The sequence below is a fragment of the Streptomyces sp. 2P-4 genome, assembly GCF_030167965.1.
GTDB lineage: Bacteria > Actinomycetota > Actinomycetes > Streptomycetales > Streptomycetaceae > Streptomyces > Streptomyces globosus_A.
The window spans coordinates 5012597-5126805 of the sequence record NZ_CP095011.1 but is presented as its reverse complement, the minus strand read 5'-3'; the positions used below and the strand labels follow the sequence as shown (position 1 = coordinate 5126805).

General features: G+C 74.1%; 97 protein-coding genes, 1 other RNA gene and 2 pseudogenes (2 of these 100 running past the window's edge). 50 read left to right on the top strand and 50 right to left on the bottom strand.

The window, feature by feature from the left end:
- The 4 genes from sucB to MUK52_RS22685 form a co-directional block, all read left to right on the top strand.
- Positions 1–558: the final stretch of a 2-oxoglutarate dehydrogenase, E2 component, dihydrolipoamide succinyltransferase gene (gene sucB, locus MUK52_RS22700; protein WP_284579572.1), read on the top strand. 1209 nt of this gene lie to the left of the window's left edge; 558 of the gene's 1767 nt are visible here — the last part of the coding sequence; its start codon lies off the left edge, out of view; the stop codon is at positions 556–558.
- A gap of 201 nt (positions 559–759) precedes the next feature.
- Entirely contained in the window at positions 760–1383 is a 624-nt protein-coding gene (locus MUK52_RS22695) for a GntR family transcriptional regulator (protein WP_114058875.1), read from the top strand.
- Positions 1384–1614: 231 nt separating this feature from the next.
- Positions 1615–4311: a pyruvate dehydrogenase (acetyl-transferring), homodimeric type gene (aceE, locus tag MUK52_RS22690; RefSeq protein ID WP_114057282.1), complete on the top strand. Its 2697-nt coding sequence runs from the start codon at positions 1615–1617 to the stop codon at positions 4309–4311.
- A 157-nt stretch (positions 4312–4468) separates the two neighbouring features.
- Positions 4469–4987 carry a DUF4240 domain-containing protein gene (locus tag MUK52_RS22685; RefSeq protein ID WP_114058876.1) on the top strand — a complete coding sequence of 173 codons (519 nt, stop codon included), beginning with the start codon at positions 4469–4471 and terminating at the stop codon, positions 4985–4987.
- Positions 4988–5012: 25 nt separating this feature from the next.
- On the opposite strand, the gene MUK52_RS22680 is transcribed toward MUK52_RS22685, so the two are convergent.
- Positions 5013–5783 carry an SDR family NAD(P)-dependent oxidoreductase gene (locus MUK52_RS22680; protein WP_284579569.1) on the bottom strand — a complete coding sequence of 257 codons (771 nt, stop codon included), beginning with the start codon at positions 5781–5783 and terminating at the stop codon, positions 5013–5015.
- An 85-nt stretch (positions 5784–5868) separates the two neighbouring features.
- Here MUK52_RS22680 and MUK52_RS22675 point away from each other — a divergent pair, with 85 nt between their 5' ends.
- Positions 5869–6555: a TetR/AcrR family transcriptional regulator gene (locus tag MUK52_RS22675; protein WP_284579567.1), complete on the top strand. Its 687-nt coding sequence runs from the start codon at positions 5869–5871 to the stop codon at positions 6553–6555.
- Positions 6556–6676: 121 nt separating this feature from the next.
- Here the strand turns inward: MUK52_RS22675 and MUK52_RS22670 are convergent, their stop codons facing one another.
- Positions 6677–9526 carry a hypothetical protein gene (locus MUK52_RS22670; RefSeq protein ID WP_284579564.1) on the bottom strand — a complete coding sequence of 950 codons (2850 nt, stop codon included), beginning with the start codon at positions 9524–9526 and terminating at the stop codon, positions 6677–6679.
- A gap of 288 nt (positions 9527–9814) precedes the next feature.
- Positions 9815–11224, bottom strand: coding sequence for a type I glutamate--ammonia ligase (gene glnA / locus MUK52_RS22665; protein WP_114057286.1), 1410 nt, complete (start codon positions 11222–11224; stop codon positions 9815–9817).
- Positions 11225–11409: 185 nt separating this feature from the next.
- On the opposite strand from glnA, the gene MUK52_RS22660 reads away from it, so the two are divergent.
- Positions 11410–11877 carry an RDD family protein gene (locus MUK52_RS22660; protein ID WP_114057287.1) on the top strand — a complete coding sequence of 156 codons (468 nt, stop codon included), beginning with the start codon at positions 11410–11412 and terminating at the stop codon, positions 11875–11877.
- A gap of 113 nt (positions 11878–11990) precedes the next feature.
- On the opposite strand, the gene MUK52_RS22655 is transcribed toward MUK52_RS22660, so the two are convergent.
- The 5 genes from MUK52_RS22655 to MUK52_RS22635 form a co-directional block, all read right to left on the bottom strand.
- Positions 11991–12689 carry a DUF4191 domain-containing protein gene (locus MUK52_RS22655; protein ID WP_114057288.1) on the bottom strand — a complete coding sequence of 233 codons (699 nt, stop codon included), beginning with the start codon at positions 12687–12689 and terminating at the stop codon, positions 11991–11993.
- 9 nt (positions 12690–12698) lie between these two features.
- The gene (locus MUK52_RS22650) at positions 12699–12896 is read right to left on the bottom strand and encodes an SCO2195 family GlnR-regulated protein (RefSeq protein WP_114057289.1); all 198 of its coding nucleotides are present in this window, start codon (positions 12894–12896) and stop codon (positions 12699–12701) included.
- A gap of 259 nt (positions 12897–13155) precedes the next feature.
- Positions 13156–14115, bottom strand: coding sequence for a lipoyl synthase (gene lipA / locus MUK52_RS22645; protein ID WP_114057290.1), 960 nt, complete (start codon positions 14113–14115; stop codon positions 13156–13158).
- Between the two features lie 109 nt (positions 14116–14224).
- A complete protein-coding gene (gene lipB, locus MUK52_RS22640) occupies positions 14225–15025 on the bottom strand; it encodes a lipoyl(octanoyl) transferase LipB (protein WP_284579558.1) in 801 nt (266 codons plus the stop codon).
- Between the two features lie 113 nt (positions 15026–15138).
- Entirely contained in the window at positions 15139–15411 is a 273-nt protein-coding gene (locus tag MUK52_RS22635; protein WP_114057292.1) for a hypothetical protein, read from the bottom strand.
- Between the two features lie 173 nt (positions 15412–15584).
- Here MUK52_RS22635 and MUK52_RS22630 point away from each other — a divergent pair, with 173 nt between their 5' ends.
- Complete coding sequence (locus MUK52_RS22630) at positions 15585–17027, top strand: NsdA family TPR-like regulatory protein (protein WP_114057293.1); 1443 nt, start codon at positions 15585–15587, stop codon at positions 17025–17027.
- A 65-nt stretch (positions 17028–17092) separates the two neighbouring features.
- Here MUK52_RS22630 and MUK52_RS22625 read toward each other — a convergent pair whose 3' ends face one another.
- From MUK52_RS22625 to MUK52_RS22610, 4 genes are all read right to left on the bottom strand, one after another.
- Positions 17093–18349 carry an NAD(P)/FAD-dependent oxidoreductase gene (locus MUK52_RS22625; protein WP_284579555.1) on the bottom strand — a complete coding sequence of 419 codons (1257 nt, stop codon included), beginning with the start codon at positions 18347–18349 and terminating at the stop codon, positions 17093–17095.
- A 333-nt stretch (positions 18350–18682) separates the two neighbouring features.
- The gene (locus MUK52_RS22620) at positions 18683–19588 is read right to left on the bottom strand and encodes a TIGR01777 family oxidoreductase (protein ID WP_284579553.1); all 906 of its coding nucleotides are present in this window, start codon (positions 19586–19588) and stop codon (positions 18683–18685) included.
- 119 nt (positions 19589–19707) lie between these two features.
- Positions 19708–20604: a hypothetical protein gene (locus MUK52_RS22615; RefSeq protein ID WP_284579550.1), complete on the bottom strand. Its 897-nt coding sequence runs from the start codon at positions 20602–20604 to the stop codon at positions 19708–19710.
- Complete coding sequence (locus MUK52_RS22610) at positions 20601–21623, bottom strand: SPFH domain-containing protein (protein WP_284579548.1); 1023 nt, start codon at positions 21621–21623, stop codon at positions 20601–20603. The genes MUK52_RS22615 and MUK52_RS22610 overlap by 4 nt, the downstream gene beginning before the upstream one ends.
- A 126-nt stretch (positions 21624–21749) precedes the next feature.
- Between MUK52_RS22610 and MUK52_RS22605 the strand changes: the two genes are divergently transcribed.
- The gene (locus MUK52_RS22605; protein ID WP_114057296.1) at positions 21750–22586 is read left to right on the top strand and encodes a hypothetical protein; all 837 of its coding nucleotides are present in this window, start codon (positions 21750–21752) and stop codon (positions 22584–22586) included.
- A 448-nt stretch (positions 22587–23034) separates the two neighbouring features.
- A pseudogene (locus tag MUK52_RS22600) lies at positions 23035–23691 on the top strand (PP2C family protein-serine/threonine phosphatase); the annotation flags it as partial.
- 86 nt (positions 23692–23777) lie between these two features.
- On the opposite strand, the gene MUK52_RS22595 reads toward MUK52_RS22600, so the two are convergent.
- On the bottom strand, positions 23778–24035 hold the full coding sequence (locus MUK52_RS22595) for a hypothetical protein (protein WP_114057297.1): 258 nt from the start codon (positions 24033–24035) through the stop codon (positions 23778–23780).
- Between the two features lie 107 nt (positions 24036–24142).
- Between MUK52_RS22595 and MUK52_RS22590 the strand changes: the two genes are divergently transcribed.
- Positions 24143–24514 (top strand): ArsC/Spx/MgsR family protein, encoded by a 372-nt coding sequence (locus MUK52_RS22590; protein WP_114057298.1) that lies wholly within the window; start codon positions 24143–24145, stop codon positions 24512–24514.
- A 1243-nt stretch (positions 24515–25757) separates the two neighbouring features.
- Here MUK52_RS22590 and MUK52_RS22585 read toward each other — a convergent pair.
- Positions 25758–26699 carry a Gfo/Idh/MocA family protein gene (locus tag MUK52_RS22585; protein ID WP_284581755.1) on the bottom strand — a complete coding sequence of 314 codons (942 nt, stop codon included), beginning with the start codon at positions 26697–26699 and terminating at the stop codon, positions 25758–25760.
- 244 nt (positions 26700–26943) lie between these two features.
- Here MUK52_RS22585 and glnII point away from each other — a divergent pair, with 244 nt between their 5' ends.
- Together glnII and MUK52_RS22570 are read left to right on the top strand one after the other, a co-directional pair.
- Positions 26944–27963: a glutamine synthetase gene (glnII, locus tag MUK52_RS22580; RefSeq protein WP_114057299.1), complete on the top strand. Its 1020-nt coding sequence runs from the start codon at positions 26944–26946 to the stop codon at positions 27961–27963.
- A gap of 435 nt (positions 27964–28398) precedes the next feature.
- Positions 28399–29049 carry a winged helix-turn-helix domain-containing protein gene (locus tag MUK52_RS22570; RefSeq protein ID WP_284579541.1) on the top strand — a complete coding sequence of 217 codons (651 nt, stop codon included), beginning with the start codon at positions 28399–28401 and terminating at the stop codon, positions 29047–29049.
- Positions 29050–29123: 74 nt separating this feature from the next.
- On the opposite strand, the gene MUK52_RS22565 is transcribed toward MUK52_RS22570, so the two are convergent.
- Both MUK52_RS22565 and MUK52_RS22560 read right to left on the bottom strand, forming a co-directional pair.
- A complete protein-coding gene (locus MUK52_RS22565; RefSeq protein WP_284579538.1) occupies positions 29124–30626 on the bottom strand; it encodes a PepSY-associated TM helix domain-containing protein in 1503 nt (500 codons plus the stop codon).
- Positions 30627–30716: 90 nt separating this feature from the next.
- The gene (locus MUK52_RS22560) at positions 30717–31529 is read right to left on the bottom strand and encodes a hypothetical protein (protein ID WP_284579536.1); all 813 of its coding nucleotides are present in this window, start codon (positions 31527–31529) and stop codon (positions 30717–30719) included.
- 328 nt (positions 31530–31857) lie between these two features.
- Here MUK52_RS22560 and MUK52_RS22555 point away from each other — a divergent pair, with 328 nt between their 5' ends.
- The 7 genes from MUK52_RS22555 to MUK52_RS22525 all read left to right on the top strand — a co-directional run bounded on the left by MUK52_RS22555 (position 31858) and on the right by MUK52_RS22525 (position 38946).
- A complete protein-coding gene (locus MUK52_RS22555; RefSeq protein ID WP_246042670.1) occupies positions 31858–32406 on the top strand; it encodes a rhomboid-like protein in 549 nt (182 codons plus the stop codon).
- 68 nt (positions 32407–32474) lie between these two features.
- Positions 32475–33275, top strand: coding sequence for a tyrosine-protein phosphatase (locus MUK52_RS22550; protein WP_114057303.1), 801 nt, complete (start codon positions 32475–32477; stop codon positions 33273–33275).
- A gap of 178 nt (positions 33276–33453) precedes the next feature.
- Entirely contained in the window at positions 33454–35406 is a 1953-nt protein-coding gene (locus MUK52_RS22545) for a hypothetical protein (protein ID WP_284579534.1), read from the top strand.
- A gap of 209 nt (positions 35407–35615) precedes the next feature.
- On the top strand, positions 35616–36512 hold the full coding sequence (locus MUK52_RS22540; RefSeq protein WP_284579532.1) for a metal-dependent hydrolase: 897 nt from the start codon (positions 35616–35618) through the stop codon (positions 36510–36512).
- The gene (locus tag MUK52_RS22535) at positions 36509–37579 is read left to right on the top strand and encodes a PDR/VanB family oxidoreductase (RefSeq protein WP_284579529.1); all 1071 of its coding nucleotides are present in this window, start codon (positions 36509–36511) and stop codon (positions 37577–37579) included. The genes MUK52_RS22540 and MUK52_RS22535 overlap by 4 nt, the downstream gene beginning before the upstream one ends.
- 53 nt (positions 37580–37632) lie before the next feature.
- The gene (locus MUK52_RS22530; protein ID WP_284579527.1) at positions 37633–38388 is read left to right on the top strand and encodes a TetR/AcrR family transcriptional regulator; all 756 of its coding nucleotides are present in this window, start codon (positions 37633–37635) and stop codon (positions 38386–38388) included.
- 36 nt (positions 38389–38424) lie between these two features.
- The gene (locus MUK52_RS22525) at positions 38425–38946 is read left to right on the top strand and encodes a GNAT family N-acetyltransferase (protein WP_174250544.1); all 522 of its coding nucleotides are present in this window, start codon (positions 38425–38427) and stop codon (positions 38944–38946) included.
- Here the strand turns inward: MUK52_RS22525 and pulA are convergent.
- The 7 genes from pulA to MUK52_RS22490 form a co-directional block, all read right to left on the bottom strand.
- Positions 38933–44341, bottom strand: coding sequence for a pullulanase-type alpha-1,6-glucosidase (pulA, locus tag MUK52_RS22520; protein ID WP_284579524.1), 5409 nt, complete (start codon positions 44339–44341; stop codon positions 38933–38935). The two genes, MUK52_RS22525 and pulA, sit on opposite strands and share 14 nt — an antisense overlap.
- A gap of 87 nt (positions 44342–44428) precedes the next feature.
- Entirely contained in the window at positions 44429–46168 is a 1740-nt protein-coding gene (locus tag MUK52_RS22515) for a carbohydrate-binding module family 20 domain-containing protein (protein WP_114057310.1), read from the bottom strand.
- Between the two features lie 260 nt (positions 46169–46428).
- Positions 46429–47457, bottom strand: coding sequence for a LacI family DNA-binding transcriptional regulator (locus tag MUK52_RS22510; RefSeq protein WP_428985455.1), 1029 nt, complete (start codon positions 47455–47457; stop codon positions 46429–46431).
- Positions 47445–49085 (bottom strand): glycoside hydrolase family 13 protein, encoded by a 1641-nt coding sequence (locus tag MUK52_RS22505; protein WP_114057312.1) that lies wholly within the window; start codon positions 49083–49085, stop codon positions 47445–47447. Before MUK52_RS22505 ends, MUK52_RS22510 begins: the two co-directional genes overlap by 13 nt.
- 50 nt (positions 49086–49135) lie before the next feature.
- On the bottom strand, positions 49136–50044 hold the full coding sequence (locus MUK52_RS22500) for a sugar ABC transporter permease (protein ID WP_114057313.1): 909 nt from the start codon (positions 50042–50044) through the stop codon (positions 49136–49138).
- A 2-nt stretch (positions 50045–50046) separates the two neighbouring features.
- Entirely contained in the window at positions 50047–51078 is a 1032-nt protein-coding gene (locus MUK52_RS22495; protein ID WP_284579516.1) for a carbohydrate ABC transporter permease, read from the bottom strand.
- An 8-nt stretch (positions 51079–51086) separates the two neighbouring features.
- A complete protein-coding gene (locus tag MUK52_RS22490; RefSeq protein WP_114057315.1) occupies positions 51087–52361 on the bottom strand; it encodes an extracellular solute-binding protein in 1275 nt (424 codons plus the stop codon).
- 222 nt (positions 52362–52583) lie between these two features.
- On the opposite strand from MUK52_RS22490, the gene MUK52_RS22485 reads away from it, so the two are divergent.
- The 3 genes from MUK52_RS22485 to MUK52_RS22475 all read left to right on the top strand — a co-directional run bounded on the left by MUK52_RS22485 (position 52584) and on the right by MUK52_RS22475 (position 56249).
- The gene (locus MUK52_RS22485; RefSeq protein ID WP_114057316.1) at positions 52584–54212 is read left to right on the top strand and encodes a glycoside hydrolase family 13 protein; all 1629 of its coding nucleotides are present in this window, start codon (positions 52584–52586) and stop codon (positions 54210–54212) included.
- 25 nt (positions 54213–54237) lie between these two features.
- Positions 54238–55284, top strand: a complete 1047-nt coding sequence (locus MUK52_RS22480) for a LacI family DNA-binding transcriptional regulator (protein ID WP_284579511.1) — start codon at positions 54238–54240, stop codon at positions 55282–55284.
- Positions 55285–55352: 68 nt separating this feature from the next.
- A complete protein-coding gene (locus tag MUK52_RS22475; RefSeq protein ID WP_284579508.1) occupies positions 55353–56249 on the top strand; it encodes a phosphatase PAP2 family protein in 897 nt (298 codons plus the stop codon).
- 13 nt (positions 56250–56262) lie between these two features.
- Here the strand turns inward: MUK52_RS22475 and MUK52_RS22470 are convergent, their stop codons facing one another.
- From MUK52_RS22470 to MUK52_RS22455, 4 genes are read right to left on the bottom strand one after another with little or no spacing between them, the layout of a single operon-like run.
- Positions 56263–56697, bottom strand: coding sequence for a GNAT family N-acetyltransferase (locus MUK52_RS22470; RefSeq protein ID WP_114057318.1), 435 nt, complete (start codon positions 56695–56697; stop codon positions 56263–56265).
- Complete coding sequence (locus MUK52_RS22465; RefSeq protein ID WP_284579504.1) at positions 56687–57904, bottom strand: hypothetical protein; 1218 nt, start codon at positions 57902–57904, stop codon at positions 56687–56689. Before MUK52_RS22465 ends, MUK52_RS22470 begins: the two co-directional genes overlap by 11 nt.
- A gap of 34 nt (positions 57905–57938) precedes the next feature.
- Positions 57939–58196: a DUF397 domain-containing protein gene (locus tag MUK52_RS22460; protein WP_114057320.1), complete on the bottom strand. Its 258-nt coding sequence runs from the start codon at positions 58194–58196 to the stop codon at positions 57939–57941.
- The gene (locus MUK52_RS22455) at positions 58193–59041 is read right to left on the bottom strand and encodes a helix-turn-helix domain-containing protein (RefSeq protein ID WP_114057321.1); all 849 of its coding nucleotides are present in this window, start codon (positions 59039–59041) and stop codon (positions 58193–58195) included. The genes MUK52_RS22460 and MUK52_RS22455 overlap by 4 nt, the downstream gene beginning before the upstream one ends.
- Before the next feature lie 110 nt (positions 59042–59151).
- Here MUK52_RS22455 and MUK52_RS22450 point away from each other — a divergent pair, with 110 nt between their 5' ends.
- Together MUK52_RS22450 and MUK52_RS22445 are read left to right on the top strand one after the other, a co-directional pair.
- Positions 59152–59616, top strand: a complete 465-nt coding sequence (locus tag MUK52_RS22450) for an ATP-binding protein (RefSeq protein ID WP_284579501.1) — start codon at positions 59152–59154, stop codon at positions 59614–59616.
- Between the two features lie 203 nt (positions 59617–59819).
- Complete coding sequence (locus MUK52_RS22445) at positions 59820–60686, top strand: helix-turn-helix domain-containing protein (protein WP_284579499.1); 867 nt, start codon at positions 59820–59822, stop codon at positions 60684–60686.
- 4 nt (positions 60687–60690) lie between these two features.
- Here the strand turns inward: MUK52_RS22445 and MUK52_RS33310 are convergent, their stop codons facing one another.
- Entirely contained in the window at positions 60691–60936 is a 246-nt protein-coding gene (locus tag MUK52_RS33310) for a hypothetical protein (RefSeq protein ID WP_472913138.1), read from the bottom strand.
- Here MUK52_RS33310 and MUK52_RS22440 point away from each other — a divergent pair.
- Positions 60890–61093, top strand: a pseudogene (locus MUK52_RS22440) (TetR/AcrR family transcriptional regulator); the annotation flags it as partial. The gene MUK52_RS33310 and the pseudogene MUK52_RS22440 overlap by 47 nt on opposite strands.
- Before the next feature lie 157 nt (positions 61094–61250).
- On the top strand, positions 61251–61889 hold the full coding sequence (locus MUK52_RS22435; protein WP_284579497.1) for a flavin reductase family protein: 639 nt from the start codon (positions 61251–61253) through the stop codon (positions 61887–61889).
- 259 nt (positions 61890–62148) lie between these two features.
- On the opposite strand, the gene MUK52_RS22430 is transcribed toward MUK52_RS22435, so the two are convergent.
- Positions 62149–62832 carry a hypothetical protein gene (locus tag MUK52_RS22430; protein ID WP_284579495.1) on the bottom strand — a complete coding sequence of 228 codons (684 nt, stop codon included), beginning with the start codon at positions 62830–62832 and terminating at the stop codon, positions 62149–62151.
- Positions 62820–64823 carry an eCIS core domain-containing protein gene (locus MUK52_RS22425; protein WP_502963589.1) on the bottom strand — a complete coding sequence of 668 codons (2004 nt, stop codon included), beginning with the start codon at positions 64821–64823 and terminating at the stop codon, positions 62820–62822. The genes MUK52_RS22430 and MUK52_RS22425 overlap by 13 nt, the downstream gene beginning before the upstream one ends.
- Positions 64824–65033: 210 nt before the next feature.
- Between MUK52_RS22425 and MUK52_RS22420 the strand changes: the two genes are divergently transcribed.
- The 3 genes from MUK52_RS22420 (at position 65034) to MUK52_RS22410 (ending at position 67341) form a co-directional block, all read left to right on the top strand.
- Positions 65034–65921 carry an AraC family transcriptional regulator gene (locus MUK52_RS22420; RefSeq protein ID WP_284579493.1) on the top strand — a complete coding sequence of 296 codons (888 nt, stop codon included), beginning with the start codon at positions 65034–65036 and terminating at the stop codon, positions 65919–65921.
- A 65-nt stretch (positions 65922–65986) separates the two neighbouring features.
- Positions 65987–66532: an AAA family ATPase gene (locus MUK52_RS22415; protein WP_284579491.1), complete on the top strand. Its 546-nt coding sequence runs from the start codon at positions 65987–65989 to the stop codon at positions 66530–66532.
- A 290-nt stretch (positions 66533–66822) separates the two neighbouring features.
- Positions 66823–67341 (top strand): hypothetical protein, encoded by a 519-nt coding sequence (locus MUK52_RS22410; protein WP_350206400.1) that lies wholly within the window; start codon positions 66823–66825, stop codon positions 67339–67341.
- Between the two features lie 367 nt (positions 67342–67708).
- Here the strand turns inward: MUK52_RS22410 and MUK52_RS22405 are convergent, their stop codons facing one another.
- Together MUK52_RS22405 and MUK52_RS22400 are read right to left on the bottom strand one after the other, a co-directional pair.
- On the bottom strand, positions 67709–68446 hold the full coding sequence (locus MUK52_RS22405) for an ASCH domain-containing protein (protein ID WP_284579488.1): 738 nt from the start codon (positions 68444–68446) through the stop codon (positions 67709–67711).
- Positions 68447–68505: 59 nt separating this feature from the next.
- A complete protein-coding gene (locus tag MUK52_RS22400; RefSeq protein ID WP_284579485.1) occupies positions 68506–71493 on the bottom strand; it encodes a bifunctional [glutamine synthetase] adenylyltransferase/[glutamine synthetase]-adenylyl-L-tyrosine phosphorylase in 2988 nt (995 codons plus the stop codon).
- 1024 nt (positions 71494–72517) lie between these two features.
- Here MUK52_RS22400 and MUK52_RS22395 point away from each other — a divergent pair.
- On the top strand, positions 72518–75067 hold the full coding sequence (locus tag MUK52_RS22395; protein ID WP_284579483.1) for a PIG-L family deacetylase: 2550 nt from the start codon (positions 72518–72520) through the stop codon (positions 75065–75067).
- Between the two features lie 89 nt (positions 75068–75156).
- Positions 75157–75882, top strand: coding sequence for a DUF4241 domain-containing protein (locus MUK52_RS22390; protein WP_284579481.1), 726 nt, complete (start codon positions 75157–75159; stop codon positions 75880–75882).
- Positions 75883–75950: 68 nt separating this feature from the next.
- Here MUK52_RS22390 and glnA2 read toward each other — a convergent pair whose 3' ends face one another.
- The gene (glnA2, locus tag MUK52_RS22385; RefSeq protein ID WP_114057339.1) at positions 75951–77312 is read right to left on the bottom strand and encodes a gamma-glutamylpolyamine synthetase GlnA2; all 1362 of its coding nucleotides are present in this window, start codon (positions 77310–77312) and stop codon (positions 75951–75953) included.
- Positions 77313–77485: 173 nt separating this feature from the next.
- Between glnA2 and MUK52_RS22380 the strand changes: the two genes are divergently transcribed.
- The 4 genes from MUK52_RS22380 to MUK52_RS22365 all read left to right on the top strand — a co-directional run bounded on the left by MUK52_RS22380 (position 77486) and on the right by MUK52_RS22365 (position 79899).
- The gene (locus MUK52_RS22380) at positions 77486–77899 is read left to right on the top strand and encodes a hypothetical protein (RefSeq protein ID WP_284579477.1); all 414 of its coding nucleotides are present in this window, start codon (positions 77486–77488) and stop codon (positions 77897–77899) included.
- An 83-nt stretch (positions 77900–77982) separates the two neighbouring features.
- Complete coding sequence (locus MUK52_RS22375; protein ID WP_114057341.1) at positions 77983–78648, top strand: thioredoxin-like domain-containing protein; 666 nt, start codon at positions 77983–77985, stop codon at positions 78646–78648.
- On the top strand, positions 78645–79340 hold the full coding sequence (locus tag MUK52_RS22370; protein ID WP_284579475.1) for a DUF305 domain-containing protein: 696 nt from the start codon (positions 78645–78647) through the stop codon (positions 79338–79340). Before MUK52_RS22375 ends, MUK52_RS22370 begins: the two co-directional genes overlap by 4 nt.
- 139 nt (positions 79341–79479) lie before the next feature.
- On the top strand, positions 79480–79899 hold the full coding sequence (locus MUK52_RS22365; protein ID WP_114057342.1) for a CBS domain-containing protein: 420 nt from the start codon (positions 79480–79482) through the stop codon (positions 79897–79899).
- On the opposite strand, the gene MUK52_RS22360 is transcribed toward MUK52_RS22365, so the two are convergent.
- Together MUK52_RS22360 and MUK52_RS22355 are read right to left on the bottom strand one after the other, a co-directional pair.
- A complete protein-coding gene (locus MUK52_RS22360) occupies positions 79884–80780 on the bottom strand; it encodes an alpha/beta fold hydrolase (RefSeq protein ID WP_284579471.1) in 897 nt (298 codons plus the stop codon). The two genes, MUK52_RS22365 and MUK52_RS22360, sit on opposite strands and share 16 nt — an antisense overlap.
- On the bottom strand, positions 80777–81394 hold the full coding sequence (locus tag MUK52_RS22355) for a DUF998 domain-containing protein (protein ID WP_502963632.1): 618 nt from the start codon (positions 81392–81394) through the stop codon (positions 80777–80779). Before MUK52_RS22355 ends, MUK52_RS22360 begins: the two co-directional genes overlap by 4 nt.
- 635 nt (positions 81395–82029) lie before the next feature.
- Between MUK52_RS22355 and MUK52_RS22350 the strand changes: the two genes are divergently transcribed.
- Together MUK52_RS22350 and MUK52_RS22345 are read left to right on the top strand one after the other, a co-directional pair.
- Positions 82030–83484, top strand: coding sequence for a DUF4352 domain-containing protein (locus tag MUK52_RS22350; RefSeq protein WP_284579469.1), 1455 nt, complete (start codon positions 82030–82032; stop codon positions 83482–83484).
- A gap of 73 nt (positions 83485–83557) precedes the next feature.
- Positions 83558–85312 (top strand): NAD+ synthase, encoded by a 1755-nt coding sequence (locus MUK52_RS22345; RefSeq protein WP_114057344.1) that lies wholly within the window; start codon positions 83558–83560, stop codon positions 85310–85312.
- A 45-nt stretch (positions 85313–85357) separates the two neighbouring features.
- On the opposite strand, the gene MUK52_RS22340 is transcribed toward MUK52_RS22345, so the two are convergent.
- Positions 85358–86386 (bottom strand): endonuclease/exonuclease/phosphatase family protein, encoded by a 1029-nt coding sequence (locus MUK52_RS22340; RefSeq protein WP_114057345.1) that lies wholly within the window; start codon positions 86384–86386, stop codon positions 85358–85360.
- Between the two features lie 362 nt (positions 86387–86748).
- Here MUK52_RS22340 and panB point away from each other — a divergent pair, with 362 nt between their 5' ends.
- The 3 genes from panB (at position 86749) to MUK52_RS22325 (ending at position 89723) form a co-directional block, all read left to right on the top strand.
- Entirely contained in the window at positions 86749–87609 is an 861-nt protein-coding gene (panB, locus tag MUK52_RS22335; RefSeq protein ID WP_114057346.1) for a 3-methyl-2-oxobutanoate hydroxymethyltransferase, read from the top strand.
- A gap of 195 nt (positions 87610–87804) precedes the next feature.
- A complete protein-coding gene (locus tag MUK52_RS22330; protein WP_114057347.1) occupies positions 87805–88872 on the top strand; it encodes an ATP-binding cassette domain-containing protein in 1068 nt (355 codons plus the stop codon).
- The gene (locus MUK52_RS22325; RefSeq protein WP_284579466.1) at positions 88869–89723 is read left to right on the top strand and encodes an ABC transporter permease; all 855 of its coding nucleotides are present in this window, start codon (positions 88869–88871) and stop codon (positions 89721–89723) included. Before MUK52_RS22330 ends, MUK52_RS22325 begins: the two co-directional genes overlap by 4 nt.
- Positions 89724–89782: 59 nt before the next feature.
- Here the strand turns inward: MUK52_RS22325 and MUK52_RS22320 are convergent, their stop codons facing one another.
- On the bottom strand, positions 89783–93157 hold the full coding sequence (locus tag MUK52_RS22320) for an ATP-binding protein (RefSeq protein WP_284579464.1): 3375 nt from the start codon (positions 93155–93157) through the stop codon (positions 89783–89785).
- 158 nt (positions 93158–93315) lie between these two features.
- Here MUK52_RS22320 and MUK52_RS22315 point away from each other — a divergent pair, with 158 nt between their 5' ends.
- Complete coding sequence (locus MUK52_RS22315; RefSeq protein WP_284579462.1) at positions 93316–94116, top strand: site-2 protease family protein; 801 nt, start codon at positions 93316–93318, stop codon at positions 94114–94116.
- 19 nt (positions 94117–94135) lie between these two features.
- On the opposite strand, the gene MUK52_RS22310 is transcribed toward MUK52_RS22315, so the two are convergent.
- A complete protein-coding gene (locus MUK52_RS22310) occupies positions 94136–94321 on the bottom strand; it encodes a hypothetical protein (RefSeq protein ID WP_114057351.1) in 186 nt (61 codons plus the stop codon).
- Positions 94322–94575: 254 nt separating this feature from the next.
- On the opposite strand from MUK52_RS22310, the gene MUK52_RS22305 reads away from it, so the two are divergent.
- On the top strand, positions 94576–96576 hold the full coding sequence (locus MUK52_RS22305) for a TerD family protein (RefSeq protein ID WP_284579459.1): 2001 nt from the start codon (positions 94576–94578) through the stop codon (positions 96574–96576).
- 56 nt (positions 96577–96632) lie between these two features.
- Here MUK52_RS22305 and npdG read toward each other — a convergent pair whose 3' ends face one another.
- Positions 96633–97355: an NADPH-dependent F420 reductase gene (gene npdG, locus MUK52_RS22300; protein WP_114057352.1), complete on the bottom strand. Its 723-nt coding sequence runs from the start codon at positions 97353–97355 to the stop codon at positions 96633–96635.
- 135 nt (positions 97356–97490) lie between these two features.
- Positions 97491–97745, bottom strand: coding sequence for a hypothetical protein (locus MUK52_RS22295; protein WP_114057353.1), 255 nt, complete (start codon positions 97743–97745; stop codon positions 97491–97493).
- Positions 97746–97839: 94 nt separating this feature from the next.
- Here MUK52_RS22295 and map point away from each other — a divergent pair, with 94 nt between their 5' ends.
- Together map and MUK52_RS22285 are read left to right on the top strand one after the other, a co-directional pair.
- A complete protein-coding gene (gene map / locus MUK52_RS22290; RefSeq protein WP_114057354.1) occupies positions 97840–98697 on the top strand; it encodes a type I methionyl aminopeptidase in 858 nt (285 codons plus the stop codon).
- A gap of 133 nt (positions 98698–98830) precedes the next feature.
- The gene (locus tag MUK52_RS22285) at positions 98831–99478 is read left to right on the top strand and encodes a biliverdin-producing heme oxygenase (protein WP_284579454.1); all 648 of its coding nucleotides are present in this window, start codon (positions 98831–98833) and stop codon (positions 99476–99478) included.
- Here MUK52_RS22285 and MUK52_RS22280 read toward each other — a convergent pair.
- The 4 genes from MUK52_RS22280 to MUK52_RS22265 all read right to left on the bottom strand — a co-directional run bounded on the left by MUK52_RS22280 (position 99468) and on the right by MUK52_RS22265 (position 102455).
- Positions 99468–100139, bottom strand: coding sequence for a PhzF family phenazine biosynthesis protein (locus MUK52_RS22280; RefSeq protein ID WP_114057356.1), 672 nt, complete (start codon positions 100137–100139; stop codon positions 99468–99470). The genes MUK52_RS22285 and MUK52_RS22280 overlap by 11 nt on opposite strands.
- Positions 100140–100191: 52 nt before the next feature.
- Positions 100192–100767, bottom strand: a complete 576-nt coding sequence (locus tag MUK52_RS22275; RefSeq protein WP_114057357.1) for a GNAT family N-acetyltransferase — start codon at positions 100765–100767, stop codon at positions 100192–100194.
- Entirely contained in the window at positions 100764–101627 is an 864-nt protein-coding gene (locus MUK52_RS22270) for a PhzF family phenazine biosynthesis protein (protein ID WP_114057358.1), read from the bottom strand. Before MUK52_RS22270 ends, MUK52_RS22275 begins: the two co-directional genes overlap by 4 nt.
- A 66-nt stretch (positions 101628–101693) precedes the next feature.
- Positions 101694–102455 (bottom strand): SDR family oxidoreductase, encoded by a 762-nt coding sequence (locus MUK52_RS22265; protein ID WP_284579451.1) that lies wholly within the window; start codon positions 102453–102455, stop codon positions 101694–101696.
- Between the two features lie 107 nt (positions 102456–102562).
- Here MUK52_RS22265 and MUK52_RS22260 point away from each other — a divergent pair, with 107 nt between their 5' ends.
- Both MUK52_RS22260 and MUK52_RS22255 read left to right on the top strand, forming a co-directional pair.
- Complete coding sequence (locus MUK52_RS22260) at positions 102563–104017, top strand: multidrug effflux MFS transporter (RefSeq protein WP_284579449.1); 1455 nt, start codon at positions 102563–102565, stop codon at positions 104015–104017.
- Positions 104018–104049: 32 nt separating this feature from the next.
- Positions 104050–105051 carry a small ribosomal subunit Rsm22 family protein gene (locus MUK52_RS22255; RefSeq protein ID WP_284579447.1) on the top strand — a complete coding sequence of 334 codons (1002 nt, stop codon included), beginning with the start codon at positions 104050–104052 and terminating at the stop codon, positions 105049–105051.
- Positions 105052–105090: 39 nt separating this feature from the next.
- Here MUK52_RS22255 and ddaH read toward each other — a convergent pair whose 3' ends face one another.
- Positions 105091–105921 (bottom strand): dimethylargininase, encoded by an 831-nt coding sequence (gene ddaH / locus MUK52_RS22250; protein ID WP_342777134.1) that lies wholly within the window; start codon positions 105919–105921, stop codon positions 105091–105093.
- A gap of 108 nt (positions 105922–106029) precedes the next feature.
- On the opposite strand from ddaH, the gene MUK52_RS22245 reads away from it, so the two are divergent.
- Both MUK52_RS22245 and MUK52_RS22240 read left to right on the top strand, forming a co-directional pair.
- On the top strand, positions 106030–106662 hold the full coding sequence (locus MUK52_RS22245) for a TetR/AcrR family transcriptional regulator (RefSeq protein WP_114057363.1): 633 nt from the start codon (positions 106030–106032) through the stop codon (positions 106660–106662).
- A 195-nt stretch (positions 106663–106857) separates the two neighbouring features.
- Complete coding sequence (locus MUK52_RS22240; protein WP_114057364.1) at positions 106858–107592, top strand: bifunctional DNA primase/polymerase; 735 nt, start codon at positions 106858–106860, stop codon at positions 107590–107592.
- A 183-nt stretch (positions 107593–107775) separates the two neighbouring features.
- On the opposite strand, the gene yaaA is transcribed toward MUK52_RS22240, so the two are convergent.
- A complete protein-coding gene (gene yaaA, locus MUK52_RS22235; RefSeq protein WP_284579443.1) occupies positions 107776–108576 on the bottom strand; it encodes a peroxide stress protein YaaA in 801 nt (266 codons plus the stop codon).
- A gap of 100 nt (positions 108577–108676) precedes the next feature.
- On the opposite strand from yaaA, the gene MUK52_RS22230 reads away from it, so the two are divergent.
- The gene (locus MUK52_RS22230) at positions 108677–110128 is read left to right on the top strand and encodes an RNB domain-containing ribonuclease (protein WP_284579440.1); all 1452 of its coding nucleotides are present in this window, start codon (positions 108677–108679) and stop codon (positions 110126–110128) included.
- Here the strand turns inward: MUK52_RS22230 and MUK52_RS22225 are convergent.
- Positions 110106–110957: a hypothetical protein gene (locus MUK52_RS22225; protein WP_284579438.1), complete on the bottom strand. Its 852-nt coding sequence runs from the start codon at positions 110955–110957 to the stop codon at positions 110106–110108. The genes MUK52_RS22230 and MUK52_RS22225 overlap by 23 nt on opposite strands.
- Positions 110954–111703, bottom strand: a complete 750-nt coding sequence (locus MUK52_RS22220; RefSeq protein ID WP_284579436.1) for a MerR family transcriptional regulator — start codon at positions 111701–111703, stop codon at positions 110954–110956. Before MUK52_RS22220 ends, MUK52_RS22225 begins: the two co-directional genes overlap by 4 nt.
- Before the next feature lie 78 nt (positions 111704–111781).
- On the opposite strand from MUK52_RS22220, the gene rnpB reads away from it, so the two are divergent.
- Positions 111782–112183: RNase P RNA component class A (gene rnpB, locus MUK52_RS22215), an RNA gene on the top strand.
- Between the two features lie 198 nt (positions 112184–112381).
- Here the strand turns inward: rnpB and MUK52_RS22210 are convergent.
- Both MUK52_RS22210 and MUK52_RS22205 read right to left on the bottom strand, forming a co-directional pair.
- Entirely contained in the window at positions 112382–113728 is a 1347-nt protein-coding gene (locus MUK52_RS22210; RefSeq protein WP_284579434.1) for a bifunctional RNase H/acid phosphatase, read from the bottom strand.
- A protein-coding gene (locus tag MUK52_RS22205) for a zinc ribbon domain-containing protein (protein WP_284581752.1) crosses the window boundary here: on the bottom strand, positions 113728–114209 show its 3' portion. Its footprint extends 262 nt past the window's final position; only the last 482 of its 744 coding nucleotides appear in the window; its start codon lies beyond the right edge, outside the window — the gene reads right to left on this strand; it ends in the stop codon at positions 113728–113730. Before MUK52_RS22205 ends, MUK52_RS22210 begins: the two co-directional genes overlap by 1 nt.

Here is a 114209-nt window from a genome sequence, read left to right as displayed (position 1 = left end):
GAGGGCGTCAAGCTCTCCCCGATGCCGTTCTTCGTCAAGGCCGCCGCCCAGGCGCTGAAGGCCCACGCGGTCGTCAACGCCCGGATCAACGACGACGAGGGCACCATCACCTACTTCGACTCGGAGAACATCGGCATCGCCGTGGACTCCGAGAAGGGCCTGATGACCCCGGTCATCAAGGGTGCGGGCGACCTCAACCTGGCCGGCATCGCCAAGGCGACCGCCGACCTGGCCGGCAAGGTCCGCGGCAACAAGATCACCCCGGACGAGCTGTCCGGCGCGACCTTCACCATCAGCAACACCGGTTCGCGCGGCGCCCTGTTCGACACAGTCATCGTTCCGCCGAACCAGGTCGCGATCCTGGGCATCGGCGCCACGGTGAAGCGCCCGGTGGTCCAGGAGACCGCCGAGGGCACCGTCATCGCCGTCCGCGACATGACGTACCTGACCCTGTCCTACGACCACCGCCTGGTGGACGGCGCGGACGCGGCCCGGTACCTCACCGCGGTCAAGGCGATCCTGGAGGCCGGCGAGTTCGAGGTCGAGCTCGGCCTGTAAGGCCCGCCCGCCGACGGCTCCCGTCGCAGCACGCACGGCGCCCCCGCCCGGAACCGATCCGGGCGGGGGCGCCGTCGTTCCCGCGGCTGTAACCAGCCTCACCCGGCGACCCCGTGCGCGGACGCTCCCCGTGCGGCTACTGCGCCGTATTGTCTACGCATCAGAGCTGTGCACGACTTCACAGGAGATGAAGCCCCGATGATCACCCCACCCGTCGTGCAGTCCCTGCGCGAGCAGATCCGCGAGCACATCGTGGAGGGGATCGTCAGCGGGCGCTGGAAGCCCGGCGAGCGGATCGTCGAGCGGCGCATCGCCGTCGAGCTGGAGGTGAGCCAGACCCCCGTAAGGGAGGCTCTGCGCGAGCTGGAGACGCTGCGGCTGATCGAGTCGGCGCCCAACAAGGGCGTACGGGTGCGGAACCTGTCGGCGGCGGACCTGGAGGAGATCTACCCGGTGCGGGCCGGCCTGGAGCAGATCGCGGCCGAACTGGCCGCGCCCCGGCTGGCCGCGGACTGCTCGGCGCTGGAGCCGCACGTGGCGGCGCTGTGGGAGGCGGACCGGCTGGAGGACGGCACGGCGCAGGTGCGGCACACCGTCGGCTTCCACCGGGAGATGGTGCGGGCGGCCGGGAACAGCGTGCTGCTCCACACGTGGGAGAGCCTGGGCATCGAGGTGTTCACGGCCCTGTCGATCCGCTGGCTGGGGACGGTCCAGAAGTCGTACGCGGAGGAGCACGAAGCCCTCGTACAGGCCTTCCGCAGCCGGGATCCCGACATCGGGGTGCTGGTCAAGCGGCATGTCCTGGGGTGTGCGCCCCGCGCCTGACGGAACGATCCGGGTCCGCTTTCGCCCGATTTGACCGGCACCGGGTGCCTGAATCGCTGGCACCCGGTGCCGACTTTTGCCTGATGTCCGTCATCTTGACCGCAAACGTTTGATCGATCATCGATCAGGGATTTACAGTCGGGTCGGACCCCCACCGGAGTCCGCCCCCTGTCCTGCCCGTCAGGGATCTTCTTCACCACCTCTCCTTTGTCCGGAAGGCGGCGCACACCGATGTCCGACCCCGTAGGAAAGCTTCCGAGCGAGCTCGACCAGCTCCCGGACCGCGACACCGAGGAGACCGCCGAATGGGCGGCCTCGCTCGACGCCGTCGCCAAGGCCGCCGGTACGCGCCGCGCCGAATACCTGCTCCGCCGCACCCTCCAGCACGCCGAGAGCGCCGGGCTCGCCCTGCCGAAGCTGCTGGAGACGGACTACGTCAATACCATCCCCACCTCCGCCGAGCCGGACTTCCCCGGTGACGAGGAGATGGAGGCCCGCATCACGGCCTGGAACCGCTGGAACGCGGCCGCCATGGTGACCCGCGGCTCGAAGTACGGCGTCGGCGGCCACATCGCCACCTTCGCCTCCGCCGCCTGGCTGTACGAGACCGGCTTCCAGCACTTCTTCCGCGGGAAGGAGGCCGACGGCTCCGGCGACCAGCTCTACATCCAGGGCCACGCCTCCCCCGGCATCTACGCCCGCGCCTTCCTCGACGGGCGCATCTCCGAGCAGCAGCTCGACAACTTCCGCCAGGAGTCCGGCGGCAACGGCCTGCCCTCCTACCCGCACCCGCGGCGCCTGCCGTGGCTGTGGGAGTTCCCGACGGTCTCCATGGGCCTCGGCCCCCTCTCGGCGATCTACCAGGCGCGCTTCAACCGCTACCTGGAGAACCGGAAGATCAAGGACACCTCCAACTCCCACGTCTGGGCCTTCCTCGGCGACGGCGAGATGGACGAGCCCGAGTCGACGGCCGCCCTTGCCCTCGCGGCCCGCGAGCGCCTCGACAACCTGACCTTCGTCGTCAACTGCAACCTGCAGCGCCTCGACGGCCCGGTCCGCGCGAACTTCCGCATCGTCCAGGAGCTGGAGGCCCAGTTCCGCGGCGCCGGCTGGAACGTCGTGAAGACCCTGTGGGGCTCCGCCTGGGACGAGCTGTTCCGCCTCGACACCACGGGCGCCCTGGTCCGCCGCCTGCGCGAGACCCCGGACGCGCAGTTCCAGACGTACGCCACCCGCGACGCCGCCTACATCCGCGAGCACTTCTTCGGCGGCGACCCGGCCCTCGCGGCGCTCGGCGCCCTGGTGTCCGACGCGAAGATCGCCGAGTGCTTCCACACCTCCCGCGGCGGCCACGAGCCCCGCAAGGTGTACGCCGCGTACAAGGCCGCGCTGGAGCACAAGGGCGCGCCGACGGTCATCCTGGCGCAGACCGTCAAGGGCTACACCCTGGGTGCCGGGTTCGAGTCGAAGAACGCGAACCACCAGATGAAGAAGCTGACGATCGACGAGTTCAAGGGCATGCGCGACCTGCTCGGACTCCCGATCCCGGACAGCGCCTTCGACAGCGGCGTGGTCCCCTACGGCCACCCGGGCGCCGACTCCCCCGAGGTCCGCTACCTCCAGGAGCGCCGCGCGGCCCTCGGCGGCCCGGCCCCGGCCCGCCGCGTCCACCAGGTGGCCCTGCCGCAGCCCGCCGACAAGTCCTTCGCGCCGCTGCTCAAGGGCTCCGGCAAGCAGGAGATGGCCACGACGATGGCCTTCGTCCGCCTGGTCAAGGACCTGATGCGGGACAAGGAGACCGGCCGCCGCTGGGTGCCGATCGTCCCCGACGAGGCCCGCACCTTCGGCATGGAGTCCCTGTTCCCGTCCGCGGGCATCTACTCGCCGCTGGGGCAGACGTACGAGCCGGTCGACCGCGACCAGCTGATGTACTACAAGGAGGCCAAGGACGGCCAGATCCTCAACGAGGGGATCACCGAGGCCGGCGCCATGGCCGACTTCATCGCCGCCGCCACGTCGTACGCGACGCACGGCGAGACGATGATCCCGTTCTACATCTTCTACTCGATGTTCGGCTGGCAGCGCACGGGCGACCAGATGTGGCAGCTCGCCGACCAGCTCGGCAAGGGCTTCATCGTCGGCGCGACGGCCGGCCGCACCACACTGACCGGTGAGGGCCTCCAGCACGCAGACGGCCACTCCCACCTGATCGCGGCCACGAACCCGGCCTCGCTCAACTACGACCCGGCCTTCGCGTACGAGATCGCGGTGATCGTCAAGGACGGCCTGCGGCGCATGTACGGGGAGCCCACCCCCGGTGTGGACTCGGACGTCTTCTACTACCTGACGGTCTACAACGAGCCGAAGCCGCAGCCGGCCATGCCCGAGGGCGTGGAGGAGGGCATCGTCAAGGGCCTCTACCGCTTCAACACGGCGGCGGACCTCGGCGACGCGGCCCCGGCCGCCGACGCCCCGAGGATCCAGCTGATGGCCTCGGGCACCGCGATCCACTGGATCCTGGAGGCGCAGCGGCTGCTGGCCGCCGAGTGGAACGTCGCCGCCGACGTCTGGTCCGCCACCTCCTGGGGCGAGCTGCGCCGGGACGCGCTGGAGGCCGACGAGGCCCTGCTGCGCGGCGAGGAGCGCACCCCGTACGTCACCCGTGTGCTGGAAGGCGCGCCGGGCCCGGTCCTGGCCGTCTCCGACTGGATGCGCCAGGTCCCCGACCAGATCAGCCAGTGGGTCCCGCAGGACTACACCTCGCTGGGCACGGACGGCTTCGGCCTCTCCGACACCCGCGAGAACGCCCGCCGCCACTTCGGCGTCGACGCCGAGTCGATCGTCGTGGCCGCGCTGGCCCAGCTCGCCCGCCGCGGCGAGGTGCCGGCGTCGTCCGTGAAGGAGGCGCGCGAGCGCTACGGCCTCTGAGCCGGCCGCCGGCCCGCAAGCCGGCGCGCGGGCCCTCGTGCCGCGGAGGCGGCCCCTCCCCCGAGCAGGGGGCGGGGCCGCCTCCGGCGTTTCGCGGGGCGCTGTCGGATTGTCGCGGTGGCGGGCCACCGGCCGACCCGTGATGCTGGATGCCGTGATGGACGAGACGGAGTTCTGGGAGATCGTCGACAGCACCCGCGAGGCCGCCGAGGGCGACCCCGAGGACCATGCCGAGCTGCTGGTGGAGCGGTTGGCGCAGCTCGATCCGGACTCCGTCCTCGACTTCGCCCGGCATTTCGAGTCCCGCTACAACCGGGCGTACACCTGGGACCTGTGGGGCGCCGCCTGGGTGCTCCTCGGCGGCGCGAGCGACGACGCCTTCGACTACTTCCGCTGCTGGCTGATCGGCCAGGGACGGGACGTCTTCGAGGGCGCCCTCCACGACCCGGACGCGCTGGCCGGACTCCTCGACGAGTTCGACGAGGACATCGACGGCGACGGCGAGGAGCTCGGCTACGCCGCGGACGAGGCGTACGAGCAGCTGACCGGGACGGTCGCCCCCGACCTCGGGGTCCCGCTCCAGGCCGCGGAACCGGCGGGCACCCCGCTCGACCTCGAGAACGAGGCGGTCCTGGCGGGCCGCTTCCCCCGGCTGTGGGAGCGCTTCGGCGGCTGAGGGCGGGGGCGGCGCGGGCGGCGGCTCAGTGGTGGGTGCCGCCGTCGATGCGGATCTCGGTGCCGGTGATAAAGGCGCCGTCCTCGGAGCCCAGCATCGCGACCACGCCGGCGACCGTCTCCGGCGGGGCGAAGCCATGCCCGATCGCGGGGGCGAGCTTGGCGAACAGGCTCCAGTCGGTGTCCTCGGGCAGGCCGGGGCCGGCGCCGGTGGTCATGCCGGACTCGATGGACCCGGGCGCGACGGCGACGAAGCGCAGGCCCTGCTTGCTGTACTCGGCGGACAGCGCGTGCGTCATGGACTGGATGCCGCCCTTGCTTGCCGCGTAGGCGGCCATGTAGGGGTGGGCGAAGGACGCCGAGGTGGAGCTGAAGTTGACGACGACCGGCCGGTCGCCCTCCAGCAGCGCCGGGAGCGACTCGCGGATCATGAGGAAGGTGCCGGTCAGGTTGACGGCGAGGACCTTGTTCCACAGGTCGAGCGGCGTGCGGTGGGTGTGCGCGCAGCGCAGGATGCCGGCGGCGTTGACGAGGACGTCGAGCCCGCCGAGGGCCTCCACGGCGGCGGGGACGGCCACGGCGACGGCGGCCTCGTCCGCTATGTCGAGGACGGCGGTGGTGAGCCGGTCCGCATGCCCGTCGGCGGCGGCCCGCTCGGCGGTGGCCTTCAGGCCGGACTCGTCGACGTCCGCGGTGTGGACGCGGCCGCCCTCGGCCAGGATGCGGTGCACGGTGGCCCGGCCGATGCCGGAGCCGCCGCCGGTGATGAGGACGCGTCGTCCTTCGTAACGGTTCATGAGCTGAGCGTACCCGTGCGATGACACGCTTTGCCAGGGTGCCAAAACGCGCATTACGGGCCCGCCGGAGCGGTAGGCTTCCCCCGTGAGATCCCCTCGTCCCTACTCCCTCCGGACCGGCCCCGCCGCAGCCCAGTCCCTGACCGAGCGCCGCAAGGCCGCCACCCAGCTCGACATCGCCCGCGCCGCCTGCGCCCTCTTCGCCGAGCACGGCCCGGACGGCACCACCGCGGAGGACATCGCCCACCGCGCCGGCGTCGCCCTGCGCACCTTCTACCGCTACTTCCGCAACAAGCAGGAGGCCGTCGCCCCGCTCCTCGCCACCGGCGGGGACACCTGGCGCGCGATGCTCGCCGAGGAGGCCCCCGGCACCCCGGTCGCCGAGGCCCTGGAACGCGCGATCACCCGCACGCTCACCGCCCCCCAGGCCGTCGCCGAGGGCCTGGAGGTCACCCGCGGGCTCCTCCGCGCCGCCGCCACCGACCCGGCCCTGCGCGCCGTCTGGTACCGCGTGAACCAGGACTCCGAGGAGGCCCTGGTCCCCGTCCTGACCCGCCTGACCTCGGAAACGGCGGACCCCCTGTCGATCCGCCTCCTGGCGGCGGCCGCCACGGACGCCATCCGCATCGCCCTGGAACTCTGGTCGACCACGGACACCCCCTGCACGGGCCCGGACTCCCCCCGGGAACTGGCCGTCCGCTCCCTCCGCGCCCTGACCCCGGCAATCCCCCTCCCGCCGGGCCCGGGCGGGACACCCCGCCCCACCCCCTGAAGCGGGAGCCCGGCACGTCCGGCCGATCGCCCCGGAGGGGCCGCGGCGCCCGCCGCCCTCATGCCCGCAGGCCCTCGCCCGGGGAGGGCGAGGGCCTGCGGGGGTGTGTTTCGGCCGGGCGTTACGTCGTGTAGTAGCCGGCGACGTCTGCGATGAGGTCCACCGACCCGGCGTTGTTGTAGAAGCTGACCTTCCCGTTCACCACCGGCACAACCACCAGGTTCGGAACCGTCTGCCCCGCCACGAAGTTCAGATTCGACGCACTCGTACGCGCCGTACCGTCCGGGAACACCGACACATGCGACGACGACGTCGGCTCGGTCGCCGTCACGTTCAGAACCACCGCCGTCACACCCGACGCCGGAATACCCGCCACACCCGTCACCGGCAGCGTCACCGTACCGCCCTGACCCACCTTCGCCTTCGCCACACCCAGACCGATACGGGTGTCCATCAGACGCGTCGGCGCAATCGGCTTGTACGTCGAACCCGAACCATCCGTGGTGTAGTAACCCGCCACATCGGCAATCAGATCCACCGACCCGGCATTGTTGTAGAAGCTGACCTTCCCGTTCACCACCGGCACAACCACCAGGTTCGGAACCGTCTGCCCCGCCACGAAGTTCAGATTCGACGCACTCGTACGCGCCGTACCGTCCGGGAACACCGACACATGCGACGACGACGTCGGCTCGGTCGCCGTCACGTTCAGAACCACAGCCGTCACACCCGACGCCGGAATACCCGCCACACCCGTCACCGGCAGCGTCACCGTACCGCCCTGACCCACCTTCGCCTTCGCCACACCCAGACCGATACGGGTGTCCATCAGACGCGTCGGCGCAATCGGCTTGTACGTCGAACCCGAACCATCCGTGGTGTAGTAACCCGCCACATCGGCAATCAGATCCACCGACCCGGCATTGTTGTAGAAGCTGACCTTCCCGTTCACCACCGGCACAACCACCAGGTTCGGAACCGTCTGCCCCGCCACGAAGTTCAGATTCGACGCACTCGTACGCGCCGTACCGTCCGGGAACACCGACACATGCGACGACGACGTCGGCTCGGTCGCCGTCACGTTCAGAACCACAGCCGTCACACCCGACGCCGGAATACCCGCCACACCCGTCACCGGCAGCGTCACCGTACCGCCCTGACCCACCTTCGCCTTCGCCACACCCAGACCGATACGGGTGTCCATCAGACGCGTCGGCGCAATCGGCTTGTACGTGCCGTGACCGGAGGCGGCCGCAGGCGGCGTCACCGTCAGCGTGCCGCGCGGGTACTGGGAGCCGAGCACGATGACGCTGATGTTCCAGTTGCCGGCCGGGGCGGTGCGCAGGTCCACGGTCGCCTTCAGCGTGCGGGCGTCGTCCGAGACGGAGACGGTCGTGGCCGTCAGCGGCGCCGGGCCGCCCGTCAGCCGGACGGTGGTGCCCATGCCCAGGGCCGTGCCCGTGACGGTGAGGGTGGCGACCGTCCCGCTCTGCGCGGTGGTCGGCGTGACCGTGGCGACGGACACGTCCTCCGAGCCGCAGGGGGCGGTGGTGCAGACCAGCTGGGCGCGGTACGCCGCGCGGTCCACAGCGTCCGGCAGCGGGAGGACGAACAGGCTCTGGCCTGCGGCCTGGCAGCTGTACGGGGACGCGTGGCCGCTGCAGAGGTTGCGTCCGGCATCACTGTAGAGCTCGGGCTCCGGGGTGCGCGTCCCGCCGTCCGTGGTGGCGACTTCCGCCCTGAACGAGTCGCCCGAGGCGCTCGGCAGGACGGCGCACACGCCGGTGCGCTCCTCACCGAGGGTGCCGGTCAGCGGGCCGTACCCGTACGCCACGGAGCCGGCCCGGGTGCATTCGGGCGCAGGCCCGGTGGCCGTGGCGATCCGCCAGGCGTCGAGGCGGTAGGAGGCGGGCAGGGACCATTCCTGCGGGACCTGCGTGACCACCTGGTAGCCGGTGGAGCCGCTGGGCGTGCACGCCCAGGTCTTCTGGTAGCAGGCGATGCGGCCGGTGTCGTCCATGACCAGCGTGTGCGTGGAGTCGTGGGCGTCCCGGACGTCGAGGCGCAGCCGGTCCGCGGCGGCCGGCGTGGTGATGCGGTGGCAGCGCAGGGTGCCGTTCGCGCCGGAGGTGCCGGTCGTGGCCGGGGCGCCAACCTGCGTCGCCGCGGTGGTGGCGCAGCCGCGGGCGGTCGCGGTGACGTCCCTGCGGTCCAGGGTGTGGCTGCGCGGGGCGTCCTGGCCCTGCAGGAGCAGGGTGTACGCCTTGCCTGCGGCGAGGGAGCAGCTGGTGAGGCCGTCCGTGCGGAGCTGCTGGCCCGGGGCGGGGTGGTCGTAGCAGGACGGCCCGTTGCCGTCGGTGTCGATCACGCGCAGCGAGTACTGCGGGAACAGCTCCGAGTCCTCCGGGAGGCCGTAGCGGATCCGCAGGAGCTCGGCGGTCGAATGGGCGTCGGCCGGGATGGTCAGGCAGTGCGAGAAGACGCCGTTGCCGGTCTCCAGGCGTACGGCCGCCGCGTCGTCGGCGAAGCTGCCGGCGGGCAGGACCGGGCAGTCCTTCTGGAGTACGTCCGTGCGGACGAAGTGCACACCGTACGGGCCGGTCGCCTCGGCGTCCGCGGCGCGGACCCGCGCACGGAACGGTGCCGTTCCGGTCAGGGCGCACTCGCCCCGGCTGAGGTCGCCGTCGGTGCACTGTGCGGTGCCGTTCCGGTCGACGAGCTCGACGCGGGCGGTGACGCCCGCTCCGCCGAGTGAGGTGAGGGCGGCGATCCGGGCGCCCTGCGGGCTCGGCAGCTCCAGGCAGTGCGTCTGCCCGGCGGTGGTGAACGTGCCCGCGTGCCGTCCCTCGGCGACGGCGGTGCAGTCCTCTGCGGCGGGCGCGGCCTGAGCGGCGCCCACGGGCACCAGCAGCGCGGCGAGGAAGGCCAGCAGGCAGGTCAGTACGGTGGAGATCGGGCGTCCTCTGGACACCCACGGCGTTGGCATGAACCCCCCAGGGCGATATGGCGTCGAGCGATGGTCGCACACCCGTAAGCCGAGGTCAGAGGCGTGGGTGGCGGCTGGGGTCCGGGTCATGGCGATCAGGGCTGGTTGGTGGCGTTCCGTACGGTCGCGGACCTCCGCGGCCGGCACCCGACCGCCGGCGCCGGCGGTGCGGAAACGCGACGAGCCCTGCCGCTCTCCGTGGAGAGCGGCAGGGCTCCTGCCTGGGCGCAGCCGAACGGCGGCCGAACGGGTCGGCCGCGCCGGCCGACGTGTTTAGAGGTCGAAGTAGAGCTCGAACTCGTGCGGGTGCGGGCGCAGCGCGATCGGGGCGATCTCGTGGGTGCGCTTGTAGTCGATCCACGTCTCGATCAGGTCCGCGGTGAAGACGCCGCCGGCGAGGAGGTACTCGTGGTCGTCCTCCAGGGCCTTGAGGACGTTCTCCAGGCTGGTCGGGACCTGCGGGACGTTGGCGTGCTCCTCGGGAGCCAGCTCGTAGAGGTCCTTGTCGATCGGCTCCATCGGCTCGATCTTGTTCTTGACGCCGTCGAGGCCGGCCAGGAGCAGCGCCGAGAACGCGAGGTACGGGTTCGACGACGGGTCCGGGGCGCGGAACTCGACGCGCTTCGCCTTCGGGTTCGAGCCCGTGATCGGGATGCGCATCGCGGCGGAGCGGTTGCGCTGCGAGTACACCAGGTTCACCGGCGCCTCGAAGCCCGGCACCAGGCGGTGGTACGAGTTCACCGTCGGGTTGGTGAAGGCCAGCAGCGACGGGGCGTGCTTGAGGATGCCGCCGATGTAGTAGCGGGCGGTGTCCGACAGGCCCGCGTAGCCCGCCTCGTCGTAGAAGAGCGGCTCGCCGCCCTGCCACAGCGACTGGTGGACGTGCATGCCCGAGCCGTTGTCACCGAAGATCGGCTTCGGCATGAAGGTGGCGGTCTTGCCGTTGCGCCAGGCGACGTTCTTCACGATGTACTTGAAGAGCATCAGGTCGTCGGCCGCGGCGAGCAGCGTGTTGAACTTGTAGTTGATCTCGGCCTGGCCGCCGGTGCCGACCTCGTGGTGCTGGCGCTCGACCTGGAGGCCCTGGGCGTCCAGCTCCAGGGAGATCTCGGCGCGCAGGTCCGCGAAGTGGTCGACCGGGGCGACCGGGAAGTAGCCGCCCTTGTAGCGGACCTTGTAGCCGCGGTTGTTCTCCTCGGAGCCGGTGTTCCAGGCGCCGGCCTCGGAGTCGATGTGGTAGAAGCCCTCGTTCGCGGTGGTCGCGAAGCGCACGCTGTCGAAGATGTAGAACTCGGCCTCGGGCCCGAAGAACGCGGTGTCGGCGATGCCGGTGGAGGCGAGGTACGCCTCGGCCTTCTTCGCGATGTTGCGCGGGTCGCGGCTGTAGGCCTCACCCGTGATCGGGTCGTGGATGAAGAAGTTGATGTTCAGCGTCTTGTCGCGGCGGAACGGGTCCAGGCGGGCGGTGCTGATGTCGGCACGCAGCGCCATGTCGGACTCGTGGATCGCCTGGAAGCCGCGGATCGAGGAGCCGTCGAAGGCGAGCTCCTCGGCCGGGTCGAACGCCTTCGCCGGGATGGTGAAGTGCTGCATCACACCGGGCAGGTCGCAGAACCGGACGTCGACGAACTTGACGTCGTTGTCCGCGATGTACTTCTTGATCTCGTCGGCGTTCTGGAACATCCAACTCCTCCTACTCCCGATCCCGGGGGAGGGACGGGCTGTATAGCTCGTGGTGCGTCAGTGCGGTGCCGCACGCTGACCCGACCATAAGCAGGCGGGATTTCTCAGGCATGACCCATTTGTTTCGCCCAAGTTAACCAGGGTCCGCCCGAAGCTCCGGGGAGCACCACAGGTACCGTGGTCCGGTGGACAACAGGCAAGCAATCGGATCGTGGCTCTCCGGCCCCCGCGCGGCGGCCGAGGACATGGGCGTGGAGTTCGGCTATCCGGGCCAGCAGCTCGGCCTGCCGGAGCAGGGCCCGGGCTCGGTGGCGCGTTTCGGGCGCCGGCTGGGCGCGGTCGCCGTCGACTGGATCGGCTGCCAGGTGATCGCATACGGGCTGATCACGGGCGGCGACATGTCCGCGACGGGCAACTGGACGCTCGGACTGTTCCTGGGCCTCACCCTCCTGACCGTGGGCACGGTCGGCTCCACCCCGGGCAAGCGCCTCCTGGGCCTGCGCGTCGTCTCCCTGGACGGCGGCCGCCTCGGCTTCGGCAGGGTGTTGCTGCGCACCGCGCTGCTGGCCCTCGCCATCCCGGCCCTGATCTGGGACCGCGACGGCCGCGGCCTCCACGACCGCGTCTCCCGCGCCGTCCAGGTCAGGATCTGAGACACGGCAGGGAAAAGGGGCGCCCCGCGGCCATCGGCCGGGGGGCGCCCCTTTTCATGCGCGTGCGTATTGCGCGTGTGTATACGGCGGGTGCCGTATACGAAGGCGGCGGGTCAGCGCATCTTTCCGCCGCGTGGCATGCGCATGCCCTTGGGCATGGGCCCCTTCGGCAGGGGCATGTTGCTCATGAGGTCCCCCATGGCGCGGAGCTTGTCGTTGGCCTGGGTGACCTGGGGGCCGGAGAGGACGCGGGGCAGCTTGAGCAGGGTGGTGCGGAGCTTCTTCAGCGGTACCTGGCCCTCGCCGGTGCCGACGATGAAGTCGTGGACCGGGACGTCCGGCATGATGCGGGCGAGCTTGCGCTTCTCGGCGGCCAGCAGGGCCTTGACCCGGTTCGGGTTGCCCTCGGCGATCAGCACGACGCCGGCCTTGCCGACGGCGCGGTGGACGAGGTCCTGGCTGCGGTTCATCGCGATGGCGGGGGTGGTCGTCCAGCCGCGGCCGACGTTGTCCAGGACGGCCGCGGCGGCGCCGGGCTGCCCCTCCATCTGGCCGAACGCGGCACGCTCGGCGCGCCGGCCGAAGAGGATCGCCATCGCGAGGAACGCCACCAGGAAGCCCAGGATGCCCAGGTAGACCGGGTGGTCGATCAGGAAGCCGATCGCAAGGAAGACACCGAAGGTGACGATTCCCACGCCCGCGACGATCAGACCGACCTTCGGGTCGGCCTTGCGCGTCATCTTGTACGTCAGGGCGATCTGCTTCAGTCGCCCGGGGTTCGCAGCAGTCTCTGCGTTTGCCTTCCTCGCCATAAGCGCAGTTTACGTGGCCTGCGGGGTCCGGGTCGCCGCGGCCTCGAGTACGTGCTCGGTTTCGACGCGGTCCCTGGCCCGGCGCCGGTCCTCCAGGACTGCGGTCCAGGCGTTGCGCCGGGCGCCGCTCATGAGGAGCGACTCGAAGCCCCGGAAGGCCTGGGTGAACGACGGGATGGCAATGGCGCGTACGGGCGCGGCCTGCATGGTCTCGTTCCCTTTCACGGTGCTCACGTCGGTCTGGAGCGGGTCTGGAGCGCACTGCAGGGGGGCGGCGGAGGGTCCGGCGGCGTGTGCGGTGCGTCGACCCATGGTCACTGTCCGGTGTTACCAGGGCATGACCGGCCGGTCAAACGGTGATGAAACATTTACGCGGCCCGTCGGTCCTCTTCCCACGAAGAGCCTACGGGCCGCGTCCATGCGTATTACCGTCCGGTAATGATCTGTGCGGGAGTTCACACCGCTCTCAGGCGAGAGCTCCGGCCCCGCTGCGCTTCTCCATCGCCTGCTGGTAGAGGCGGCCGGCCCGGTACGAGGAGCGGACCAGCGGTCCGGACATGACGCCGGAGAAGCCGATCTCCTCGGCCTCCTTCGCCAGCTCGACGAACTCGGCCGGCTTCACCCAGCGCTCGACGGGGTGGTGGCGCGGCGACGGCCGCAGGTACTGGGTGATGGTGATGAGCTCGCAGCCGGCCTCGTGCAGGTCGCGCAGGGCCTGCGTGACCTCCTCGCGCTCCTCGCCCATGCCGAGGATCAGGTTCGACTTGGTGACCAGGCCGTACTCGCGCGCCTTGGTGATCACTTCGAGGGAGCGCTCGTAGCGGAAGCCGGGCCGGATGCGGCGGAAGATCCGCGGGACGGTCTCGACGTTGTGCGCGAAGACCTCGGGGCGGGAGGCGAAGACCTCCTCCAGCAGCTCCGGGACGGCGTTGAAGTCGGGGGCGAGCAGCTCGACCTTGGTGCGGCCGGCCTCGCGGCCCGCCGTCTGCCGGTGGATCTGGCGCACGGTCTCGGCGTACAGCCAGGCGCCGCCGTCGGCCAGGTCGTCGCGGGCGACGCCGGTGATGGTGGCGTAGTTCAGGTCCATGGTGACGACGGACTCGCCGACGCGGCGGGGCTCGTCCCGGTCCAGGGCCTCGGGCTTGCCCGTGTCGATCTGGCAGAAGTCGCAGCGCCGGGTGCACTGGTCGCCGCCGATGAGGAAGGTGGCCTCGCGGTCCTCCCAGCACTCGTAGATGTTCGGACAGCCGGCCTCCTGGCACACGGTGTGCAGGCCCTCGCCCTTCACGAGGTTCTGCATCTTCGTGTACTCGGGACCCATCTTCGCCCGGGTCTTGATCCACTCGGGCTTGCGCTCGATGGGGGTCTGGCTGTTGCGGACCTCCAGGCGCAGCATCTTGCGTCCGTCGGGTGCGACTGCGCTCACGACCGGCTCCCTGTGACTTCGATTCCTCGGCGACCACCAGGGTACGCCCGTAATTTCGTACGCTCTTACGTCGGCCAACCCGCGGAGGGGCGGGCCCATTCCCCGTCGGCTACGCCCCCGCCACGCCCTCGGCCGTGCGCGGCCGCAGGTCGGCGTTCTCCAGGACGTCCCTCAGGTGCTTCTCCGCCACCGGCACCACCTCGGCGACGGTGACCTCGCGCCCCAGTTCGTACGAGAGCGAGGTCACACCGGCGTCGCGGATGCCGCAGGGCACGATCCGGTCGAACCAGGTGTTGTCGGGGTTCACGTTCAGCGAGAAGCCGTGCATCGTGACGCCCTTGGCGACGCGGATGCCGATCGCGGCGAGCTTGCGGTCCTCGCGGCGCTGGCCCGCGTTGGAGGGGGCGTACTCGGGGCCGTTCAGCCGGGGGTCGAACTCGTCGTCGTGCAGCCGGGGGTCGAGGTCGAGGGAGAGGCCGCCGACGAGGGGGCGCTCCTCGACGGGGTCGCCGAGCACCCACACCCCGGAGCGGCCCTCGACGCGGGTGGTCTCCAGGCCGAAGTCGGCGGCGGTGCGGATGAGCGCCTCCTCCAGGCGGCGCACGTGCGCGACGACGTCGACCGGCCGGGGCAGCTTCATGATCGGGTAGCCGACGAGCTGGCCCGGGCCGTGCCAGGTGATCTTGCCGCCGCGGTCGACGTCCACGACGGGGGTGCCGTCGAGGGGGCGCTCGCTGTCGGCGGTGCGCCGCCCGGCCGTGTACACGGGCTGGTGCTCCAGCAGCAGGCAGGTGTCGCCGGTCTCGTCCGCGAAGCGCGCCGCGTGGACCCGGCGCTGCTCGTCCCACGCCTCGGTGTACTCGACGTAGTCCGGCCCGAAGCCCAGGTGGACGAATTCCAGCTCAGCCACGGCAGCGCCTCCTCGTTGAAACTGCTGTGTGCAGGTATCGCACGAGCCAAGGGTACGGCGCCGCCTCCGGGACCCCTCGGGGGGTCGGCGCCGGACCGGCTCCCCGCCGCAGTTCAGCGGCCGTTCTGCGGGGGCGGCGGGGCGGGCAGGAGCCGGGGCGGCCTGCGGCCCGCGGGCGGCCGGTCGGGGTCCTCGTCGGCGCGCGGCAGCCGCCGGTGGCCCTCGGAGTGGTCGTTGACCCAGCCGCAGACCCCGCACGCGTACCGCCCGTCGAGCCCCGCGATGTACGTGCCGCACCGGCGGCACTCGGCCTCGGTGATCTCGGGCGCGGGCAGCGGCGCGGGGTCGGCGGCGGACGGCTCCGTCCTGGTGGGCCTGGGGGTCATGGGGCGCAGAGTACGCGGCCCGCGTCGACGCGGCCGTAAAGAGCCCTGCTGATTCTGCACACGATCGGATGAATATGGGGCAGAGAGGGCGGCGCGGCGGCGGTTCGCCGCTACATTCGCGCCGTTCACAGGGCCGGGACCCCGGTCCGGCACGTCAGGAAACCGTGGAGCCGATGACGGAACGACCCGCGCAGCACGTCCCCAACCGCCAGCTCGCGGCTCTGATCGCGGAAGCCGGTTTCTCCAACGCCGGTCTGGCCCGCCGCGTCGACCAGCTGGGCCTGGAGCACGGCCTCGACCTCCGGTACGACAAGACCTCCGTGACCCGGTGGCTGCGCGGGCAGCAGCCCCGCGGGACGACCCCGGCGCTCATCGCCGAGGTCTTCACCCGGCGTCTGGGCCGCCGGCTCTCCGCACAGGACCTGGGCCTGGACGCCTGCGCCCCCGTCTACGCGGGCCTGGAGTTCGCGGCCACCCCGGAGGAGGCCGTGGACATCGCCAGCGGGCTGTGGCGCAAGGACTCGGGCTCCCACGCCGAGCTGCGGAAGATCGCCTTCACCCCGGCGGGGCTGGTCGTGCCCAGCCGCGACTGGCTGATCGGCCGGCCCGACGAGCGGGTCGGCCGGGGCGCCGATCCGGCCGCCGCCGCCCGGGTGCCCCTCCAGGGGCGCGGCAGCGTCCCCCGCCAGCGCCAGATCGACCGCGGTCCCGGCCAGCGCGTCACCGGCGGGGACATCGCGGCGCTGCGCTCGGTCGGCGAGCTGTTCCGGACCCTGGACCAGGCGTACGGGGGCGGGCACGCCCGCCAGGCGCTGGTGCGCTACCTGGAGCACGAGGCGGAGCCGATGCTCCGCGGCACGTACGGGGAGACGACGGGCCGCCGGCTGTTCGCGGCCGCCGCCGACCTGACGCGGCTGGCCGGCTGGACCTCGTACGACATCGCCGCGCACGGGCTGGCGCAGCGGTACTTCGTGCAGGCGCTGCGGCTCGCGCAGGCCGCCGCGGACCGGCCGTACGGGGCGTACGTGCTGGTCACGATGAGCCGGCAGGCCGTCTACCTGGGGCACGGCCGGGAGGCGGTGCAGCTGGCCCGCGTCGCCCAGCAGGGCGTCGGCTCCGGGCCGGCGCCGCTGGTCCAGGCGCTGCTGCACGCGGCGGAGGCGCGGGGCCACGCGGTGCTCGGCGAGGTCCGGGCCGCGACGGCCTCGCTGGTGCGGGCCGAGCGCTGCCTGGGCGCGGCGCGGCCGGGCGACGACGTGCCGCACTGGGCGAAGTCCTTCGACGAGGCGACGCTCGCGGACGAGTTCGGGCACTGCCACCGCGACCTCCAGCAGTACCGGGCGGCGGCCCAGCACGCGGAGCGCTCGCTCCAGCTGCGCGCGCCGGCGTACGCCCGCTCGCGCCTCTTCTGCAAGGTGGTGCTGGCCACGGCCCGCCTGGGGCTGGGCGAGCTGGACCAGGCGTGCTCGCTCGGCGCTGAGGCGGCGCAGCAGGCCATGGAGATGCGCTCGGTGCGCGCGGTGGAGTACGTACGGGACTTCGAGCGCCGGCTGGAGCCCTACCGGGACGCCTCGGCGGTGCGGACGTACCGGGACCGGGTCGCGGCGCTGTCGTAGCGGCGCGCGGGGAGTGGGGCCCGGCCGCCCCGTCGGAGGGGCCGGGCACCGGGCCTCTGTGGTTCTCAGGCCACCGCCGGCAGGGCGTCCCCGGCGCCGGCGGGGAGCCGGATGCCGAAGTCGCGCAGGACGGCGCCGGCGGCGCGGCGGGCCGAGTGGAGTGCGCCCTGGACGGTGTTGGCGTCGCGGTGGTCGCCGCACACGTACAGCCCGGCGAGGACCCGGACCGGGCGCCGCAGGTCGTACGGGGGCGGCATCGCGGGGACGGCCTCGGGGGTGTGGTGGACGGCGAGGAGCTCCCAGTCGCGGGTGGCCGTGTCGTACAGGCGGGCCAGCCGGGAGGCGACGGCGCGCACGGGCGGCGGCGGGCCGAGCACGGTGGTGGTGACCAGGCTGCGGCCGGCCGGCGCCCGCGTCGGGTCGACCGCGCTCATGACGGCGGTATGGGCGACGGGCCGGCGGGGGTCGCCGTCGAGCAGGAGCGAGCCGTCCCAGGGCAGGGGGGCGGCGGTGGCGTGGTGGATGGCGGTGACCTCGTGGAAGGCGGGGACGCGCAGGCCGGGCAGGAGCCCGGCGGCGGCCCGCGCGCCGGTGGCGAGGACGAGGGAGCGGCAGGCGAAGTCGCCGTGGTCCTCGGTGGTGACGAGGTTGGTCGCCACCGACCGGACGCGGACGCCGGTGCGGACGGTGCCCGGCGGCAGTCCGGCGGCGAGCAGCCGGGGCAGGGTCGCGGCGCCGCCCTCGGGTACGGCGAGCCGCCCCCGGGCGAAGGTGCGCAGGGCCAGGTCGGCGACCCGGCTGGAGGTGGTGAGGTCCGGGTCGTGCAGCAGGGCGGAGAGCAGCGGCCGCAGGGTGCTGCCCATGCCGCGGGTGCGCAGGGCCTGTGCGGCGGTGCGCTCGGGCCGGGCCAGGATGCGGTCGGCGGGCAGGGCGGAGATCCGTCCGAGGTAGGCGCTGAGCCGTGCCTGGTCGAAGGAGCCGCTGGCGAGCGCGCGGGCGGGGGTGAGCGCCCCGGCGCGCAGCTGCCGGCCTTCGGCGTGGACGAGGACGCCGGGCGCGAAGGACCGCAGGACGAGGGTGGCGAGGCCGGGCGTCCGGTCGAGTTCCGTGTACGAGGTGTTGAGCAACTGGCCGACCCGGTCGAGCCGGAACCCGTCCGCGTGCTCGGTGGCCATGCGGCCGCCGGTGTCCTCCGCGGCCTCCAGGACGGTGACGGTGACCCCCGCCGCGATCAGGTGCTGTGCCGCCGCGAGTCCTGCGACCCCGGCTCCTACGATGACGACGTCCGCATGCTGTGCGGCGTGGTGCGAGCTGCTGAGCACGTGCCCCTCCCCGAGGTCGGCGCGGCTGTGTGGGGATCCTCCTTCCCCCAACCGACTCAAGGGGAACCCGAGTTCGGTGCGGTATTCCGGTCGGATCCGGTCGCATGGCGGTCGCATCCGGGTCACGAACGGTCGCACGGCGCCATCTCGTGCGCTGCCGCGGGAGCCGTGGGACGGGCGCGCCGCGATGCACCCCGTACGGGGCCGCGGGGGCGGCCCCGGCGCGGGCCCGTTGCGGGCCCGTCGCGGGCCCGTCGCGGGCCCGTCGCGGGCCCGTCGCGGGCCCGTCGCGGGCCCGTCGCGGGCTCGGGTACAGGCCCGGCACGGGCGCGGTCAGGGGGCCGCGGGGTCGGCGAGCGCTGCGCGCAGGGCGTCCTCGATGCCCGGGTGCCGGAAGACGAACCCCGAGCGCAGCAGCCGGTGGGGGCGCGCCCGCTGGCTGCCCAGCACGTCCTGTGCGAGTTCGCCGAGGACCACGCGCAGCGCCGGGGCGGGCACCGCCAGCAGCGTCGGCCGGTGCAGGACCCGGCCCATCGCGGCGGTCACCTCCCGGTTGGTCACCGGCTCGGGCGCGGCCAGGTTGACCGGACCGGACAGCTCCGGGGTGTCCATGAGGTGCCGCAGCGCCGCGACCTCGTCGTGCAGCGAGATGAACGGCCAGAACTGGCGGCCGCTGCCGAGCCGCCCGCCGAGCCCCGCCCGGAACAGCGGGAACATCCGCGCCCAGGCTCCCCCGCGCCCGGAGACCACCAGCCCGGTCCGCGCGAACACCGTCCGGACGCCCGCCTCCCGGACCGGGTCGGCCGCGGCCTCCCACGCCTGGCACACCTCCGGCAGGAATCCGCTGCCCGCGGGGGCCGTCTCGTCGACGACGCGGTCGCCGGCGTCCCCGTAGTAGCCGACGGCCGAGCCGCTGACGAACACCGCGGGCGGCTCGCCCATCGCGGCGACGGCCCGCGCCAGGGCGTCCGTGCCCCGCACCCGGCTGTCCCGGATCTCCTTCTTGTACGCGGCCGTCCACCGGTGGTCGCCGATGCCGGCGCCCGCCAGGTGGACCACGGCCCCGCACCCGGCGAGCCCCGCCGGGTCGACCCGCCCGGCTCCCGGGTCCCACTGCGCCTCGTCCGGTCCGGCGGGCGCCCGCCGGACGAAGCGGACGACGTCGTGTCCGTCGGCCCGCAAAGACCGTACGAGGGCACTGCCGATGAGGCCGGTGGAACCGGTGACCGCGATGCGCATGGGCCCCATGATGCCGCCGCACCGGCCGTCCGGTCGGCGGAACACCCGCCGAGCGTGTCCGCCGGCCCGGACGGCGGGCGGGGTCGGGCCCCGGCGGCGGTGCCCGGCCGGGCGGGTGCTCACACCAGCAGCCGCAGCGACGTCTCCGCGATGCCCAGCCGTACGCTCTGGCCCCAGGTCAGGTGGAGGGCGTCGGCCTCCATGCCGTCGCCGAAGACCACGATCCGGTCCGACTCCACGGTCAGCCGCAGTCCCTGACGCTCCTGAAGGTGGCCGGAGACCCTCGTCGTGCCGGTGGCGGGCGACGGCCACGCCTCGCGTACGAACCACAGGAGCCGGCGGTCGCACGGCGCGGGCAGCGCGAGGACGCTGCCGCGTTCCAGCCACAGGGAGCGCAGCCAGCCGGTGGCGCCGGTGCCGGTGCCGACGAGGACGCCCGAGGACGCCTGGGCCTCGCCGGGGCCGGTCTCGCCGTCGGCGCCGAGGCGGTAGCGGGCCGTCTGGTGGCCGGGCGGACCGAGGTAGATCTCGTTCAGGGCGAGGAGGCGCTGGGTGTCGTCGGCGACGGCCTCCACCATGGTCAGGTCGTCCGTCCGGCCGCCGGCGGTCGCGGCGCGCAGCAGGGCGGCCGTGTCGGAGCTGCGGTGGCGGACCAGGACTCCGGGGTTGCGCCCCGGGTCGGTGTCGATGCCGACCACGGGCTGCCCGGACAGGTACTTGGCGGTGTTGGCGACGAGTCCGTCCTGCCCGACGACGACCACCACGTCCTCCGGGGCGAACAGGAAGCGGTCCAGGTCCGCCCGCTCCACCCGGGAGCTGCGCCAGGTGAGCGGGACCGCCGCCTCCGCCTCGCGCAGCGCCTGCCGGGTCCGGTGGTGGCGGCCGACGACCTCGTCGAGGGAGCGGCCGCGGCTGGAGAGGAAGAACGCCGCCTGCCCGTGCGTCCCGTGCCGGCCGATCAGTTCCTCGTACTCGGTCCTGCGGTGCACGAGCACCGCCCGGGGGGCCAGGCTCACGCGTCCGCCCCGGGCTGGGGGCGCCCGAGCCGGCCGAGCCGGCCGAGGAGGCCGGTGAGGACGTCCGGGGTGAGGGTGATGCTGTCGACCCGCGGCAGGTTCTCCGCCAGCCGGGTCGCCGCCAGGGCGTACAGCGTGTCCGCACCGCTCTCGCCGTGCACGCGCAGCCATGCGGCCTGCGCCTCGGCACGGGCCGCGCCCGTCGCGCGCGCCGCCTCGGCGTCCGCGCGGGCCAGCGCGACCTTGCGGGCCGCCTCGGCCTCGGTCCGCACGGCGTCGGCTGCCGCCTTCTCCTCGGCCTCGCGGCGGGAGTTGACGCCGCGCTGCTCGACGAGCTGCTCCTCGCGGCGGGCCAGTTCGATCTGGCTGGCCAGCTCGTTCTCGGCGATCGCCCGCTCGCGCTCGACGGCGACGGCCCGCCGCTCGTAGGTGGCCCGGTCCGCCTCCTGCTGGATCTGCTCGCGGGCCGGTGTGCGCAGGGCGCGCTCCACCTCGGCCTCGGGCCGGAGTGCGACGACGCGGACGGCGACCACCTCGATGCCGGTGTCGGGGAGCCGGGGCTCGGCGGCGAGGCCGTCGGCGACGCTCTGCCGGACGGACGCGACGCCGTCGACCAGCGCGGCGGCCAGCGGGGTCCGGGCCAGCACGTCGAGGGCGTGCTGCTGCGCGGTCTCGGTGAGGAGGGTGGAGATCTGCTCCAGGGGCGCGCCGCGCCAGCTCCCGCTGTCCGGGTCCACGGAGAAGTCGAGGCGGTCGGCCGCCGCGGCCGGGTCGCTGATCCGGTAGGTGACCGTGGCCTGCACGGTGACGTCCTGGAAGTCGGCCGTACGGGCGTGGAAGGCCATGGCCAGCTCGCGGTCGTCGACGGGCACCTCGGACAGGGCCGCCGACAGCGAGCGGTACCAGAAGCTGAGCCCGCGGCCGTCGTGGACGAGCCGGCCGCGCCGGTGGTGGCGGATGTGGGCGGTGGGCGCGGAACGCAGATGGCGCCAGCCGAGGCGCCGGGTGATGTCGGCCATGGGAACGGAACCCCCTTGATTTCGTCACCATGACGATAAACGGGAGTCTCTGATATCGTCAAGCAGACGAAAACGAGGCGGGCGCGCAGGAGCCGCGGCCGCACGCAGAAAACGGGGGGACAGCGAGTGAGCATCACGGCCAGACCGCAGGCGGACCGCGAGGCGGCGGGCCCGCTCGCCACCGCCGACGAGATCTTCCGCACCCTCATGGGCCGCCACGCCCCGGACGCGGACGAACGTCCGGACGACAGGCTCATCCGCAGGATGCAGACCGGGCGGACCCTCCTCGGCCTGGGCGGCGCCGTGTGGCTCGTCCTGGCCTACCCGCTCAGCTCGGGCCGGGAGGAGTTCGTCCTCGGAAAGGTCGTCGAGCTCGGCATGGCCTGCGCCGTCCTGCTGGCCGGCAGCGTCCTCGGCATCACCGCCTTCCTCGCGGCCGGCACCCCGGACCGCCGCCGCTCCTTCGCCCGGCGGCTCTCGGGGCCGCTCATATGCATGCTGGCGCTCGCCCTGGGCCCCGCCCTCTTCTGGCTGGCCCTCTCCACCGTCAAGGGCGACCTCGTCGGCGAAGTGGAGCTGGTGAACTTCTACTCCTCGCTCCTGGGCCGCGGCATCCTCTGCTCCGTCCTCAGCTTCCTCACCCTCGTCATCGGCTGCCTGCTCGCCATCGCCGTGCTGATCGTCTCCGTCCCGTACACGCTCGTCACGGCGTACGCCTGCGTGACTTCCTGCTTCCGCGCCTCGGACGTCCACCAGCTGCTCCCCGCGCTCCTCTCGCCCCTGCTGGTGTGGTCGCTCTTCGCCTTCCAGCTCTTCAACGGCCCCGACGTCGCCGCACCGCCGGAGGTGCTCTACACCTTCCTCCTCGGCGGCCCCCTCTCCGTGACCGCCCTTTCGGTCTGGGAGGTACGCCGGCTGCGCACCCGGTACGGGATCACCCTGCGCAGCGCCCTGGGCCGCTGACCGACCGCGCCCGCACAGGGCCGCCCGCCGCACCGTCCGGGGTGCGCAGCCACCGCGCCCGTACCAGGGTGGAGGGGTGAGACGCCGACGCCAGGAGCCGGGCTGGCTGCGCGGGGCACCCCCGCCGCGCTGGGCCCGCATCGCCCCCGCGGTCGCCCTGGTCGTGCTCGTGCTCGCCCAGCGCCTCACCCCGGCAGCAGAGATCGGCTTCTTCCTCGCCGGGCTGCCCCCCGTGGCCGCCTTCGCGTACGGCCCCGCCGGCACCGCCGTCTGCGCCGGCACCGCGCTCGCGGCGCTCGCCGTGCCGTCCGTCGCCGGCACCAACCCCCGCGGCTCCGACCTGGCGACCGTGGCCGCGATCGGCCTGCTCAGCGTGGTCATCGCCTGGGTGCGGCGAAGACGCGACACCCAGCTCGTCAACGTCCGCACCGTCGCCGAGGCCGCCCAGATGGCCGTCCTGCCGCCGGTGCCCCAGCGGGTGGGCCCCGTGCGCTGCGCCGGCCTGTACCGCGCCGCCCAGCGCGGGACGCTCGTCGGCGGCGACCTGTACGACGTACGGGCCGGGCCGTACGGAGTGCGCGCCCTCGTCGGGGACGTGCAGGGCCACGGCCTGGCCGCGGTCGGCACGGTCGCCGCGCTGCTCGGCGCCTTCCGCGAGGGGGTCCTCGACGACGCCGGGCTCGCCGCGATGGCCGCCCGCCTGGACCGCAGGCTCCTCGCGGACGCCGCCGGCACGGCCGACGCCCCGGCCGGGCAGCCCGAGCTGTTCGCCACCGCCCTGCTCCTGGAGTTCCCGCCCGGCCTCGACCTCGTACGCGTCGTCTCCTGCGGCCATCCCCCGGCCCTGCTGCTGCGCGGGATCCGGGTCGCCGAACTGGACGTCGACCCGGGGCCGCCGCTGGGCCTCGGCCTCACCACGACGGCACCCCCATCCGTCGCGGACGTCCCGCTCCTGCCGGGCGACCGGCTGCTGGCCTACACCGACGGCGTCACCGAGGCCCGCGACGCGGGCGGCTCCTTCTACCCCCTCGCCACCCGCATTCCCGTCGTCGCCTCCCCGGGCCGGGTCCGCGACCCGGCCGGCCTGGTCGAAGCCCTCTGGCACGACCTGGTCGTCTTCACCCGGGGCGGCCCCCGCGACGACGTCGCCCTGCTGGCCCTCTGCGCCGCGGACACGGGGCGCCGGACGCGTCAGCCCGCGTTGCTCACGATGAACGCGCGCACCAGCTTGCAGGTGGTGTTCGACGGCCGGTGGATCCCCGTCCGGACCGCCATCGTGCGGATCTTGCGGTTCGTGGCGCGCCGGGCGTCGTACGTCCCGGAGTCGAGCAGGGATATCGCCAGCCGCATCGCCTTCAGCCGGCGGTTGTGGCTCTCGTACCACTCCCGGGGGAGACCCGCGGGAAGGGGCTTCTTCTTGACGGGCATCGGGGTCCTGGCAGTGGCCATCTACAGCCTCCCAAACGGTAGTTGGCGTCCTGTCCTACTCCCTGAATTCTACCGGCGGGCACTGACAGAACCCCCTGGCCACACCCCCTCTGACTACCCTGGCGGCCATGGAGATCTGGATCAATCCCGCCTGCTCGAAGTGCCGCAGCGCCCTCACCCTGCTGGACGCGGAGGGCGCCGAATACACCGTCCGCCGCTACCTGGAGGACGTCCCGTCCGAAACCGAGATCCGCGAGGTCCTGACCCGCCTCGGCCTGGAGCCCTGGGACGTCACCCGCACCGCGGACCCCCTGGCAAGGGAAACCGGCGTACGGGACCTCCCCCGCGAGGCCACGGACGAAGCCCGCGCCCGCTGGATCACCCACCTGGCCACCCACCCGAAGCTGATCCAGCGCCCCATCATCACGGCAGACGACGGCACGGCGGTCGTAGCCCGCTCGGAGGAATCGGTCCGCGAGGCCCTGGCACGGCGGGGATAGGCGGCGGGGGAGGGAGAAGAACGGAAGCCGACGGGACGGGGTCGGGGGTGTGGCAGCGGGAGCGGGGTTCGGCGGTAGCCGATCGGTCCGCGGCGGAAGAGGGACTGGGGGTGTCCCGGGCAGTTGATGGTGTCCGGGGCGTGCCGGTCCCTCAAGGGCGCGCCCGTTGGGCGCGTCGCTGCGCGATGGCCCTTCGGGCCACCCTTGACCGACCGACCCGCCCCGGAGGCATTTTTTCTGCCGGGACGCCCCCAGGGAAACGGCCAGGGGGGAGGGTCAGGCATGAGGGGTCATCAGAGAGCCTCCTCCCCCGCCCCGCAGGCCCCCTTTCGCCCCACCGGCATCAGCAGACCCGCCGACGGAAGCCCGGTTGGCTCCGACGTGGCGAAATGATGTCCAGAGCATCATCCGGAGACGGGACCGCGCCGGATCGCTACGTGGGCGCCCCCGGCTCGGCGTCTGGCGGCGGTCGGGGGCCGGGCGGCGCGACAGATCGCTACAGGGGCGCCCTCGGCTCAGCGACCGGCGGCCGTCAGGGGCAGCGAAGCGCCCCCGCCCACTCCCCACTCCTCCTCTATCGACGTCTGGCGGCAGGACGAGCGCATCCGCCCCGCCAACCGCCATGATCGGGCGATCCGGCGGTCAGCCGCCGAGCCGACGGCGCGCACGTAGCGATCCGCCGCGCCGCCCCGGCCCCCGACCGCCGCCAGACGCTGAGCCGAGGGCGCGCACGTAGCGATCCGGTGCGGGGGTCCTGTGTCTGGATGATGCTCTGGACGTCGTTTCCCGACGTCACAGCCAACCGGGCTCCCGTCGGCGGGTCTGCTGATGCCGGTGGGACGGGATGCGGCGGCCGGGGCGGGAGGGCAACGGCTCTGATCCGCCCGGTAGGTGACGGTCCCTCCAGGCCGTTCCCCTGGGGGCTTCCCGGCAGCTTGTTGGCATTCCGGGGCGGGCCGTCCTGTCAAGGGTGGCCCGAAGGGCCATCGCGCAGCGACGCGACCAACGGGAGCGCCCTTTACAGGACGGCCCGCACCGGAAGGACAATCGGCTGCCGGGACACCCCAGGCACCAACCGACCCCGAGTCGTCGGCTCCCGCTCGCCCACCGCCCCGGCGCCCGCCGACCCCGCCCGCGCGACTTCCGCCGGCCCCCGCACCCGCCGTCGCCTTCCGTCGCCCCTCGCGCGGCTCACGCCGGCCCCCGCCCCGCCGTCGCCCCTCCGGCCCCGGCCCGCAGGCCCCTACTCCCCCAGCCGCTGCTCCGCCTCGGCCAGGATCTCCGTCAGCCGGGCCCCGAACCCCGCATCGCACGCATCCGGCGTGCCCGTGCGGGCTGCCGTCAGCAGTGCGTCCACGGCTCGGCCGTAAGCGCCCGGCACGTCCGTCCAGTTGGGCAGCGCGTGGACGCCCTCCGCGCCGCGGAGTTCCAGGCCCACCCCCGCGGCCGCGACCGGGGCGCCCAGGCTGAGGACCGCGGTGCTGGCCGCGCCGGAGGCATGGCGCAGTGCCAGTTGGACCACGTCGGACGGTCCGCGCGCCGCCGTGACGGCGGTGACGTCGCCCAGGACCGGGATCAGGACGGACAGGACGTGCGGGCCGACGTCCCACAGCCCTCCCTTGTCCTTCCGCCACGGCGAGTCCGCGTACGCGCTGGGCGCGCCGTCCGGCGGGAAGACGGCACCCAGCCAGTGCGCGGCCGCGGTGAACCACCCGGTACGGCCGGTCTGCTCGCGCACCCAGGCGGCAGCCGGCTCGGCGAAGCGAAGGGTGAGGAAGACGACGGAGGCGACGCCGTGCCGGTCGGCGGCGTCGGCGACGGCGCGCGCGTCGGCGACGGTCGTGGCGACGGGCTTGTCGAGCAGCAGGTGGCAGCCGGCCGCGGCGGCGCGGACGGCAAGGGGGGCCTGGATGTCGGGCGGGAGGGCGAAGGCGGCGATGTCGCAGTCGGCGAAGAGCGCGTCGGGATCGTCGTACACCTTCACGCCGTACGTGTCGGCGAGCTCGGCGGCGGCTTCGGGCCGGCGGCCCCAGACGCCGGCGAAGTCGGTGCCCGCGTGGGCGGCGAGGGCGGGGGCGTGGGTGCGGTGCGCCCAGGGGCCGGTGCCCAGCAGGCCGACACGGGGGCGAACGGGCGGAGGGGTGGGGTCCGCGGGGTCGCCTGCGGCGATCAAATCGTACGAAATGCTCACCCGGCCAGTGTGCCGCACCCGGGCGGCGGCACGGCGCGCGACCCGCACAAGCGGTCCGGCCAGGGGCGTAAACGCCGGTAACACGGGGTTCACAACAGGGCAACGGCCGGGAAATCGCGACCCGGCACGCTGCGGTCTGAACCACAGCACAGAGCAGCACGCAGATCGCAGCACCCCGCACCACCCCCGCAGCCCCCGCCGGGTCTGCGCCGGAGCGACGCACCGAAGGATGGGTCCCGTGAGCTACAAGGCCGAGTACATCTGGATCGACGGCACCGAGCCGACGGCGAAGCTGCGCTCCAAGACGAAGATCCTCGCGGACGGCGCCGAGCTGCCGGTCTGGGGCTTCGACGGGTCGAGCACGAACCAGGCCGAGGGCCACGCGTCCGACCGTGTGCTCCAGCCGGTGTTCTCCTGCCCGGACCCGATCCGCGGCGGGAGCAACGTCCTGGTGCTGTGCGAGGTCCTGAACATCGACATGACCCCGCACGAGTCGAACACCCGCGCCCTGCTCCGCCCGGTCGCCGAGAAGTACGCGGCCCAGGAGCCGATCTTCGGCATCGAGCAGGAGTACACCTTCTTCGACGGCCAGCGCCCGCTCGGCTTCCCGGTCGGCGGCTTCCCCGCCGCGCAGGGCGGCTACTACTGCGGTGTCGGCTCGGACGAGATCTTCGGCCGCGACATCGTCGAGAAGCACCTCGACCACTGCCTGGCGGCGGGCCTGGACATCTCCGGCATCAACGCCGAGGTGATGCCCGGCCAGTGGGAGTTCCAGGTGGGCCCGCTCGGCCCGCTGGAGGTCGCGGACCAGCTGTGGGTGGCGCGCTGGCTGCTGTACCGGACCGCGGAGGACTTCAACGTCTCGGCGACGCTGAACCCGAAGCCGGTGAAGGGCGACTGGAACGGTGCGGGCGCGCACACGAACTTCTCCACGAAGGCGATGCGCGAGGACTACCGTGCGATCGTTTCCGCCTGTGAGGCGCTGGGCGAGGGCAGCAAGCCGCTCGACCACGTGAAGAACTACGGCGCCGGCATCGACGAGCGCCTGACGGGCCTCCACGAGACGGCCCCGTGGAACGAGTTCAGCTACGGCGTCTCCGACCGCGGCGCGTCGGTGCGCATCCCGTGGCAGGTGGAGAAGGACGGCAAGGGCTACATCGAGGACCGGCGCCCGAACGCCAACGTGGACCCGTACGTGGTGACCCGCCTGATCACGGACACCTGCTGCGCCGGCCTGGAGAAGGACGGCCTGGTCTGACCGGCCCCGCCCCAGCCCGTCGGCCGGCCCGCCGGCCGACGCGAACGCCCGCCGAACCCCCCGGGGTGCGGCGGGCGTTCGCCGTTGCCCGGGGCGGCCCCACACCCCCGCCATCCCACCCGGTTTGCCGAATATGGGATTCCGCTCCACGAAGTGGGACGCATCCTGCCCGGCCCTAGGCTCATCTGCTTCAATGGGCCCATGGCCAGCCACTCGCACACCTCGACCGGTCGCAGCGACCTCGAGCCGTTCTGGCCCTCCCGTCAGGACCACGATTTCGACCGGGTGTGTTGCCGCGCGGTGAACGCGCCGGCCCTTTAAAGCCTTCCGGGACCGCCCTGAGCGGCTGCCCTGCCCGAGGCCTTCGGTCTGCGCGCGGAACGAGGACGTACGCACGTCTCCTGCCGACCACTCGCGCGAAAGAGCCGACCACCCATGCCCCAGAGCCGTTCCCTGACGCCCGCCGCACCCGCTGCCTCCGCCGCATCCGCCGGATCCGCTGCGACCGCCGCATCCGCCCGCTCCGCTGCGACCGCCGCCGCCCCCGACCTCCCGCCGCCCGGTGCGCGCCACCGGCTGAGGGCCGTTTCCGCCGGCGAGCCGGTCGACGTGGCCGGCCTGCTCCCGCCCGGCACCACCTGGCTGCCGGCTCCGCAGCACGCGCTGCCGGTGCTGCCGGGCCGGCCGCCGATGGTCGGTTACCTGGTGCTGGTGCCGGCCGACCGGCAGCCGATCGCGTTCGCCCCGCAGTCCGCCGCCCCCGCCACCGCCCCGGCCGCCCCGGCGCCCTCTCCCACCCCACACGACGGCCTCGTCCGCATCGACCCGGCGCGGCGCACCGCCGAGGTCGGGGGGCGCGTACTCGACCTGACGTACCTGGAGTTCGAGCTGCTGGCGCACCTGGTGGCGCACCCGCACCGCGTGCACACGCGGGACCAGCTGGTGACGACGGTGTGGGGGTACGGCCACGTCGGCGACGGCCGGACCGTCGACGTGCACGTCGCCCGGCTGCGCCGCAAGCTGGGCGCCGCCCACCGGGGCGCGATCCAGACGGTGCGCCGCGTCGGCTACAGGTACGCCCCCTGACCGTCCGCTGACGGCAGCGGGCCCGTACTCCCCCCTGTGGAGTACGGGCCCGCACGGTGCCGGGGCGGCCGGGCCTAGCCGGCGGCCCCGGCCTCCGCCTTGGCGCGGCGGCCGGCGAGGGCGCCGAGCAGCATGTCGACCGCGAGGAACACGACGAGGCTGAGGCCGAGCAGCGGCACGAACCAGCCGACGACGGCGGTCGCGGCGGCGAGCGGCAGCAGCAGCGTCACGGGCAGCTTGCGCCAGGCGCCGCGCGGCTGGGCGCGCCCGGCAGACAGGGCGCGGTCCTTGGTGGGCCGGCGCAGCCACCACATGCGGTAGCCCCAGAAGACCAGCAGCATGACCGCGAGGGCGAGGGCCGCGAGAGCGATCTGGTTGGCGAGCCCGAAGGTCTGGCCCATGTGCAGGTCGATGCCGAAGCGGGTCAGTTTGGCGAGGAGCGGGTAGTCGGAGAAGCGCAGGACGTCCATGACGCGCCCGTCGGCGGGGTCGACGGCGACGGTGTCGAAGTGGACCGGGAACTCGCGGTCCTTCTCCTTGACGACGTAGCCGTTGCCCTTCGCCGGCAGGGTGACCTGCAGCCACTCGGTGGCGCCCGCCTCGCGTGCGGCGGCGACGGCCCGGTCGATGCCGATGTCGGCGGTCGGGGGCGCCGGGGGCATCTCCATGTCCTCGGTCATAACGTGCCCGGCGTGTTCGTCGCCGCCGGCGGCCTGGCCCGGGGTGAGGGAGGCGGAGACGGACGGGGTGGCTCCGCCGAGGCGGTCCTGGAGCTGTCCGATGTTCTCGCCGGCGTACTTCGACCAGGTCAGGCCGGTCGCGGAGAGGGCGACGAGGCCGAGGGCGGCCCACAGGCCGACGGTGCCGTGCCAGGAGAGGGTCCTGCGGCGGCCGGTGGCCTTGCGGTCGGGGACGACGAGGTGGGCCTTCCTCGTGCGGCGGCGGCCGATCCAGAGGGCGGCGCCGCCGAGGGCGACCACCCACATCCAGCTCGCGGCGAGTTCGCTGTAGTTCCGGCCGAACTCGCCGAGCTGGAGGCTGGCGTGGAACTCGCTGAGCCAGGCGCGCAGCGGCAGGGCGTCGCCGTTCGTGGTCAGCGCGCCGTCGACCTGGGCGGTGTACGGGTCGACGAAGACGGTGCGGGTCTCGCCCTCGGCGAGTCCCGGCGCCTCCATGATCACGCGCGTGGTGGCCTCGGCTTCGGGCGCGGGCCACACGGCGACGACCTTGCCTTCGGGTTCGGCGTGCCGGGCGGCGGCGATCTGGGTGCTGAGCGGTACGGCGGCCTCGCCGACGCGGTCGACGGTCAGCTCGTCCGCGTAGAGGATCTTCTCGGCCTGCCAGGAGCCCGCGTACAGCAGGCCGGTGGCGGCGGCGAGGAAGAGCAGCGGGGCTATGAGGAGGCCCGCGTAGAAGTGCATGCGCAGCAGGAGCGGCCGCAGGGCCGCCCAGCCGCCGGGCCGGGCCTCGGGGGCCGGCCGGTCGGCCGGCGCGGGTCGGGGTCCGGGGGTTTCGGTTTCGGTGTCGGCGGCGTCCGCGGTGCGGGCGGCGGCGCCTTGGGCCTCGTCGAGAGACATGGGTGTCCTGTTCGTGTGGGCGAAGACATGGGGGAACCGGCCCCCTGTCTCGCCCCGCCCTGCCTCCGCGCACGGCGGGAGGCGCGCCGGTCAGGCGCGGGCGGCACGGCCGGGGGCCGTGAAGGTGGTGTCGAGGGCACTGCCGGGCCGGCGGGGCGGTCCGCGGCGGACGAGGGTGTGGGCGTGGACGGCTCCGCGCAGCCGGCGCGGCGGCGTGTGAGCGGGCCGCCGGGGTGCGGGCGGCCGCGGGGTCAGGGCGGCGCGTGCCCGTACGAGGGCCAGGGCGCGGGCGAGCGGGCGGGCGGCATGGACGGCGGCCGCGCCGAGGGCTGCGGCGAGCCGGAAGACGGCGGCCTCGCCGCGGGCGAGCCAGGCGGCGCACAGGAGCGCGGCGAGCAGGTGGGCGGCGAGCATGCCCAGCCCGCCGTGCCCGGCGGTGTCGGCCAGTCGGCCGGCGGCGTCGGCGAGGGAGGTCCCGCCGGCGGCGAGGGCGTCGGCGCCCGCGGCGGCGTGCGGGTCGGGGGCTCCGGCGGGGAGCACCGTGCCGTGGAGGTGGTGGTGGCCGGGCATCGGCTCGGCGAGGGCGGAGACGGGGGCAGGAGCGGGGGCCGGAGCCGGGGCCGCCGGGGCGGCCGCGTGGTGGTGGCCGGCGGCGGTGCCGGAGAAGGCGAGGTGCAGGGCTCCCTGGGCGGCGAGCAGGGCCGCGCCGATGGGGAGGGGGCCGCGGCGGTGGCCGGCGGCGAGCCAGGCGAGGGCGCCGGTCGCGGCGAAGGCCGCGAGCAGACCGCGGGGCGGGATGTCGGCGCCGGACATCAGGGCGTGCCCCGCGGCGCCCAGCGCGGTGCACACCGCCGCGAAGAGCGCGGCTCGTGTGGCGCGCAGGGGCGCGGGTTCACCTGACATGGCCGGAACATGCTCGCACAGGCCCGGCAGAGGCGGAACGTCGGCTACCGGCCCCGGCGGGGCGCGCCGCGGGCCGTTGGCCGATCATGGTCGGATGAATCCGACGCCTTTGCCGGGGCCGGTGCCGGCGCGGGGGCCGCGCCCCGCGCCCGGGCCGTTGCCGGCCGCCGCCCGGCCCGCCCCCGCTCCGCGCCCGGCGGGGTCCCTGTCCGGCCTGCCGCCCGCCGGGGCGCCGGGTGCGTGGCCGTGGCCGCTGACCGGTGCGTGGCGGGGGCGTCTGCCGGTCCCCCGCCCGCTGCCGCTGGGCGGGGCGGCGTACACGGTCGGCGTGCAGCTCGGGGCGTACGCGCTGGCCGTGCTGGAGGCCCCCGGGCGGGAGCGGCTGCTGCGCGGCTGCTCGACGAACGTCGACAACCTCGCCGCGGGCCGCTGGGAGACGCTGCTGAGCAGTGCCCTGGTGGTCGAGGAGCCGATGCCGCTCCCGTACGCGCTCCTGCTCGTCGCGGTGCTCGGGTATGCGGAGTACGCGTACGGGGCCTGGTGGACGGCCGGGGTGTTCCTGTTCGGACACGTCACGGCGACGCTGCTGGTGTACGGGGCGCTGCGGGGCCGGGCCGGGCCGGAGACCCGTCGGGCCCTGGACGTGGGGACCAGCTACGGGTTCAACGCCGTGCTCGGCGCGCTGACGTCGGCGCTGCCGCGCGGGCCGGTCCGCACGGCGACGCGGGTGGGGCTGCTGGCGGCCGCCGCGCAGCCGGTGCTGCGGCGGGGCCGGACGTTCACGGACGCCGGGCACCTGGCGGCGCTCGGGATAGGGGTCGGGCTGTCGCTCGCCTTCGATTACCTCTCCACCCGAAAAGCATCGAAAATCAGATGAACCAGCACAAAAACCCGTCACGCCCCGCCGACTCCCCCTCACCGCCGACCGACCCCCGGAGCCGCCCGATGACCGCCACCGCAACGCCCTCCACCACCGTCGCCAACCTCCGCGATCTCGGCGGCACCCCGCTGGCCGGCGGCCGCACCGTGCGGCCGGGCCTGGTGCTGCGCTCCGGCCAGCTCGACCGGATGGACGCGGCCGCCGACCCGGCGGTGGCCGCCCTCGGCCTGCGCACGGTCATCGACTTCCGGACGACCGTGGAGCGCGCGGAGTACCCGGACCGGATACCGCCGGGCGTGCGCCTGGTGGTGGAGGACGTGCTGGCGGACAAGGTGAGCGCGGGGCGGATGCCGGCCGCGTCGCAGCTGAAGGACCTCCTGTCGGATCCGGCGCTGGCGGAGGAGCACCTGGGCGGCGGCAAGGTGGCGGTGCTCTTCGCCGACATCTACCGGGCGCTGGTGAGCCTGCCGTCGGCGCAGGCCGCGTACCGGACGCTGCTGACGGAGCTGGCGGACCCGGAGGCGGGCCCGCTGCTGTTCCACTGCACGGCGGGCAAGGACCGTACGGGCTGGGGGGCGACGGTGGTGCTCGCGCTGCTCGGCGCCGACGACGACACCCTGATGGCCGAGTACCTGTCGGTGAATCCGGCCGTCCGGCAGGCCTTCGCCCGGATGATCGAGGGCTTCACCGTCTCGGGCGGCGATCCGGACATCGCGCTGGGCCTGATCGGGGTGTTCCCCTCCTACCTGGAGGCGGCGCTCGACGAGGTGAACACGCGGTACGGCTCGATGGAGAAGTACGTGCGCGAGGGGCTCGGCGTCCCGGACGGGACGGTGGAGGCGCTGCGCGCCCGCCTCATCCGCTGACGCCGGAGCCGCAGCCGCAGCCGCAGCCGCAGCCGGAGAAACGATCCGGCGGCGGGTCCCGCAGCCGGCCCCGAACGCGGCCCCGGCCCGGCCCCGAACCCGCCTCCTCCCCCGCCGGGCGCCCGGACGGGTGAGCCGGGAGCGGTGACCATCCGACCATTCGCTCGTTCTGCTGAACGTGACTGCGCCGGACACCGCCACCCGCCACCCGTCCCCCGCGCCGCTCGGCGTCGACGAGGCCGAGGCCGCGATCGTCGAGCACTATCCGCGGCTGGTGCGGCTCGCCTACCTGGTACTGCCGCCCTCGCTGGGCCGCCACCGGCGCGTGCTCACCGCACACGCCCTGGCGCAGCGGGCCCTGCCGCGCGGCCCCCGGCGCCCCTCCCGCGGCGGCGGCCGGCGGGCGCGGCAGGGCCTGCCCGGGCAGCGCGCCGGGGCGGCTGCCGCCGAGGCGGGGTACGCGTACGTCCGGCTGCGCGTCCTGCGCTCCGCCCTGGAGGCCGGGCTTCCGCTGACGTTCCGGGCGCTGCCGAAGCGGGCGCAGCTGCCGGGCCTGCTCCCGCAGGTGTGGGGGCTGCGGCTGTTCCCCCGTGCGGGCGGGGCCGAGGAGCTGGCGCTGGACCAGTGGCTGGCCACCCTCGACGGGCCGGGCCGGGCCGCTTGCGTGCTGCGCGCGCTGGAGGGGCTGCCGGAGCCGGAGGTGCTGCGGGTGCTCGCCGGGGCGGGGGTTGCGGATCCGGCCGCGGCGGTCGCTGAGTCGGGGGACCCGGTCCACGACGCCCTGTTCGCCGCCCCCGAGTTCGATCCGTGCGTGCTCCAGGCCCGCCCCACCGACCTGCTGCGCCGGCGCCGCCTCGGGCGGGCCGCGGCGGCGGCGGGCGCCGCGCTCGCGGTGTGCGGGGCACTGCTCGCCCTGCCCGCCGGGGGTTGGGGTGCGGACGGGGCCGCGGCCCCGCCGTACGCGAAGAACGCCGCGGCCGAGCAGGCCCTGGACCCGGACAGGCTGATCCGGGTCGTCCCGTCGCTGTGGCGTACGTCGTCCCGTACGGGGTTCTCGACCTGGCCCGCCCGCGGCGACCGCGCCGGCGACTCCGCGCTGCTGCGCCGCGCGCTGGCCGTGTGGGCGCGGCCCGGCGCGACCGTCGCCGCGTCGGCGACGCCCGGCACCCCGCCCGGCCCGCCGATGGGCCCGGCGCAGCTGCTGTTCGCGGGGACCGTCGACCAGGCGGTCGTGGTGCTGCTGTACGACGGCCTGCGCGTGGTGCGGTACGCGGAGCCGGTCGCGGGGACCTCCGCGGCGGCGCTGGACTTCGCCCGGGCGGACGGCGCGTCCGCGGAGACCGCGTCGGCGCTGGTGCTGGGCCGGGTCGACGGGAACGTCCGCTACCTGACGGCCCCGTGGGTGACCGGTGTTGCGGTACGGGACCTGCTGAAGCCGGGCGGGGAGCCGACGGCGCTGAAGCCGGACAGGCACGGCGTCACCCCGCCCGTGCCGAGCCCCGCCCCCGGCGGCACCTGCACCTCCTGGAACGCGCTGGCCGTCACCGGCGACGGCGGGAGCCGGCTGGTCACCGACCTCGGCGAGCTGGTCCCGGCCCGGCTGACCTCGGGCGCACCGGGCGCCGAGCGGGACGTGGCGCAGGCCGGGGAACTCGGCGAGTGGTCGAAGATCGCCTGCCTGCTGCCGTCGTTCCGCTCGAACGGGGTCCGCTCGGTGAACGCCTGGGCGTACGCCCGGCAGTCCCTGCCGGAGGGCGGGGGCACGGCGTCGTGGCTGTGCACGCGGGCCGAGACCTGGGCGGGCGTACGGGACCGGGTGCAGGCGCAGTTCCTGGCGCCGGGCCAGGAGGTGGCGGCGCAGGCCGCGCAGGCGGAGGGCTCGCCGGCCTGCGGTCCGCGGGAGCCGCGCGTCCTGGCGGGCGTGCAGTGGAAGTCGAAGGCGGGCCAGTGGTACGTGCTGGCCGCGGGCAGCGCCCAGTTCGCCTCGCTGTCGGCGTCGGGCGGCGGGGTGAGCGGGTCGTCCGCGAGCAGCCGGCTGGCGGTGAAGGCGCCGGCGGGCGCGCAGGTCACCCTGTCGGGCAGGCTCACGGACGGGACGAAGGCTGCGCCGTTGGGCGGGGCGCAGCAGTGACGGCGCCGGGCCGCACGCACCCGCGCCGGTGACGGCGGTGACGGCCGTCACGGCGGTCACGGGTGGGGGCATGGTTCCCTCTCGGGACGGCTGTTGAGCGAGGTGCCCCTGGGGCGCACGGGGATCGCGCGCGGCCGGGGAAGGCAGCCGGGGCCGCCCGGGGATGCCGAGGGGTTTTCCCGCCCCGCGCCCGCCAGTACATTGACGCCATGTCTAATAGGCCGCTCGCCCCCGCCCGCGTGGCGTCGGAGCACACGGAGCTCAAGGCGCGGAACGTGTCCTTCGGCTGGGAGGACACCCCGCTCCACTGGCTGCCCGGCGATCCCTTCGCCACGCACACCATCAACGTGCTGCACCTGCTCCTGCCCGCGGGCGAGCGGTGGTTCGTGCACGTCTTCAAGCAGGTGCTCCCGCACATCCGGGACGAGCGGCTGCGCGCGGACGTGATCGGGTTCATCGGGCAGGAGGCCGTGCACGCCGCCGCGCACGACGACGTGCTGCCGCACCTGAGGCGGCAGGGCCTGGACCCCACCCCGTACACCGCCCAGGTCGACTGGGTCTTCGAGAAGCTGCTCGGCGACCGGACCCTGCCGCCCGGCAGGGCGCGGCACTGGTGGCTCATGGAGCGGGTCGCGATGATCGCGGCGATCGAGCACTACACGGCGTTCCTCGGCGACTGGATGCTCAACGCGGACGAGCTGGACCGCCGCGGCGCCGACCCGGTGATGCTCGACCTGCTGCGCTGGCACGGCGCCGAGGAGGTCGAGCACCGCTCGGTGGCCTTCGACCTGTTCCTGCACGTCGACGGCGGCTACCGGCGGCGCGTGCGGACGTGGGCGACCGCGTTCGCGTCTCTGGTGTGGCTGTGGCAGCGGGGCGTCCGCTTCTTCATGGACAACGACCCCGAGCTGGTCGGCGCCAAGGCCTCGGTCGGGCAGTTCTTCCGGGCCGGCCAGCAGGGGGTGCTGCCCTCCACCGGGGCGATGCTGAAGTCCATACCGACCTACCTGTCCCGTACGTACCACCCGTCGCAGGAGGGTTCCACGGCCCAGGCGGCGGCCTACCTGGCCTCCTCCCCCGGGGCGAACGGGGGTGCCCGGCCGTGACACGGGCCCTGAAAGCCGCCGCGGTGGCGGGCGCGGTCCTCGTGGCCCGCCGCGCCCTGCGCGCACGCATATCCCGCTCGCCGCTGTGGCCGCTGCCCGCGCTGGCCGAGCCGGTGTCCGGGCACTCGCCGCGCCGCCGGCTGCGCGCGCGGATCGCCTCCCGCACCGAGCCCGCGCAGGGCGTGGTGCGGCTGGTGCTGGAGTCGCCCGAGCTGCCGGAGTGGACCCCGGGGGCGCATGTGGACGTCCTGCTGCCGTCCGGGCTGGTACGCCAGTACAGCCTGTGCGGGGACCCCGCCGACCGCGGCCGCTACACGATCGCGGTCCGGCTGGTGGAGGACGGCCGGGGCGGCTCCCGCGAGGTGCACGACCGGCTCGCCGAGGGCGGTGTGCTGGAACTGCGGCCTCCGCGCAACCGGTTCGCCCTGGAGCCGGCCGCCTCGTACGTGTTCGTCGCCGGCGGCATCGGCATCACCCCGGTCCTGCCGATGGTCCGCGCGGCCGCCGCGGCCGGCGCCGACTGGAGGCTGCTGTACGGGGGGCGCAGCCGCGCCGCCATGCCGTTCCTTCCGGAGCTGGCCGGACTCGACTCCGCCGCCGGGAGGTCCTCCCGCGTCCGCGTCGTCCCCGAGGACGAAGCCGGGCTGCCCGACCTCGCCGCCCTGCTCGCCGGGGCCCCGCCGGACGCGCTCGTGTACGCCTGCGGCCCCGAGCCGCTGACCGCCGCGCTCCTCGCCGCCGCCCCCGACCCCTCCCGCGTACGGCTGGAACGTTTCGCCCCAGCCTCCTCCGGCACCGCAGGCGACCGGCCGTTCACCGTCGAGCTGCGCCGCTCCGGCCGCACGGTCGAGGTCGCGGCCGGCGAGTCGGCGCTGGCCGCCGTCCGCCGCGAGCTGCCCGACACCCCGTACTCCTGCGGGCAGGGCTTCTGCGGCACCTGCCGGCAGCGGGTCCTGGCGGGCCCGGTGGACCACCGCGACGGGCTTCTCACCGACGCCGAGCAGGCGGACTCGATGCTGCTGTGCGTCTCCCGCGCACGGGGGGAACGCCTGGTCCTGGACCTGTGACCGGCGGGGCCGCGCCCCAAGGACCCGCCCCGGGCGGGCAGTAGGGTGTCGGCATGACAACCGGGGTGCGGCGCAGGATGGGTGTCGAGGAGCGGCGGGAGCAGCTGATCGCAGTGGCTCTCCAGCTGTTCAGCGACAGGTCGCCCGAGGACGTGTCGATCGACGAGATCGCGGCGGCGGCCGGCATATCGCGGCCGCTCGTCTACCACTACTTCCCGGGGAAGCTGAGCCTGTACGAGGCCGCGCTGCGGCGGGCAGCCGACGAGCTGGCGCAGCGGTTCGACGAGCCGCTGGAAGGACCGCTCGGGACGCGGCTGCTGCGGGTGATGGGCCGGTTCTTCGCGTTCGTCGACGAGCACGGGCCCGGCTTCTCCGCGCTGATGCGGGGCGGTCCGGCCGTCGGGTCCACGCGGACCAACGCGCTGGTCGAGGAGGTGCGGCAGGCCGCGTACGAGCAGATCCTGCGGCACCTGGGGATCGGCGAGCCGCCGGCGCGGCTGCGCCTCGTCGTCCGCTCGTGGGTCTCGCTCGCCGAGTCGACGGCGCTGCTGTGGCTGGACGGGCGGGAGATCCCGCGCGCGGAGCTGGAGCTCCAGCTGGTGCACGACTTCGCGGCACTGGCCGCCGTGAGCGCCGCGTACAACGCGGAGATGGCCGGGGTGCTGGCGCGGATCCTGGCGCACGAGCCGGCGGACGGGCCGTTCGGCGAACTGGTGGCGCGCCTCGCGTCACTCGTCCCGGGCGACGCGGGCCCGACGCGCGAACCGGCGCCTGACCCGATGCCCGGACCTGCCCCCGAGCCCCGGTGATCATCACGTGATAATGCGCGCGTGAGCATTGACGACATGATCCTGTTCCGGCGGGCCGTGGAGACGGATGCCGCCATGCTGGCGGGCCTGTTCGACCGGGCCGCCCGGTGGATGCAGCAGAACGGCATCGAGCAGTGGAAGCCCGGGGACAGGGACGCCGCGCACTTCGCGGCGCGGATGCGCGACGGCGAGGTGTGGCTCGCGGTCGGCTCCGAGGGGCGGATCGCCGGCGCGTACGAGCTGTGGTGGTCGGACGAGGAGGCCTGGGGCGTGCAGCCCCCGGTCGCCGGGTACGTCCACCGGCTGATGGTGGAGCGCCGGACCGCGCCCGCGGGGACCGGCCGGCGGATGCTCGAACACGCCGAGCGCCGGATCGCCGGCTCGGGCCTGCCGCGGGCGCGGCTGGACTGCCTCTCCACCAACCCCCGGCTGCTCGCGTACTACCAGGACGCGGGCTACCGGGTGGTCGGGGAGTTCCCCCACAAGGAGGGCAGGGACGGCCGCGTCTACGGAGTGGTCCTCCTGGAGAAGCGGCTGGACCGGCTCAGCGTCGTGTGAACACCGCGACGGTCCTGGCCGGGACGGTGAACCCTCCCGTCCTCGCCTCGTACGCGGCCTTCCGGGCCACCGGGTCGGAGCCCGCGGCCTGCACCGGGTGGAGCAGGTAGCCGGTGCCGGCGAGGGCGGGGACGCGCTGCTCCTGCGTCTGCGGGGTGGCGTTGAAGACGACGGCGAGGTCGCCGAGCACCATCGTGATGACCCCGGGCGTCTCCTCCTTCCCGGAGAGCGGGAAGGAGAGCGCCGCCTGGACCTGTTCCGCCGTGCCGAGCCGGAAGGACGGCTCGGTGGTGCGGATGCGCAGCAGGTCGCGGTAGGCGGCCGAGGCGCCGCTGATCTCGGTGCAGCCGGGGGCGGGGCCGGTCAGCAGGGGCTTGGCGTACGTCCACTTCGGCTTGTTGTCGGCTGCCGGGGGCAGGCCGCGGCCGAAGCCGTTGCCGGCGCGGCAGTCCCAGTGGATGGCGTTGAACCAGTCCCCGCTGTCGTAGGAGTTGCGGTCGAGGGACTTGGAGCGGAGCAGGTCCGTGCCGGCCTGGGACAGGGCGGGGCCCTGGGAGAGCGCGGAGACGGCCATCGCCAGGACCTGCATGCGGGCCCGGTCGGCGGTGGGGGTGTCCTGCGGGAGCTTGAACGCCAGGGCGTCGTAGAGGGTTTCGTTGTCGTGGGCGTCGGAGTAGGCGAGGGCGTCGCCGGGGGCGGCCGCGTAGCCGGCCGGGGCGCCGTTGTAGTCGACCTCGGAGCCCTTGACGCGGCGCCCCGAGGTGTCGGTGAAGGCGTACGAGGCGAGGTTGCCGGAGAGGCCGACCTTGATCAGGTCCTGGTCGTGCAGCAGGCGGGCCCGCTGCTCGGCCGGGCTGCCGTTCGCGGGCGAGCCGTTGGGGGCGGTGAACAGGCCGGAGGCGAAGCCCTGGACGCGCGGGTCCTCGTCGAAGGGGCCGCCGCCGCGGACGGCGTCGCGGGCCCGGTCGGAGAAGGTGGCGATGCCGGTGCCCGCCATGTTGGCCTGGGTGGCCTGGACGAAGCGGGCGTTGTTCGCGACCTCGCCGAAGTTCCAGCCCTCGCCGTAGAGGATGATCCGCTTGCCGTCGACGCCGTCCTTCTCCATGGTGAGGGCGTCGAGGGCCTTGCGGACGGCCAGGATGTTGTCCTTCGGGTGGTGTCCCATCAGGTCGAAGCGGAAGCCGTCGACCTTGTACTCCTTCGCCCAGGTGGTGATCGAGTCGACGACGAGGCGGCCCATCATGGCGTTCTCGGGGGCGGTGTTGGCGCAGCAGGTGGAGGTGGCGACGCTGCCGTCGGGCAGGAGCCGCTGGTAGTAGCCGGGGACGATCCGGTCGAGGACGGACTTGCCGTCCTGCCCGGCGGCCACGGTGTGGTTGTAGACGACGTCCATGACCGTGCGCAGGCCGGCGCCATTCAGCGCCTGGACCATCTTGCGGAACTCGACGGTCCGGGCGGTGCCGTCCGGGTTGCTCGCGTAGCTGCCCTCCGGGACGGTGTAGTGCAGGGGGTCGTAGCCCCAGTTGTAGGAGTCCTTCGCCGCCGCGGCGGCGATGCAGGCCTGCTGCTCCTCGGAGTCCGGTGCGTACACCTTCAGGTCGCAGGCGGGTTCGGTGCGGTCGCCGGGCTTCTCGGGGATGGTGCCGATGTCGAAGGCCGGCAGGAGGTGGACGTAGGAGGTGCCGGCGGCGGCGAGGCCGCGCAGGTGCCGCATGCCCCGGGAGTCGGCGTCGGTGAAGGCCAGGTACTGGCCGGGGTGCTTGCTGGTGGGGTCGGCGACGGAGAAGTCGCGGATGTGGAGTTCCTGGATCTGCGCGTTGGTGAAGGGGACCGCGGCGGGCTTGCGCAGCTGCCGCCAGCCGGGCGGGGCCAGCTTCGGGTCGGCGAGGTCGACGGCGAGGCTCGCCGCCGAGTCCGCGGTCAGGGCGGTGGAGTACGGGTCGGTGACCAGGTTGCGTACGATCTGCCGGGCCCCGGGCGCCCAGACGGTGACGGCGTACCGGTAGGGCTTGCCGGTCCAGGAGCGCTCGCCGCGCGCCGACCAGACGCCGGTGGCGTCGTCGCGGCGCATCGGCAGGATGCGGCCGTCGAGTTCGAGCTCGACGGTGCGGGCGGTCGGCGCCCACACCGACAGGGTGGGACGGCCGTCCTTGAAGACGGGGCCGAGCGCGCTGTTGTTCGCGTACAGGTCGTCGAGGACCCCGGCGAGCTGGACGCCGGTGGCGGCGAGGACCGCCCCGTTGGCGGCCCGGGCGGAGGCCGTGACCTGGCCGCGCAGGGCGCCCCGGACGCGGTCGCGGTCGCGGGCGTCCACGCGGTGCGCGGTGTGTCCGGCGAGGTGCGGGAACTTCTTCTTCTGCGCGTCGGTCAGCGTGCCGGGGGTGAGCCGGATCCACTGCGCCGTCCCGGTCAGGGTGCCGTTCTCGGCCTTGACCGACCCGTCGGCGGAGGCGAGGAGCTGGACGGACGCGGCGGCCGCGGGGGCGTTCCAGGCGACGGTGTCCCGGTCGATCCAGACGGCGTGCGCCGCGCCGAGGTCGAGGCCGGCGGCGGAGCCCGCGGGCTGCGGCAGCAGGTAGGGGGCCCGTCCGCCGAGCATCCACACCTCGTGGCCGACGGCCTTGAGGTCGAGGGACTGGTCGGTCGGGAGGTCCTTCTCGTCGCCCTTGTGGACGATGTAGCTCAGCGACTCGGCTCCGGCGGCGAGGGGCACCTCGAAGACGGCTCCGTAGGAGTCGATGCGGGCGGGGGCCAGCGGCTTGGACCAGTCGGTGGGGTGGGCGGCGCCGGCCCAGACGTGCAGGCCCCAGCCGTCGTAGTTCCCGTCGGCGCGCTGGTAGTGCAGGACGGCCTTGGTGCGGTCCTGCGGCGGGTAGGCGGGCCGCTCGGTGCGGACGGCCTCCTGGCCCTGCTCCAGCCAGACCTCGCCGGTGCGGGTCACGTCGAGGGTGCGGTCCGCGGCGACGTCCTTGTTGCCGTCCTTGTCGATGACGAGGTAGCCGATCGAGGAGGCGCCGGGCTTGAGGCGGACGTACGCGAACGCCCCGTAGGCGTCGCGGCCGGTGAAGGCGTGGCCCTCGGGCCAGGGCGTCGCCTCGCCCTCGGCGAGGTCGCCCCAGGCGTAGAGGCGCCAGTTCGTGTAGTCGCCGTCGGGGCGGCGGTAGTGGACGACGGCGTACTCGCGCTGCGTCGCGGTGGGCACTCCGGGGGGCGGCAGCTGCCCGGCGGTCGATGCGGCGAGCGCGCTCGCGGTGCGTCCGGCGGAGTCGACGGCGACGGCCTTGTACCGCAGCGGGGTGCCGGGCTTGGCGTCGACGTGCTGGGTGGTCTTGTAGGGGGCGTGGTCGGCGGAGCCGAGGACCTGCCAGGGGCCGTTGCCGGCCTGGGCGGCGAAGACGACCCGGTTCAGGCCGCCGCCGCTGACCTCGGCGGACACCTCGACGGTGCCGGCGGCACCGGCGGCCGGGGCCTTCAGCGTCAGCGCGGGCCTGTCCGCCGGGGCGGCGACCGGTTCGAGGGCCCTGAGGACGACCGTGCCGAGGGCGGGCAGCGGGACGGTCAGCTTGCCGTCGGCGGTGGCGCGGATGATCGCGGTCCCGCCGTACAGGGTGCGGTACTGGGCTCCGGCCGGGGCGTCGATGCGGACGGTGCGCTCCTCGGCCGCGTTGTTCGCGGCGACGAGGTACTCGTGCCGCGGGGCGGGGCGGGCCTTGTCCTTGCCGCCCTTGCCCTTGCCCTTGCCGCCCTTGCCGCCGGCGGCGGGGGCGTCGGTGCGGGCGAAGGCGTAGACGGAGCCGTCGTTCAGGCGCTCGCTCTGGACGCCGTCGCGCAGGGCCGGGTGCTCGCGGGTGAGCTTGGAGAGGGCGGCGATCTGCCGGTAGAGGGGGTGGGAGGGGTCGTAGGCGTCGGCGGCGTGCGTGCGGTCGGTGCCGAGCTGGTCGTCGTCGAGGTAGTCGGCGGTCCTGGACGCGAAGAGGGGCTGGCGGGCGTCCTTGTCGCCGCCGGCGCCGGTGAAGCCCTGTTCGTCGCCGGCGTAGACGACGGGGTTGCCGCGGCTGAGGAACATCAGCTCGTTGGCGAGCCGGTAGCGGGCCAGGAGCTCCTGTTCGCCGGCGCCGGGCCGGTCCTGGCGCAGGAAGGTGCCGAAGCGGCCCATGTCGTGGTTGCCGAGGAAGGTGACCTGCTCGTAGGCGTTCGCCTTGTCGGTGGTGTACCGGTAGTCGTCGGCGAGGACCGCGGAGAGGCGTCCGGCGCCGGCGCCCTGGGAGGCGTAGGCGCGGATGGCGTCCTGGAGCGGGAAGTCGAGGGTGGCGTCGAGTCGGCCGCGGGTCACGTAGGGGGAGGTGACGGCGGTGTCGGCGGAGTAGACCTCGCCGAACATGAAGAAGTCCTTGCGGCCCTGCTTGGCGGCGTACTTGTCGAGGGCGGTGGCCCACTGGGTCCAGAAGCCGGTGTTGACGTGCTTGACCGTGTCGATGCGGAAGCCGTCGATACGGAAGTCCTTGACCCACTTCTCGTAGATCTTCTGCATGCCGCTGACGACCTCGGGGCGCTCGGTCCACAGGTCGTCGAGGCCGAAGAAGTCGCCGTGCTCGGAGGACTCGCCGGCGAAGGTGGAGTCGCCCCGGTTGTGGTACATCGCCGGGTCGTTGAGCCAGGCGGGGACCTTCAGGTTCTTCTTCCCCTCGGGGACGAAGGGGGTGCGGGGGAACGCGGAGAGGTCGGTGGCGGGGAACTTGCGGCCGCCGGCCGCGTAGTCGGCGTCGTCGAAGGGGACGCCGTCCTTGGTGAGGTAGGGGAAGGCGCCCTTCGACAGGTAGGAGTAGGACTGCTCCTTGTAGTCGACGACGTCGGCGGTGTGGTTGGTGATGACGTCGAAGAAGACCTTCATCCCCTTGGCGTGTGCCTTGTCGATGAGCCGGGTGAGGTCGTCGTTGGTGCCGAAGTGCGGGTCGACCTGCGTGAAGTCGGTGATCCAGTAGCCGTGGTAGCCGGCGGAGACGTCGTCGCCCTTGCCCTGCACGGGCTGGTTCTTGAAGATCGGCGCCATCCAGATGGCGGTGGTGCCGAGCCCCTTGATGTAGTCCAGCCGGTCGGTGAGGCCCTTGAGGTCGCCGCCCTGGTAGAAGCCCTTGTCGGTGGGGTCGAGGCCGGTTTGCAGGCGGGTGCCGGTGAGGCCGCCGGTGTCGTTGCGGCGGTCGCCGTTGGCGAACCGGTCGGGGAGGACGAAGTAGAACTGCTCGCGGGTGAGGTCATGCCGTGCGGGCTCGGCGGCGAGTGCCGCGTCCGAGGGCGGGGCCGGCGGCCGGGTGGTGCCGGCGGCCGCGGCGGGCAGGGCGGGCAGGAGCGTCGCCGCCAGTGCGGCGGCGAGGACTCCTGCGGCTGGGCGGGTCAAGGCGTCGTCTCCTCGGGTGCGTGGAGAGGGCCGCCCGGCGCGGACCGGGTCCGGTGCGGGCGCCGGGCGGCCCTGGCAGCGGGTCGGTCAGTTGCGCCAGGTGTCGTTCAGGACGACCTTGCCGTCGGCCGGGACGGTGGCGGTGCGGTTGGCGCCGCTCTCCCAGGTGGTGTTCCCGGCGGCGTCGCGGCGGATGTACTTGTACGAGAACACGGTGCCGGGCGGCAGCTGCACGTCGAGCTTCCACACCGGGTAGGCGGCGGGGTCGAGCTTGGGCGCGGCGGCCGGGTTCCATCCGCCGAGTTCGGCGCGGTCGCCCGCGATGTGGATGTTCTGGCCGAACACGGTGGTGGCGTTGACGGCGAAGGACGCGCCGGTGCCGTCCTGGGTCCCGGAGCAGGTGCGGGCGCCGGTGTGCAGGGCGAGTGCGGTGCCGGGGGCGACGGTGGCGGTGAACCGGCCGTCCGAGCCGACGGTGACGGTCCGTCCGCTCTGCACGTCGCAGTAGGCGCCGCCGGGCAGGGAGGTCTGGAAGGTGCGGGTGAGGGCGTGGGACTCGTGGTTCAGGGCCACGTACGCCTTGCTGCCGCGGCCGAAGGCGATCTGGTCGCCGCCGTTGTCCCACCAGTCGGTGACGGCCTGCCCGCGGGCGGTGTTGCGGAAGCCGACCATCGAGGAGATCTCGCGCCAGGCGTGCTGGCACTTCCAGCCGTCGCTGTAGCAGGCGTTGACCGTGCCGCCGTTCGGCGGGCCGGCGTCCTTGTCGGTCCAGTCGTAGCCGGAGTGGACGTCCGGGGAGCCGTAGGGCCAGGCCAGCATGAAGACGTGGGCGAGGGTGTGGGCGGAGCCGTTCTTGTGGCTGAGGCTCTCGCCGTTGCGCTCGGTGTCGTGGTTGGCGACGAAGACGCCGGACTTGCCGGAGGACATGTAGCCCCAGGCCTCGCCGAAGTTCTTCAGGTAGGCGAGGTTCTCGGACTGGAAGATGCGCTTGAGGTCGCGGGCGTAGCGGAACTCCTGGACGTCGCCGCTGCCCAGGTACTCGCTCGGGTCGACGGCCTCGCCGGCGCCGTGGATCGCCTCGTGCTTCCAGTAGGCGCCGGGGTTGCTGAGCCGGGACTTGATGTTGGCCAGGTCGGTGGCCGGCATGTGCTTGGCGGCGTCGATGCGGAAGCCGTCGACGCCGAGCGAGAGCAGGTCGTTCAGGTAGCCGGCGATCCGGGAGCGGACGTGCTCCTCGCCGGTGTCGAGGTCGGCGAGCTGGACGAGCTCGCAGTTCTGGACGTTGGCGCGGTCGCGGTAGTTGTCGCCGATGGTGGTGCGGCAGTCGTCCATGTCGGCGCCGGTGTAGATGCCGGGGTAGTCGTACTTGCGGTAGGTGCTGCCGCCCGTGCCGGTGAGGGTGGCGTTCGCGTCGGCGGGGCCGGCCATGTGGTTGATGACGGAGTCCACGACGACCTTGACGCCGGCGGCGTGGCAGGTGTCGATCATCGCCTTGAAGGCGGCCCGGTCACCGAGCCGCGAGGCGATCTTGTAGCTGACCGGCTGGTACGAGGTCCACCACTGGGAGCCCTGGACGTGCTCCTGCGGCGGGGAGACCTGGACGTATCCGTACCCGGCGGGGCCGAGGCTGTCCGTGCAGGCCTTGGCGACCGAGTCGAAGCGCCATTCGAACAGCACGGCGGTGACGTCCTTGTCGCCGGGCGGGGACGCCTGGGCAGGGGGTGCCTGTGCGGTGAGGGTCGCGGCGGCGAGGGCGGCGGCGGCGAGCAGCGCGGCGCCGCTCGCCCGGCGTGGGGCGGCGGGCGGTCTGGCGTCGATGGCAGACATGCGGGGGCCTCCTGGCGGGAGAGGTTGGGGATTGTGGCGACCGTAGGGGCCGCCCCCGCGTGTTGCAAGACTTTGCGCAAGAGATTGCAGAATTGTTTCCGGCCGGTAGGTGCCCAGATCCTCCCCAACCGCCCCTCGACGGGGCCGACTTGAGCGCCGCTCCGCCGGCCCCCCGGCCCGGGCCCCGGACATGGCGGCGCCGGGACCCCGTGATCGGGGCCCCGGCGCCGGGCGGGGTCTCGGGGGTCGGCCCCGAGCTTTCAGGTGCGCAGCGGCGGCGGGGCCGTCGAGCCCCGGACCACCAGCTCCGGTTGGAAGACGTATTCGGTTCTCTGGACGGGCGTGCCGCCGACCGCCTCCAGCAGGGCGCCGACCGCGGCCGTCGCCATGGCGCGCACCGGCTGGCGGACGGTCGTCAGCGGCGGGTCGGTGAAGGCGATCAGCGGCGAGTCGTCGAACCCGACCACCGACACGTCCTCGGGGACGCGCAGCCCGCGCGCCCGGGCCGCCCTTATCACGCCGAGCGCCATGGGGTCGCTGCCGCAGACGATGCCCGTGCAGCCGCGGTCGAGGAGCGCGACGCCGGCGGCGTGGCCGCCTTCGACCGTGAACAGAGTGCGCTGGATCAGCCCCTCGGCCTCCGCCCCCGGGACGGCCGCGGTGAAGCCCTGCTCCTTGCGGGCCGACGGCACGTACCGGGTCGGCCCGATCGCGAGGCCGATCCGCCGGTGCCCGAGGGCCTCCAGGTGCCGGACGGCCATGTCGGCCGCGGCCCGGTCGTCCGGGGAGATGAACGGGGCGTTCACCTGCTCGTTGAAGCCGTTGATCATCACGAACGGCACGCCGCGGGAGGCGAGCCGCTGGTAGCGGGCCGGGTCCGCGTGCGAGTCGGCGTGCAGGCCGGACAGGAACACGATCCCGGTGACGCCGCGCGCCTCCAGCTGCTCGACGAGCTCGTCCTCGGTGGCCCCGCCGGGGGTCTGCGTGCACAGCACCGGCGTGTACCCGTGGCCCGCCAGGGCCTGTTCGATGACCTGCGCGAACGCCGGGAAGATCGGGTTGGTCAGCTCGGGTATGAGCAGCCCGACCAGCCCGTTGCTGCGGCGCTTCAGCCGGACGGGCCGCTCGTATCCGAGCAGGTCCATCGCGGCCAGCACCTTGTGCCGGGTGCCGGCCGCGACGCCCGTCTTGCCGTTGAGGACCCGGCTGACGGTCGCCTCGCTGACCTGGGCCTGCGCGGCGATGTCCGTCAGCCGGAGGGGTGTGTCCCCGCTGGTCACTCCTCCCACCACACCGCCGTGTCGGCGGGCAGAGTGCCCGGGCTTTCGAGGACGGCGCTGGCCAGCAGCACGGTGCCCGGGGCGGGCAGTGCGACCGGCTCGGCCGTGGTGTTGACGGTGCAGGTGAAGCCGCCGCGGCGGAACGCCAGGACGCCGTCGGGCGCGGGCAGCCACTCGACCGCGTCGCCCGCGCCGAGGTCGGCGCGCTCGCGGCGGATCCGCAGCGCGGCCCGGTACAGCTCCAGCGTGGAGTCGGGGTCGCCGGTCTGCGCCTCGACGCTCAGCTCGGCCCACTCGGCCGGCTGGGGCAGCCAGCTGCCGCCGTCGCCGAAGCCGTACGGAGCCTCGGTGCCCGACCACGGGATCGGGACGCGGCAGCCGTCGCGGAAGCCGTCCTGGCCGGCCGCCCGGAAGAACGACGGGTCCTGGCGCACCTCGTCGGGCAGGTCGGTGACGTCGGGCAGGCCGAGCTCCTCGCCCTGGTAGACGTACGCGGAGCCGGGCAGCGCCAGCATCAGCAGCGTGGCGGCCCGGGCGCGGCGCAGGCCCAGCTCGCGGTCGCCCTGCTCGCGCAGCTGCGTGCCGAGGCCGGGCGGGTTCGCGAAGCGGGTCGCGTGCCGGGTGACGTCGTGGTTGGACAGCACCCAGGTGGTGGGGGCGCCGACGGGGCGCATCGCGGCGAGCGAGCCGTCGATGACCTTCCGGAGCTCCCCGGCGTTCCAGTCGGCCGTCAGGTACTGGAAGTTGAACGCCTGGTGCATCTCGTCGGGGCGGACGTACAGGGCGGTGCGCTCGACGGTCGGGGTCCAGGCCTCGGCGACGAGGACGCGGTCGCCCTCGTACTCGTCGAGGATCCGCCGCCAGGAGCGGTAGATCTCGTGGACGCCGTCCTGGTCGAAGAACGGCATGACGTCGTTGCCGAGGAGCTTCAGCTGGTCGCCGGAGCCGATGTCGGGCAGGCCGGGGGCCTTGACGAGGCCGTGGGCGACGTCGACGCGGAAGCCGTCGGCGCCGAGGTCCAGCCAGAAGCGGAGGATGGAGCGGAACTCGTCCTGGACGGCCGGGTGCTCCCAGTTGAAGTCGGGCTGCTCGGGCGCGAAGAGGTGCAGGTACCACTCGCCGTCCGGGACACGGGTCCAGGCGGGGCCGCCGAAGATGGACTCCCAGTCGTTGGGCGGGAGCTCGCCGTCCTCACCCTTGCCGGGGCGGAAGTGGAAGCGCTCGCGGAGCCGGGAGCCGGCACCCTCGCGGACGGCCTGCCTGAACCAGTCGTGCTGGTCGGAGCAGTGGTTGGGGACGAGGTCGACGATGATCCGCAGGCCCAGTTCGTGGGCGTCGCGGATCACGGCGTCGGCGTCGTGCAGGGTGCCGAACATGGGGTCGATGGCCCGGTAGTCGGCGACGTCGTAGCCCGCGTCGGCCTGCGGGGAGGCGTAGAACGGGCTGAGCCAGACGGCGTCGACGCCCAGCTCCTTCAGGTACGGCAGTCTGCTGCGGATGCCTTCGAGGTCCCCCATGCCGTCCCCGTTGGAGTCGGCGAAGCTGCGCGGATAGACCTGGTAGATCACCGCTTCTCTCCACCAACCGGGCAGGGTGCCGGTCGGGGTGTGGAGTGTTTCGGCGAGGTGCTGGGTCATGACGTCCTTGTGGGTCGGGCCGGGGGTGTGCGGGGGCGGGAGCCGGGTGGTCAGCCCTTGGTGGCGCCCGCCGTCATCCCGGCGACGAGGTGACGCTGGGCGAAGACGAAGAAGATGGCGGCGGGGATCGCGATGAGGACCGAAGCGGCCGTCATGGGTCCCCAGTTGGCGGTGTACTGCGTGACGAAGGTCTGCAGGCCGCCGGCGAGGGTGAGGTTCTCGTCGCCGACCATGAACGCGGAGGCGTACGCGACCTCTCCCCACGCGGTGATGAAGGAGTAGAAGGCCGTCACGGCGAGGCCGGGGCGGGCCAGCGGCAGGATGAGCCTCCAGAACGTGCCGAAGGGGGTGAGCCCGTCGACGCGGCCGGATTCGTCGATCTCCGCGGGGATGGTGTCGAAGAAGCCCTTCATCATCCAGGCGCAGAAGGGCACCGCGATGGTGAGGTAGGTGATGATCAGGCCGACGGGCTGGTTGAGCAGTCCGAGCTGTCCCATGAGGTTGTAGAGCGGGACGATGAGGATGGCCATGGGGAACATCTGCGTGATGAGCAGGGTCCACATCAGGGGCTTCATGCCGGGGAACCGGAACCGGCTGACGGCGTAGCCGGTGGTCGCGGCGATGAACACGCCGAGGACGGTGGTGATGCCGGCGACGAGGAGGGAGTTGCCGAACCAGGTGAAGAAGGAGGTCTCCTCCACCAGGTAGCGGTAGTTCTCCAGGGTGGGGTCCTTGACGAAGTCCGTCGTGATCGCGTGCTGGGCGGGCTTGAGCGAGGTCAGCAGGACCCACAGCACGGGGAACACGGCGATGACGGCGGCGGCGGCGAGCGTTGCGTGGAGCCCGAAGGAGGCGAGCGGCGAGCGCTGCCCGCGCGGGCGGACCTTCCCGGGGGCCTTGCCGGGGGTCGCGGCGGTCGTCCCGGCCTCGGTCGGGGCCGTGGTCGTGGAGGCGGCCATGGTCACCACACCTCTCCCTGCTTGCGCAGCGCGCGCCGGTAGACCAGCGCGAAGATCATGAGGAGGGCGAGGATGAGCACGCCCCAGGTCGCGGAGCCGGCGAAGTCGCGCGGGCTCGACACGAAGGCCTCGCGGAAGGCCTGGGTCACCAGGATCTCGGTGGAGTCGCCCGGTCCGCCCCGCGTCAGCAGGAAGATCACCGGGAACATGTTGAAGGTCCAGATGGTGGAGAGCAGGATCACCGTCATGCTGACCGAGCGCAGGCCGGGCAGGGTGATGTGCCGGAAGCGCTGCCAGGTGGTGGCGCCGTCCATCTCGGCGGCCTCGTACAGCTCGCCCGGGATGGACTGCAGGCCGCCGAGGAGCGCGACCATCATGAAGGGGATGCCGAGCCACACGTTGACGGTGATCACCGAGAGCTTCGCCCAGGTGGGGTCGTCGAGCCACGGGATCGCGGCGATGCCGCCGCCGTCGAGGAGCTTGTTGAGGATGCCGTTGTCGCGGTTGAAGAGGAACCGCCAGGCGAAGACGGAGACGAAGCCGGGGACGGCCCAGGGCAGGATGAGCGCCATGCGGTAGAAGGCGCGGCCCTTGAAGTCGCGGTTCAGCATGTTCGCCAGGGCGAGGCCGAGCGCGAAGGTGACGGTCACGCACGCGACGGTCCACACCACCGTCCACACCAGCCGCTGCCAGAACACCGGGTCGCTCAGCACGGCCGTGTAGTTGTCGAGTCCGACGAACGTGTACGTGGCCTCGATGTGGTTGGCGCCGATCGTGCGGGCGACGTTCCGCTCGTTGGCGTCGGTCAGCGACAGGTAGACGCCGCGGACGAGCGGCCAGCCGATGATGATGCCGAGGACGAGCACGACCGGGGCGATCATCGCCCAGGCGTACCAGTGCGTGGCGAAAGCACGCTTGAGCCCGCCGCGGTTCGCGGCGCGCTGGGGCCCGTCAGTCCTGCGGCTCCGGCCGCGGGCGACGTCGGTCTCGTCGCCCGCGGCCTTCGCCACAGACTGGCTGGTGTGAGCAGCCATGGTCTTGTTTACTTCCAGCCCTTGAGGATCTTGCGGAACTCGGCGCCGGCGGCCTTGGCCGCGTCCTCGGGGCTCGACGCCCCGGTGATCGCCTTCGTGTACTCGACCTTCAGCGGCTCGAAGAGGGAGCCGTTCTCCGGGATCCAGGCGCGCTCGACGGCCTTGTCGACGGCCGGCTTGAAGAACTGGACCATCTCGCTGGACTTGACGTCGGGCTGCTCGTAGGCGGCGGTCCGGGTCGGGAGCAGGCTGAGCTCCTTGGCGGACTGGACCTGCACGTCCTGCGAGGTCATGTACTCGACGAAGGCGTGCGCGGCGGCGCGGTTCTTGGAGCCGGCGTAGACGGCGAGGTCGTGGCCGCCCTGCGGGGCGCCGGCCTTGACGGAGCCGGCCGGGACGGCGGCGACGCCGAGGTTCGACTTGTCCTTGAACTGCTCGCCGGCGTAGCTGTCGGCGACGGCCCACGGGCCGTTGATCATCATGGCGGCCTCGCCGGACTTGAAGGCCGTCTGCATGTTGTTCCAGCCGTCGGTGGCGTTGGTGATCGCCGCGCCGGAGGTGACGAGGTCGCGGGCCGTCTTGAAGGCCTTGACGCCGGCCTCGTTGTCGACGGTGACCGTCTTGTTCTTCGCGTCGACCAGGTCGCCGCCCTCGCCGTAGATCAGCGGGAGGAACCAGTAGGAGTCGTCGCCGCGCAGGTACAGGCCGGCCTTGCCGGTCTTCGCCTTGATCGCGGCCGAGGCGGCCTTCAGCTCCTCCAGGGTCTTGGGGGGCTGGACGCCGGCGTCGGCGAGCATCTTCTTGTTGTAGAAGAGGCCGAGGGTGTCGATGACCTGCGGGACCGCGTAGGTCTTGCCCTCGTACTTGCCGCTGGCGGCGGCCTGGGGCAGGAACTCGGCGTCGATCTTCTTCGCGGTCTCGGCGGGGACCTCGTCGAGGTAGCCGAGGGAGGCGAAGTCCGCGACCCAGCCGACGTCGGCGCGGATCACGTCCGGGGCCTCGGCGCCGCTGCTGAAGGCGTTCTTCACCTTGTTCTGGGCGTCGCCGTAGGGCACGTTGACGTACTTGACCGTGACCTTGGGGTGCTTCGCCGTGAACGCCTCGGCGATCTTCTGGAAGCTCGCCTTCTCGGCATCGTTCGAGGTGTCCCACCACGTGACCGTGCCGGAGAGCTCCCCGCCCGCCTTGGTCGCGCCGCCGTCGTCCTTGGTGTCACCGCCGCAAGCCGTCGCCGCGAGCGCCAGGGTCGCGACCAGCGCGGTGGCCGCTATGCCACGCCGCATATGAACTCCTTCGATGATCCCGGCCGCGCCCTCGCGGTCCCGAGTTGCAGGGAACGTAACAAGCCTGAAAGCTGACCGAAAGAGCTTGCGGCAATTTTCTGCAAGCCCGGGGGATCGTTACATCCGCGTGTCCGGACGGTTGCCGCACCTTGCTGGCCGATCGAACGTCCTTCGGGTCGTCAGGCCCGCAACCAGGGGCGGTGTCGCCGCGTTGACCCCGGTATGACCCATGAGCTGACCGCCCCCCGGCTTGCAAGCGCTTCCAGCAAGACCACCGAAAGCGTCGGCTGGTGGCGCGATGCCGTCATCTACCAGGTGTACGTCCGCTCCTTCGCGGACAGCGACGGCGACGGCGTCGGGGACCTCCGCGGGGTGCGCTCCCGGCTGCCGCACCTGGCCCGGCTGGGCGTGGACGCGGTGTGGCTGACCCCCTTCTACGTCTCCCCGCAGGCCGACGGCGGCTACGACGTCGCCGACTACCGGGCCGTCGACCCACTCTTCGGGGACCTCCCGGACGCCGACGAGCTGGTCCGGGCCGCCCACGCGCTGGGCCTGCGGGTCATCGTCGACGTGGTGCCCAACCACACCTCCGACCGCCACCCCTGGTTCCGCGAGGCGCTCGCCGAGGCCCCCGGCGGCCCGGCCCGCGCCCGCTACCACTTCCGCCCGGGCCGCGGCCCCGGCGGGATGGTGCCGCCCAACGACTGGGAGTCCGTCTTCGGCGGCCCCGCCTGGACGCGCGCCGCCGGCGGCGAGTGGTACCTGCACCTGTTCGCCCCGCAGCAGCCCGACCTGAACTGGGAGCACCCGGAGGTCGCCGAGGAGTTCGCCTCCGTCCTGCGGTTCTGGCTCGACCTCGGCGTCGACGGCTTCCGCGTGGACGTCGCCCACGGCATGGTCAAGGCCCCCGGCCTGCCCGACATCGGCCGCGGCGCCCAGGCCACCCTGATCGGGACCGAGCCGCTGCCGTTCTTCGACCAGGACGGCGTCCACGACATCCACCGCTCCTGGCGCCGCCTCCTGGACGAGTACGGCGGCGAGCGGATCGGCGTCGCCGAGGCCTGGGCGCCGACCTCGGAGCGCCTGGCCCTGTACGTCCGCCCCGACGAGATGCACCAGGCCTTCAACTTCCGGTTCCTGAACTGCCCCTGGGACCCGGCCCTGATGCGGACCGTGATCGACGAGTCGCTCGCCGCGACCGCCGCGGTCGGGGCCACCACCACCTGGGTCCTCTCCAACCACGACGTCGTCCGGCACGTCACCCGCTACGGCGGCGGCCCGCAGGGCCTGGCCCGGGCGCGGGCCGCCGCCCTGCTGATGCTGGCGCTGCCCGGGTCGGCGTACCTCTACCAGGGCGAGGAGCTCGGCCTGCCCGAGGTCGCCGACCTGCCCGCCGAGGTCCGCCGGGATCCGGCGTTCCTGCGCACCGCCGGGCAGGACGGGCTGCGCGACGGCTGCCGGATCCCGCTGCCCTGGTCAGGGCAGGAGCCCCCGTACGGCTTCGGCCCGGCCGGGAGCTGGCTGCCACAGCCCCGGGACTGGGCGGGCCTGAGCGTCGCCGCGCAGACCGGCGACCCGCACTCCACCCTGGAGCTGTACCGGGCCGCCCTGGAGCTGCGCCGCGCCCTGCCGGGCCTCGGCTCCCCGGACGCCGGCCCGCTGGAGTGGCAGCCCTCCCCGGAGGGGGTGCTCCTCTTCACCCGGCCCGGCTTCGCCTGCACCCTCAACGGGCGGGGCACGGTGGTGGAGCTGCCGTCGCCGGGACGCCCCGTCCTCTCCAGCGCCCCGGTGGAGACGGACGGCCGCTCGGTCCGGCTGCCCCAGGATTCGTGCACCTGGTGGGCTTTGTGACGTGGGACCGGTACAGTCCAATCCCGTGACCGCACGGCTTGCCGACATCGCAGCCCAGGCGGGGGTCAGCGAAGCCACAGTCAGCCGCGTGCTCAACGGCAAGCCCGGTGTGGCCGCAGGCACCCGCGAGTCCGTGCTGGCCGCGCTCGACGTGCTCGGCTACGAGCGGCCCGTGAAGCTGCGGCAGCGCAGCGCGGGCCTCGTCGGGCTGATAACCCCCGAGCTGGACAACCCCATCTTCCCGGCGCTGGCCCAGGTCATCGGCCAGGCGCTGACCCGCCAGGGGTACACGCCCGTCCTCGCGACGCAGACCCCCGGCGGGTCCACCGAGGACGAGCTGACCGAGATGCTCGTCGACCGCGGCGTCTCCGGGATCATCTTCGTGTCCGGCCTGCACGCCGACACCACCGCCGACACCGGCCGGTATGACCAACTTCGTGCGCAGGGCGTACCATTCGTCCTGATCAACGGCTTCTCCGAGAAGGTCCAGGCCCCCTTCGTCTCCCCCGACGACCGGGCGGCGATGCAGCTGGCCGTCACCCACCTGACCGCGCTCGGCCACACCCGTATCGGGCTGGCCGTCGGCCCCAAGCGGTTCGTGCCCGTCCTCCGCAAGATCGAGGGCTTCCGCCTCGGGATGAAGGAGCGCCTCGGCCTCGACGAGGACGCCGTCGAGGAGCTGATCCAGCACTCCCTGTACTCCCTGGAGGGCGGGCAGGCCGCCGCGACCTCGCTCATCGCCCGCGGCTGCACCGCCGTCGTCTGCGCGAGCGACATGATGGCGCTCGGCGCGATCCGGGCCGCCCGCCAGCAGGGCCTGCGGGTCCCGCAGGACGTCTCCGTGGTGGGCTTCGACGACTCCCCCCTGATAGCGTTCACCGACCCGCCGCTGACGACCATCCGCCAGCCCGTACAGGCCATGGGACAGGCCGCCGTGCGGACGCTGCTGGAGGAGATCGGCGGCACGCCGGCGCCCCACACCGAGTTCGTGTTCCTGCCCGAGCTGGTGGTCCGCGGGTCCACCGCGTCCGGCCCCGGGCAGACCAGGGTCCCGTCTCGTCCTGAAGGCTGAGCGGCTGCGGCAAGGATGCTCCCGCGGGATGATCGAAGGCGGGAAGGCATCTGGCAAACTCTCGTCCCATGGCTGAAGCGAGCGTGAAGACACTGGAAACCCGGACGGATGTCTCGACGCCCGCCGCCGTCGACGTGGCGCCGCCGCCGCAGACCCGGGCCGACCTCCTCACCCGCCTCCGCGCGCCCCGCAGGCCTCGGATCTGGTTCGAGATCCTCCTCATCGCGGTCAGCTACTGGACGTACTCGCTCATCCGGAACGCGGTGCCCGAGCAGAAGGCCGTCGCCCTCGCGAACGCCGACTTCCTGTGGCGCCTGGAGCAGGCCCTCGGCATCGCCGTGGAGAAGACCGTCAACCACACCGTGAACTCGGTGACGTGGCTGGTCGTGGGCATGAACTACTACTACGCCACCCTCCACTTCGTGGTGACCCTCGGCGTCCTCGCCTGGATCTACCGCCGGCACCCGGGCCGGTACGCGCCGACCCGCCTCGTGCTCTTCGCGACGACCGGCGTGGCCCTCGTCGGCTACTACTTCTACCCGCTGGCCCCGCCGCGGCTGATGGAGACCGAGAACTTCATCGACACGGTCCTCGTCCACCACACCTGGGGCTCGATGGCCTCCGGCAACCTCAAGAACATGTCGAACCAGTACGCCGCGATGCCGTCCATGCACATAGGGTGGTCGCTCTGGTGCGGACTGACGATCTGGGCGGTGGCGACCGTCCCGTGGGCCCGCGTGCTGGGCCTCCTCTACCCGACGGCGACCCTCGTCGTCATCGTCGCCACCGCCAACCACTTCTGGCTCGACGCGGTGGGCGGCATGATCTGCCTCGCCTTCGGCTACACGGTCTCCCGCGCCTGGTACGGCGACATGCCGCACCGGCTGCCCCGCCACCCCCTCCACACCGGCCCGCACCCGGCCACGGCCGCCCTGGCGAACCGGTTCCGCGGACAGCGCACCTGACCCCTCCGGGCCCCTACTGCTGCCCGAGGGCCATCCACTTCTGCGGGAAGGCGAGCGGCTCGAAGCCGTGCCGGGCGTACACCTCGTGCGCGTCGGCGGTGGCGAGGAGGATCCGGCGCAGCCCGAACGGCTCCAGGTGCGCCCGCACCGCCGCGACCAGCGCCCCGCCGAGGCCCTTGCCGCGCACGCCCGGGTCGACGTACACGTCGCACAGCCACGCGAAGGTGGCCCGGTCGGTGACCACCCGGGCGTACGCCGCCTGCTCGCCCGAGGCGCTGTCGTACACCCCGAAGTTCAGCGAGCCGGCGATGGCGGCCTCCTGCTTCTCCCGGCTGCGGCCCAGCGCCCAGTAGGCGTCCTCGGACAGCCACCGGTGGATCCGGGCCACGTCGAGGCGGGAGGGGTCGGCGGAGATCTCGTACCCGTCGGGCAGCGCTTCAATGCTCATCGCGCCATCCAAACAGGCCGCGCAGGCGCGGGGCAGGGGATATCCCGGTATCCGAGACGGGCTCGGATCCCGGGCCCGTGAGCCAGGGGAGGACTGCCGGCGGGGTCGCGTCGGGGACGGTCCCGGTGATCCGGGTCAGGGCCTCCGCCAGGGCGCGGGTGAAGTCGTCGTCCACCAGGATCCGCTTCCGCTCCCACGGCTCCCGGACCCGCTCCTCCCGATCCAGCAGCCGCACCAGCACCGGCACCGCCGCGGTGGCGGCCGGACCGATCGCACCCAGGTGCCGGACCGCGGCCGGTGTGGGGTGCGCGGGGTGGCCGTCGAAATCCGGGTCCACGTCCGCGAGGAGCACCGGCACGGCCGGCTCCGGATCACCCGTGATCCGCCACCAGGCGTGCGCGGCCGCGACCCGGGTCCAGCCGCCCGGCGAACCCGTCAGCGCCCGCACCGCGTCGGCGTGCCCGGCGGCGGCCGGGCCGAGGTCCGCGAGGTACGGCAGGACCCGGCTGCCGCGCCCCGCCGCGAGATCGGCGGCGCAGGCACGTCGGAGAAGGGCGTCGTCGCCGGTGGTGCGCCAGTGCGCCCAGGCGGCCATGCGGACCCCGTGCCAGGCGCAGGCGGCCTCCGGGCCGTACGGGCCCTCCGGGCGCACGGCGCCCGCCGCGAACCCCGCCAGCCGCCCCGCGGCCGCGGCGGCCGAGGGCCCGATCCGGCCGAGGACGCGGGCGGCGTCGTAGGCGCACCCGGCCTCCAGGTGCGGGACGACCTCGGGGACGGCCGGGGCGGCGGCCGCGCCCAGGTCGGCGAGGAGGCGGAGCAGGTCAGGGGTCGACATACGGGTGTGCCGCAGCTCGGCCCGCACCAGCGGGAGCAGGTCGGCGGCGGGCAGCGCGGCGAGGGGACGCGCGTCGATGAGGAACCAGTCCGCCCTGGACAGGTTCCGCAGGGCGGGCATCGCCCGCGCATCGCCCGTCCCGGCCAGGGCGAGGGCGAGCATCTGGACGTCCCACTGGGATGCGTTGCCCGCCCCGAGGTGACCGCGTCCGAGGCGGCGGGCGAGGCGGTCGGCGTGCGGGGCGAGTGCGAACCGGGCCTGCATGACCGCGTCCCTGGCCCTCCACCGGTCCTCGGGTGGGCCGCAGGCCACCTCGACGACCGCCGCCCAGGCGGCCGGATCCGGCCGCCGCTCGCGGAGGACGGCCTGCACGGCCGCCTCCGCGCCACGGGGCTCGCGAAGCCGTCTAAACAACGGCGGATGCCAGGAACCCCGCCCAGGCGGCCGGAGCCACGGCGAGCCGACCGCCGTCGGGGACCTTGGAGTCCCGGACGAGGACGGTGCCGGTGAGGTGGGCTACCTCGACGCACTCATTGCTGTTGCTGGCGCTGTAGCTGCTCTTGGTCCAGGCGACTTCGACGCATGCGGGCCCGTCGTTCGTGCTGTAGCTGCTCTTGACCCACGTCAAGGTGGAGAGGCTCTCGGCCGACGGCTTGATGCTCATGTCTCCCCTAGTAGCTTCTCGATGAACGTGAGCGATTCGCGAGGTGTCAGTGCCTGTGCTCGGATCATGCCATAGCGCATGTCCAGGATCTGAACCTCTTTCGGCTGGGTGATCAAGCGGCTCACCAGCTGGACTTCGTTGTGGCCGACTGTCGTTCCGTCCCTGAGACGCATGAGTTGGAGCGACCCGGCAAGTCCCGCGTGCTCCTCAACAGCCGTCGGCATCACCTGGATTTCCACGTTGCGCAGGCTGCCGACGGTCAACAGGTGTTCGAGCTGGCGACGCAACACCATCCTGCCCCCGATCGGACGTCGCAGCACAGTCTCTTCCTGCACAACCGTGAGGAGCGGCGCCGGTTGTGCCTGGATGACGTTCTGCCGGGCCAGGCGAGCCATCACCAGGCGATCAACCTGGTCCTCCGAGTACGCCGGTCGCCTCATGCCGTAGAGGGCACGCGCATACTCCTCGGTCTGGAGCAGCCCCATCACCACACCGCAGTCGTAGGCCCCGATCTCAACCGCCTTCGCCTCCAATTCGGCCAGATCGCGCACCTTCTTGGGATAGCGGGCCTTTTCCACGTCGGCCTTCATAGCCGCGATTTTCCCGCCCGCCCCAAGGACCTCGTCCGCCTTGTCCAGGAACTCCGGGCGGGGAATGCGGGTGCCGCGTTCGATCTTGTAGATGAGGTTCGGGCCGTATCCCATCCGCTGGCCGAACTTGGCACGGTCGAGGCCGGCGGACTCGCGCCACATTTTCAACTGGCGCCCCAGCGCGGCGATCACCGCCCCCGATTCGTCCTCCGGGTCGAGTTCCCAGCTCGACTCGTCGGCGCCGTCTGTGTTCACTTCCACCTCCGCGGGGACCGTCAGGACAGCACGCAACCGCCGGGGACAGCCGCCGTACACAGCGGCATCGGCACTGTTCAGGTTACGCACGGGCGGCCACGCTGAGTCACGTGAATCAGGAAATCTCCCTCGTCGCCACTCTCCCCGCGACCCCGCGCGGCGCTCGTGCCGCACGTGCCCTCACCGCCTCCCAACTACTGGAACATCAACTTCCGTTCGCGGACGCGGCGCAGGTCGTCGCCGAGCTCGCCGCGAACGCGGTGACGCACGGGAGGGTGCCGGGGCGGGGGTTCCGGTTGCGGCTGCGGACGGGGCCCGGGCCTACGCTGCGTATCGAGGTGTCGGACACGCGGGCCGAGGCGGTGCCGCGGTGCGAGCCGTCCGTTCCGGATGCGGGGGCGGAATGCGGGCGCGGGCTGCTGCTGGTGTCCGCGCTCGCCTCGCGGTGGGGAACCGACCGGGGGCCGGTTCCGCTGAAAACGGTGTGGGCGGAATTGGATTTCGGCAATCCGCTTTCACCGGATCGAGGTTCTCACGACCCGGTAGACCGTGTTCCGGTGACGCACGACACCTAAAGACATAACCACAGGCACAACGACCTCACCCAACCTCCCCCCTCCCCCTCTCACCCGGTCGGGTGAATCACCCCAACCCCGCTGGCAAATAGGCCAATTCCCGGTGCACGATTCCCTCACAACCCCAGAAACGCGAACGGCCCTCGACCGGGACTGCCATCCCGAACCGAGGGCCTGACCACAGTGGAAGCAGGACCTTCCCCATGGCTGACCAGCAGCCTAGCGCGCCCGCGTGCCCCACGGCGGGCATCCGGCACATCAACCGCGATCACACCCGGCGGTATGTCAAGGTCGGCAACCATCTCGCCCAGCACCGCGAGTTGAGCCTGACGGCGATCGGTCTCGCCGTGCACATCCAGTCGCTGCCCAGCGGCGCCAGCGTCACCATCAAGAGCCTGGCCGGGCGCTTCCCGGAGGGCGAGGTGCGCATCGCCGCCGCCATGCGGGAGCTGGAGCACCACGGCTACCTGCGCCGCCGCCGGGAGCGCGCGGCATCGGGGCGGGTCGTGGCCTTCACGGAGTCGTACAACAACCCGCCCGCACTGTGGGCGGAGGCCCGCCCCGCCCGCGAGACCGCACCCCTGGAGCCCGCCGCGGCCCGCCCGCAGGAGGCCGCCCCGCAGCCGGAGCCGGCCCCCGCCGCCGACGGGGAGGAGGCTGACCCGGATCCCGCCCCCGGGAGGGAGGCGGCCCGGCCGGCGCGCCCGGAGGCGTACGACCTGCTCGGCCGGCTGCGGCTGCGCGACCCGCGACTGGTCCTCTCGAACCGGGACGTGGAACGCCTCGCGCCCGCCGTGTCGGAGTGGCTGGACCAGGGGCTCCCCGTGGCCGCCGTCAGCGCCTCCCTCACCAACGGGCTGCCCCTCGCGCCGATCCACTCCCCGTACGGCCTGCTCCTCCACCGCATCCGCGAACTGGCCCCCGCCCGCCTGCCCTCCACGCCGCGGGTGGGCGCGGTCGGCCCCGACCGGGTCCTCCACCCCCTCCGCACCTGCCCGACCTGCGACAAGGCCCACCGCTCCCCCACCCCGGGCGAATGCCCGCCCTGTACCCGCCGCGCGGCCGCCTGACGCGTCAGGCTTCAGCCGGGGGCCGCACGGCCGCGCCCGCACCGGTCCGCGGCCCGTCCGCAGTCGCCGCCGCGCGCTCGTCGGCCGGGGCGAGCCAGAACCAGAGGAGCGGCAACACCAGCTCGATCACCGTCAGCACGAGCTGGAACCAGTGCGGCCGGCCGTGCACCGCCAGGGAATGACGAACGAGCTCGACGCCCTCCCCCCTGGCCGACGACCGCACCCGCGACGCCGTGTCCGCCGTGCTCAAGGCGTGGCTGGTGTTCGTCCAAGTCCTCTGCGTGGACTGGCTCGACCGGGAGACCTGCCACCGCACCGAACCACGCGACGCCTGCATCGACGCCGTCGTCGGCGCACTCCGCCCCCTCCTCCCCTCCGGGGTGCCCGAGACGGCCGCCTCCTGGTGATCAACGCCGGCCTGTCAACGGAGGACCGTTCCACTCGTCCCGAACGCGAGGTCGCATTTCCGCCAGTGTCGGTGGGTTCGCTCACGAGAGAGTCAGCGATGGTTCGTGTTCCTGATCGCGAGCCTGTCCGTCCGGCACTCCGCGAAAGGCGTAGCGCATGCATGTCGTCCCCGGGCTCAAGGTCCTGTACTTCGGAACTCCGGTGGTGCTGATCAGCTCACTCAACAAGGACGGCACGCCGAACTTGATGCCGATGTCCTCCGCGTGGTGGCTGGGCCAGTCCTGCATGCTCGGTCTCGGCAACAACGCCCAGACCACGGCGAACCTGCTGCGGGAGGGTGAGTGCGTGCTCAACCTGCCCTCGTCGGCGATGGTCGATGCCGTCGACCGGATCGCGCTCACCACCGGGAAGCCGGCCGTGCCGGACTACAAGGCGAAGCAGGGGTACCGGCACGAGCCGGACAAGTTCTCGACCGCACAGCTGACCGAACAGGCATCGGACCTGGTACGGGCCCCGAGGGTTGCGGAGTGCCCGGTCCAGCTGGAATGCAGGGTCGTCTCGGTCCATCCTTTCGGCGGTCTCGAACCGCACGCCACCGCCTTCGAGGTCGAGGTCCTTCGCGCCCATGTCGAGGAGGACCTGGTCATCCCGGGGACGCACTACGTGGACCCGCTCGGCTGGGACCCGCTGATCATGAAGTTCTGCGAGTTCTTCGGCGGGGGACGCAACGTTCACCCGTCGAGACTCGCCGAGGGCTGGAACATGCCGCACCCACTCCAGTCGACCCCTGTCTGAGCAGGCATCCGGCGCCCAGCCTCCCCCGCCTCGCCAGACGGCAGGCCGCCCGCGCACCCGGTGGGCAGACCCCCACCGCAACCCCACGGGCCGCGACAGGGCCGCCGCGACGGATCACCCGGCCACAGGAAGCCGAGCCGCTTGCTCGTTACTGACCCATGCATCTGGCCGGACGGCCGCCGCGTCCTCCTGATCGCCCACTCGGCGAACGCATGGGACACCCTCCCCGCCGCCGGGGAGGGCGGCCGGCAGGCGCGGCTCACGGGCCCGGCCACTCACGGCAGCCCGGACCCGCGTCCACCCGGAGGACGTACGCCGGTCCGGCCGCGGAGCCGTCCCTGCGGAGGGTCTGCCGGAAGCCGCAGCGGAGTCGGAGCTCCGGTGCCGACCAGGCCTCGTCGAACACCCCGTGCGCGTAGGCCCGCGTGACATCCCGCAGCCCGGTGGTGTCCAGGGCGGGGGCCGCCTCCGCGAGCAGCGCCCGCAGCCCGGCCGCCTGCTCCTGGCCCTCCCACGGCCGGTGGAACGACACGCAGGACAGGACGCCGGGCTCCCCGCAGGCCTGCACCTGCCAGGCGCCGAGCCGCACCGCCAGCCAGGCGAAGCCCTCCCGCGGGCGGTCCCAGCGCAGCGCGAAGCCGGGCGCCGAGAACCGCTCCCGCAGCTCCGGCGAGACCAGGCCGTCGTACAGGGCCATCGACGCCACCGGATCCGGCCCGAACCCGACACCGAGGAGCCCGGCCAGCTCGGCGGCGGCCCGCCGCAGCACCTCGGGCCCGTCGATCCGCACCCCCTCCGGCGGAGGCACGACGAGCTGCGCGCCACCGAGCAGCGACCGCCGCGAGGGCACGGGCACGGGCGGCGGCATGGCCAGGCCGTCCAGGGAGTGGCCGCCGGGGAGGTGGTCGCGGGCGATCACGTCGGCGGGGGTCACGAGGGCCATACCGTCAGCGTGAACTGCCGGGTGGGGCCGTTGGCTCCCGCCCTGACCGTGAAGGCGTACGCGCCGAAGAGCGTCGGCGTTCCCCGGATCATCCCGGTCGCTTCCAGGAAGAGGCCCGGCGGCAGTACGCCCGCCTCCAGCGACAGCACGGGAGCGAAGTACGTCCCGGGCATGTTCGGGGGGATCTCCAGGACGTGCGCCGGGAACGCGGCCTGCGCCTGGTCGCCGTAGTCCTGCGAGGTGACCGCCACCGTCTCCTCCTCACGGGGGATCAGCCACGTGTAGGGCGCGCCCTCCGCCGCGTCGGGCAGCACGTCACCGGGACCGAACCGGTGGAAGGCGACCCGCTGGCCGGCGTGGACGGCCTGGCCGTCGAATCCCTCGCGGTCCAGGGCCGCGTCGTGCAGGGCCCCGGCGACCCGCGCGATGGCGTGGTACTGGAAGTCCCAGCCCTGCTGGGCCTGGCCCGGGTGCCACTGGGTGTCGAGGGCCTGCACGTTGGTCAGGTTGACCATGTTGCCGACACCGCCGGCCCACACCATCTGGTCGTTCGCGAAGAACCCGCCCCAGACCATGACCGTGTTCGCCGGCAGGCCGACCGTCTGGGCGAGGAGGACCAGCAGGTTGGCGTAGTCCGCGCACACGCCCCGCCCGTCGGTGAGGACGGTCAGCGGATCGTCGTTGATCGGGTCGGAGGGGTCGTATTGCACCCGCGCCCGGAGGGAACGGCGCAGTGCCGTAGCCACCGCTTGTGCGTCGGTCTCCCCGGCCAGCATGCCCATGGCCGCCACCACGGCGTCGGCGCGGGCCTGCGTCTGTGGGAAGCCGAACAGGCGGTGGACCTCGTGATGGGTGGTGTCGACCTCCTGACCGGGACCGGGCGTGTTCTCGCGGGCCAGCCTCCACGAGACGCCGTGCACGGCGGTGCCGACGCCGTTCACGGGCAGCCTCAGCTGGGACACCGCGAAGAGGTTCTGACCGGGGATCGGCGCGACGAACGAGGATTCGCCGACCTGCTGGTTCCCGGACCACGCCTGCAACTGCACCCGCGCGGCCGACGCCCCGAGATGGGAGACCGCCACGATGGCGGACGGGGTGTCCGTCGTGCGGTACGTGAGGTTCGCCGTCAGGGGGAAATGCGACTCCCACGTCGTCAGTTGGAATCCCTGCAACGCGATGCCGCCCCCGAACTCGATCCTGTCCAGCGTGGGCCCGGCAGGCGCCGGGGCCGGAACCTGGCCGGGCAGGACGGGGGCGGGGGCGGGAGCCGCGGTGGCCGCGTTCATGCGCTGCACCGGAGCCGGGCCCGACCCCTCCGCGGCGGGCGGCCCCGCGGCCGCAGGCGCCTCCCGTACCGGCGACGGGACGGACGCCATCGCGCGCACCGCGTTGGCCTCCGCCTCGCGTTCGAAGCGGTCCCCCGGGTCGCTGATGCTCAGGCCCGCCCCGTTGTCGGTACCGGCGACGGGGCCCCGGCGCTGCTGGATGACGTGCGTCAGCTCGTGCGCGAGGGTGTGCCGGTCGGTGCCGCCGTCCCCGATGACGACATGGCTGCCGCTGGTGTACGCGCGGGCCCCGATCTCGGCGGCGGACCGGCGGGCCGCGGCGTCGTCGTGGACGCGGATGTCCCCGAAGTCGGCGCCCAGGCGGGCCTCCATGTCGGCGCGCACGCCCGCCTCCAGCGGCCGGCCCGCCGACCGCAGCACGTCGTGGACCGCGGACCGCTGCACCGCAGCGGGCGCCTCCTCGGCGGCGTGCCCGCAGCCCGCGCCGTGCCGGTGCGTCCCCGGATCGGCGACGGACCGCTGCGCCTGCGCCCAGGCGTGCCCGGACCGGCGGAGCATCTGCACGACGGCGGCGTTGCCGGCCGCGCGCTGGAGAACGGCCAGGGCGGCCCCCGCCGGCGGGGGCGCCGCACTGCGGGCCGGGCTCCACACGGGAGCGGAGCGCACGGCGCCGTCATGGCCGGGTACGGGCGTAGGAGAGCGCATCGGATCCTCACGGACGGGCGGCGGACGGGCCCCTCCTGGATACGCGGCCCGGACCGCACGGCACCAGGTACCGCCGGGCAGCATCGGCAGTCCGATCGGGAAGCCGGCGGCGGCCCCCACCCCCGCACCCGACCGGAACGGGCACGGGATGTCGGGTGCGGCAGGCCGGGGCGCCCCTAGCGTGGCGGTGGAAAGGAAAGGAGGGCCGGGGTGCTGGAGCGGCTGAACCAGGCCATGGGGTACATCGAGGACCACCTCGACCGGGAGGTCGACGTGTCCGAACTGGCCCGGATCGCGGCGACGTCGGAGTACCACTTCCGGCGGCTGTTCTCGTCGCTGGCGGGGATGCCGCTGTCGGAGTACGTCCGGCGCAGGCGGCTCACCGTCGCAGCGGCCGACGTACTCGCCGGGACGCCGTCCCTGCTGGAGATCGCCGTCCGCTGGGGCTACGGCTCGGGCGAGGCGTTCGCCCGGGCGTTCCGCGCCGTGCACGGCGTCGGCCCCGGCGAGGCCCGGCGCGCCGGCGCGGCCCTGAACGCGCAGCCCCGGCTCTCCTTCCGCCTCACCGTCGAAGGGAGCAGCACCATGCGGTACCGCATCGTCGAGAAGGAAGCGTTCCGGATCGTGGGCAGGAAGGCCCGCGTCCCGCTGATCCACGAGGGGGCCAACCCGCACATCGCCGAGCACATCCGCAGCATTCCGCCGGAGACGGTGCAGCGGATCGCGGCGCTGTCCGACCAGGAGCCGCGGGGCGTGGTGTCGGCGACGGTCCGCGTGTCGGACGGCTTCGAGGAGGGCGCCGACCTGGACTACTACCACGCGGCGGCGACGTCGGCCGAGACGCCGCCCGAGGACCTGGACGTGCTGGAGTGCCCGGCGGGCACGTGGGCGGTCTTCGAGAACACCGGCCCGTTCCCGCAGGCGCTCCAGCAGATGTGGGCCGACGTGGCGGCCCACTGGATGCCGTCGAACCCGTACGAATACCGCCCCGGCCCGGAAATCCTCCGCGTCACAGCGCCGGACTCCGAGCCGCCCCAGGCGACGGCCCACCTGTGGGTCCCGGTGGCCCGTACCACCACCGCAGGCGGGCGCGGGTAGGGGCCCGGCGCGCCGATCCGCACACCGGTTCGCGCAGCCCGCCTGCCCGGTGGCAGGGTGCCGTCATGGACCAGGCAGAGGTATTGCTCATCGGAGGGCGCGCGGGCGTCGGCAAGACGACGGTCGGATGGGAGGTCTCAACACTCCTGCGTGCGGCGGCGGTTGCCCACTGTGTGATCGAAGGCGACTTCATGGGGCAGGCCCATCCGGCCCCGGAGGGCGACCCACGGCGCAGGAAGATCGCCGAGCGCAACCTGACGGCGCTCTGGTCGAACTACGCCGAGCTCGGCTACCGCCGTCTGATCTACACGCAGACGGTGAGCGTTCTGTCCGAGAACGAGGAGATGTTCCGGCGTGCCATGGGCGCGGACGTGAGGATGGTGCGGGTGGTGCTCACCGCTTCCGACGCCACCGCCCGTCAGCGCCTCACCGGCCGGGAAGTGGGCTCGGAGCTGGAGCAGGAGTTGGCGGGCAGCGCCCGCAAGGCACGGATCCTGGACGAGCAGGCACCCCCGGACACACTGCGGGTGGTGACCGACGGGCGTGCCGTGGTCGACATAGCGCGCGAGGTCGCGGACGCCACCGGATGGCTCGCGAACGCCCCGGGGTAGGTTTCCCGCCGTTCAAGGCGGGATCAGGCCCTGTCCGGGGCAACGGCCCGGGCCGGCGCGCACGGGGCGACCCGGATCCGTAAATCTGTCTGATTCTGTGCGTGTCGGAAGAGCAAAACAGGGCGCACACCAGCGCATCATGCAGCATCACGTTCGATTGCAAAGGACTGCGGGGGGACGCGGTTCGGATGGCTGCTGGAAGGCTTCGGGGTGGGGTTCGACGAGGAATGGGGCGCGCTGCGCGCCCAGGCCGCAACACAGCCCGCCGCAGCGGCTGTTGACGCGTACCGCTGGGCCGCACGACCCGCCTCGCCTACGACCAGGCCGGCCGCCTGACCACCCTGACCCGCCCGGACGGCCGCCGGTCGCGCGCCGAGTACAACGAACTCGGCCTTCCCGTCCTGGTGGAGAGCCCGGACGGCAGGGTCGTCCGCCAGACGTACGACGAACACGGCAACCGCACCTCGGTGACCGACCCGTCCGGCGCCACGACACACTTCGCGTACGACATCCGCGGCCACCTCTCCTCGGTGACGGACGCCCTGGGCAACACCACGACAGTGCGCTGCGACCCGGCAGGGCGGATCGTCTCGGCCACGGACCCGCTGGGCGGGACGACCGCCTACGCGCACGACGCGTTCGGCCGCCCGACCACGATCACCGACCCGCTGGGCCACACGGCCCACCTCACCTGGACTCGCCGGGCATCCGCACAAATCCCCTCATCCCTGGCTCGCGAAAACCTTGCAGAGATGGGGCTTTTCCCTGGGTGGCATGCAGGGATTCGGCGGAGACATCCCTTGGAGTGACGTGCGTACGGTACTCGAACCGCTGCTCAATCACCCGGACGACCACGGAAGGGACTTGACGGCGGAAGAGTGTGCAGCAATGTTGCCGCGCATTGAGGAAATCCTTCCGGACTGGCTTCCGGGTGCGAACTCAGACCCCGACATGCGATATCAGGAAAGACAGCTGCGCGACCTGATCTCTGTCCTCCAGGTGTGCGTCCGCAAGGGCGTAGGGATGTACTTCCTGTAAGGGTCAGAGCCGTGTCAGGTAGGACTCACGGCCACAGGGCCCGGGCAACGGGCCCGAAGGCGGCGGTCCGTCGGGAGGCCGGGCCTCCCGGCGGCCGCTACGACACGCAGTCGGCCCTGCGCGGCCAACCCGGGCGGGTCACGGCGCCAGGCGGAAGTGGACGACCGAGACGTCGTCGGTCGGCTTGATGTCCGGGTAGTGGAACCGCAGCCTGTCCTGCAGCTCGGCGAGGTCCCGGAAGCCGTCGGCGACGGCGTCCGCCTCGGTCAGCTCGGCGACGCTCTTGGACGTGATCTGCGTGACCGCGCCCGGCACCACCACGTCCTCGTCCAGCTCGAACACCATGTTCACCGGGCCCGGCTCCACCGGGTCGCGGAAACGCACCGTGGACGTCTTCCGCCCGGCGCGTACGGCATCGAGGTACGTGCGGTGGAAGTACAGGATCTGCGTCGCAGCCGGGTCCGGCGCCCCGTCGGGCGCTGCGGACTGCTCCTCCCAGACGTACGCGTGGGGCAGCAGGTCGGTGATCGCGACACTGCGGATTCCGTCCGCCACCGGCACGAGGACGCGGATGCCCGGGTGGTGGTCCAGCAGGATCTGCCGGTCCCGGCCGCACGGCGCGAGCACCCCGCGGCCCCTGTCGCCGACGGCGACGATCGCCGCCAGGTCGCGTGCTCCCTCGGCCCGCGCGTGCCCGAGCGCCACCAGCTCCGCGCAGGGTCCGCCCGTGAAGTGGTAGAGGTTGATGCCGCCGAACATCCGGCCCTGCGCGTCTCGCACGGCTGCCCCGACGGTGTGCGCCTCGCCGTCGCCGTTCGCCTCGACAATGCGCCGGGCGAACTCGACCAGTTCCAGGTCTTCTTGCGGTAAGTGCATCGTGTTGTCCATCCGGCAGACACTAGGACACTGCTCATACGGGTCTCGGAGCCAGGTCGCTAGCCGCCGTAGAACAGGTCGTCGACGACGGCGCGGGCGCGGCGGGTGGTGCGGCGGTAGTCGTCCAGCATTTCGCCGACCGTGCCCTCCGCGTAGCCGAGGTAGCGGCCGACGGCGGCCAGTTCGCGGGTCTGCGTCGGGAACGTGTCGCCGGCGCGGCCGCGGACCAGCATGACCGCGTTGCGGACGCGGGAGGCCAGGACCCACGCCTCGTCCAGGATCTGCGCCTCCTCCGTCCCGATGAGGCCGGCCGCGTGGGCCGCGGCCAGTGCCTCGCGGGTGCGGGTGGTGCGCAGGCCCGGTTCGGCCCACGCGTGCCGCATCTGGAGCAGCTGCACGGTCCACTCGACGTCGCTGAGGCCGCCGCGGCCCAGCTTCGTGTGGAGGGTGGGGTCGGCGCCGCGCGGCAGGCGTTCGGACTCCATGCGGGCCTTCAGGCGGCGGATCTCGCGGACCGCGTCGTCGCCGAGTCCCTCGGCGGGGTAGCGCAGCGGGTCGATCAGGTCGATGAAGCGGCGGCCGAGGTCCGGGTCGCCTGCGACCGGCACGGCCCGGAGGAGGGCCTGGCTCTCCCAGGTGAGGGACCAGCGGCGGTAGTAGGCGGCGTACGAGGCGAGGGTGCGGACCAGCGGCCCGGAGCGGCCCTCGGGGCGCAGGTCGGCGTCGATGAGGAGCGGCGGGTCGGCGGTGGGGAGTTGCAGGAGCCTGCGCATCTCGGCGACGACGGCCTGGGCGGCCTTCGCTGCGTCCTGCTCGTCGACGCCTTCGCGGGGCTCGTGGACGAACAGGACGTCGGCGTCGGAGCCGTAGCCGAGCTCGTGCCCGCCGAAGCGGCCGACGCCGATGACGGCGAACCGGGTCGGGAGGGTGTCGCCCCACTGGTCGCGGACGGCGGCGCGCAGGGCCCCGCCGATGGTGGCGGCGGTGAGGTCGGTGACGGCCCGGCCGACGCGGTCGACGAGGGCGCCGAGGTCGGTCTCGGCGGGGCTGTCCTCCGTACCGTACGAGCCGATGATGTCGGCGGCGGCGGTGCGGAACAGCTCCCGCCGCCGCACCCCGCGGGCGGAGGTGACGGCGGCTTCGGCGCTGTCGGCGCGGCCGACCGCGGCGAGGACCTCCTGCTCCAGGGCGTCGGCGGCGCGCGGCTGGAGGCCCTCGGGGTCGCCGAGGAGGGCGACGGCCTCGGGGGCCCGCATCAGCAGGTCGGGGGCGAGGCGGCCGGCGGACAGGACGCGGGCCAGGTTCTCGGCGGCGGCGCCCTCGTCGCGCAGGAGGCGCAGGTACCAGGGGGTCTTGCCGAGGGCGTCGGAGACCTTCCGGAAGTTCAGCAGGCCCGCGTCGGGGTCGGCGGAGTCGGCGAACCAGCCCAGCATGACCGGCAGGAGGGTCCGCTGGATGGCGGCCTTGCGGGTGACGCCGGAGGCGAGGGCCTCCAGGTGGCGCAGGGCGGCGGCCGGGTCCGCGTATCCGAGGGCCTCCAGGCGCTGGCCGGCGGCGCGCGGGGAGAGCCTGGTCTCGCCCGGGGCGAGCTGGGCGACGGCGTCGAGGAGCGGCCGGTAGAACAGCTTCTCGTGCAGGCGGCGGACCACGGAGGCGTGGCGGCGCCAGGCCCGGTTGAGCTCGGCGACGGGCTCGGTGCGCAGCCCGAGGGAGCGTCCGAGGCGGCGCAGGTCGGCCTCGCCCTCGGGGACGAGGTGGGTGCGGCGCAGCCGGTACAGCTGGATGCGGTGCTCCATGGCGCGCAGGAAGCGGTAGGCGTCGCCGAGCTGGGCGGCGTCCGTACGCCCGACGTAGCCGCCGGCGGCGAGGGCGTGCAGGGCGTCGAGGGTGGTGCGGGAGTGCAGGGTGGCGTCGCTGCGGCCGTGGACGAGCTGGAGCAGCTGCACCGCGAACTCGACGTCGCGGAGCCCGCCGGGGCCGAGCTTCAGCTCGCGGTCGACGTGGGCGGCGGGGATGTTGTCGACGACGCGGCGGCGCATGTGCTGCACGTCGGCGACGAAGTTCTCCCGCTCGGCGGCCTGCCACACGAGCGGCGTTATGGCCTCGACGTACTGGGCGCCGAGGTCGGGGTCGCCGGCGACGGCGCGGGCCTTGAGGAGCGCCTGGAACTCCCATGTCTTGGCCCAGCGCTGGTAGTAGGCGAGGTGGGAGGAGAGGGTGCGGACGAGGGGGCCGTTGCGGCCCTCGGGGCGCAGGTTGGCGTCGACGGGCCAGATGGTGCCCTCGACGGTGGTCTCGGAGCAGATCCGCATCAGGTGGGAGGCGAGGCGGGTCGCGGCGCGGAGGGCGGCGGACTCGTCGGCGCCGTTCGCGGCGTCGCCGACGAAGATGACGTCGACGTCGGAGACGTAGTTCAGCTCGTTGCCGCCGCACTTGCCCATCGCGATGACGGCGAGGCAGCACTGCGCGGCGTCCTCCGGGGCGGCGGCGGTCGCGATGCGCAGGGCGGCGCGGAGGGTGGCGGTGGCGAGGTCGGCGAGCTCGGCGGCGGTCTCGGCGACGTCGATGGTGCCGCAGACGTCGCGGGCGGCGATCGACAGCAGGCAGCGGCGGTAGGCGACGCGCAGCCGTACGGGGTCGTGGGCGTCGGCGAGGCACTGCTCGAAGTCGGCGAGGCCGGGGTGCAGGTCGGCGGGCTCGTACGTTTCGAGGGCGTGCCAGTCGGCGGAGTGGCGGGCCAGGTGGTCGGCGAGGGCCTCGGACGCGCCGAGGACGCCGAGGAGGCGGTCGCGCAGCGGCTTGGAGCGCAGGAGGGTGTCGAGGAGGACGCGGCGGCCGGACTCGCCCTCGGCCTCGGCGAGGCGGACCAGGCCGCGCAGGGCCAGGTCGGGGTCGGCGGTCGCGCCGAGTGCGTCGAGGAGCACCGGGTCGTTGCGTACGGCGGCCAGCGCGTCGGAGTCGAGCAGCGCGGCCGCGGCCGACGGGTCGGTGAAGCCGCTGCGGAGCAGCCTCATGAAGGTACTGCTCCTGCGTCCGGGGACCGTCATCCCGCTGCCTCCCGCGCACGTTCACGCCGCTGTGCCGACTGACCTCGTATGCCTTGGAGGGGAGCCTAGCCGGAGCAGGCGTTCGACTCACGGGCCCACCCGGCGCGTATCATGAGGCGGAATTGTCGGGTTATCCGAGGAATGCCGCAGGCCAGACCGTCGGAAACCCCGCCGAATCCCCTGCGCAGGAACCGCCGCCGGGCCACCCGCCCCGGCGCCGTGCCCGCCTGCGCGCACCGACGCCCGCCCGCCGATCCGCTGACGCCCGCCCCCGCCCCGCGGGACTTCCGCGCGCCGAACGGACCCGCCCAAGAGGACCCCCATGCCCGACCACCACCCCGGCCCGGGCCGCCGCCCTGCGGGCGGCGCGGCGTCCGCCGGAGCGGGGGCCTGGGCGGCGGAGGAGGCGGCCGAGGTCGGGACCCGGACCGGCACCCGGGTGACCGATGCCACAGCGCCCGGGGCAGACGCGGCGGATGCGGCCGGGTCCGGCACGGTGGAGGCGGCCGGACGGCACACGCCACCACCCCCCGGTCAGCCGGTCCCGGCCCCGGCACCGCGCCAGAGCCCGCGCCCGCACCCGGACCCGAGCCCGGACGGCAGCCGAACCCTGCCCCCGCACGCCGGATCGCAGCCGGGGCAGCCCGCATCCGTGCACCCCGGCCCGTACGCGCACGCGGGCCCGCGCCCCGCGGGCAGCCGGCCCCAGCCCCTGCGAGCAGAATCACACCCGCAACCCCAGCCCCAGCCCCAGCCCCAGCCCCAGCCCCCAACATCCCCGCACCCGCACGCCGCCCCGGCCCCGGGCCACCCGCGCCCGCACCCGATCCCGGGCCCGCGCCCCGAGGGCGGCCGCGGCCTGCCCCCGCAGGCCGCGCCGCAGCGCGGGCCGGAGGCGCAGCCCCCGACGGCCCCGTGCCCGCACGCCGATCCGTACGGCGCCCCGGGCCCCGAGGGTGCCCGCCCGCACCCGGATGCGGGCGGGGCCCGGGACCGGCTGCTGCCCGGTCAGGCGCCGGCACGGGTGCCCGGGCAGGCGCCGGGCCGGGAGGCCGCCGGGCTGCCGGGCGGGGTCGCGCCCGCGGTCGGCCGGCCCGACGCCCAATCCCTCGGTACCGCCCCGAGCGGACCCGGCCACCAGCAGGACATATCCAGCACAACAGACATACCGAGCCAGTGGGTTCCGTCACCCGAGCACGGCTACGGCGCCCCCGACGACGCGTTCGGGAGCGGCGCCGCCGCCCACACCGGCGACGCGACAGCAGACGGCGAAGGCGCCGCCCCCGCAGAGGCGGGCGGCCGGCCCGGCATCCCCGTACAGCGGGACGGCCGCGCCGTCCACGGCCCGCGGCGGCCCGCCACCCCGGCGGCGGCGGCCACCACCGCACCCGGCGCCTCGACCGCGGCGACCCCAGACGCCCACGCCCACGAGCAGGCCGAAGCCCACGCCCAGGCCGCCACCACGCGCCGCGTCGCGCGCCGCGTCGTCAAGGCCGTCGGGTTCTGCGCGGCCGTCACCGCCGGCACGATGCTCCTGCTCCGCGGGAACGAAGCCCTCACCGGCCTCGCCACCGCCCCCGCAGCCCCCTCGGCAGCCAAGGCCCCGGCCGTACCCGCCGCCGCCCCCGACCCCGGACGCGTCGTCCAGATCGTCGCCCACCCCGACGACGACCTGTACTTCATGAACCCGGAGCTGCGGCACTCCCTGTCCGCCGGCACCGGCCACAGCATCACGTCCGTCTACCTCACCTCCGGCGAGGCCGACGGCGTCAACGCCGGTGCCGCCGGGCGCGCTTCCGCCCGCCCCGACAAGCGCGCGTACGCCGAGGCCCGCCAGAACGGCATCCGCGCCGCCTACGCCAAGATGGCCACCGGCGACCGCACCAGCGCCTGGAGGCGCACGTCCGTCCCCACCCGCGGCGGCGGCCGCGCCGAGGTCGACGTCCTCGTCGCCCGGCCCGAGGTCCACCTCGTCTGGCTGCAGCTCCGCGAGGCCGGCACCGTCCACGCCGAGGCCCCCGACAGCCTGCGCGGCCTCTGGGACGGCAAGGCCCCCCGCCTGGAGTCCGTGCTCGCCTCCGGCAGCCCCGTCACCGAGCCGTACGCCTACTCGCGCGACGACCTCGTCCGCACCCTCGCCGGCATCCTCGACCGCTACCGGCCGACGACCGTCCGCATCCAGGACCCCACCCCCGGCCGGACCCCCGCCACCGGGCGGTTCACCGACCACCAGGACCACTTCTACGGCGCCCGCTTCGCCCAGGCGGCCCTCGCCGCGTACGCGGCCGAGGTCAAGGGCCGGCCGCACTTCGCCGTGCAGAACTACCTCGGCTACTCCAACGGCTCCCTGCCCGGCACCCTCGACCCGCAGACATCCGCGGACAAGCTGGACATCATGGACGTCTATGCCTGGGTCGACCGCGAGAACCACTGCGGCAGCAGCGCCGGCTGCGGCGACCTCAAGGTCGCGGACCACCCCGCCGGCAACAACTGGACCTCCACCATCAACCACGCCCGCGGCTCCGGCACCTCCTGGCTGGCCTCCGACCGGCAGCACGGCCTGTGGGCGTTCCAGGTACTCGACGGGCAGGTCGCGCTCTGGCACCGGGCCGGCCCGATCGGCCCGTGGAGCGGGCCGCACCTGCTGCCGGGCACCGGCATGGACCCGGGCGTGTCCACGGTCACCCTCCCGGACGGGCGGATCTCGGCCTTCGCAACGCGCACGACGCTCGGCGAGCAGCCGTCGGACTACCGGCGCGAGGTCGTGTACGCCGTACAGCGCGCCCCCGGTGCACGGGAGTTCGGCGCATGGCAGTCGCTGGGCACCCCGGAGGCGTCCGATGCGGACCGCACCTCCGACATCAGCGCGCCCGCGGTGTCCGCGGACGGCACGGGCCGCCTGGCGGCGTACGTACGCGACGGCGGCCACACCCTGCGCGGGCGGGAGCAGCGGGCGGACGGCACCTGGGGCCCCTGGGAGGCCCACGGCGGCGCCGGCCTGCTCGGCACCCCGGTGGCGGCCGCCGATGCGGCGGGCCGGCGCATGGTCTTCGCGGCGACCGCGGCCTCGGTGACGGCCTGGGCCCAGCCGGCCCCCGGCGCACCCCTGGGCCCGGCGACCCCGACGGGCCTCCCCCAGACGGCCCTCCCGCTGACGGCGGACGCCCGCGAGGGCGGAGTCCGCCTGTGGCTGCGCAAGCCGGGCTCGGGCGACGTCCGCACCGCCCTCGCGACGACCACCCCCGACGGCACACCGGCGGTACGGGGCCTCACCGACCTGGGCGGCCTCCAGGGCTTCGGCGCGGTCGCCGCAGGCGGCCACGTCCTGGCGGCCCGCTCGGCCGGCGGCCACCTCGGCGCGGAACTCGGCGAGGGCCGCCCCTGGGAACGCTCCCCCCTGCTCTTCGTGGGCGACCCCTCGGCGGCGGTCACGGGCAACGGCACCACGGTCAACCTGGCGGTGATGGGCCTGGACGCCCGCCTGTACGCGACGTCCTCCCCGGACACCCCGAAGGCGTACCTGACCCCCTGGCAGCCGATAGGCCCGAGCAACACGGGACAGGCGCAGCCGTAGCTCCCGCGCCCCGGCGGCGGGTGCCGTTGTCAGCGGGCCCGCGTACTTTTCGGTTGGCCGCCCAGGCGGGCGGCGAGAAGGGGTGGGGCATGGAATGGGTTGCAGACCCGCGGCTGGCGGCGGGGCCCGAGGCCGCCTGGTTCCTGGAGGCGGTGTTCGCACCCGGTACGCAGATGGGGACGGTGTACGACGATCCGACGACGCCCGTCGTCGTGACACGGATCGAGGAAGTGGCCTCCCTGCGGGTTCCCAGCGGCCGGCTGGTCGTCGATGCGCCCTGGGACGACGACGACATGTGGGCGTACGAACAGGGGCAGCCGACGCGACCCCCGCGCGAGCTGGCGGTGCGCATTCCTCCGGGCAGCTACCGCATGGAGATCGCCTGGACTGCGGGCCCGTACGAGTTCATGGGCGAGCAGTGCGACGGCGTCGACGTCGCCGCGACCCGCCTGTGCATCAGCGACGAGCCCGTGGCCGGGTGGGAAATGGCCCTCGGCGTCGGCGAGGACGTCGATGAGCTGAAGCCGGGGGACATGATCGGCTTCTGTGCCGATGCCAATGTCGGCTGCTTCGCAGACGCGGGTGCGTGGACGACTCTGTGCAAGCCGTTCCGCACGTTCGTGAACGGCCACTGGGGCTTGCACGACACCGAAGAACTCCCCGGCTGGTGCAACCGGGTGCGCGACGAGTCGCAGCAGGCCGACCTGGTCACGTTCGGGGTCGAAATCCGCGGCGTCGTCTGGCTGGGCCGCACCAGGACCGGCGACGTGGCCTCCATCGTGGTCGCCAGCGGCGTGATCGACTCCGAGGCCTGAACGGCCGAGGGCCGACGCTGCGCAGACGTCGGCCCTCGGTGCCGGGCGGGGCGCCCGCCGCGTTCGGGCTACAGCACCGGCAGGTTCTTGCGGAGCTCGAAGGCCGTGACCTCCGAGCGGTACTCCTCCCACTCCTGCTTCTTGTTGCGCAGGAAGAAGTCGAAGACGTGCTCGCCCAGGGTTTCGGCGACCAGTTCACTGCGTTCCATCAGGGAGATCGCCTCGCCCAGGTTCTGCGGGAGCGGCTCGATGCCCATCGCGCGGCGCTCCGAGTCCGACAGGGCCCAGACGTCGTCGTCGGCGCCGGCCGGGAGTTCGTAGCCCTCCTCGATGCCCTTCAGGCCCGCCGCCAGCAGGACCGCGTACGTCAGGTACGGGTTGGCGCCCGAGTCGATGGAGCGGACCTCGATGCGCGAGGAGCCCATCTTGCCCGGCTTGTACATCGGGACGCGGATCAGCGCCGAGCGGTTGTTGTGCCCCCAGCAGATGTACGAGGGGGCCTCGCCGCCGGAGCCGGCCGTGCGGGTGGAGCCGCCCCAGATGCGCTTGTACGAGTTCACCCACTGGTTCGTGACCGCCGAGGTCTCCGCCGCGTGCCGGAGCAGGCCCGCGATGAAGGAGCGGCCGACCTTCGAGAGCTGGTACTCGGCGCCGGACTCGTAGAAGGCGTTGCGGTCGCCCTCGAAGAGCGACAGGTGGGTGTGCATGCCGGAGCCGGGGTACTCGGAGAACGGCTTCGGCATGAAGGTGGCCTGCACGCCCTGCTCCAGCGCGACCTGCTTCATGACCAGGCGGAACGTCATGATGTTGTCGGCGGTGGACAGGGCGTCGGCATAGCGCAGGTCGATCTCCTGCTGGCCGGGGGCGCCCTCGTGGTGGCTGAACTCGACGGAGATGCCCATCGATTCGAGCATGGTGATCGCCTGCCGGCGGAAGTCCATGCCGACGTTCTGCGGGGTGTGGTCGAAGTAGCCGGAGTTGTCCGCGGGCACGGGACGGGAGCCGTCCAGCGGCTTGTCCTTCAGCAGGAAGAACTCGATCTCCGGGTGCGTGTAGAAGGTGAAGCCCAGGTCGGAGGTCTTGGCGAGGATCCGCTTGAGGACGAAGCGGGGGTCCGCGAAGGACGGCGACCCGTCCGGCATGAGGATGTCGCAGAACATCCGGGCCGTCCCGGGGGCCTCCGCGCGCCAGGGCAGTATCTGGAACGTGCCCGGGTCCGGCTTGGCGATCATGTCGGATTCGTAGACCCGCGCGAAGCCCTCGATGGCCGAGCCGTCGAAGCCGATGCCCTCGTCGAAGGCCTGCTCCAGCTCGGCCGGCGCCACCGCGACGGACTTGAGGAAGCCCAGCACGTCGGTGAACCACAGGCGCACGAAGCGGATGTCGCGCTCCTCGAGCGTCCGGAGGACGAATTCCTGCTGCTTGTCCATGCCTTCATCCTCGCAGTTCAGACGGCCTGTGCACCACCGCCGTCAGGGGTGGGCGCGGGGGCGGGCGGACCCAGTATCGCCAGCCGCGGTTTCCGCCACATTACGCACCATCGAAACCTCGTGGCACCCCTGCACTGACCGCCGGGGTGTCCTGGCCACTACCATCTGCCGCCATGGGGGGCCGGGAGGACATACGGAGGGGGCGCGGCGCGGGCCGCCCGCCCCGGCGTGCCGTGTTCGCGGTGGCCCTGTCGGTGCTGCTCGGGGCGTTGCTGCTGTGCGTGCGCCCCGGCGAGCCGCCGCACGCCCCGCCGGTCTCCGCCGCCGCCCCGGCGACCCCTGCCGCCGCCGGCGCCGCGCTCCCCGGACCCCCGCACGCCGTGTGCGCGGATCCGGGGCACCGGCCCGGCTGCTCCCCGTTCTCGCAGGTCACCCCCGGTGTCCTGCCCGCCCCGCCGCCCGCGCTCCCCGTCACCCCGGGGGCCGCGGATCCGGCCTGGCACGCCGCCGCAGGGCGCGGGGCCCGCCCGTACGACGCCCCGGCCCGGGCACCCGACCTCCACGCCCTCCAAGTGCTGCGGACCTGACGGACCCCGGCGCGCCGCGGCCGACGGACGCCCCGCGCCCCGCCGGACCCACCCCCACCCCGCTCACGAAGGAATCAGGTCACATGGCTGGCACCAACCCGACCCCCAACCCCTCCCGCCAGGCGCGCATAGCCGAGATGCGCCGCGCCGAACGCGCCCGCGAGCGCCGCAACAAGATCCTCGCGATCTCGGTGTCGACGGCGCTCGTCGCGGGCCTCGTCGGCTTCGGCGCCTGGGTGCTGCTGCAGCAGAAGGCCGAGGAGAAGGCGGCGGCCCGCGAGGCCGAGACCGCCCGCACCACCCCCGTGGCAGCCGAGCAGTCCTGGGACGCGAAGTCGCTGGGCCGCAACCACGTCGAGACGCCCGTCTCGTACCCGATGAACCCGCCGGTCGGCGGGGACCACCACCCGCGCTGGATGAACTGCAACGGCGACGTCTACAAGGAGCCCGTGCCGCGCGAGAACGCCGTGCACTCCCTGGAGCACGGCGCGGTGTGGGTGACGTACAACGACAAGGCGTCCGCGGCGGACGTCGCCGAGCTCTCCCGCACGGTGGAGAAGACCCCGTACTCGCTGATGAGCCCGGTCGCCGACCAGTCCGGGGCCATCATGCTGAGCGCATGGGGCAAGCAGGTCACCGTCGACAGCGCCTCCGACCCGCGCGTGAAGCAGTTCTTCACCAAGTACGTGCAGGGCCCGCAGACGCCCGAGCCGGGCGCGGCCTGCACGATGGGGGTGGCCGGCAAGTGAGGCGTACGTACCGGGCGGCCGGCTCCGCGGTGCTGCTCGCCCTGCTCTTCGCGGTGGCGGCCACGGTCGCCGCCGCGAGCGGCGGGCGCACCGCCGGAGCCGCCGCCCGTACACCCGCCCTGTACTCGCCGGACGCGGGCTTCGCCCGGGACATGGCGGTGCACCACCAGCAGGCGGTGGAGATGTCGTTCCTGGTCCGGGACCGCACGCAGGACGAGGCGGTGCGCAGCCTCGCCTACGACATCGCCAACACGCAGGCGAACCAGCGCGGCATGCTGCTGGGCTGGCTGGACCTGTGGGGGCTGCCGAAGGTGCTGGCGGGCGAGCCGCCGATGTCCTGGATGGCCCCCGCCTCCGCATCCGCCCCCGCATCCGCCGGCGGCAGCGGCGCTCACGGCGGCCACGCCGTGGACGGCGTCCCGGCCAAGCCGGGCGCGCTGATGCCCGGCATGGCCACCAAGGAGGAGATCGCCGCGCTGGGCGCCGCGCAGGGGCGGGACGCGGAGGTGCTGTTCCTCCAGCTGATGACCGACCACCACAAGGGCGGTGTGGCGATGGCCCGCGGCTGCGCCGTGCAGTGCGCGACGCCGGCCGAGCGGGCGCTGGCGCAGGGCATGGTCGAGGCCCAGCAGTCCGAGCTGACGCTGATGGCGGACATGCTCCGGGCCCGCGGGGCTGCGCCGCGCGGGTGACGGGGCGCGCCCGTACGGTGGGTGGGAGGGCGCCACGTGCGGCCCTCCGACCCACCGGCCGGCCCCGCCGGGGCTCCGTGGCGGGCGCGCGGCGCGCCCGCGCCGGCCGTCGCAACGGCATGCTCAGGAGGTTGACGCCATGACCACCGCGGCAGACATCATGCACCCCGGGGCCCAGTGGATCCCGGCGACGGAGACCCTGGACCGGGCCGCCGAGCTCATGCGCCGGCTGAACGTGGGCGCGCTGCCCGTCAGCGACGCGGACGAGCGGCTGTGCGGCATCGTCACCGACCGCGACATCGTCGTGAAGTGCGTGGCGATCGGCCACGACCCGGCCCAGGTGACCTGCGGCGACCTGTGCGAGGGCACGCCCCGCTGGATCGCGGCGGACGCGGACGTCTCCGCCGTCCTGGACGAGATGGAGTCCCACCAGATCAAGCGCCTGCCGGTCATCGAGAACAAGCGCCTCGTCGGCATGATCAGCGAGGCGGACCTGGCGCAGCACCTGCCGGACGAGCAGCTCGCGGGCTTCGTCGAGAAGGTCTACGCCCGCCGCTGACCGGCGGGGGCGCCGAGGACGGCCCGGGCCACCTGCTCCGGCCGGTCCAGCATGACCAGGTGGCCCGCGGGCTCGGCGGCCTCGAAGCGGGCGCCGAGTTCGGCGGCGAGCGCCTGCTGCCGGGCGAGCCAGCGGGCCGCGGCCCGGCTCCCGGAGCCGTCGTCGCCGGCGAGGACCGTCGTCGGGGCGGCCAGCGGGTGCCGGGCGCGCAGCGCGAGGACCTCGGCGGCCATGTCCGGGTAGCGGGAGTTCTCCAGCAGCGCCCCCCGCCAGACCCGGCCGGTGCGGTAGCAGCGGCGTACGAGGTCCCGGGGCGCGGGGTCGGCGCCGCCGGTCCGGGAGAGGCGTACGGCGGCCCGGCGGGCGGCGGGGCCGAGCGCGGCTGGCAGCCCGGCGGCGGTGAGGGCGCGGCCCGCGGCGCGGGCGGCACCGGTGCGCAGGGCGGAGGGCAGGAGGGTGCGGGGGTGTTCCTCGACGCTGCCGTCGAGGAGGACCAGGGCGGCGGTGCGCCGCGGGTACAGGCGGGCGAAGGCCTCGGCGTGGAAGGCGGCGAGGGAGTGCCCGGCGACGGTGGCGGGGGTGCCGGCCAGGCCGAGGGCGTCCAGCAGCCCGGCGATGCGGCGGGCTTCGCCGGCGGCGGTGGGCGGGGCGGTCGCGGGGCCGCTCAGCCCGTGGCCGGGGCGGTCGAAGCGGATGGCGGTGCGGCCTGCGGCGGCGAGCAGCGCGGCGACCGGATCCCAGTCGAACCAGGCCATGGCGAGCCCGGCGCTCAGCACGACGGGCGGCCCGGTGCCGTCGACGACGACGTGCAGTGCGGTGCCGTCGACGCGGACGAAGCGGTGCTCGCGCGTCCCGTACGTCTCGTGCGCCTCGGACGTCACGTACGCCGCTCCTTGTGCACCGACCAGGCCAGCAGGCCGAGCCACAGCGCGACGAGGAGGACCTGGAGGCGCTGCCCGGCGCCGAGGGCCCAGGTGCCGCGGCCGGCGGTGAACATCGCTATGGCGGCCAGCGTCCAGACGGTGGCGATCAGCTCCAGGACGACGAGGGCGGGGCCGTGGGCGGCGAGGGGGGCGAGGATGCCGTAGCGGCGGGCGGCGACGGTGAGGGCGATGATGCCGACGAGGGCGCCGGTCATGGCGAGGCTGCTGCTGACGGCGTGGGCCTGGTGCGTGGCGGGGACGAGCCCGGCGGTCTCGCGGGCGGCGCACACCGGGTCGGCGGTGGGCGTGCAGCTCAGCGGCAGCCAGGCGTCGGCGGCGGTCGCCGCGCCGAAGAGGGTGACACCGGCCCAGCCCGTGACGGACCAGAAGCGGCGGGACTCGGGGTGGCTGCGCAGCCGGAGGAGGGCGAGCAGGCCGCCGGTGCAGGCGAGGACGCCCGCGGTGAAGTCGGTGGCGCGGAAGAGGCCGCCGAGCGGCTGGTCCTGGGCGGCGAGCTCGCTGACGTACGTCTCGATGGGGTTGAGGCCGGTGGAGAGCACCACCTCCAGCACCCAGGCCGTGTACGCGGCCGCGCCGAGGCCGACGAGGAGGGCGACGAGCCAGGTGCGGCCCGACCGGGCCGACCCGGCCGCGGGGCTCCCGGGCGTCGCGGGGGTGGCCGGCGCCGCGGCGGGCTCCAGCGGCCGCGCAGGGCCGGAGCGGCCCGTCTGGCCTGCCTGGCCTGCCTGATGCGCGTGCCCTGTGCGTGCCGTGTGCCGTGTGTGGCCCGCGCGCCACGTGTGGGTCGTGCGCTCCGCGCGCCGGTCATGGTTCGTACGCTTTTCAGCCCGTATCGCCATGTCTACATCATCCTCAAGACTGCGGTCCCCGTAATCTGCGCGGATGCCGGCCCGGGTACGGGCGCGCCGGGATCCGCTCCCCGCCGCACTCCCCCGGCCACCCGTCGGCGCCGCTGCGGCGGCAGCCGCCGCGCCGGTCGTGCGCGTCGCCGCCGTGCAGGCGCCGTGTCCCTCCGGGGGTGGCTCCACGGCCTGGAAGACGTGCGGCGGGGCGAATGCGTTGCCTGCGTTCCGAGTGCGGCGGGCCACACCGCCCCGCCCCGCGGGGAACTCGTTTGGCGGGCATCCCGCCCCATGGCAGTCTTTCGGATCATCAGACCGCATGACGCGAGGACAACCCCCACTCCATGAGCACGCCTCCGAACCCGCCCGGCACCCCCTCGGAGCCGGAGCACGAGGGCACATCCGTTCACCGGCCGGAGGCGGAGCCCACGCCTGCACCCGCCGCGAAGCCGTCGCTCCGGAAGGCTCCGGAGCCCGGCGAAGAGGGCCCGGAGGCCCCGGAGGCCCCCGCCGCCCCGACGGCACCCGCAGCGCCGTCCCTCCGCAAGGACGCCGCCCCGGCTCCGGAGCCGCAGTCGGCGGCCCCGGCCGAGGCGCCCGCAGCCGAGGCGGCGGCCCCTGCCGCGCCGTCCCTGCGGAAGGAGCCCGCCCCCGGCGAGGCGCCCGCACCCGCCGAGGCGCCCGCGCCCGCGCCGGAGGCAGCGGCGCCGGGCGAGCCGTCTCCGGCGGCGCAGCCGCCCGCCACCCCCGCGGCGGCCGTCCCGGCCCAGACGCCCCAGCCCGCGACCCCGGCCCCGGCCCCGGCCCAGGCCCCGGCCCCGGCCCCGGAGGCCTACGCCGCCCCGGGCTACGCCGCCCCGTCCTTCGCCGCTCACGGCTACGCCGCCCCCGGCACCCCCGGCGGTGCGCACCTCCCGCCCGGCCCGCCCGGCGCCCCCGTCCCGCCCGGCAACCCGTGGGCGTACCACGGTGCCGGCGGCACCGGGCCCTGGGGTGCGCCCGTCCAGGAGGGCAACGGCCTCGCCGTGGCCTCCCTCGTCCTCGGCGCCTGCGCGATCTTCTTCGGCCCGGTCCCGCTCCTCTTCTGGGGCGGCGGCATCCTCGGCCTGATCGCCGTCGGCACGGGCCTCGGCGGCATCAAGCGCGCCTCGGCCGGGGCCGGCCGCAAGGCCATGGCCGTCGCCGGCACGGCCCTCGGCCTCCTCGGCCTCCTCTGCTCGGTCGGCGGCTACTTCCTGACCGAGCGGCTCGTCGACAGCGCCCGCCACGGCATCGAGCGGGAGATCGACTCCTGGCCGGAGCCGGACGCGGACGGCCTGGAGATCGACCCGGAGGAGTTCGGGTCCGACGACCCGTGGCCGGCGCGCCCCGGACGGCCGACCCCGGCGCCGTCCCGCAGCGACGTGCCCGGCATGACCTCCCCGCTGCCGTTCGGCGAGACGTTCGCCTACCCGGACGGGATCAAGGTGAGCCTGTCGCAGCCGAAGCCGTACAAGACGAAGAACCGCTACTCCGACGTCGGCAACGCGGTCCAGATGACGCTGACCATCACCAACGGGTCGGCCGAGAACCACAACGTCATCTACGCCGTCCCGAACGTCCGCGACGACAAGGGCATGACCGCCAAGCTCGTCTTCGACGGCGATGTCCCGAAGCTGATCAGGGGCGACATCCTGCCGGGCCAGTCGGCCAGCGGCGTGGTCGTCTTCGAGGTCCCCGAGGGCACCACCAGCCTGAGCGCCGACATCTCCCCCGGCACGCTCATGCAGAGCGTGAAGTTCAGCGGGAAGATCGGCTGACGGCAGCCGCCGCGAACCGCCCGGGCACGGGGCCGCCGCCCCATAGCGTCAGAAAGACGATTACACTGGCCCCGTGCCCCAACTTCGCCTCGCTCTCCTCCAGATCGACTCGCACGTGGGCGACATCGCCGCCAACGCCGACTCGGTCGTGCACTGGTCCCGGCACTCCGCCGAGCAGGGCGCCCACCTCGCGGCGTTCCCCGAGATGATGCTGACCGGCTACCCCGTGGAGGACCTCGCACTGCGCGGCTCCTTCGTGGAGGCCTCCCGCTCCGCCCTGGCCGCACTGGCCGTCCGGCTGGCCGACGAGGGCCTCGGCGAGCTGCCGGTCGTCGTCGGCTACCTCGACCGCAGCGAGCGGGCCACCCCCCGCCTGGGCCTGCCCGCGGGCTCCCCGGAGAACGCGGCCGCCGTCCTCCACCGCGGGGAGGTGGTACTCCGCTTCGCCAAGCACCACCTCCCGAACTACGGCGTCTTCGACGAGTTCCGCTACTTCGTGCCCGGCGGCACCCAGCCGGTGATCCGGGTCCGCGGCGTCGACGTCGCCCTCGCGATCTGCGAGGACCTCTGGCAGGAGGGCGGCCGCGTCCCCGCCACCCGCTCCGCCGGGGCCGGGCTGCTGATCTCGGTCAACGCCTCCCCGTACGAGCGGAACAAGGACGACGTCCGCCTCGAACTGGTCCGCAAGCGGGCCCAGGAGGCCGGCTGCACCCTCGCCTACCTCGCGATGATCGGCGGCCAGGACGACCTCGTCTTCGACGGCGACTCGATCGTGGTCGGCGCGGACGGAGAGGTCCTCGCCCGCGCCCCGCAGTTCTCCGAGGGCTGCGTCCTGGTCGACCTCGACCTGCCGGCGGCCCGGCCGGACGCCCCCGAGGGCGTCGTCGACGACGGGCTGCGCATCGACCGCGTCGTCCTCTCCGAGGAGCCCGTCGAGCCGTACGAGCCGGTCGCGGCCGGCGGCGGCGGCGAGCGGCTCGACGACGACGAGGAGGTGTACGACGCGCTGGTCGTGGGCCTGCGCGCATACGTCCGGAAGAACGGCTTCCGATCGGTCCTGATCGGGCTGTCCGGCGGCATCGACTCCGCTCTCGTCGCCGCCATCGCCTGCGACGCCGTCGGCGCGCAGAACGTGTACGGCGTCTCCATGCCGTCGAAGTACTCCTCGGAGCACTCCCGGACGGACGCCGCCGAGCTGGCCCGGCGCACCGGCCTCAACTTCCGGACCGTCTCCATCGAGCCGATGTTCGACGCCTACATGGGGTCCGTCGGCCTGACCGGCCTCGCCGAGGAGAACCTCCAGTCCCGGCTGCGCGGCACCCTGCTGATGGCGCTCTCCAACCAGGAGGGCCACATCGTCCTCGCCCCGGGCAACAAGTCGGAGCTGGCCGTCGGCTACTCCACCCTGTACGGCGACTCCGTCGGCGCGTACGGCCCGATCAAGGACGTCTACAAGTCGGACGTGTTCCGCCTCGCCCGGTACCGCAACCGGGCCGCCGAGGAGCGCGGGGAGACCCCGCCGATCCCGGAGAACTCCATCGCCAAACCGCCGAGCGCCGAGCTGCGGCCCGGCCAGGTGGACACCGACTCGCTGCCGGACTACCCGGTGCTGGACGCGATCCTCGCCCTGTACGTGGACCGCGACCAGGGGCTGGAGGCGATCGTCGCCGCAGGCTTCGACCGCGGGCTGGTGGCGAGGACGCTGCGGATGGTGGACGCGGCGGAGTACAAGCGGCGCCAGTACCCGCCCGGTACGAAGATCTCCGCGAAGGGCTTCGGCAAGGACCGCCGCCTGCCCGTCACCAACGGCTGGCGCGAGCAGGCCTGACGCCCGCGGGCGGGCCGCCGCCCGGCCCCCCGCCCGCCCGGCGCGCTACGTGCCGACCGTCACCCGGGCGGCCACCGGAAGGTGGTCGCTCGCGGTGCGCGGCAGCGTCCAGGAGGCCTCCGGCTTCATCCCGCGGACCATGATCTGGTCGATCCGCGCCATCGGGAACGCCGCCGGCCAGCTGAACCCGAAGCCCTCGCCGGCGGCGCCCTGCGTGGAGCGCATCTGCGAGGTGACCTCGCGCAGCGAGCGGTCGTTCATGGTGCCGTTGAGGTCGCCGAGCAGGACGACCTTGCCCAGCGGCTCGGCGGCGAGCGCCGCGCCGAGCGCGCCGGCGCTGTTGTCGCGCTGGTTCGCCGTGAAGCCGGCGTTCAGCTTCACCCGGACGGACGGCAGGTGCGCCACGTAGACGGCGATCCGGCCGCGCGGGCTCTCCACGGTGGTGCGCATGGCCCGCGTCCAGCCCATCCGGATGTCGACCGGCCCGCTGGCCGTCAGCGGGTACCTGCTCCACACGCCGACCGTGCCCTCCACCGCGTGGTACTTGTACGTGCCCGCCAGGGCCTTCTCGTACGAGGGGACGGCGCTGCCCTTGAGCTCGGTCAGGGCCAGCACGTCGGCCCCGGAGCGGGCCACCGACTCGGCGGTGGCCCGCGGGTCGGGGTTGGCCGCGTCGACGTTGTGGGTGGCGACGACGAGGTCGCCGCCGGAGCCGGACTTGCCGAAGACCAGGCCGCCGAAGAGGTTCAGCCACACCACCGCCGGCAGCAGGCAGGCGATCAGCGCCGTCGCCGAGCGGCGGAATGCGGCGCACGCAGCGAGGACGGGGACGAGCAGCCCCAGCCAGGGCAGGAACGTCTCGGTGAGGCTGCCCAGGTTGCCGACGTCGTTCGGCAGCTGAGCATGGAAGATCATGACCAGGGCGAGCACGACCGCCAGGACGGCGGTGGCGATCCCGCGCCGCCAGATCCCTCTGTCGCGGCGCAGTTCGGCCAGGCGGCGCCGGAGGCCGGATCCGGAGGGCTCGCGCTCCGAGCCGCCGTTCCCGGTCTCCGCCATGTACGCCTGTGCCATGCCACTGCCCTCGCTGCCCTGCTCGCGCTCCGTTCCCGCACCATGACCCTAGGCGATGGACGGAGCCTTCCGTGCCGGTGTTCCGGCCGTACGTCCGGGAGGACGAACGGCCGTGCGGCGCGGGTTCCTGTTGTCACGAAACGCGCACATTCGCTCGGACGCGTGCCATTCGCTCATCCGAACGGACGCAGCGGAGCACCTGCGGGGGCCTCGGGGCGGCCTCGGGGCCGACTCGCCCCGGCGGGGAGTGTGACGCACCGGTCGCTCCCCCACTTTCGCGGCGGCCCGGCCAGGTGCCACCATGGTGGGTGAGTCCGGGGACGCCGTCAGGGCGCCTCGAGATGACACAAGGAGCAGTTGCCATGACGCATGCCGTTTCGCCTGCCCGCGAAGCAGCCTCCCCCACCCTGTACGGGGGCACCGGCACCCGCCGGATCACCGTCCGCGACCTCACGCTCGCCAAGGAGCGCGGCGAGAAGTGGCCGATGCTCACCGCGTACGACGCGATGACCGCCTCCGTGTTCGACGAGGCCGGCATCCCGGTCATCCTCGTCGGCGACTCCATGGGCAACTGCCACCTCGGCTACGAGAACACCGTCCCCGTCACGATGGACGAGATGACCCTGCTGTCCGCAGCCGTCGTGCGCGGCACCAGCCGGGCCCTCGTCGTCGGCGACCTGCCGTTCGGCTCGTACCAGGAGGGCGCGGTGCAGGCGCTGCGCAGCGCCACCCGGCTCGTGAAGGAGGCGGGCGTCGGCGCGGTGAAGCTGGAGGGCGGCGAGCGCTCGCTGCACCAGACGGAGCTGATCGTGCAGTCCGGCATCCCGGTCATGTCCCACCTGGGCCTGACCCCGCAGTCCGTCAACGCGATGGGCTACCGGGTGCAGGGCCGCGGCGACGAGGCCGCGCACCAGCTGCTCCGCGACGCCAAGGCCGCGCAGGACGCGGGCGCGTTCGCGGTGGTGCTGGAGCTGGTGCCCGCCGAGCTGGCCGCCGAGGTCACCCGCTCGCTGCAGATCCCGACGGTCGGCATCGGCGCGGGCGCGGACTGCGACGCGCAGGTGCTGGTCTGGACGGACATGATGGGCCTGACCGGCGGGAAGATGCCGAAGTTCGTCAAGCAGTACGCCGACCTGCGCGCCACGATGACGGGCGCGGCGAAGGCGTTCGCCGAGGACGTCGTCGGCGGGGCGTTCCCGCAGGAGCAGCACAGCTTCCACTGATCAGCGGATTCCCGCCGTCCGGCGCGGATCCGCTGATCCCGCCGGCCGGCGCCGGACCACCGGGCCGGCAGGCCGCCGACCGCCCCGCGCGGCCGGCGGGCTGCCGGCCCGCCGGCGTCCTGCCGTCGTCGCCGCTGCCGCGGTCTGTCGGTGGTCTGTCGGTGGTCTGTCGGTGGCGGCTGGTCCCCTGGGGCCATGACGCGAACCGACAACAACCCCCAGTACGGCCCGAACGCCGTCGAGGTCCGGGGACTGGTCAAGCACTTCGGTGAGACCAAGGCCCTGGACGGAGTCGACCTGGACGTCCGCGAGGGCACCGTCCTCGGTGTCCTCGGCCCCAACGGCGCGGGCAAGACCACCCTGGTCCGCTGCCTGTCCACGCTGCTCGTCCCGGACGCCGGCACCGCCCGCGTCGCCGGGTACGACGTCGTCCGCCAGCCGCGGCAGCTGCGCCGCACCATCGGCCTGACCGGCCAGTACGCCTCGGTCGACGAGAAGCTCTCCGGCTGGGAGAACCTGTACATGATCGGCCGGCTGCTGGACCTGTCCCGCAAGGACTCCCGCGCCCGCGCCGACGAGCTGCTGGAGCGGTTCTCCCTCACGGAGGCCGCGCGCAAGCCCGCCATGACGTACTCGGGCGGCATGCGCCGCCGCCTCGACCTGGCCGCCTCCATGATCGGCCGGCCGGCCGTGCTGTACCTGGACGAGCCCACCACCGGCCTCGACCCGCGCACCCGCAACGAGGTGTGGGACGAGGTGCAGCGGATGGTAGCCGAGGGCGCCACCGTCCTGCTCACCACCCAGTACATGGAGGAGGCCGAGCACCTCGCGCACGAGCTGACCGTCATCGACCGCGGGCAGGTCGTCGCGGGCGGCAGGATCGACGAGCTGAAGGCGCGTGTCGGCGGCCGCACCCTGCGGATCCGGCCCGCCTCGGCCTCCGACCTGCCGGGCATGGCGCGCGCCCTCGCCGAGGCCGGCCTGGACGGCATCGCCGGGGCGCAGGCCGTGCCGGACGAGGGCGTCCTGCTCGTCCCGATCCTCAGCGACGAGCAGCTGACGGCGGTGGTCGGCCTGCTGGCCGCCCGCGGCCATGCGATCGCCGACCTCGGCACCTACCTGCCGAGCCTGGACGAGGTGTTCCTCGCCATCACCGGCCACCGGACCGCCGACGCGCAGGACGCGCCGCCGGCCGAGGGGCAGCAGACCGGCCGCGCGGGCCGGACCGACCGGACCGACAAGAACACGGAGGTCGCGGCATGAGCACCGCCACCACGAGCAAGCCCGCCGCCGCCGCGGCCGCCGCACCGGCCGGGACGGGCCCGCTGCCCGGGGAGGGCCGCATCGGCCTGCGGGCCAACCTGCGGCACATCTCCGCCCTGGCCCGCCGCAACGTCATGCAGCTCAAGGCCGACCCCCAGTCGATGTTCGACGTCGTGTTCATGCCGATCGTGTTCACGCTGCTGTTCGTGTTCGTCTTCGGCGGCGCGATCTCCGGCAGGGGCAACCAGGACGCGTACGTCAACTACGTCGTCCCCGGCCTGATGGCCATGATGGGCCTGAACGTCGCCATGGGCGTCGGCATCGGGGTGAACGACGACTTCAAGAAGGGCGTCATGGACCGCTTCCGGTCCATGCCGATCGCCCGGTCGTCCGTCCTCCTCGCGAAGATCGTCGTCGAGCTGGGGCGGACGCTGATCGCCATCACCATCCTGCTCGGGGTCGGCTTCCTGCTGGGCCTTTCCATCAAGACGTCGTTCACCGACCTGCTGCTGGCCATCGGGCTGTCCGCCGTCTTCGGCGCCTCCCTGATGTGGATCTTCATCCTGCTGGGCCTGACCCTGCAGAACGCCCAGGCCGTGCAGGGCGTGGCGATGATGGTCCTGATGCCCCTCCAGTTCGGCAGCTCGATCTTCGCCCCGCCGTCGACGATGCCGGGCTGGCTGCAGTCCTTCACGGACTACAACCCGCTGTCCCAGCTCGCCGACGCGGCCCGCGCGCTGATCAACGGCGGCCCCGTCGCCCACGCCGTGTGGGTGACCCTGGCCTGGTCGCTGGCCATCACGGCCGTCACCATGCCGCTCGCGGTGCGCAAGTTCCGCCAGAAGACCTGATCCGGCCGGCCGGTCCGCTCCGGATCGCGTCCCGGACGGGCCCCCGGCGGGGGGCCGGGTCAGATGAGGGCGGCGGCCTCCTCCAGGGTGAGGCCGCCGCCCTCGGCGTACGCGGCCCCGTACGCGGCGTCGTCCAGCTCCCCCCGGACCAGCTCCTCCGCGCGGGCCCGGTCCTCCCGCTCCGTCGCCACCGGGACGTGCCCGTCCGGCAGCAGCGCCCGGTACGCGCCCAGCAGCCGGGCGGCGCGCAGCGCCTCCTCGCGGCCGCCGAGCCCGGCCCGCGCTCGGGCCGCCGTCAGCACGTAGACGGCGGGCAGCTGCGGGGCGACCATGTCGGCCAGCGGGTCCCGGGCGGACTCCAGGGCCTGCCGCAGCACGGCCAGCGCCTGCTTGTGGCAGCCGTCCTGGTTGTCCAGCCAGGCCATCGTGGCGAGCAGGTAGCAGTCGAAGACGGCGTACGCGCCCATGGCGAACTCCTCGCGCAGCCGGCGGATGTGCGCGCGGGCCTCGGCGATACGGCCCCTGCGCCCCAGGCACACCGCCATGAACAGGTGGGCGGCCGGCATGGCCTCGTTGCCGTAGCTGCGGGGCATGGCGCGCAGCACGTCGGCGAGCAGGTCCTCGGCCTCGGCGTACCGCCCGCTCTCCATCAGCACCCCGGCCATGCGCACCCGCAGCACCGTCACCTGCGAGGGCGCGCCGAGCCGCTCCGCGTGCCGGATGGCCGCCCGGAAGTCGTCCGCGGCGAGCGCGTACAGGCCGTGCTTCTCGCGGGCCTCGGCGCGGGCCGACAGCGCCTCCGCGCAGCCCCAGTCGTCTCCGAGCGCGGTGAACAGCGCGAGGCTCTCCTCTGCGTCGCGGGAGGCGTCGCCCGCCCATGCGGCCCGGTTGGCCAGTACGTTCGCCCGGAGCTGCAGGGCGACGGCGAGCTCCCAGCGGTAGTCGAACGCGCGGGCCGTCTCGACGGTGGCGTCGATGGTGCGGCGCAGCATCTCCGCGTCCCCGCCGATCATCACCGCGTAGATCCACAGCGAGCCGGGGGCCCGGCAGGTCTGCGGCAGGCCCGGCCGGTAGGCGGCGAGGACGCCCTCGATCAGCGGGCGCACCTCCGGCGAGTTCCAGTTCTCGCTGTTCTGGTCCCGTGCGGCGAGCTGGAGGAGCCGGATGCCGCGCCAGGCCTCGGTGAGCGCCTCCCCGCGGTACGGCGGCGGCGTGTCGGCGATCCGGTCGGGCACCGGGCCGGCCGGGGCGACGGGCGCGCGGAAGGGGTCCGGGCCCAGCTCGGCGACGGCGTTCGCCCAGTGCCGGCACTCGGCACGCAGGTCGTGCATCTGCCAGTACCAGACGAGGCAGTGCACGAGGCACAGCGCCTCCCCGGCGTCCCGGGCCGCGACCGCCCGGCGCAGCGCGCTGCGGATGTTCTCGTAGTCGGCGGCGAGCCGCTCCCCGGCCTCCCGCTGGCCCGCCCCGCGCAGCAGGGGCTCGGTGGCCCGGGCGAACTCCCGGTAGTGCACGAGATGCCGCCGCTCGGCGGCCCCGGCCTCCCCGGACTCGGCGGCGAGGCGCTCCCGGGCGTACTCGGCGACGGTCTCCAGCATCCGGTACCGCATGCCGCCGGGCCCGGGCGCGGCGATGACGAGCGACTTGTCGACGAGCGACCCGACGACGGAGGCGACGTCCCCGGTCCGGACGACGGCGCCGCCGCGCCCGCCCGCACCGGGACCGCGGCCGGAATCGGGGTCGGGACCGGGACCGGGACCGGGACCGGGACCGGGGTCGGCGCAGACCGCTTCGGCGGCGGGCAGGTCGCAGCCGCCGGCGAAGACCGACAGGCGGGCCAGGACGCGGCGTTCCGCCGCGTCGAGGAGTTCCCACGACCAGTCGACGACCGCGCGGAGCGTCTGCTGCCGCGGCAGGAGGGTACGCGCGCCGCCCGTCAGCAGCCGGAACCGGTCGTCCAGCCGGTCCGCGATCTGCCGGGGCGTCAGCAGCCGCAGCCGCGCCGCCGCCAGCTCGATCGCGAGCGGGAGGCCGTCCAGGCGGCGGCAGATCTCGGCGGCCGCGTCGGGGTCCTCGGCGACGGTGAAGCCGGGGCGGGCGGCGGCGCCGCGGTCGTCGAGGAGCCGCAGCGCGGCATGGTCCGGCAGCGGCTCCACGGGCCGGAGGAACTCCCCCGGCACCCCGAGCGGTTCGCGGCTGGTGGCCAGGATCCGCACCCCGGGGCAGTGCGTGAGCAGCCGTTCGGCCAGCTCGGCGGCGGCCCCGGCGACGTGCTCGCAGTTGTCGAGGACCAGCAGCATGCCGCGCCGGGCGCAGTGCTCGGTGAGGCGGGCGAGCGGCTCGTCTCCCGCCCGCTCGGTCAGGGCCCGCAGCTCCTCGGCCGAGGCTCCGCGCAGCTTGGTCTCGCGGGCGCCGAGCGCGGTGAGGACGGCCTCGGGGACGTCGTCCGGGTCGTTGACGGGGGCGAGCTCGGCGAACCACACGCCGTCGGGCCACCGCTGCCGGCCGGCCGCGCCCGCGGCGTGGGCCTCGGCGGCCTCCTGCGACAGGCGGGTCTTGCCGGCGCCGCCCGGCCCCAGCAGGGTGACGAGCCGGGCCCGTCCGAGGTCCGCGCCGATGGCCCGGATGTCCTCCTCGCGCCCGACGAACGTCGTCAGCCGCGCCTTCAGGTTCCCCGGCCGCGCCTCCGGAACGGCTGCGGGCCCGGGGGGCCCGGGCGGCGGCGCGAGGAGTTCGGCGTGCAGGGCGCGCAGGGCCGGCCCGGGGTCCGTGCCGAGCCGGGCGGCGAGCTCCTGCCGGACCTCCTCGTAGGCGGCGAGCGCCTCCGCCGCCCGCCCCGCGTCCCGCAGCGCCCGGATCCGCAGCGCCTGGAGCGGCTCGTCCAGCGGGTGCCGCCCGCACAGCTCGGCGAGCTCGGGCAGGGCGCGTTCCGCCTCGCCGAGGCCGAGGGCCGCCGCGAGCCGGCCCCGCCGCGCGTCGGCCCGTACGGCTTCCCAGCGCGCGGCCTCCGCGCCCGGCTCGGGCAGGTCGGCCAGGGCCGGGCCGCGCCACAGCGCCAGCGCCTCGTCGTACAGGGCCGCGGCCTGCGCCGGATCTGCCCCGACGGCCGCGGCGGCGGCCCGGACGAGCCGCTCGAAGCGGTACGCGTCGACGTCCTCACGGGCGGCCGCGAGCAGGTAGCCGCCCTCCTCGGAACGCACCGCGGACCGGCCCAGGGCCCGCCGCAGCCGCCCGACCAGCGCCTGCAGGGCGGCCGGCCCGTCGGCGGGGGGCTCGCCGGCCCACACGTCGGCGACGAGCAGGTGCACCGGCACGGCCCGCCCGGCCCGCAGGGCCAGCGCGGTCAGCAGGGCGCGCAGCCGCGCCCCGCCGACGGCGACGGGCGTCCCGTCGCCCCGGACGACCTGAACGGAACCGAGGATCGCGTAGCGCACCGCCCCATTGTCCCCACAGGGGCGCCCGCCCCCGCCCCGTTTTCCCCGTCCGCCCCACGCGCCCCAGTGGCACCCGCTCGGCCCGGTCGCGGCCCGGTGCGGAGCCCTGCCCCCGCCCCCTTCCGCGGCCGCCGGGGGCGCGCGGTAGGTTTCGCGGCATGGTTCATCAGGGGACGCGCAGTGAGCGCCAGGTCAGTTCCGTCTTCCTCGGCATGGTCGCGATCATGGCGGTCACGGGGTGGGCCGTGTGGACGGGCTACTCGCAGAGCGCCGGGCTCGCGGTGTTCCTCTTCGTCACGTCGGCGTGGCTGGTCTCGCTGTGCCTGCACGAGTACGCGCACGCCCGGACGGCCCTGCACGGCGGCGACCTCACCGTCGGCGCGAAGGGCTACCTGACGCTGAACCCCCTCAAGTACACGCACGTCCTGCTCAGCGTCGTCCTGCCGCTGGTCTTCGTGATCATGGGCGGTATCGGCCTGCCGGGCGGCGCCGTGTTCATCGAGCGGGACCGCATCCGGGGCCGCTGGAAGCACAGCCTGATCTCGGCGGCGGGCCCGCTGACGAACGTGGCGTTCGCCGTCGTCTGCACCGCCCCGTTCTGGCTGGGCGCCCTCGACGGGGTGCCGCAGCCGTTCCGCTTCGCGCTGGCGTTCCTCGCACTGCTGCAGGTGTCGGCGTCGATCCTGAACTTCCTGCCGGTGCCCGGCCTCGACGGCTACGGGGTCATCGAGCCCTGGCTGTCGTACCGGGTGCGCCGGGAGCTGGCGCCGCTGGCGCCGGTCGGGCTGATCGCGGTGTTCGCACTGCTGTGGATCCCGGCCGTGAACGCGGTCTTCTTCGACGTGGTCCACGGCGCCCTGTCGGCGCTGGGCGTGCCGGACCTCGACAGCTACTGCGGGTTCGACCTGTTCCGCTTCTGGGAGGACACCGAGGGCTTCTGCGCGGTACCGCAGCCCTGACGCCGGGCGGGCCGGCGGGTCAGCCGGCCTGGCGGGCGGCCTTGCGGGCCCGCTCGCGGCGGATGTAGTACCAGGCCATGTTGGAGGACAGGCCGGCCAGCAGCACCCAGACGATGCCGAGGAAGCTGCCCTCGACGAAGGCCACCACGGCCGCCGCCACGGACAGCACGCAGACGAGGAGGGCGAAGACGGCGAGGCGGGGCATGGGGTACGTCTCCTAGACGGGGCACGGAACGGCATCGAGCCCCTCCAGTGTCCCCCACGCCCCGCACAGCCCCACGCCGCCACCCCCCGCCCCGCCCGCGGCCCTTTTCCCCGTTCGCCGGATCCGCGCCCTCCCGCGCCGCTATGGTGCGCCCGAGGGTGTGTCGCGCATCACGCGCCGCGAGCACAGAGGCAGAACGACAGCCCGGCCCGCTCGGCCCGCCGCAGCGGGCGCCGGGCGACTGGGGGGTACGCGTGCAGGAAGTCACCAAGGGCGGCAACACCAACCTGACCGCCCTCAGCGAGGATTCCGGATCCGTCGTGGTCAGCCTGGGCTGGACGAGCGCTTCGGGGGCCGGGGACGCGGACGTGTCCGTCCTCCTCCTCGGCGAGGGCGGCAAGGTCCGCAGCGACGACGACTTCGTCTTCTACAACAACCCGGCCGCCGCCGACGGCAGCGTCCAGCTGCTGGGGAAGACGCCGACGGACAGCGGCGAGGAGGACCGGATCAGCCTCGACCTCACCGCCGTCCCGCAGGACGTCGTACGGATCGTCGTGGCGGCCAGCCAGTACGGCGACGCCCGCTTCGGCGACCTCGACGACCTGCGGATGACGGTCTCGGACCGGTCCGGGGAGCCGCTCGTCGGCTTCTCCATCGACGACGCCGGCGCGGAGAGGGCCTTCATCTTCGGCGAGCTCTACCGGCGCGGCCCGGAGTGGAAGTTCCGCGCGGTCGGCCAGGGGTACGAGACCGGCCTCGCCGGCCTGGCCACGGACTTCGGCATCACCGTCGACGACGGGGAGGACACCGCCGCCCCGGCGGCGGTCCCGGTCCCCGCCCCGGTCGGGGCCGCGGCCGCCGCAGCCCCCGCCGCCGTACGGGCCGCACCGGCGGCGGACGCCCCCGCCGTCCCCGCCCTGCCCGTGCAGCGCACGGCCCGCAGCCCGCGGACGACCAAGAAGAAGACCACCCTGCCCAGGTCCGCCGGGAAGTCGCTCGCCGAGAACGACACCTGGCGGCAGGCCTGCCTGTTCCCGGCGCCGACGCTGAAGAGCGACCGCGAGCGGGAGGTCCGCGCCACCTCGATCCTGCTGTCCGTGATGGCCCAGGTGCCCGAGCTGGGCCGCCGCCTGACGGCCGGCTTCGGCGCCCCGGCCGGGCGGATGCAGACCTTCACCGAGGTGTCCCTGCCGCACGGCGACACCCCGCGCCGGCCCGACGGGGTGGTCCGCGTGGAGCGGGCCGGCCGGATCTGGACCGCCCTGCTCGAGACGAAGACGAACGGCAACCCGCTCAAGCCGGAGCAGGTGCAGGAGTACATGGACATCGCGGCGCGCCGCGGCTACGAGGCAGTGATCACCCTCTCCAACGACGTGGCGCTGGACGGCGTCCCGATCGTGGACGTCAAGGTCGACGGGCGGCGCAAGCACAAGGTCGGCCTGTGGCACCTCTCCTGGGCGGAGGTGGCGCACCAGGCGCAGATGCTGCTCCTCCACGAGGGCGTCGGGAACCCGGCCCACGCCTGGCTGCTGCAGGAGCTCCTCGCCTACCTGCGGCACGAGCAGTCCGGATGCCACGGCTTCCACAACATGGGGCCCGCCTGGGTGCCCGTGCGCAAGGGGGTCGAGGACGAGACGATCTCCGCGGGAGACGAGCGGGCCGTCGGCGTGGTGGAGAGCTGGGAGCGGCTGATCCGCCAGGTGTGCCTGCGCCTCGGCGGCGAGCTGGGGCAGAAGGCGCTGCCCGTGCAGCGGGCCCGGCGCGGCAGCGACCCGCACGCGCGGCGGGTCGCCGCGGCGGAGCGGCTGTGCCGGGAGGGCAGGCTCTTCGCCGAGCTGCGCATCGACGGCACGACCAGCGTGGTCGCGGTGACCGCGGACCTGCGCACGGGCCGGATCCGGACGTCGGCGGAGGTGGCGGCCCCGGAGGGCGCCTACCCGCTGCCGACGGTGAAGCGGCTGGTGAGGATGCTGGCGGACGCGCCGGCGGACCTGCACGTCGAGAGCATCGTCGAGGGCGACAACGGCCCCCGGGGCACGCTGGAGCGGCTCCGTCCGGAACCGGGCGACCTGCTGCCCGCGAGCGGGGTGCCGATCACCGGGTTCCGGCTGTCCCTGATCAAGGGCATGGGCAGCGGCCGGGGCAGTGCGGAGACCGGCTTCATCCGCAGCGTGGACGCCGCGGTGGGCCGCTTCCACAGCGGTGTCCTCGCGCATCTGGCCGGCTTCGATAGCCGTTCGGGCCGCCGCGGCTGACGGTCGCGGGGCGCGGCCGGCCTCTCCGGAGGCCGGCCGGGCCGCCGCCGGGGCGGTCAGACGTCGGTGATGCGCAGGGCGGCGTGGGCCTTGTAGCGGCGGTTCGTGGAGATGAGGTTCGCCACGAGGGCCTCGACCTGGTGCGCGTTGCGCAGCCGGCCGGCGAAGACGCCGCGCATTCCGGGGATGCGGGCGGCCAGGGCCTGGACGATGTCGGTGTCGGCGCGGGAGTCGCCGAGGACCATCACGTCCGTGTCGATCTCCGCGACGGACTCGTCCTGGAGGAGGACCGCCGACAGGTGGTGGAAGGCGGCGGTGACCCGCGAGTCGGGCAGGAGTGCGGCGGCCTGCTGGGCGGCGCTGCCCTCCTCGACCCGGAGGGCGTACGCGCCCTGCTTGTCGAAGCCGAGGGGGTTGACGCAGTCCACGACGAGCTTGCCCGCGAGGTCCTCGCGGAGCGCTTCGAGGGTCTTCGCGTGGCCCTCCCACGGCACCGCGATGATCACGACGTCGCTGCGGCGGGCGGTCTCGGCGTTGTCGGCGCCCTCCACTCCGAGGCCGATCCCGGCGGCGGCCTGGCGGGCGCGGTCTGCGGCGCGCGAGCCGATGACCACCTTCTGGCCCGCCTTGGCGAACCGGTAGGCCAGGCCCCGGCCCTGGTCTCCGGTGCCGCCGAGGACGCCGACGACGAGGCCGGAGACGTCCGGCAGGTCCCACGGGTCCTTGGCGGGGGCCTTGGCGGGCGCGGGCGGCTTCTGGGTGCTGTCGCTAGAGGTCATGGGGGGAGCGTAGTGCGGGGATCCGTACGCGCGAACGGGTGCCGCCCCGTGCGGCCGCCCGGCCCGGGCCTCCCCGGCGGCCCTGCCGCGCCGCGGCCGCTCCCGGACGGCCTCCCGCCGCCCCGGACGGACCCCCTAGGAGGCCGAGCCCGGGCCGCTCCCGTCGTCCGGCGTGCCCTCGGCGGACTTGTCGTTCCACCGGGGGTCGTTCTGCCATTCGAGGTTGCGCTCCTGCGCCGTCTCCATGGCGTGGGCCGCCTCCTCGGGCGATCCGTACGGGCCGAAACGGTCCTTCGCCGGGCACTCGGGGCCCTCTTCGACCTTCTTGTGGACCAGGCAGTAGTACCACTCGCCCGGTTTGCCCGTCTGGCGCTTCTTGAACAGGGCCATCGTCCCCGGCTCCTTCCTCCGCGGCCGCGTGCCGCCTCCGTACCGTCCTGTCTGCCGCCATGCTGCCCCAGGAGTGCTGGATACACTCGCTTGCATGTCTGGCCAGTCGCTGCTCGTACCCGGCGAGCTCTCTCCGCCCCGTTCCGTTCCCGGCAACATCCGCCGGCCCGAGTACGTGGGCAAGCCCGCGCCCACTCCGTACACCGGCCCGGAGGTGCAGACGCCCGAGACCGTCGAGGCGATGCGCACCGCCGGACGGATCGCCGCGCGGGCGATGGAGGAGGCCGCGAAGCTGATCGCCCCCGGCACCACCACCGACGAGCTCGACCGCGTCGCGCACGAGTACCTGTGCGACCACGGGGCCTACCCGTCGACGCTGGGCTACCGCGGCTTCCCGAAGTCGCTGTGCACCTCCGTCAACGAGGTCATCTGCCACGGCATCCCCGACTCGACGGTGCTGCGCGACGGCGACATCGTGAACCTGGACGTCACCGCGTACATCGGCGGCGTGCACGGCGACAACAACGCCACCTACCTGTGCGGCGACGTGGACGAGGAGTCCCGCCTCCTGGTGGAGCGGACCCGGGAGGCGCTGAACCGGGCGATCAAGGCCGTCAAGCCGGGCCGGCAGATCAACGTGATCGGCCGGGTCATCGAGTCGTACGCGAAGCGTTTCGGCTACGGCGTGGTCCGGGACTTCACGGGGCACGGCATCAACTCGGCGTTCCACTCCGGCCTGATCATCCCGCACTACGACAGCCCGCACGCCACGACCGTCATGCAGCCCGGGATGACCTTCACGATCGAGCCGATGCTGACGCTCGGCACCCACGAGTACGACATGTGGGAGGACGGCTGGACGGTCGTGACGAAGGACCGGAAGCGGACCGCGCAGTTCGAGCACACACTGGTCGTGACGGACTCGGGAGCCGACATCCTCACCCTGCCGTAGCCGGTTCCGGGCCCCCGGGGACGTTTTACCGACAACGCGTCGGGAACACATTGACTTAGGTATGCCTAAGCAGGAGGATCAGGTGTGGCGGCCGTGCCGCCACGCCCGGTCCCCCCTTCCCCGGAGGTCTGTCTTGGACGCCTTCTCCACGGCCATCCGCGTCGCGTCGCACGAGCAGCACACCGAGGCCGAGTCCTCCTCCTTCATGAGCGACCTGCTCGGCGGCCGGCTCGGAGTCGACGCGTACGCCCGCTACACCGAGCAGCTGTGGTTCGTGTACCGGGCCCTGGAGGACGCGGCCGAGGCCCTCGCCGGCGATCCGGTGGCGGGGCCCTTCATCCGTCCGGAACTGCTGCGCGTCGCCGAGATCGAGCGCGACCTGGCGCACCTGCGCGGCCCGTCCTGGCGCGAGACGCTGGTGGCGCTGCCCGCCACGCGGGCGTACGCGGCGCGGGTCGCCGAATGCGCGGCCGCCTGGCCCGGCGGGTACGTCGCCCACCACTACACCCGCTACCTGGGCGACCTCTCCGGCGGCCAGATCATCCGCGACCGGGCGGAGCGGGCCTGGGGCTTCGCGCGCAAGGGCGACGGCGTCCGCTTCTACGTCTTCGCGGACATCTCCAACCCGGCCGCCTTCAAGCGCGAGTACCGCGGGCTCCTCGACGCGATCGCCGCGGACGACCTGGAGAAGCAGCGCATCATCGACGAGTGCAAGCGGGCCTTCGACTACAACGGGGCCGTCTTCCGCGAGCTGGGGGCGGAGTTCCCGCTCAGCGCCTGACCGGCTGCGCCGGGGAGTCGAAGCGGACGCGCCCGCCGATCTCGACGGTGCCGTCGGGTCCGGGCGCGGTGAGGATCTGCGAGCCCGCGCCCTGGTTGATGTTCAGGGCGCGGTTCAGCTGCGCCGTCAGCAGGGCCGCGGCCGAACCGGTGGCCTCGTCCTCGGCGATGGCCCCGTCGGGCCGCCGGGGGAAGCCGCGGGCGCGGACGCGGCCCGCGGCCTCGTCCTCCCACGCCCACGCGTACAGCCAGCCCTCGCCGGGCGGCGGTGCGGGCAGCGCGTCGACCTCGCCGGGCGTCGCGTACTGCCGGGTGCGCTTGCCCTCGGCCCACTCGGGCCGGACCGTGACCCAGGTGAACTCGCCGTCGTCGCGGGCCCATACGGACCCGGCGGGCGGCTGGAGCTCCTCGATGTCCAGCAGCCAGGCCACCCCGACGAGCGGGTGCCCCGCGAACGCCATGCGCGTGCCCGGGGTGCGGATGTCGACGACCCCGCGCTCGGGGTCGTCGACGAACACCGTCTCGCTGTAGCCGAGTTCGGCGGCGAGCGCCTGCCGGGACGCGTCGTCCGGGCAGGTGCGGCCGTCGCGGACGACGCCGAGCAGGTTGCCGAACCGCCCGTCGCCCGCGCAGAAGACCCTGAGTACGTCGAGATCGTTCACGCGGGCATTCAAACACGGCCCGGCCGCGGGCCGCGCTCCGCCGCCCGGCCGGTCACCAGAGCCGGTCGACCGCCCCCGGGTGCAGGGCGATACGGGTCCCCGCGAAGTCCTCCGCCCGACCGGTGCGCCCGCCGGCGCGCGGCGGGAAGTAGCCGAGCACCTCCTTGTCGAAGCCCGGCTCGTCCGTGGCCAGCGGCTCGGCGGGCGTGCCGCCCACCAGCACGGCCCCGGGCAGGCGGGTGAACCCGGCCGCCTCGTAGAAGCCGGCGAGCGGCCGGTCGCAGCTGAACAGGACGACGTCCACGCCCGGGTCGGCGGCCAGCGCCGCCCGTGCGGCCGCGACCAGGCGGCGCCCGTACCCGCGGCCGCGCACCGACTCCCGGGTGACGACGGCGCTCAGGCCGGCGGCGCGGTAGGTCCGCCCCGCGTGCCGGAGCCGCTTGTACAGCAGCGCCAGCGACGCGAGGACCGTCCCCGACGCGTCGAGCAGCAGCAGGGCCCGCGGGGCGAGCGCCGGGTCGTGCCCCGCCGTGGCGCCCGGCCAGGCCTGCGCCTCCAGCTCGGCGACCTGCGCCGCGAGGTCCGCCGGCAGCTCGGCCTCCGGCCAGGCGGCGACCGTCGCGGTCATGCGGGGATCCGGACGCCCGCGCCGCCGACCCGCACCCGCCTGTCACCGGGCCGCAGCTCCACGGTCAGCACGCCGGGGCGGCCCATGTCCTCGCCCTGGTGGAGGGTGAGGACGGCCTCGTCCGGTACGAGCTCCAGCTCGCGGGCGTACGCGCCGAAGGCGGCCGCGGCGGCCCCGGTGGCGGGGTCCTCGACGACGCCGCCGACCGGGAAGGGGTCCCGTACGTGGAAGGTGTCGGGGCCGGCCCGGTGCACCAGCTGCACGGTGGTCAGGTCCAGGCGCTGCATCAGCGCCTCCAGCCGGGCGAAGTCGTAGTCCAGGGCGGCGAGGCGCTCGCGGGTGGCCGCGCCGAGGACGAGGTGGCGGGCACCGGCGAAGGCGATCCGCGGCGGGAGGGCCGGGTCCAGGTCGGCCGCCGGCCAGTCCAGGGCGGCCAGCGCCTCGGCGAGGTCGGAGCCGGCGATGTCCTCGGTGTGCGGCTCGACGCTGGTCAGGACGGCCCGCAGGCCGCTGCCGGTGTCGGTGACCGAGACGGGCACCGTGCCGGCCGGGGTGGCGAAGACCAGTTCGCCCGGACCGATCCGCTCCGCCAGCGCGACGGACGCGGCGACCGTGGCGTGCCCGCAGAAGGGGACCTCGGCCTTCGGGCTGAAGAAGCGGAGCGTGAAGGCCCGGCCGGGCGGGCCGTCGAGGCCCTGCGGCGGGCCCGTCAGGAACGCGGTCTCGCTGTAGCCCAGTTCGGCGGCGATCCGCAGCATCGCGGCGTCGTCCAGGCCGCTCGCGTCGAGCACGACCCCGGCGGGGTTGCCGCCGGCGGGGTCGTCGGAGAAAGCGGTGTAGCGCAGTACCTCGGTCGTCATGCTGTGGCTCAACTGCGGTGCGCCGCGGCGCATTCCCGTCCGGCGGCGCCCCCGGCGCGGGCCTGCTCAGCCGCGCCCGATGTACGGCATGGCCGTCGCCATCACCGTCGCGAACTGCACGTTCGCCTCCAGCGGCAGCTCCGCCATGTGCAGCACGGTGCGGGCCACGTCGGCGGCGTCCATCACGGGCTCCACCGCGAGCTGCCCGTTCGCCTGGAGGATCCCGGTCTGCATCCGCTCGGTCATCTCGGTGGCCGCGTTGCCGATGTCGATCTGCCCGCAGGCGATCCGGTACGGGCGCCCGTCCAGGGAGAGCGACTTCGTCAGGCCGGTCACGGCGTGCTTGGTCGCCGTGTACGCGACCGAGTGGGGCCGGGGGGTGTGGGCGGAGATGGAGCCGTTGTTGATGATGCGGCCGCCCTGCGGGTCCTGCTCCTTCATCTGCCGGAAGGCGGCCTGCGCGCACAGGAAGGAGCCGGTGAGGTTGACGTCGACGACGCGCCGCCAGTCGTCGGGGGAGAGGTCCTCCAGGGGCACCCCGCCCGGGCCGAAGGTGCCCGCGTTGTTGAAGAGGAGGTCGAGCCGGCCGTACCGCTCGCGGACGGCCGCGAACAGCGCGGCGACGTCCTGCGGGGAGCTCACGTCTGCGGGGACGCACAGCACGTCGGCTCCGGGCCCTGCCGCCCGCGCGGTCTCCTCCAGCGGAGCGGTCCGGCGGCCGGCGGCGGCCACGGCCCATCCGGCGCCGGCGAGGGCGAGGGCGACGGAGCGGCCGATGCCGGAGCCGGCGCCCGTGACCACGGCGGTCTTCATGCCAGGTGCGTTCATGGGGCCGCAGGGTACGGCAGAAGCCGGGCGCGTCGGCGGACGTTCCGACAGCTGAGAGCATGGACCGGCCAGGGGTGTGAAAAGACGACGAGAAGACTGGAGTCCGCATGCCGGAGACAGGCCCTGCGACGGCCGCGCACGAGCCGCCGCCGAAGACGCCGCCCGCCGAACCGACCGCTTCCGCCCCCGTCCCCCGCCCGGCCCCCGCCCCGGGCGCGGACTCCGGCTCCGACTCCGACTCCGACTCCGACTCCGGCTCCGGCTCCGACTCCGCCGCCGGCTCCGCTGCCGTCCCCGCCCCGCGGACCGAGTCCGCGCCCGCGGCGCCGCGCGCCGGCACCGCCGCCGCCCGCCGCACGGGGCTGCTCGTCATGGTCGTCCTCGGCGGGCTCAGCGCCCTCCCGCCGCTGTCCATGGACATGTACCTTCCGGCCCTGCCGGAGGTCGCGTCCGCCCTGGCCAGCCCGGCCGCCACCGTCCAGCTCACCCTGACCGCGTGCCTGGCCGGCATGGCCCTCGGCCAGCTCGTCATCGGCCCGATGAGCGACAGGTGGGGCCGCCGCCGGCCGCTCCTCGCCGGCATGGCCCTGTACGTCCTCGCGACCGCCGTCTGCGCGCTCGCCCCGACCGCCGAGCTGCTGATCGGCTTCCGCCTGCTCCAGGGCCTGGCCGGAGCCGCGGGCATCGTGATCGCCCGCGCCGTCGTCCGCGACCTGTACGAGGGTGTGGAGATGGCGAAGTTCTTCTCCAGCCTGATGCTGATCTCCGGGGTGGCGCCCATCATCGCCCCGCTCATCGGCGCGCAGGTGCTCCGCTTCGCCGACTGGCGCGGCGTCTTCGTCGTCCTCGCCGCCGTCGGACTCGCCCTGACCCTCCTCGTGTGGCGCCGCCTGGACGAGACGCTGCCGCCGGAGCAGCGGCACACCGGCGGCGTCGGCGCCGCCCTGCGGACCATGCGCGGGCTGCTCGCGGACCGCGTCTTCGCCGGGTACGTGCTGGCCGGCGGCTTCTCCTTCGCCGCGCTGTTCGCGTACATCGCGGCCTCCCCGTTCGTCGTCCAGGAGATATACGGGGCCTCCGCGCAGACCTTCAGCCTGCTGTTCGGCCTGAACTCCGTCGGCCTGATCCTCGCCGGGCAGGTCAACGGCAAGCTGCTCGTCGGCCGGGTCAGCCTCGACAAGGTCCTGGCCTGCGGGATCGCCGTGGTCGTCGCCGCGTCCGCCGCGCTGCTGCTGATGTCGGCGGGCGTGTTCGGCCCGGTCGGCCTGGCGCCGGTCGCCGCCGCCCTGTTCGTGCTGATGTCGGCGATGGGCCTGGTCCTGCCCAACACGAACGCGCTGGCCCTGATGCGCACCCCGCAGGCCGCCGGGTCGGCGTCGGCGCTGCTCGGCACCTCCTCGTTCCTCGTCGGCGCGGCCGCCTCGCCGCTCGTCGGCATCGCCGGGGAGGACACCGCCGTTCCGATGGCTGTCGTCCAGGTCTGCTGCGGGCTCCTCGCCGCGGGCTGCTTCCTCGGCCTGTGCCGGCCCTGGCGCAGCCGCGGAGCGGCTGCCGCGGCGTGAGCCGGGCACCGGGGGCGCCGTAAACTTCGGAGGTGAACGCCTCCGCCCCCACCACCGCCGAAACCCTCCGGTCCGCGCTGGCCGGACTCCTCGACGGGCTGCCGCCGAAGCAGGCCGCGGCCGCCGTCGAGCGGCTGATCGCCAACTACCGGGGGCGCACCCCGACCGACGCCCCCGTCCTTCGGGACCGCTCCGACGTGGCGGCGTACGCGGCGTACCGTATGCCCGCCACCTTCGAGGCGGTCCGCTCCGCGCTCGCCGGCCTCGCCGAGGCCGCCCCGGACTGGGCGCCCGCCTCGCACGTGGACGTCGGCGGCGGCACGGGCGCGGCAACCTGGGCGGTCGACGCCACCTGGGACGGCCCGCGCGCCACGACCGTGCTGGACTGGGCGGAACCCGCACTCGCCCTCGGCCGCGAACTGGCCGGGGCGTCCGGCTCGCCCGCGCTGCGGGGCGCCGAGTGGCGGCGGGCCGTCATCGGCTCGGCCCTCGCCCTGCCCGCCGCGGACCTCGTGACCGTCTCGTACGTCCTCGGGGAGCTCACCCCGGAGGCCCGGCGCGCCGTCGTCGCCGAGGCGGCCCGCGCCGGACAGGCCGTCGTCCTCATCGAGCCGGGCACCCCCGAGGGCTACCTGCGCATCCGCGAGGCCCGCGACCAGCTGATCGCGGCGGGCCTGCACGTCGCCGCGCCCTGCCCGCACGACGGGGCCTGCCCGATCGGCGTCGGCGAGGACTGGTGCCACTTCTCGGCGCGGGTCAGCCGCTCCTCCCTGCACCGGCAGGTCAAGGGGGGCTCGCTGCCGTACGAGGACGAGAAGTTCAGCTACGTCGCGGCCACCCGCTTCCCGGCGGAGCCGGCCGCCGCCCGGATCACGCGCAGGCCGCAGATCCGCAAGGGCCTCGTCCTGCTCGACCTGTGCGGGCCGGAGGGCGAGGGGCTGGTCCGGGCCACCGTGACCAAGCGGCACGGCGACCTCTACAAGCGGGCGCGGGACGCCGAATGGGGCCGGGAGTGGCCTCCGGCCACGGACTGACGTCCGCGGCCGGAGGCGCGGGGCGGAGCCGGGGCGGGCCTACGTCCGCAGCTCCTGGGTGCAGCACTTCACGCTGCCGCCGCCCTTGAGCAGCTCGCCCAGGTCCATCGGCACCGGCTCGAAGCCCCGGTCCCGCAGCGGGCCGAACAGCCCGGTGGCCGCCTGCGGCAGCAGGACGTGCCGGCCGTCGCTGACCGCGTTCAGCCCGAGCGCGGCCGCGTCCTCGGCGCCGGCGATCAGCGCGTCCGGGAAGAGCCGCCGCAGCACGGCCCGGCTGCCCGGCGAGAAGGCCTCCGGGTGGTACATCACCTCGTCGCCGTCCAGCACGCACAGTGCCGTGTCGAGGTGGTAGTACCGCGGGTCGACCAGGTCCAGCCCGATGACGGGACGGCCGAAGAACTCCTGCGCCTCGTCGTGCGAGAGGGGGCTGGAGCGGAAGCCCCGCCCGGCCAGGATCCAGCTGGCCGTGACGGCGAAGTCGCCCTCCCCCTCGTTGACGTGGGCCGGCTCGTGGACGTCCCGGAAGCCGTGCGAGCGGAACCAGGCACGGTGGATCTCCGCCTCGCCGGTGCGCTCCGCGTGCGCGAACCGGGCGCCGAGGACCCGGCCGTCGATGACGAGGGCGCCGTTCGCGGCGAAGACCATGTCGGGGAGGCCCGGCTCCGGCTCCAGGGTCTCGACGGTGTGCCCGAGGGACAGGTAGCGGTCCCTGAGGTCCTCCCACTGGGCCATGGCCAGGGGGAGGTCCACCGGTTTCCCGGGGTCCATCCACGGGTTGATGGAGTACGTGACCTTGAAGTGTGCCGGTGGGCACATCAGGTAGCGCCGGGGTGTGGCGTCTCTGCGCAAAGAAGGCTCCTCACGACTCACGGACTGGTGGGTGAATCGTCTCTCCTCCGGGGGAGCCGCGCAGCGGACTGACCGGGTGATGTGCACATTGACTGAAAGACGAGATGTTCCGGTTGCTAATTTGTCCGAATGACCAGCAAGAACCCTGACGCGAAAGCCCCCGACGCGAGCCGCCGCAGCGAGCGCTCCCGGCAGGCGATCCTCGACGCGGCGCTCGCCCTGGTCGGCGAGGTGGGCTACAACCGGCTGACCGTCGAGGCGATCGCGGCCCGCGCCGGGGTCGGCAAGCAGACGATCTACCGGTGGTGGCCGTCGAAGGCGGCCGTCCTGCTGGACGCCTCGCTCGCACTCTCCGGCAAGGCCGCGGACGAGGGCGGCTGGACCGGCTTCCCCGACACCGGCGACCTCGCCGCCGACCTGAAGGCCGTCATGCGGGCGACGGTCGACGAACTGTCCGACGAGACGTACGCGGCCCCCGCGCGCGCCCTCGCGGCCGCCGGTGCCACCGACCCCGGCCTCGGCGCCCGCTTCACGGAGCAGCTGCTGGAACCGCAGCTCGCCCTCTACGAGGAGCGGCTGCGATCCGCCCGCGAGGCCGGGCACATCTCCCCCGGCACGGACCTGCGGGTGGCCGTGGAGATGCTGGTGGGCCCCCTCACCTACCGCTGGCTGCTGCGCACGGGCCCCCTCACCCACGCCTTCGCGGACGAGGTCGTCGACCGCGTCCTGGCGGGCATCGCCGCGCACGCCGACACCGCGTGACCACCGGGGGTGGCGAACGTCACCGACACCGCCCCCCGCGCCCCCCGGCCCACCAATGGCCGGATTTCGCCTGCTATGAGGCGATATTCCGGGCGTCGAACAGGGGCTTGTCCTTGGGGAGAGCGGTCACCCGGACCGCCGGATGGTGGGACGATGTCAGGGTCTGCCGGGGCCAACGCTGAGGTGAGGGGATAGATGGGGTCTGAGTCCGGCCGCGTCAAACGCGGCGAGCAGAGCAGGATTTCGCAGTGGCTGCGCCGGCGCCCGAAGTCCGCGCCGGAGGACCCCGGCCGGGTACGCGAGGCACTGCTGCTCTCCGTGGCCGCGGCGGGCCTGCCGCTCGCCCCCGCCGCCCACCCCGTCGGCTACCGGTGCTCCTGCGACCGGATCGGCTGCCCCACCCCCGCGAGGCACCCCCTCTCCTTCGCCTGGCAGACCCAGTCGACCACCGACCGGGCCCAGGTCGAGCGCTGGGCGCGCAACGAGCCCCAGGCCAACTTCATCACCGCGACCGGCATGGTCCACGACGTCCTGGACGTCCCCCTGGAAGCCGGCGCCAAGGCCCTCGAACGCCTCCTCGCCGCCGGCATCGACGTCGGCCCGGTCGCCGAGTCGGGCGGTACGGGCGACGAGGCCCGCATGCTCTTCTTCACCGCCACCCGGGGCACCCCCGAGGACGAGGACGAGTGGTGGCCGTGCGAACTGGACTGCCACCCGGAGACGATGGACGAGCACCCGGGCCTGCGCTGGCACTGCCGCGGCAGCTACGTCCTCGTCCCCCCGGCAGCCCTCCCCGGCGACCGGGCCGTGACATGGGTCCGCGGCATGGAACACCCCCTGCCGGACCCGCTGACCCTCCTGGAAACCCTGACGGACGCCTGCGCAGCGCACGCCACGACCCCGGCAGCAGCCTGGCCCCTCCACCACTGACCGCCGGCCAAACCAGCCCCGCCGGCGTTTGAGGCGCGGGGGTGCGGGGGCAGGGCCCCGCAACGGGCCCGGGCAGAGCCCGGGAAACGGAGAAAGGGCGGGGCGGGGAGCCGGCTCCGCGCAGCGGCAACCCGCACCCGGCGGCGACGACGGCGACGGCAGCGGCGGCGGCGCCCCGCCCCCTCAGTGGATCTGCGTCACGACGACGTCGAGCGCCCACGCCCGCCCGCCCCGTGCAGGGGCCTCGCCCTCCACCACGTACCCCAGCCCCCGCAGCACCTCGACCAGCTCCGCCGGCCCCGCCGGCCGGGCCCCCGCGACCAGCAGATCCCGCACCAGCCTCCCCTTGGTCGCCTTGTTGAAGTGGCTCACCACGGACCGCTTCTCCACCCCGTCCACGACCTGCGCGTGCAGCACCCGCACGGTGGCCGTCCTCCCGGCGAGTTCCCCCTTCGGCTTCCAGGCGGCCGCGTACGCCGCCGACCGCAGGTCGAGTACGAGCCCGTCCCCGGCGGCTTCCGGCATGACCTGCGCCATCGGCTCCCGCCAGTACGCGCCGAGCGCGCCCAGCCCGGGCAGCTTGACCCCCATCGAGCACCGGTAGGACGGAATCCGGTCGCCGACCCGGACGGCACCCCACAGCCCGGAGAAGACGAGCAGCGTCCGCTCGGCCAGTGCCCGCGCCGCCGCGGGCAGGTCCGCCAGCCCGAGCGCGTCGTACAGCACCCCGGTGTACAGCTCGCCGGCGGGCAGGGCGGCCGCCTCCCGCAGCCCGGCGTTCTTCGCGACCTCGCCGCGGAGCCCCTGGCTCAGCCCGAGCACCTCGCGCGCCTTCTCCTCGTCCCCGGCGCACAGGTCGACGAGCTCGGCGAGCACGGCCTCGCGGGCCGCGGCGAGTCCCGGCAGCGACAGCGTCCCCGCATCCAGGGGTGCGCCGGTCCCGCCGGAGGCCTTTCCCTCGGACGGCGGCAGCAACACGAGCACGGTGTATCTCCTCAGACCAGAACAACACAGGGGGTGCGGCCCCGCCCCAGCGTAGACCGCTCGCCGTGCCGCCCCCGCCGTCCGGCCCTACGCTCGACCCATGCCACGCCGTCATCTGCACATGACCGGCGCAGACGGGGCTGCCCTGCGGGCGGCACTGCGCGACCTGCGGACCGGGCTGGACGTGCCGCGGGAGTTCCCGCCGCCGGTGCTGGCCGAGGCGGAGCAGGCCCTGCGCACCCCCCGGCTCCCGGACGAGGACGCGACCGACCTCCCCCTGTTCACGATCGACCCGCCGTCCTCCCGCGACCTGGACCAGGCGATGCACCTGGCGCGCCGCGCGGGCGGCGGGTACGCCGTCCACTACGCCATCGCCGACCCGGCGGCGTTCGTCACCCCGGGCGGGCCCGTCGACGCGGAGGCGCACCGCCGGGTCACCACCCTGTACTTCCCGGACGGGCGGGTCCCGCTGCTCCCGCCGGCCCTGTCCGAGGGCGCGGCCAGCCTGCTGCCGGGCCAGACCTGCCCGGCCCTGCTGTGGCGCCTCGACCTGGACTCGGCGGGCCGCGTGGAGCGGACGGGGATCCGCCGGGCCCTGGTCCGCAGCCGGGCCCGCTACGACTACGACGGCGCCCAGCAGGCGATCGACTCGGAAACGGCGGAGGAGCCCCTGTCGCTGCTCCGCGAGGTGGGCCGCCTCCGCGAGGAGCTGGAGCGCGAGCGGGGCGGGGTCTCCCTGAACGTGCCCGAGCAGGAGATCATCGCGCGCGACGGCTCGTACGGCCTGGCCTACCGCGCGCCGCTGCCCGCGGACGGCTGGAACGCGCAGATCTCCCTGATGACGGGCATGGCGGCCGCCGACCTGATGCTCGCAGCCGGGACGGGCGTCCTGCGGACCCTGCCGACGGCCCCGGACGGGGAGGTGGGGCGGCTGCGGCGCACCGCCCGGGCGCTGGGCATCGACTGGCCGCACCACGTCCCGTACGCCGAGCTGATCGGCTCCCTCGACGCGCACCGCCCCGCGCACGCGGCGTTCCTGCAGGAGTGCACGGCGCTGCTGCGGGGCGCCGGGTACACGGTCTTCACGGGCGGCGCGCCCGGCGGCCCGGTCGTGCACGCGGCGGTCGCGGCGCCGTACGCGCACTGCACTGCCCCCCTGCGCCGCCTCGCCGACCGCTACACGGGCGAGCTGTGCCTGGCCGCGGCGTCGGGGGCCGGTGCCCCGCAGTGGGTGCTGGCGGGCCTGGAGGAGCTGCCGCGCCGGATGGCGGACGGGATGCGCCTGGCCAACACGGTGGAGCGGGAGTGCGTGGACCTCGTGGAGGCGGCCGTGATGAAGGGCCGCGTCGGGGAGGCCTTCGACGCGGTGGTGATCGACATCGACGACCGCGACTCCCGCTCCGGGACGGTCCACCTGGCCGAGCCGGCGGTCGTCGGCCGCGTGGAGTCCCCGACCGGCGCCCTGCCCCTGGGCGGCCGCATCCGCGTCCGCCTCACCCGCGCGGACCCCGGCCACGCCAAGATCCTCTTCACCGCTGGTGCGGCGGCGTGACCGCGGCGCCCTGCACGGCGGCGACGACGGCGCGCGGATCGTCGGCGTGGAAGCGGATGACGCGGGCCTCGCCCCGCGCGCCCAGCGGCCGGGTGAAGGCGACGGGCCGGGAGAGTTCCACGGTCACGGTGGTCTGGCTGCCGACGGCCAGGTCGAGCACCCCGTCCCCGGAGAGGGTCACCAGCCGGCCCTCCGGGTAGCGGCGGTCGACGCGGGCCGAGGCGACGGCGTCCGCCGGGACGGTCAGGTCGAACAGTGCCCCGTAGCGCAGCCGCAGGCTTCCGTCGCCGCGGACGATGTGCGGCCGGGTCACGCAGGCGGCGTGCATCGCAAGGAGCAGCAGCACGCCGTACACGTCGAGGACGAGCACCACCCGGTGCACGGCCGGCCAGGGAATCAGCAGGGCGAGGGCGACGGTCTCGACGACCGAGACGAACACCATCCCGTACATCATCGCGGTCTGCGGCCCGGTGTACGCGGCCGGCAGGTCGCCCTCGGCGGCGCCGTGCGGCGGGCGGCGCAGCACCCACCGCACGAGGGAGGCCCCGGCCCGCAGTTCGTGCAGCAGCAGCCGGCGCACGGCGGCGGGCACCACGGCCCGCCCCGCGGCCCGCAGGGCCTCGCCCCGTACGGCGCCCCGTGCGCGCTCGGCGGCGTACAGCGACCGCAGCACCCACCCCTCCAGCAGCAGGGCGGCGGCGACGAGGACCCCGCCCGCGGCGAGCACCGCCGCAGGCGGGCGGACCCCGGCGGCGACGGCGAGGACGAGCAGCAGTTCGCCGGGTATGACGGCGGCGGCCGCGAGGCGCGCGGCCCGCACCCGGCTCACCGCCGGCCCCGCTGCACGAACGCCTCCATCACGCGCCGTACGACCTCCGCCTGGGCGGGGGCGTACTCGGCGAGCAGCGCCTCGACGACGGCGGGCGGGGCGGCGGCGGGCCCGCTCCCCCCGTCTCCCCGGATCGCGTCGAACACGGCGTCGGGCACGGCCGCGACGAGGGCGTCGGCCAGCTCCGGGATCCGCGGGTCGTCGGGCGGCGCGTCGGCAAGCTCGTCCAGCCGCTCGTACAGCGTGAGGACGGCCGGGTCGGCTGCGAGCGGCCCGAGCGCCGCGTAGACGCCGGCGCCGCCCTCGCCGGCCGTGTCGAGGAGGGTGAGGAGCTCGCGGTCGAGGGCGGCGGACGGCGAACCGGTGGCCGGCGCCTTGGCGAACAGGTCGGCGAGCGCGGGCGACACGGGCTCGGTCGCGCCGGGCGGCGCGGCCCGCAGCGCGGCGAGCCGGCGGCGGCGCTCCCGGATGCCGGCCTCCTGGCGGGCGAGGTCGGCGTCGAGCTCACTGAGCACCTCGGCGAGGTCGCGCCCGGCATCGTCCGCGAGGACGTCCCGGACCTCGTCGAGGCCGAGCCCCAGCTCGGTGAGCCGGCGTACGCGCGCCAGCAGGACGGCGTCGCGGACGGTGTAGGTCCGGTATCCGTTGGGCAGCCGCACCGGCTCCGGGAGCAGGCCGACATGGTGGTAGTGCCGGACCGCCCGGGTGGTGACCCCGACGAGCGCGGCGATCTCTCCGATCCGCATGCCCTCCAGTAGAAAGCCTGCCGTTGCGGCAAGGTCAAGCGGCGGCGCGGGGCCGGGTAGCATGGTCGGCACGGCAGACGAGCCGGCCGGACGGCCGCGTCGGGATCCCCGGATCCCGCCGAGGAACGTCCGGGCTCCACAGGGCAGGGTGGTGGGTAACGCCCACCCGGGGTGACCCGCGGGACAGTGCCACAGAAAACAGACCGCCGGGGGCTTCGGCCTCCGGTAAGGGTGAAACGGTGGTGTAAGAGACCACCAGCGCCTGGGGTGACCCAGGCGGCTAGGTAAACCCCACTCGGAGCAAGGTCAAAAGGAGTCGTCCCCGGACGGCTCTGCGCGGACGTTCGAGGGCTGCCCGCCCGAGTCCGCGGGTAGACCGCACGAGGCCGGCGGCAACGCCGGCCCTAGATGGATGGCCGTCTCCCCGGCAGCCGCGAGGCCGCCGGGTGACAGAACCCGGCGTACAGGCCGACTCGTCTGCCGCCTGCACTGCTGGCCCGGGGTGGAGCCCCGCAGGCTTCGCCGGCCCGGAGCCCTGGGGAGTCCTTGGGGAGTTCCGCTCCCGTTCGAGGCCTCGCTTGCCCCCCGCCGCGCGCCTTCGGCCCCGCCGCGTCCGCGAATCCACGCCTCGGCTTCCCACCCGCCCGGCGCGCGGGATGCGCGCCGGGCGGGGTGGGGTCAGCGGAGGTGGGACGTGTCGTTGAGGAGGCGGACGGAGGCGTTGCCGTCGCCGTAGTAGGCGACCGCGGAGAGGGACGCCGCCGCCAGTTCCATGCGGAACAGGGACTCCGGCGGGGCGCCGAGGGCCAGGCGTACCAGGATCTTCACCGGGGTGACGTGCGTGACCAGCAGCACGGTGCGGCCCCGGTGCGCGGCCAGCAGCCGGTCTCGGGCCGCGGAGATCCGCCGGGTGGCGGCCGCGAAGCTCTCGCCGCCGCCCGTCGGGGCGGCCTTCGGGGAGTCCAGCCAGGCCTGGAGGTCGTCCGGGTAGCGCTGCTGCACCTCGCCGAACGTCAGCCCCTCCCAGGCGCCGAAGTCGACCTCGCGCAGGCCCTCTTCGACGGTGACGCGGAGGCCGAGCCGGTCCGCGACCGCCTGCGCGGTCTCCCGGCAGCGGCGCAGCGGCGAGCTGACGACCGTCTGGACGGTGCCGCGCGCGGCCAGCGCCTCGGCCACCGCGTACGCCTGGCGGCGGCCGGCGGCGGACAGTTCGGGGTCGCTGCCGCCGCTGCCGGAGAAGCGCTTCTGCGGCGTGAGGGCCGTCTCGCCGTGCCGGAGCAGGACGAACGTCGACGGGGGGCCGAGGTCGGCAGGGCCCCAGCCGCGGCCGGCCTTCGGCGCCCCGGCGGCCGGCGCGCCCTCGGCGGGAGCCGGCCCCCCTTCGGCAGCCGGCGCCGGGAGCACGGCGGACGCGGGGCCGGCGGTCGCCGGTGCCGTCGCGGCAGCGGTCGCGGCGGACGCCCCCGCGGCGGCCGGGGAGGCGGCCAGGGCTGCGCGGACCGCTGCGGCCCCTGCCGCGGCGTCGCCGGGCGGGCCCGACGGAGGCGGTGTGGCCAGGGTGCGGGCCGCCGACGCGTCCAGGGCCGCCGCCGACGCGGACGGCTCCCACTGCCGGCCGTCGCGGCCCGCGTCCATCGCCTCGTTGGCGAGCCGGTCCGCGTGCCGGTTCCGTTCGCGCGGGATCCACTCGTACGTCACGCGGCCGCGCGGCAGGACCGCCGCCGCCTCCGCCGCGAGCGGCTTCATGTCGGGGTGCTTGATCTTCCAGCGGCCCGACATCTGCTCGACGACGAGCTTGGAGTCCATCCGGACCTCGACCGCGGCCTCCGCGTCCAGTTCGCGGGCGGCCTTCAGCCCGGCGATCAGCCCCCGGTACTCGGCCACGTTGTTCGTGGCGACGCCGATGTACTCGGCGCACTCCGCCAGCGTCTCCCCCGTCTCCGGGTCCAGGACGACCGCGCCGTAGCCGGCGGGCCCCGGGTTGCCCCGGGATCCGCCGTCCGCCTCCACGACCAGCCGCGGCATCAGATGCCCGAGTCCGCCGTACGGACCAGGATGCGGCCGCAGTTGTCGTGCCGGACGACCCGGTTCGCGGCCGCGGCCTTGATCTCGTTGACCTCGGCCATGTCCAGCTCCAGCCGGCAGCCCTCGCAGCGGCGCTGGTACAGGCGGGCCGCGCCGACGCCGCCCTGCTTGGCGCGGATCTTCTCGTACAGGGCCACCAGGTCCGCGGGGAGGGAGGCGGCGACGAGCTCGCGCTCCTTCGTGATGCGGGCGGTCTCCGCGTCCAGCTCGCCGGTGGCGGCGTCGCGCCGGGAGGTGGCGTCCGCGAGCCTGGCCTCCAGGGCGGAGACGCGCTCGGTCAGCTCGCCGACGCGCTCCTGCGCGGCCTCCAGGCGCTCCATCACCTCCAGGACGACGTCCTCCAGGTCGGCCTGGCGCTTGGCGAGCGAGACGACCTCGCTCTGCAGGTTCGCCAGGTCGCGCGGGGACATGCCGGCGCCCG

Excerpts from the sequence above, each read along its gene's own strand:
- aceE (WP_114057282.1), top strand. The coding sequence starts at position 1,615 with ATGTCCGACCCCGTAGGAAAGCTTCCGAGCGAGCTCGACCAGCTCCCG.
- MUK52_RS22685 (WP_114058876.1), top strand. The coding sequence starts at position 4,469 with ATGGACGAGACGGAGTTCTGGGAGATCGTCGACAGCACCCGCGAGGCC.
- MUK52_RS22680 (WP_284579569.1), bottom strand. The coding sequence starts at position 5,783 with ATGAACCGTTACGAAGGACGACGCGTCCTCATCACCGGCGGCGGCTCC.
- glnA (WP_114057286.1), bottom strand. The coding sequence starts at position 11,224 with ATGTTCCAGAACGCCGACGAGATCAAGAAGTACATCGCGGACAACGAC.
- MUK52_RS22655 (WP_114057288.1), bottom strand. The coding sequence starts at position 12,689 with ATGGCGAGGAAGGCAAACGCAGAGACTGCTGCGAACCCCGGGCGACTG.
- MUK52_RS22650 (WP_114057289.1), bottom strand. The coding sequence starts at position 12,896 with ATGCAGGCCGCGCCCGTACGCGCCATTGCCATCCCGTCGTTCACCCAG.
- MUK52_RS22635 (WP_114057292.1), bottom strand. The coding sequence starts at position 15,411 with ATGACCCCCAGGCCCACCAGGACGGAGCCGTCCGCCGCCGACCCCGCG.
- MUK52_RS22630 (WP_114057293.1), top strand. The coding sequence starts at position 15,585 with ATGACGGAACGACCCGCGCAGCACGTCCCCAACCGCCAGCTCGCGGCT.
- MUK52_RS22620 (WP_284579553.1), bottom strand. The coding sequence starts at position 19,588 with ATGCGCATCGCGGTCACCGGTTCCACCGGCCTCATCGGCAGTGCCCTC.
- MUK52_RS22610 (WP_284579548.1), bottom strand. The coding sequence starts at position 21,623 with ATGGCCGACATCACCCGGCGCCTCGGCTGGCGCCATCTGCGTTCCGCG.
- MUK52_RS22595 (WP_114057297.1), bottom strand. The coding sequence starts at position 24,035 with ATGGCCACTGCCAGGACCCCGATGCCCGTCAAGAAGAAGCCCCTTCCC.
- MUK52_RS22590 (WP_114057298.1), top strand. The coding sequence starts at position 24,143 with ATGGAGATCTGGATCAATCCCGCCTGCTCGAAGTGCCGCAGCGCCCTC.
- MUK52_RS22570 (WP_284579541.1), top strand. The coding sequence starts at position 28,399 with ATGCCCCAGAGCCGTTCCCTGACGCCCGCCGCACCCGCTGCCTCCGCC.
- MUK52_RS22565 (WP_284579538.1), bottom strand. The coding sequence starts at position 30,626 with ATGTCTCTCGACGAGGCCCAAGGCGCCGCCGCCCGCACCGCGGACGCC.
- MUK52_RS22560 (WP_284579536.1), bottom strand. The coding sequence starts at position 31,529 with ATGTCAGGTGAACCCGCGCCCCTGCGCGCCACACGAGCCGCGCTCTTC.
- MUK52_RS22550 (WP_114057303.1), top strand. The coding sequence starts at position 32,475 with ATGACCGCCACCGCAACGCCCTCCACCACCGTCGCCAACCTCCGCGAT.
- MUK52_RS22540 (WP_284579532.1), top strand. The coding sequence starts at position 35,616 with ATGTCTAATAGGCCGCTCGCCCCCGCCCGCGTGGCGTCGGAGCACACG.
- MUK52_RS22530 (WP_284579527.1), top strand. The coding sequence starts at position 37,633 with ATGACAACCGGGGTGCGGCGCAGGATGGGTGTCGAGGAGCGGCGGGAG.
- MUK52_RS22525 (WP_174250544.1), top strand. The coding sequence starts at position 38,425 with ATGATCCTGTTCCGGCGGGCCGTGGAGACGGATGCCGCCATGCTGGCG.
- MUK52_RS22515 (WP_114057310.1), bottom strand. The coding sequence starts at position 46,168 with ATGTCTGCCATCGACGCCAGACCGCCCGCCGCCCCACGCCGGGCGAGC.
- MUK52_RS22505 (WP_114057312.1), bottom strand. The coding sequence starts at position 49,085 with ATGACCCAGCACCTCGCCGAAACACTCCACACCCCGACCGGCACCCTG.
- MUK52_RS22500 (WP_114057313.1), bottom strand. The coding sequence starts at position 50,044 with ATGGCCGCCTCCACGACCACGGCCCCGACCGAGGCCGGGACGACCGCC.
- MUK52_RS22495 (WP_284579516.1), bottom strand. The coding sequence starts at position 51,078 with ATGGCTGCTCACACCAGCCAGTCTGTGGCGAAGGCCGCGGGCGACGAG.
- MUK52_RS22490 (WP_114057315.1), bottom strand. The coding sequence starts at position 52,361 with ATGCGGCGTGGCATAGCGGCCACCGCGCTGGTCGCGACCCTGGCGCTC.
- MUK52_RS22485 (WP_114057316.1), top strand. The coding sequence starts at position 52,584 with ATGACCCATGAGCTGACCGCCCCCCGGCTTGCAAGCGCTTCCAGCAAG.
- MUK52_RS22475 (WP_284579508.1), top strand. The coding sequence starts at position 55,353 with ATGGCTGAAGCGAGCGTGAAGACACTGGAAACCCGGACGGATGTCTCG.
- MUK52_RS22470 (WP_114057318.1), bottom strand. The coding sequence starts at position 56,697 with ATGAGCATTGAAGCGCTGCCCGACGGGTACGAGATCTCCGCCGACCCC.
- MUK52_RS22460 (WP_114057320.1), bottom strand. The coding sequence starts at position 58,196 with ATGAGCATCAAGCCGTCGGCCGAGAGCCTCTCCACCTTGACGTGGGTC.
- MUK52_RS22445 (WP_284579499.1), top strand. The coding sequence starts at position 59,820 with ATGGCTGACCAGCAGCCTAGCGCGCCCGCGTGCCCCACGGCGGGCATC.
- MUK52_RS22435 (WP_284579497.1), top strand. The coding sequence starts at position 61,251 with ATGCATGTCGTCCCCGGGCTCAAGGTCCTGTACTTCGGAACTCCGGTG.
- MUK52_RS22430 (WP_284579495.1), bottom strand. The coding sequence starts at position 62,832 with ATGGCCCTCGTGACCCCCGCCGACGTGATCGCCCGCGACCACCTCCCC.
- MUK52_RS22425 (WP_502963589.1), bottom strand. The coding sequence starts at position 64,823 with ATGCGCTCTCCTACGCCCGTACCCGGCCATGACGGCGCCGTGCGCTCC.
- MUK52_RS22415 (WP_284579491.1), top strand. The coding sequence starts at position 65,987 with ATGGACCAGGCAGAGGTATTGCTCATCGGAGGGCGCGCGGGCGTCGGC.
- MUK52_RS22405 (WP_284579488.1), bottom strand. The coding sequence starts at position 68,446 with ATGCACTTACCGCAAGAAGACCTGGAACTGGTCGAGTTCGCCCGGCGC.
- MUK52_RS22400 (WP_284579485.1), bottom strand. The coding sequence starts at position 71,493 with ATGACGGTCCCCGGACGCAGGAGCAGTACCTTCATGAGGCTGCTCCGC.
- MUK52_RS22390 (WP_284579481.1), top strand. The coding sequence starts at position 75,157 with ATGGAATGGGTTGCAGACCCGCGGCTGGCGGCGGGGCCCGAGGCCGCC.
- glnA2 (WP_114057339.1), bottom strand. The coding sequence starts at position 77,312 with ATGGACAAGCAGCAGGAATTCGTCCTCCGGACGCTCGAGGAGCGCGAC.
- MUK52_RS22380 (WP_284579477.1), top strand. The coding sequence starts at position 77,486 with ATGGGGGGCCGGGAGGACATACGGAGGGGGCGCGGCGCGGGCCGCCCG.
- MUK52_RS22375 (WP_114057341.1), top strand. The coding sequence starts at position 77,983 with ATGGCTGGCACCAACCCGACCCCCAACCCCTCCCGCCAGGCGCGCATA.
- MUK52_RS22365 (WP_114057342.1), top strand. The coding sequence starts at position 79,480 with ATGACCACCGCGGCAGACATCATGCACCCCGGGGCCCAGTGGATCCCG.
- MUK52_RS22350 (WP_284579469.1), top strand. The coding sequence starts at position 82,030 with ATGAGCACGCCTCCGAACCCGCCCGGCACCCCCTCGGAGCCGGAGCAC.
- MUK52_RS22340 (WP_114057345.1), bottom strand. The coding sequence starts at position 86,386 with ATGGCACAGGCGTACATGGCGGAGACCGGGAACGGCGGCTCGGAGCGC.
- panB (WP_114057346.1), top strand. The coding sequence starts at position 86,749 with ATGACGCATGCCGTTTCGCCTGCCCGCGAAGCAGCCTCCCCCACCCTG.
- MUK52_RS22330 (WP_114057347.1), top strand. The coding sequence starts at position 87,805 with ATGACGCGAACCGACAACAACCCCCAGTACGGCCCGAACGCCGTCGAG.
- MUK52_RS22325 (WP_284579466.1), top strand. The coding sequence starts at position 88,869 with ATGAGCACCGCCACCACGAGCAAGCCCGCCGCCGCCGCGGCCGCCGCA.
- MUK52_RS22315 (WP_284579462.1), top strand. The coding sequence starts at position 93,316 with ATGGTTCATCAGGGGACGCGCAGTGAGCGCCAGGTCAGTTCCGTCTTC.
- MUK52_RS22310 (WP_114057351.1), bottom strand. The coding sequence starts at position 94,321 with ATGCCCCGCCTCGCCGTCTTCGCCCTCCTCGTCTGCGTGCTGTCCGTG.
- npdG (WP_114057352.1), bottom strand. The coding sequence starts at position 97,355 with ATGACCTCTAGCGACAGCACCCAGAAGCCGCCCGCGCCCGCCAAGGCC.
- MUK52_RS22295 (WP_114057353.1), bottom strand. The coding sequence starts at position 97,745 with ATGGCCCTGTTCAAGAAGCGCCAGACGGGCAAACCGGGCGAGTGGTAC.
- map (WP_114057354.1), top strand. The coding sequence starts at position 97,840 with ATGTCTGGCCAGTCGCTGCTCGTACCCGGCGAGCTCTCTCCGCCCCGT.
- MUK52_RS22275 (WP_114057357.1), bottom strand. The coding sequence starts at position 100,767 with ATGACCGCGACGGTCGCCGCCTGGCCGGAGGCCGAGCTGCCGGCGGAC.
- MUK52_RS22270 (WP_114057358.1), bottom strand. The coding sequence starts at position 101,627 with ATGACGACCGAGGTACTGCGCTACACCGCTTTCTCCGACGACCCCGCC.
- MUK52_RS22265 (WP_284579451.1), bottom strand. The coding sequence starts at position 102,455 with ATGAACGCACCTGGCATGAAGACCGCCGTGGTCACGGGCGCCGGCTCC.
- MUK52_RS22260 (WP_284579449.1), top strand. The coding sequence starts at position 102,563 with ATGCCGGAGACAGGCCCTGCGACGGCCGCGCACGAGCCGCCGCCGAAG.
- MUK52_RS22245 (WP_114057363.1), top strand. The coding sequence starts at position 106,030 with ATGACCAGCAAGAACCCTGACGCGAAAGCCCCCGACGCGAGCCGCCGC.
- MUK52_RS22240 (WP_114057364.1), top strand. The coding sequence starts at position 106,858 with ATGGGGTCTGAGTCCGGCCGCGTCAAACGCGGCGAGCAGAGCAGGATT.
- MUK52_RS22230 (WP_284579440.1), top strand. The coding sequence starts at position 108,677 with ATGCCACGCCGTCATCTGCACATGACCGGCGCAGACGGGGCTGCCCTG.
- MUK52_RS22220 (WP_284579436.1), bottom strand. The coding sequence starts at position 111,703 with ATGCGGATCGGAGAGATCGCCGCGCTCGTCGGGGTCACCACCCGGGCG.
- MUK52_RS22210 (WP_284579434.1), bottom strand. The coding sequence starts at position 113,728 with ATGCCGCGGCTGGTCGTGGAGGCGGACGGCGGATCCCGGGGCAACCCG.